We start from the raw sequence: 100793 nt of genomic DNA, 5'->3' as shown, positions 1-100793 counted from the left end.
AGCGCAGATTGCGGTGGTGAAGACGAAACGAACCGAAAGTTCGCAACATCACAAATATCGCATATCCGAATTCGCTAGGCTGTCCAGCAGGACATTCTGGCAACAGAATTTCTTGACGACCATAGAGCATTGGAACCACCTGATCCCATCCCGAACTCAGTAGTGAAACGATGCATCGCCGATGGTAGTGTGGGGTTTCTCCATGTGAGAGTAGGTCATCGTCAAGATTCATTTCGCAAAACCCCTATCTGCGCATGCAGGTAGGGGTTTTGTCTTTCCGGTTCAGCAAACCTTCAGCCCCGGGCAAGCTCCGCCAGGTGCGCCGTCGCTTCTTCGCTCTTGAGCACCAGCACATCACCCTCCAGCGAGTCGAGCACCACTTCCGAAGTATTGCCGATCAGGGCCCCGGAAATCCCGGTGCGAGCGACCGTGCCCATGACCGTGACCACGGCGTCGAGCCGTTTCTCGAAATGGGGGATCAGCACATCCGCAGGCCCCTCCGCGACATGCAGACGATCTTCACTGATATCGAATTCGGCCTGGAACGCGCTGCAGGCTTCCCGGTAGCGCTTTTCAATGGTTTCGCTCAACTGGTAGACAGGGTCAGACGCCGACAGCATGGGGGAGGGATGCGCACTGACCACGTGCAGATCGCCTTTGGCCAACCCGGCAATGGCATAGCCATGGTCGATGATGCTGGCATGCAGCCGACGATGGTCAGCGTCCTGGTTGCCGACATCCACCGCCGCGAGTATCACGCCACCAGTCCAGGGGCGCTCGCTCTTGACCATCAATACCGCGCAGGGGCACTGGCGCAACAGCTTCCAGTCGGTTGGTGTCAGCAACGCCTTCTTCAGCGGGTTGTCTGGCCGATGCTCCTTGATGACCAGTTCACACCCTTCGGCCTGCTGCACGGCGATGATCGATTCCTGCAAGGTCTCATGCCAGGTCTGTTCATGGGTGACATTGTCATAGCCATCATCATGTAACTGGCTGCCCAGCAGACTGAGCAGCGCGCTGTGGTCGTGTTTCTTGTCACACATCAGCAGATGCAGACGGGCACCGGTCACGCCGGCAATCAGCTTGGCCCGCGTCAATGCACGGCTATGGGCATGTTCCGGGTCAAGGACGACGAGGATGCTGCGGACGGCTTGCATGGCGTGGACTCCCTTCAAAGGTGGCGAGCAATGCCTGACTATAGTCGGCGCCCCTCGCGTCGCCGCTTGATGTACATCAAGCATAGTCACTGGTGCTACCCGTCGCCGTCGGTATAATCGCCGGTCCTGCCTGTCCAGTGTGGTTGTTCGCTTATGTCGCTGATCCCCGAAATCGATGCCTTCCTCGGCTGCCCGACCCCAGATGCCTGGATCGAAGCGGCACTCGCCGACCAGGAAACCCTGCTGATCGACCACAAGAATTGTGAGTTCAAGGCAGCCAGCACCGCCCTGAGCCTGATTGCCAAGTACAACACCCACCTGGACCTGATCAACATGATGTCGCGCCTGGCCCGTGAGGAGCTGGTGCATCACGAGCAGGTGCTGCGCCTGATGAAGCGTCGCGGCGTGCCGCTGCGGCCGGTGTCGGCGGGGCGTTATGCGTCTGGGCTGCGGCGCCTGGTGCGGGCCCATGAGCCGGTGAAACTGGTGGATACGCTGGTGGTCGGCGCATTCATCGAAGCCCGCAGTTGCGAACGCTTTGCGGCCCTGGTGCCACACCTCGATGAAGAGCTTGGCTCTTTCTATCACGGCCTGCTCAAAAGCGAGGCACGTCACTACCAGGGCTACCTGAAACTCGCCCACCAGTATGGCGACGAAGCGGACATCGCCCGCCGCGTCACCCTGGTGCGTGAAGCTGAAGCCGAACTGATCCAGTCACCGGATCAGGAGCTACGTTTCCACAGCGGTATCCCGATGGCACAAGCGGCCTGACGCCTAGTAGCGGCGCCCCAGCAGCAGGCCGATCACCAGGCCGAAGCCTGCCGAGACCGCCACTGTCTGCCAAGGATGGCCACCGATATAGTCCTGCGTGGCGTCGACCACCGGTTGCGCCTTGGCACGCACCTGGCCGGCAGCCTGGCGTGCCTGGCGCAGTTTCAGGCTGACCTGTGCACGCAAGGTCTCGGCTTCTTCGCCAACCAGCGCGGCGCTTTCGTTGAGCAGCTTTTCCGACTCTTCGATCAATGCCTGAAGTTCACTGAACACCTGGTCCTTGATCTGATCACTGTCGGCCAGTGCAGCAGTTTTGCGGGCCATGAACACGTCCTCGTCGATGGGGTGGTTTGAACAATGGATGCCGGCGCGCCGGGAAAGTTGCGACGGCTTTGCCGATGATGCGACGTCACGGTGTAAGATAGCGGCCATTTTCAACAGGCAGGTACCTTCATGAGTTTCAATCTGGCCAACATGAGCTTCGAGGAACGGGCGCAGATCGAGGCGGAAAAGGCCCGGCTGTTCGAGATGTGGCAGAACAACCTGGGCAAGGCCAAGGGCGAGGCCGCGCGGCTGATTTCGGAGAAATCACGGCGCAAAGGCAAGTGGGCAGAATGGGTGCGGGCCGAACTGGAGGGCATGTCGCCGCCCGAGTACGCCAACATGGTGCGCAGCGAAGTCAACAAGATGATGGCTGCGGCCAGCGCCAATCGCTGACCGCTCCCTTACCAGTACAGGCTGCCCTCCTTGGGCAGGTCCAGCTTGCCCTCGTCGGTGAAGCGCACGGTGCCCAATGGCCCGCCTGCCAGCTTGCCACGCAGCTTGTAGGGCATCCCTTGCAGTGAATCGAGCTTGCCCAGGCCATAGGCCTGACGCAGGAAGGCGAACGCGGTGATGCTCACCGGCACCACGATCACAGCCTCATCGTAGCGGCCGATGTGCCCTTGCTGGTCACTGACCCCTGCAGCCAGCGGCTGGCCGTTGACCTCCAGGTTCAGCGCGACGCCGTTGTAGTCGATGGCCGACTCGTTGGGGTTCTGCACCCTCATCTTCACCGCCATGCGCATTTCCAGTTCCTGCCCCGGCAGCGGTTCGATGCCGATCACACTGATGTTGAGCGGGTCGTGGGCCTGGAACAACGCGCAGGCGTTGAGCCCGCCGGCCAGCATCAGCACCAGCAGCAGGCGAAAGGAGCGGCACAAACGGGCAGCCATGGGTGGGGTCCTCGCCGACGAAGTAGTGCCTGCAGTGTGGCAAATGCACGCCAGCGTTGAAAGTGTCTGGCTTAATGAAAGATACTGTTTCTCATTAACGCCCGACAATCCCTCTTACTGGCAGTGCTTCCACCCAATGCTGACGTCTCCCGTGTCCGGTCTGCTGGCGAGTTTCCAGGAGCACTACGACGACCTGCTGCAGTTCCTCACCCGGCGCATGAGCGACCGGCAGCGTGCCGCTGACGTGGCCCAGGAGACGTACCTCAAGCTGGTGAAGATCGACGAGCAGGCGGTGCCGGTGCTGCATGCTCGCAGTTTCATCTTCCGCGTGGCCGGCAATCTGGCCATCGATGCGCTGCGCCGCGAACAGCGTATCGCCGCCAGCCATGAGGACAGCGATAGCACAGGGGAGGTTGTCTGCCCGGCGCCCGCGCCGGAGGCCACGTTGTTGGCCCGCGAGCGCCTGCAGATACTCGACGAAGCGCTGCTGCAGTTGCCGGGCAATGCTCGCCAGGCGCTGCTGCTCAACCGCGTCGAGGGCCTGACCCAGGCGCAGATCGCACAACGACTGGGCGTTTCCGAGAGCATGGTGGCAAAATACATCGGCCAGGCCCTGCGCCATTGCCGCGACTGGCTCAAGCACAACCATGACTGATACTTCGACCATGCACGCTCCCCAGCCGATCAGCGACTTGTCCGACGATGCCCTCGACTGGCAGGTGCTGCTGCACTCGGGTAATGCCCGCGCCAGCGACCGGGCACGCTATCGGCGCTGGTGTCAGCTGAGCCCGGCGCATGCCGAGGCGGCGCGTGAAGCAGAAGCGCTGTGGCGGGACCTTGGCCATACGCCGACTGCCCAGGTACACGAAGCAACGCCCGCGCGCCGCAGCAAGCGGCAATGGGCAACGGGCATCGCCGCCTCCCTGGTGCTGCTGGTTGCAGGCTACAGCGGCTGGCAACAGCTGCCGCTGTGGCTGGCGGACTATCACACGGGCATTGGCGAGCAGCAGAGCATTACCCTGGCGGACGGTTCGCGGGTAGTGCTCAACAGCGCCAGCGCCTTCGACGTGGCTTTCACCGCCAGCGAACGCAGGGTGACGCTGCAGGCAGGTGAGGCGCTTTTCGAAACCGTCGATGATCCCCGGCCCTTCGTGGTCGAAACCGCCGCTGAGCCCGTGCAGGGCAGTGCGGCAACCTTCAGTGTGCGCCGAGACGGCCACGTGGTGCTGGCCAAAGGCGCAGCGCAAAGCGGTGGGCACAGCCTGGCCATTGCCGCCGACGCCGGCGCGCAGACGGCCTGGCATCGCGGCAAGCTGATCTTCAATGGCAAACCGTTGGGGCAGGTACTGGCCGAGCTCGAGCGCTACCAGCACGGCCGCATTCTGTTGTCCGACCCCAAGCTCTCGGCACTCGAAGTCAGCGGTGTGTTCGACCTGAACGAGCCACAGGCCTTGCTGCGCACTCTGGAGCAGCGCTACGGCCTCAAGGTCACCTATCTGCCGTGGCTGGCCGTGGTGCACTGAGCCTGTAAAAAATAATCGAAATTTTTTTCATTTGCCGCTGCAAGTTCGTGCAAGCCAGATCGTCGTAGTGGGACTGATCAGCAACCCATTCTCAATTACGACTTGTCTGGAAGCTCATTCGTGCCTCTTTTGCCCAAGCCCACTCACCGTCGCGGCACTCGCCTGCACCATGCCTTGATCTCCTGCAGCGCCCTGGCCATGCTCGCCGGCCCCCTGCAGGCCCGGGCCGCCACCGACCTGCACGCACAGGTGCAGGCCCGCCAGGTTCAACTGGACATGCCGGCACAACCGCTGGATCAGGCCCTGACGGCGTTTGCCGATCAGGCTAATCTGCACCTGCTGTACACCACGGGGGATGTGGCAGGCTTGAGCAGCCCGGCGCTGCACGGCAGCTACAGCATCGAACAGGCGCTGCAACGTCTGCTGGCCGGTAGCGACATGGCCTGGCAGTTCAACGATGCCCGCACCGTCACCCTGCGCAAGGCTGCACCTGCACCGCAGGCGGTCAACCTCAAGCCCATCGAAGTCAGCGTTGCCTCGCGTACCAGCACCGCCATCAGCGACATCCCTGGCACGGTCTGGGTGGTGGACCAACAGCAGCTGCGTGAACAGATCGACAGCGGCGTCAGCCTCAAGGAGGCGATCGGCAAGCTGGTGCCAGGCCTGGACCTGGCGCCCGAAGGGCGCACCAACTACGGCCAGAACATGCGTGGGCGCAATGTGCTGGTGATGATCGATGGTGTCAGCCAGAACAGCTCGCGCGGCCTGTCGCGCCAGTTCGACAGCATTTCACCGTTCAACGTCGAACGTGTCGAAGTCCTGTCCGGCGCCAGCGCCCTCTATGGCGGCGGCGCCACGGGTGGCATCATCAACATCGTCACCAAGAAGGGCGAACCGGGCCCGGCACGCTTCGAGACCCAGCTCGGCGCCAGCAGCGGTTTCAACAACAGTGACGACCTGGCCACCCGTTTCGCCCAGTCGATCAGCGGCGGCAACGACAGGGTCAACGCGCGGCTGGGGGTATCCGGCGAGCAGAATGAAGCCTTCTACGATGGCGCGGGCGAGCAGATCTTCATCGACAACACCCAGACCGACCTGCAGTACAACCGCACCCTCGACGTGCTGGGCACCCTCGGCCTGAAGCTCACCGACGAGCAAAGCCTGGACCTGCTGGCCCAGTACTATGACTCCGGCAACCACGGCAGTACCGGCATCTATTTCCCCAACCTGAACTACAACGCCCCCTCTGACCTTGAGGACGCCGAACTGCGCAGCGGCTATGCTTCGGACCTGGAACCGCGTACCCGGCGCCTGCTGCTCAACGCCAACTACCACCACACCGATGTACTGGGCCAGGATTTCTACCTGCAGGCCTCGTACCGCAAGGAAGACGACAACTTCTATCCGTTCCCTTACTACAACCGCGCCACGCCGACCGGTTCGCGCGGTGTGTACTTCGCCGCCTCGCAGCAGAACTTCGAGGTCACCAGCCTCAAGGGGCTGTTCGCCAAGCAGTGGGATACCCTCAAGCTGACCTATGGCGTCGACCTGGATCGCGAGCGCTTCAATGCCGACCAGACCACCTTCGATGCCCTGACCTCATCCGCAAGCGGTGGCCTGGACCTGGACAAGCAGAGCAAGGCCGAGCGCTACCCCAGCTATCGGGTCGATGGCGTATCGGTCTACGCCCAGCTCGACTGGCATGCCACCGACAACCTGACCTTCTCCGGCGGCGCCCGGCGCCAGCAGATGGATGTGGATGTCAGCGACTTCAAGGGCGTACCGGGTGGCAGTAACGACTACCAGGTCAACCTGTACAACGTCGGCGCCATCTACGACTTCAAGAATGGCCACCAGGTGTGGACCAACTACGGCGAAGGCTTCGACCTGCCGGACCCGGCCAAGTACTACGGCAAGCCCGGGCTGAGCGTGGCGGACAACCCGCTGGCCGGTATCAAGAGCCGCCAGGTCGAGCTGGGGTGGCGCTATGCCGACCTGGATTGGGACGCGCAGGCCGCGCTGTACTACATCTGGTCGGACAAGATCATCAACGTCGACTCGCAAACCCTGACCATCGACGTCGAAGACCAGAAGAGCCGCGACTTCGGCTTCGAGGGCGCGCTGACCCGGCATTTCCAGACGGGCTGGGAAGCGGGCGGCACCCTGCACCTGACCCGTTCCGAGGAAGAGGACGCCGACGGCGACTGGATCAAGCGCGATGCCCGTTATGCCTCGCTGTCCAAGGCCACGGCGTTCGTCGGCTGGAAGGGCGATGGCCGCAGTGCGCGGCTGCAGGCCAACCATGCGTTCAGCCTGAAGGACGATGCCGACCACGAAATCGACGGTTACACCACCTTTGACCTGTTGGGGAGCCAGGATACCGGCTTCGGCACCTTCAGCGCGGGGATCCAGAACTTGCTGGACAAGCAGTACAGCACGGTCTGGGGGCAGCGGGCGACGCTGTTCTATTCGCCGACCTACGGGCCTGCCTACCTGTATGACTATCAGGGCCGTGGCCGTACCTACACCCTGACCTGGAGCATGGCTTACTGATTGTTGTTGCCTGACTCGGCCTCTTCGCGGGCAAGCCCGATCCCACAGGTTCATCACAGCCTTCAAGCCTTGTACTGTACCTGTGGGAGCGGGCTTGCCCGCGAAGAGGCCGAGTCAGGAGAACGCGTCCAGCAAATCCTCCGCAAATGCCGCCTGTGCCTCCCCCTGCACCTGTGCCCGATGCCGAGCCAAGGTGAACGGCACCACAAAATCCAGCCCCGGATCCAGCGCCCGCAACATCCCCTGGGCCTCCCAGCTCGCCGCACAATGACACGGCAGATAGCCAATATGCCGCCCCGAGAGAATGAACGTCAGCACGCTCTCGATCTGTTCCGCCACCGCCATGCTGCGCCGGCTCTGGAACGGCTCGCCGCCCTTGAGAAAACGGTAGGGATGGCGTACCTGATCGGCATCCAGCAACTGTTCGAGCGCCACCTCGGCCACGTCGAACAGTGAATGGCCCTTCGCGCAATACAACCGCTGGCGTTCTTCGAACAACGGCTGATAGTCGAACGCCGCCTGATTGCCGGAAAAGTAGCTGATCGCATAATCCAGCCGCTGCTCCAGCAACAGCCGCTCCAACTCGGCAGGTGGCGCGCTGATCAATTCCAGCTGCACCGACTCGTCTCGCCCACGAAAGCGTGAAATGGCTGAGGCCAGGCGCAGGCTCACGGCTGCATCCTGGTTCTCCGCCATGCCCACCCGCACCGTTCCCAGCAGGCGCCCGGCCACGCCGTTGGCCTGCTGGCGGAACAGCTCGATGTTCAGCAACAGGCCACGCGCTGCCTCCAGCAGCAACTCACCCTTGTCGGTCAGGCGAAAGCCACCTTTGCCGCGGCTGCACAGGCGATAGCCGAGCCGAGTTTCCAGCTGCGCCATGCGCTGGCTGATGGTGGGCTGGCTCAAGCCCAGCACACCCTGGGCGGCACTGAAGCCGCCGGCCTCTACTACAGTGACGAACAGCCGCAGCAGGTGCAGGTCGGGGTCGTGCAGTTGTCCGAGCATTACATTGCTCCTGATGAATGTCAGCTTTGTAAACTTGCCATTCTTGCAATGTTACCCGGCTGGCATGCTGGCGGCATCCACCCATTCGCCGAGGTGTCCGTCATGCGTCGATCGTTGTGCCTGTTGTCCCTGGTCCTGGCCCTGCCGCTGCAGGCCGAAGAAAAGGTCGTCAATCTCTACAGCTGGGCCGACTACGTGGCCCCGGAAACGCTCCAGCGCTTCGAACGGGAAACCGGCTACAAGGTGCGTTACGACACCTTCGACACCACCGAGGTCCTGGAAACCAAGCTGCTCACCGGCCGCAGCGGCTACGACGTGGTCGTGCCTTCAGCCACTGTGCTGGCCCGGGCGCTCAAGGCCAATGCCCTGCAACCGCTCGATGCGCAAGGCATGCCGGGGTACGCCAACCTCGACAAGGACCTGCTGGCCAAGCTGGCCGAGACCGACCCTGGCAACCGCTACGCTGTGCCCTACACCTGGGGAACCCTGGGCCTGGGGGTGAATGTCGAGGCCGTGCGCCAGCGCCTGGGTGATGTGCCGCTGGACAGTCTCGACCTGCTGTTCAAGCCCGAGTACGCCAGCCGCCTCAAGGAATGCGGCATCGCCATGCCGGACTCGCCGCAGGAAGTGATCGGTGTCGCCCTCAACTACCTCGGCAAGGACCCCTACAGCCAGGACAAGGCTGATCTCAGCGCCGCGCAGAACCTGCTGAACCAGCTGCAACCGTCGGTCAGCTATGTCGCCAATGGCCGGCAGATCAGCGACCTGGCCAACGGCAGCGTGTGCCTGGCGCTGACCTACAACGGCGATGCGGCCATGGCCGCCGACCAGGCGCGCCGCGCCGGCAAGCCGTTCGAACTGATCTACCGCATCCCCCGTGAAGGCACGCTGGTGTGGCAGGACAACCTGGTCATCCCCAAGGACGCCCCGCACCCGGAAGCTGCTCGGGCATTCATCGCTTTCATGCTCAAGCCAGAGTCGGTGGCAGCGCTGACCAATACGCTGTTCTTCGCCAACGCCAACCAGGCAGCGACGCCTCTGGTCGATGACGCCGTGCGCAATGACCCGGACATCTACCCACCTGCCGACGTGCGTGAGCGTTTGTATGCCGACCGCAGCATGGCGCTGTCCGACCTGCGCCAGCGCAACCGGCTGTGGACAGCCTTCCGCAGCCGCCAGTGACCGATCAACCCAAAGGAGCCCAACCGTGGAACACGCCCAGAACAACGACCAGGCCATGACCCGCGACAGCCTGTACGGTACCGCAGCGGAAAGTACCTACGCCGGTATCACCAGTTTTTCCCGTCGCCGCTACAGCCGTGACTTGCGCGGGGTGGATGTGGTGGTCAGCGGTGTGCCGTTCGACACAGCCACCAGCAACCGCCCTGGCGCACGCTTCGGGCCGCGCGCAATCCGCGCCGCCTCGGTGCAGCAGGCCTGGGCGCGCCACTGGCCCTGGGCGTTCGACCCGTTCGACCATCTGGCCGTGATCGACTATGGCGACTGCGCCTTCGACAGCGGCACCCCACAGTCGGTACCGGACAGCATCCAGGCCCACGCCGAGCGTATTCTTGAGGCCGGTTGCGCCATGCTCACCCTGGGCGGTGACCATTTCATCAGCTACCCGCTGCTCAAGGCCCATGCCCGGCGCCACGGCCCGCTGGCGCTGATCCATTTCGACGCGCACAGCGACACCTGGCCGGACGAGGAGGGGCGCATCGACCATGGCACCATGTTCTGGCATGCCGCGCGCGAAGGGCTGGTCGACCCGTCCTGCTCGGTGCAGGTCGGCCTGCGCACCACCAATGACGACAGCCAGGGCTTCGCCATTCTCGATGCCCGGCAGGTGCACCGCCAGGGCACCGAAGCGATCATCGCGGCGATCCGCCAGCGGGTCGGTGACCGGCCGGTGTACCTGACCTTCGACATCGATTGCCTGGACCCGGCGTATGCGCCCGGCACCGGCACCCCGGTGTGCGGCGGCCTGAGCACGGTGCAGGCGCTGGAGATCCTCGGTGGCCTGCGCGGCATCAACCTGGTGGGCATGGACCTGGTGGAAGTGGCGCCGGCCTATGACCACGCCGACATCACCGCACTGGCCGGGGCCACGCTGGCCATGGAGATGCTGTGCCTGTACGCGGCACGGCACAAGGTCGACATTGCCCGGTGATCGGCAAGCCTGGTGGGCAACGCCACCAGGCCCATACTGAAACATCAGGAATCGCATTCACACTTTTGCCGCGAACCCTTCGCGCCTTAGGCTATCCAAACGCTCAAGGCGCGCTTTTTCGTACAGGAGGTGAAGCATGAACCTTACATTGCCCACCCTGGCCACCGGCCTGCTGCTGTGCCTGCCGGTGCAGGCCGCGCCCGTGCAGCCGCTGCAGCTCGCCGCCAGCAACAACAACCCGTACAACAGCCCGATCCAGCGGGCCAACCCCAACAGTCGCCAGGGCAGCATGCCGGCCACACCGCCTGTGCGCGGCCCGTCCACCGAGCCCATCTACCGCACGCCAAGCCTGGACAACCGCGGCATTGGCAATGGCGAAAACATGCGCCGCCAGCAGCAGGCGCCCAACCTGGACCCGCCGCGCCCACCGCGTGATACCCAGCGCGCGCCCTGAGCCCCTGCTCGGCCGAAGCCCCACTCGCTTGAAAGGAATCCTGCATGATCCGAATGACCTGGCTGACGACCCTGACCGCTGCCGCACTGCTGCCCCTGATGGCCCATGCCGCCCCCGAGCAGCAGTTTCCCAGCGAGGAAGGGCAGCTTACCGTCAGCACCGTGACCGATGGCCTGCGCAACCCTTGGGCGCTGGCGTTCCTGCCGGGTGGCAAGGACATGCTGGTCACCGAGCGCCCCGGCAACCTGCGGGTGATCAGCGCCGAAGGCAAGGTCGGGCCGCCCATCAGCGGCGTGCCCAAGGTCTGGGCCGAAGGCCAGGGTGGCTTGCTCGACGTGGTGCTGTCGCCCCAGTTCACCAAGGACCGCACGGTGTACCTGTCGTATTCCGAGGAGGGCAGTGACGGCAAGGCCGGTACGGCAGTGGGCCGTGGCCAGCTGTCCGAGGACCGCAGCCGGCTGGAAAACTTCAGCGTGATCTTCCGCCAGCAGCCCAAGCTCTCGGTAGGCAATCACTTCGGCTCGCGGCTGGTATTCGACCGCGACGGGTTCCTGTTCATCGCCCTGGGCGAGAACAACCAGCGCCCGACCGCTCAGGACCTGGACAAGCTGCAGGGCAAGGTGGTGCGGATCCTGCCCGACGGCGAAGTACCCAAGGACAACCCCTTCGTCGGCAAGCAGGATGTGCGCCCGGAAATCTGGTCGTTCGGCCACCGCAACCAGCAGGGTGCGGCGCTCAACCCCTGGACCGGCAAACTCTGGACCCACGAGCATGGCCCGCGCGGTGGCGACGAGATCAACATCCCGGCGCCTGGCAAGAACTATGGCTGGCCAATCGCCACGCACGGTATCAACTACTCGCTGCTGCCGATCCCCGAGGCCAAGGGCAAGCATGTCGACGGCATGGTCGACCCGCACCATGTCTGGGAGAAGTCGCCCGGCATCAGCGGCATGGCCTTCTATGACAGCCCGACCTTCAAGGCCTGGGATCACAACCTGTTCATCGGCGCGCTGGCGACCCAGGAGTTGATCCGCCTGCAACTCGATGGCGACAAGATCGTCCATGAGGAGCGCTTGCTGGGTGACTTGAAGGCGCGCATCCGGGATGTGCGGGTGGGGCCGGATGGTTACTTGTATGTGCTGACCGATGCCAAGGATGGGGCACTGCTGAAGGTCGGCCTGAGCGAGGGCTGAAGGAGCTTTTCTCCTGCACTGGCCCTTTTGCGGGCAAGCCCGCTCCCACAGGTTCACCACAAGCCTGAGGTCGGTGCGATCCCTGTGGGAGCGGGCTTGCCCGCGAAAGGGCCAGTGCAGACAATAGAGCACTGACTGGCCAAACCACCTACTATGCCCCTCGATCCGCAGTCCCTCTATCATCAGACTCTCACCGAGCAAGGCTTCGCCCATGACCCTGCTCAAGCCCAGGCTGTCACGGCCCTACAAGCCTGTTTCGAAGCCTTGGAGAATGGCCATGCCACCCAGGGCCTGTACCTCTGGGGCCCGGTCGGCCGTGGCAAGACCTGGCTCATGGACCTGTTCCACCGTTGCCTCAGCGTCCCGTCCCGGCGCCAGCACTTCCATCACTTCATGGGCTGGGTTCACCAGCGCCTGTTCCAGCTCAACGGCACTGCCGACCCCCTGAAGGCCCTGGCCCGGGAACTGGCCGGGCAGATCCGTGTGTTGTGCTTCGACGAGCTCTTCGTCAGCGACATTGGCGATGCGATCATCCTTGGCCGCCTGTTCCAGGTGCTGTTCGATCACGGGGTGGTGGTGGTCGCCACCTCCAACCAGCCGCCGCAGCACCTTTACCGCGATGGCTTCAATCGTGAGCGTTTCCTGCCAGCCATCAGCGCCATCGAGCGGAACATGCAGGTGCTTTCGGTGGCAGGCGAGCAGGACCATCGCCTGCACCCGGGCGCGCAGCGCCAGCGTTACTGGGTCGCTGAGGAGGGGACCAAGGGCGGTGCGCTGGCAGCGGTGTTCCAGCAGCTCAGCCCGGATGACCCCGGCAGCACTGCGCCACTGCAAATCGGCTCGCGGCAGATCGAGGTGATCCGGCGCAGCACTCAGGCTGTGTGGTGCCACTTTGCCGAGTTATGCGAACGGCCCCTGGCCGCCATGGAGTTCATGGCCTTGTGCGATCAATTCCCGGCGATCCTGGTCGAGGGCATCCCGGCCCTGGGCGGTGAGCAACGGGCCGGGCGCATCGCCCGCGGCACCGAGGATGGCGCGGCGCGTATCGTGGCAGGCGACCGCGAGCTGCCGAGGCTGTCACCCAAGGATGACGCCGTGCGCCGTTTCATCGCCCTGGTCGACGAATGCTATGACCGCCGGGTGGCCCTGTACCTGGAGGCGCAGGTTCCGCTCGATGCGCTCTACACTCAAGGGTATCTGGCGTTCCCGTACCAACGGACCCTGAGCCGGCTACGGGAGATGCAACTGCAACGCTTCGCCTGAAGGAGCCGAACCATGGAGCCGCTGTCGCATCATCTGCTGACCCAGGCCTACAACAATGGCTGGGCCAACCACCGCCTGTACAAGGCCTGCCTGCAACTGACCCACGACGAGTTCGTCGCCCCCCGTTGCAGCTTCTTCCCGTCGATCAAGGCCACCCTCAACCACCTGCTGACGGTGGACTGGTTCTACCTCGACATGCTCGAGTGCGAACAGCGCGGCGAGGCGCCGAACCCGGACGGCGAGCGCTTCTTCGAACCGGAGCAGCCATTCGCCACCTGTACCGACCTGCATGCCGAGCAGGCCCAGGCCGACCACCGGCTGATCGCCTACTGCAGCCTGCTGCAGGACGCTCAACTGGCGCGCTATGTGAGCATCGTGCGACCGCAGCGGATCCAGCGCGAACAGCGCCTGCGCCTGCTGGCGCACCTGTTCGAGCACCAGATCCATCACCGTGGCCAGGTGCATGCGATGCTCAGCGACACTGCGGTGCGGCCGCCGCAGCTGGACGAGTTTTTCTGCGAAGAGGAAGCCGACCTGCGGGCTTTGGATTTTGCCGAACTCGGCTGGAGCGAAGCGCAAGTCTGGAAGGGTTAGCGCTGTATCTGTGGGAGCAACTGTCTTGCTCAATTTCTCGAAGCTGGCGCCATCCCCTGTGGGAGCCGGCAAGCGCGGCTCCCACAAGTACAGCGTATCCCTGGAAGCGGATGCTAATCCTAGCAGTCAGCGGCCGAGCCACTCCACCAGCGTCCGGTTGAAGCGCCGTGGCTCCTCGATCTGCGGCGCATGCCCCATGCCCTCGAAGGTCACCAGCTCGCCCTGTGGAATCAGCTTGGCAACCTGCGGCCCCAGTTCCTGGTATTTGCCCAGCTTCGCTTTCACCTCGGGCGGGGCGATGTCGCTGCCGATCGCCGTGGTGTCCTGATCGCCGATCATCAGCAGGGTCGGCATCTTCAGGTCCTTGAACTCGTGATACACCGGCTGGGTGAAGATCATGTCGTAGATCAGCGCCGAGTTCCACGCCACCGCCTCATGCCCCGGCCCCTGGTTCAGCCCCACCAGCATCTGCACCCAGCGCTCGTATTCGGGCTTCCAACGCCCGGCGTAGTAGGTCTTGCGCTCGTACTCGCGCACGCCTTGGGCATCGAGCTTGAGTTCGCGGGCGTACCACTGTTCCACCGTGCGGTACGGCACGCCGAGGGCTTTCCAGTCTTCCAGGCCGATGGGGTTGACCATCGCCAGGCGCTCGACCTGCTGTGGGTACATCAACGCATAGCGGGTCGCGAGCATGCCCCCGGTGGAGTGGCCGAGCACGATGGCCTGCCTGACGCCCAACTGCTCGAGCAGGGCGTGGGTATTCACCGCCAGTTGCTGGAAGCTGTACTGGTAGTGGGCCGGCTTGCTCGAGGTGCAGAAGCCGATCTGGTCAGGGGCGATCACCCGGTAACCCGCCTGGCTCAAGGCGTCGATGGTGGTTTCCCAGGTGGCGGCGCAGAAGTTCTTGCCATGCATCAGCACCACGCTGCGACCATTGGCCTGGCCTTGGGCCGGCACATCCATGTACCCCATCTGCAGGTGCTGGCCCTGGGACTGGAAGTCGAAATGCTTGAGTGGGTGGGGGTAGCTGAAGCCTTCGAGCTGTTTGCCGTAGGTGGGCGATTCGGCAGCGATGGCCGGGGCGCCGACGAGGCAGGCCAGGGCCAGGGCGGTTGCGCGCAGCATGGGGGCACTCCGTGTAGGACCATGTAGGAATTGGCGACTGTAGCAGTCAGTGGCCCACCTTAAACGTTAAAGGTGTTACCAGGCATGAAACCAGCCCAGGGTAATGATCGCCACGACGATGTAGCGCCCGCCCTTGGCCAGGGTCACCAACAGCAGAAAACGCCAGAACGGCTCACGCATGAGGCCGGCAATCAGCGTCAGCGGGTCGCCGATCACCGGCATCCAGCTCAGCAGCAGCGACCATTGCCCCCAGCGCTGGTAACGCTGTTGTGCGCGCTCCAGCTGGCTGGCGCTGAACGGGAACCAGCGCTTGTCGCGCAGATGCTCGATGGCCCGCCCGAGCAGCCAGTTGACCACCGAGCCCAGCACATTGCCCAGGGTGGCGACCAGCAGCAGGGTCAACCAGGCTTCGGGCTGGCGCAGCAACAGGCCGACCAGTACCGCCTCCGATTGCAGCGGCAGCAGGGTGGCGGCACCGAAGGCGCTGAGAAACAGCGCCCAGAGGCTCAGCATCAGTAGCTGGCGACCACAGTGTCCTGGCCATCCTGGGTCACACCGATGACCTGGTAGGCGTCCTTGTGGTCACCCATTTCCATGCCGGGCGAACCCATGGGCATACCCGGCACGGCCAGGCCCTTGAGATCGTTGCGCCTGGCCAGCAGGCGCACCTGTTCGGCGGGCACATGGCCTTCGACGAACTTGCCGTCGATCACCCCGGTGTGGCACGACGCAAGGCGCGGCGCCACGCCCAGGCGCTGCTTGACGGCGCTCATGTTCGGTTCGACGTGGTCGTTGACGGTGAAGCCGTTGTCGCGCAGGTGGCTGATCCAGGCCTTGCAGCAGCCACAGTTGGGGTCGCGATAGACATCGATGGTTTCGGCGGCCTGGGCCAGGCCGGTGATAGCCAGCAGGCCGAAGGTGATCAGGTGTTTACGCAGCATGGTCAAGCAACTCCTTAGAAACGCAGGCGGATACCTGCCACCAGGCGGGTCTGGCCGAGGTCTTCGCCGGCCTCGCGGGCCTGCTCGGCGCGATTGCCGTGCAGGCGCTCGAAGCTGACCCCGACGTAGGGTGCGAAGCCCCGGTTGATTTCATAGCGCAGGCGCAGGCCGACTTCGCTGTCGGCCAGCCCGGCGCCCTGTTCGAGGCTGGCATCGTTACGGCCGAAGAAGTTGGCTTCCAGGTTCGGCTCGAGGATCCAGCGGTTGGTCAGCAGGATAGCGTAAGCGGCCTCCAGGCGCAGCGCGCTTTGTTGTCGCTCGCCGGCATAGGCTGTGGCTTCAAGCTCCAGGCCATAGAGCGGGGTGCCCTGGATACCGAAGGCGGCCCAGGCCTGCCCGCTGGCCGGCTTGAAGTCCTGGCGCAGGCCGCCGACCAGTTCCCACCACGGGCTGATCGCGTGGCCCCACAGTGCCTGCAGCTCGGCCTTGTGGGTCTTGCCCTGTTCCCGCTCACCCTCGGTGCGCAGCCACAGGCGGTCGATGTCGCCACCGACCCAGGCCGTGGCGCTCCACTTGAGGGCGCTGCTGCTTTCGAACTGCTGGGATTCCAGTTGATCCACAATCACCGCCCAATTGAGCGCGCGATCATGCACCTGATGGCCGGGCAAGGGCGGGAAGGCCGCCTGGCGGTCGGCGTCGGTCAGCTCGGGGAGCGGTGTGCGGGGTTGGCTCGGCGCACTGCCGTGGTTCATCGGGTCGTGGTTCATCTGGCTGTGGTCCATCGGCATGGCGCCATGGTTCATGTGCGCCATATTGGCGGCCATGGCCCGTTCGCTGGCCAGCAGCGCGGCCAGGGCGACCCCCGTGACCAGGCGCCGGTTGCTGATCTCATTCATCGACCCGTACCTCGCGGAACATGCCGGTCTCCATGTGGTAGAGCAGGTGGCAGTGATAGGCCCAGCGGCCCAGGGCGTCGGCGGTGACCCGGTAGCTGCGGCGGCTGCCGGGCGGCATGTCGACCGTGTGCTTGCGCACCATGAAGCGCCCGTGCTCGTCCTCAAGGTCGCTCCACATGCCGTGCAGGTGGATGGGGTGGGCCATCATGGTGTCGTTGACCAGCGTGATGCGCACCCGCTCGCCGTAGGTCAGGCGCAACGGCGCGGCATCGCTGAACTTGACCCCGTCGAACGACCAGGCGAAGCGCTCCATGTGCCCGGTCAGGTGCAGTTCGATATCCCGTGAAGGCTCGCGGCCGTCCGGGTCGGGGTAAGGGCTGCGCAGGTCGGCATAGGTCAGCACCCGGCGGCCGTTGTCGCGCAGGCCGATACCGGGGTCGGCCAGGTTGGCGCGCGGGGCCATGGCCTGCATGTCGACCAGCGGGTTGCCGGTTTCGCTGGCGGGGTGGCCTGGCATGCCGCTCATGCGGGTGTGGTCCATGCCGGCCATGGTGCCGTGATCCATCGCGCCCATGCTGCCGTGGCCCATGTCGTCCATGTTCAGCACAGGTCGAGGGTCAGGCTCCGGTACCGCTGCCTGCAGGCCCCTGGCGCGGGCCAGGGTGCCACGGGCGTAGCCGCTGCGGTCCATGCTCTGGGCGAACAGGGTGTAGGCGGGCAGGTCGCCGACGGTCACCAGCACGTCATAGGTTTCGGCCACCGCGATGCGCAGTTCGTCCACATTCACCGGCGTCACCGGCAGGCCGTCGGCGGCGATCACGGTCAGCGTGAGGCCCGGAATGCGGAAGTCGAAGTAGGTCATGGCCGATGCATTGATCAGGCGCAGGCGCACGGTTTCGCCGGGCTGGAACAGGCAGGTGAAGTTGCCGTCGGGGGGCTGGCCGTTGAGCAGGTAGGTGTAGCTGGCGGCGCTGATGTCGGCAAGGTCGGTCGGGCTCATGCGCATGCGCGCCCAGGCCAGGCGCTCGTTGACGGTGTTGCCCCAGCCCTGGTCGGCGACGTCGCTGACAAAGTCGCCGAGCGTGCGCTTGTGGTAGTTGAAGGCGTCGGACTGTTTTTTCAGGGTTGCCAGCAACATTTCGGGCGCCTGGTCGGACCAGTCGCTGAACAGCAGCACATGGTCGCGCTGGTAGGTGTGCGGCTCGGGCTCGCGCGGCTCGATGACAATCGCGCCATACACCCCGGCCTGCTCCTGCAGGCCGGAATGGCTGTGGTACCAGTAAGTGCCGCTCTGGCGCAGGGTGAACCGGTACAGGTAATCACCACCCGGCGCGATGCCAGCGAAGCTCAGGCCCGGCACACCGTCCATGTTGGCCGGCAGGAGGATGCCGTGCCAGTGGATCGAGGTGTCCTGGTCGAGGCGGTTGCGCACGCGCAGGGTCACCGTGTCGCCTTCGCGCCAGCGCAGCAGCGGGCCGGGCAGGCTGGCGTTGAGGGTCAGCGCGGTGCGTGGTTGGCCGGTGATGTTGATCGCGGTCTGGCCGATGAACAGCTCGAAGTGCTGGCCGGCCAGCTCGCGGCCGTCGCTGGCCTGGGCCAGCGGGCGCCACACGCCCAGGCCGGCCAGTGTGGTGGCGGCGCCCAGGCCTTTGACGAAGGTGCGGCGGGTAGGGTTGCGCAACATGGCGTGGCCTCATGCGGGGGAGCCACGATCCTCGCCGGTTGCGCCTGTCAGCTGGCTGAGGCGCAGATTACAGCCTTGTCAGGCGCCTGTTCAGCGTTGCCCAGGTCGCGCATCAGCAGGCCGTACTCAAGGGCAACCTGCTCGGGAATCGGCAGGTACACCACATGGCCGTCGCCGGGGGCCACCTCGATGGCCTGCTGCTGGCGGTCGAGCAGGCGGTGCAGGTCGAAGTGGTAGTTGCCCCGCGGGGTCATCAATTCCAGGTGGTCACCCAGGGCGAAGCGGTTCTTCACCTTGACCTCGGCCAGGCCGTCGACGCGCACACCGGTCAGCTCGCCGACGAACTGCTGGCGCTCGGACTGCGAGTTGCCGCGCAGGTAGTTCTGGTATTCATCATGCACATGGCGGCGCAGAAAACCTTCGGTGTAGCCGCGCTGTGCCAGCGACTCGAGGTTGTCCATCAGGCTCATGTCGAACGGCCGCCCGGCCGCGGCGTCGTCGATGGCCTGGCGGTAGGACTGCACGGCCCGGGCGCAGTAGAAGTGGCTCTTGGTGCGGCCCTCGATCTTCAGCGAGTGCACGCCCATGGCCGCCAGGCGCTCGACGTGCTGGATGGCCCGCAGGTCCTTGGCATTCATGATGTAGGTGCCATGCTCGTCCTCGAAGGCTGGCATCTCGCTGCCCGGGCGATTGCTCTCCTGCAACAGGAATACCTGCTCGGTGGGCGTGCCCAGGCCCAGCGTCGGTTCGACTTCGCGGACGATGTCGCCAGTGGCGTTTTCCGTGGCTGGCGTGGCCTCGTATTTCCAGCGGCAGGCATTGGTGCAGGTGCCCTGGTTGGCATCGCGCCGGTTCAGGTAACCAGACAGCAGGCAACGGCCGGAGTAGGCCATGCACAATGCACCATGGACGAACACTTCCAGTTCCATGTCCGGTACCTGCTGGCGGATTTGCTCGATCTCTTCCAGCGACAGTTCGCGCGACAGGATGACCCGGCTCAGGCCCAGCTGCTGCCAGAACTGCACGCTGGCCCAGTTCACCGTGTTGGCCTGTACCGACAGGTGCACCGGCATCTGCGGAAAATGCTGGCGCACCAGCATGATCAGGCCCGGGTCGGACATGATCAGCGCGTCGGGTGCCATCGCGATCACGGGCGCCAGGTCGTTGAGGAAGGTCTTGAGCTTGGCGTTGTGCGGGGCGATGTTGACCACCACGTAGAAGCGCTTGCCCAGGGCATGGGCCTCGGCGATACCCAGCGCCAGGTTGGCGTGGTCGAATTCGTTGTTGCGCACCCGCAGGCTGTAGCGTGGCTGGCCGGCGTAGACCGCGTCGGCACCGTAGGCGAAGGCATAGCGCAGGGTCTTGAGGCTGCCGGCGGGGGCAAGCAGTTCGGGCTTGGCGGGTAGGTTCATGGGCGCACCGGGGCAAAGGCGCGGATGCTAACGGCTGGTCGCAGGCGTGGTATTGATTTGAATCAAGGTCAGGATGGCACTTTTGCGTAAATGGCGTGCACTAATAACCATCACCCTCAAGGAGCCGCCATGAACCAAGACGCCCTGCAGAACAAAGCCCTGGCAGTACTCCTGACACTGGTGACCATCGCCTTCGTGTGGATTTTGCTGCCGTACTACGGTGCCATCTTCTGGGCGGTGATTCTCGGCATCCTGTTCGCGCCGTTGCAGCGCCACCTGCTGATCCGCTTCGGCCGCCGGCGCAACCTGGCGGCGGCCTGCACGGTGCTGGTGTGCCTGCTGGTGGCGGTGCTGCCGGTGATCGTCACCAGTGCCTTGCTGGTGCAGGAAGGCGCGACGCTGTACCAGCGTATCGAGAGCGGGCAGCTGGACATCGCCGGCTACGTCGAGCGCGGCAAGGACATGCTCCCGGCCTATGCCCAGCATGGCCTGGACCGCATGGGCATGGGCAACCTGGACGGGCTGCGCGACAAGATCACCAAATGGGCCACCCAAGGCAGCCAGGTCCTGGCCAGCCAGGCGTTCAACTTTGGCCAGGGCACCTTCGAGTTCCTGGTGAGCTTCGGCATCATGATGTACCTGCTGTTCTTCTTTCTGCGCGAAGGCGCCGACGTGGCGCGCCGGGTACGCCTTGCGGTGCCGCTGCCGGAACACCAGAAGCGCCGCCTGCAGCTGAAGTTCAACCGGGTGGTACGCGCCACGGTCAAGGGCAATGTGCTGGTGGCCATCACCCAGGGCGCACTGGGTGGTTTCATCTTCTGGGTGCTGGATATTCCCAGTGCGTTGGTCTGGGCGGTGCTGATGGCGTTTCTGTCGTTGCTGCCGGCGGTGGGGGCGGGGATCGTCTGGGCACCGGTGGCAGCGTATTTCCTGCTCACCGGGGCAATTTTGCCGGGGGTGATCCTGACGGCGTTCGGGGTGCTGGTGATCGGCCTGGTGGACAACCTGCTGCGGCCGATCCTGGTAGGCAAGGACACGCGCATGCCCGACTACCTGATCCTGGTGTCCACCCTGGGCGGCCTGGCGGTATTCGGGCTCAATGGCTTTGTGATCGGGCCACTGATCGCGGCGTTGTTCGTTTCCAGCTGGGCGATTTTCGCCGCGACCAAACCTCAGGTGCAGTTGCCGTCCTGAGGTGCTGTTTCAGCGGAAGCTGTACGAAACCCCGGCGTATACAGCAAAGCCTTCGCCCGGTGTCGAGCGGGCAATGTCCTGCCCGGCATCGTCGTACCCTGGGGTCACGGTCGCCGCGTAGCGCTTGTTGGTCAGGTTGCGCAGGTCCAGCCAGGTCTGCCAGTCCTGTTTCGGCGAGTCCCAGCCCAGGCGCGCGCCGAGCAGGGCATAGGCATCGGCGTGGTAGCTGTTGGCGTAGTCCACCTGCACCTTCGACGCCATTTGTGTGTTGACCCCGGTATAGAACCCGCTCGGCCAGTCGTAGCGCAGTTCGGCCTGGTAGTAGTGCATGGGAATGCCGGGCAGGCGGTTGTTACCGAACTTGTCGTCGTCGCGGTAGTGGAAGTCGCTGAAGGTGTAGGCCTGGCGCAGGCTCAGCCTGCCCGTGCCGGGTTGCTCCCAGAGGAGGCTGTCCAGGCCGGCCTCGACGCCCTGGTGCACGGTGGGGCTGGCGTTGAACTCCTTGAACGGCAAGCCTTGCACCACTTCCACGTTCAGCAGTTCATGACGCACTTGCGCGTAGTACCAGGCCAGGTCCCAATGCCCCAGCGCCGAATCGCCACGGGCACCCAGCTCCAGGGTGGTGGCGGTCTGGTTCTGCATCTTCATGGGCTGGTTGCTGACCGGCGCACTCCACACCAGGGACCACGGATGCGGTGGTTCCACCGACCGGCTGAGGTTGCCGTAGACCTGCAGGTCCGGGCGAATGTCGTAGCGCAGGCCAACGCGGGGGGCGTAGTCCCAATCATGCTGGCTGACCCGGCCGCCATTGGCCGGGTAAGTGACATCGCTTTCACGGCGGGTGTAGATCATCGCCAGGCCCGTGGTCAGCCACAGGTCGGGGATCAGCTCCAGGTCGTTGCCCACATGCAACACGGTGTCCGAACCCTGGTAGGTAAAGTCGCGCGTGCGGGCGCCGACCACATCGTTGACCCGCGAAAACTGCGAAGCGCCACTGTTGGGCAGGTGCTTGGTGGTGCGCCAGCCGACGGTGGTCTTGCTCTCGTGGCCGAGCAGGGTGTCGCGACGCAAGTAGTTCAGCGTGCCGCTGACATCGGCATAGGCCACCTTCAGGCGCATGGGGCCTTCGCGCAGGTCCATCGGGTAGTCGTGATAGACCAGCCCGGCCTCCAGGCGCGAATCGTCGTCGAGGTAGAAGGTGGTCTTGTTGCCCACCCAGGTGCTGCCCGGTTGCGGACGGCTGTCGTTGCGCGACAGGTAGCTCGGGTTGGCAGCACGGGGGTCGTGCTTGATCTGCTCCTTGGTCAGGCGCCCGGCCAGTTCGTTTTCGGTTTCCCGGTAGCGCAGGTAGAAGCGCGTCTCCAGGTTCGGGTTGAAGCGGTAGCCGACATTGGCGGCGATGCCTTTCGCGCTGCCGCTGCTGTGCGCCTGGTAGCCGTCGTACTCCGCGTCGGTGAGGGCCACGTAGTAGTCGAGGTTGCCCAGTACCTGCCCCGAGCTGACGTGGCGGTGCTGGTAACCGCGGCTGCCGACTTCATAGCGCACCTGCAGCGGCGCGGCGTCGTAGCCCGTGTGGGTCACATAGTTGATAGCCCCGCCCAGGGCCAGCGAGCCTTGATCGAAGCCGTTGGCGCCGCGCAGCACTTCGGCGCGGCTCAGCCACAGGGGTTCGAACAGTTCATAGGGTGTGCCGCCCGGGCCGGTCAGCGGCAGCCCGTCGAACATCGTGTACACACCGGAGCCATGTGCGCCCGGGGCGCGGTTGATGCCCGAGCCACGGATCGACAGCTTGATGCCATCGTTGCCGGCCGATTGGGCGAATACCCCAGGCTGGTAGGCCAGCACATCCTGGTTGCTGGCAACCCGGCCTTGCGCCACCTTGCCCATGTCCACCAGGTTGCAGGCACCGGGTACTGCTCGCAGGCGTTCGCGGGCGTCGTCCAGCTCGCTTTGCGCTTCGTCGTTGATCAGCACCTGGCCCAGTTCGACCGCAGGTGCAGCCGTGGTTTGCTGGCTGACGGTGAAAACGGCCAGCAGACCAAGGTAAGACGAGAAGGGTAAAACGGGACGCATCGTACAACTCCAGGCGATAGGCGGACGGACAACGGCGTTGTGACGCACGAAATGCCGGTCGAAGCACGACGACAAGAAATATTCCTGTGTAGTTCGTGTTGGACGGATGTGTAAGACGGTTCTTTACAAGTTGCATCGCTGGCACGGGCAGGGCTGGCCTTCGTAAGGTGGCCCCATAGGCGGCAGCACTGTCCGCTGCCACATCTGGCGACTACGAGGGGAACTCAGCGATGGAAACCAACCTGCGACGGACACCTGAAGGCCATGCCGATGCGCCGATCTACCTGACACCGCGTGAACAGCAAGTGCTGCTGTGGTGCGCCTATGGCAAAAGTTCATGGGAGATCGGCCAGATCCTGCAGTGCAAAGAATCTACGGTGAACTTTCACGTGGCCAACCTGCTGCGCAAGTTCGATGTTCCCACGCGTGTGGCGGCAGTCATCAAAGCCATCCGCTATGGCATGCTGGCCGAACAGTGAGGATGATATGCGTGCAGAACACCTGAGCTACCCGTCATTGTCCGAGCTTGTGTGCAAGACGGGACTTGCCTGATGGAAGCCGCCATCGCTGCGTTGCACAAACTGCTGGAAACCGAGGGCAGGGCCTTGTTCGGCGCGCTGCTGGGCGCCCTGCTGGTGAGTGCGGCCCGGGACCGCTTCCTCATCCCTTCGCGCAAGCGCCTGTCGGCCCACAAACAAGTGTTGCTGGTGTTGCTGAGCCTGGGTGTCGGCTACCTGTTCGAGCCACTGCTGCAGGCGCTGGCGCCCATGCTGTCCCGGGGGATGGCGGCCTTCGCCGCGGCTGTGGTGGTGATCCCGATCACCTTGAAGGTCATCGTCTGGCTGGACTCGATCGACCTGCGCGAGCTCATCCGGCGCTGGCGTCGGCGTGGCTAGCCTGAGTGTGCGGCTGGCATGCGCCTGGTCAGTTCCTGCAGTTGCCGCTCCAGCTCAAGGATGCGTTGCTTGTCCTCGATGTGCAGCAGCACCGCCTGGCGGTCAGCATGGGTCAGTTCGCGCAGCCGCGTGAGGATCTCGCGCTCCCAGTTGTCCTGAGTGTGCGCAGGTCGGTTGACCTCGCGCTCGCCCAGCAGTAGCCAATCCAGCGAACAGCCATGTTGTCGAGCCAGGTCTACGCACAGTGAATAGGGAATGCTGTCGCGCACCTTCCAGCTGCTCAGGGTCTGCGGGCTGACTTCCAGGGCCTTTGCCATTTGGACGTCGGTGCCTGAGCCGGTAAGTAGCTTGAGGCGTGCCAGCACCGATGCAAACGAGTGGCTACTCATAACGAATATCCATGAGTGGTTTAACAACATTCCTTGGGCTTAGAATACTCGTTATGAATATATGCCCGTTGACTTGAGGAGATATCTTGGCATGAGAAGTAAATTGATGAAAAACCTTTCTATGACAGTAGCCAATACCGATGGAGGCAGTGGTCTTTTCTTGCAGCCCGGTGGCTCAAGCAACACGTGCGGGTGCATTGCGTGAGTACTTACAAACTGGTTTGCCCGCACTGCTGCAGCCGTATGCGAATACGTACCAGTGAAGGTCGGCATATCTTCCTGCGCATTGCTTACCTGCAATGTACCAACGAGGCCTGCGGCTGGTCGGTGAGGGCGGAGTTTGAAATGACCCACGAACTTTCGCCCAGTGGCATGCCCAACCCGCACGTGCATCTGCCATCGGCCAGCAAGGAGCTACGCAGGGCTGCGGCCTTGGTACGCGCTGAGGGGGCTTCTGCTGGCGTCAGGCTGGGAAGCCCATCGAGCCAGCCATCCGGCGCAGATAAAAAAACACCCCGCTAGTGCGGGGTGTCTGTATTGCAGTTGCGATCAGCCAAGCAGTTGCAGCCCAGCATGCTGAACCATGTCCAGCAGCGGTTGCGGGTACACGCCCAGCACGAAGGCGAGAATGGCGATGGCCAGCAGCATCACGCCGCCGGTGCGCTGTTCCCATTTCAACGGGGCGTCGTGGCGACGCAGGTTCGGCTCGACCAGGTACAGGGTGACCATGACGCGCAGGTAGTAGTACACGCCGATGGCGCTGCCGATCACCAGTGCACCGACCAGCCACCACAGCTGCGATTCGACGCCGGTGGCGATGATGTAGAACTTGCCGATGAAGCCGGCGGTCAGCGGAATGCCCGCCAGCGACAGCATCATCACGGTCAGCACCGCAGTCAGGTAGGGGCGGCGCCAGAACAGGCCGCGGTACTCATACAGCGCGTCGGCGTCACGGCCGGCGTATGGCGACGACATCAGGGTGATGACACCGAAGGCACCGAGGCTGGTGATCACGTAGGTGACCAGGTACACGCCCATGGCTTCGAGGGCCAGGCCCTTGCTGGCGACCAGGGCAATGACCAGGTAGCCGAAGTGGGCGATGGACGAGTAACCGAGCAGGCGCTTGAGGTTGCTCTGGGTCAGCGCCAGCAGGTTGCCGATCAGGATCGACGCCACGGCGATCACAGCCAGGACGGTGCTCAGCACGCCGCTGCTGGCAGCAGGCGAGAGCATGAACAGGCGCACGACCACGGCGAACACCGCCACCTTGCTGGCGGTGGCCAGGAAGGCGGCGACCGGCGCCGGAGCACCTTCGTACACGTCAGGGGTCCACAGGTGGAACGGTACCAGCGACAGCTTGAAGGCCAGGCCGACCAGCATCATGCCCAGGCCCAGCTGGGCCAGCAGGCTTGGCATGCTGGTGGCGGCCAGGGCCTTGCCCAGCTGGTCGAAGGTCAGGCTGCCAGCGTCGGCGTACAGCAGGGCCATGCCGAACAGCAGGAAGGCCGAACCTGCAGCCGACAGCACCATGTACTTGATGCCGGCTTCCAGCGAACGCTTGTTGAAGAAGGCATACGCCACCAGGCCATAGACCGGAACCGACAGCAGCTCCAGGCCGATGAACAGGCCGGCCAGGTGGTTGGCGCTGACCAGCACCAGGCCACCGAGGGCAGACATCAGCAGCAGCAGGTACAGCTCTTCACGGTTGCCCGGGAAGCCCTTGGAGCCTTCGCCGAGGTAGGCGTGGGCGAGGGTGACGCAGGCCAGCGTGGCGACCAGGATGATCGCCATGTACAGGCAGGCGAACTTGTCGATGGTGACCAGCGAGGTGACCGCCAGCGGCGCGACCTTCAGCGCCGGCAGGATCGACAGCAGGGCCAGGTTCAGGCCCACGGTGGACAGCAGGAAGGTCTGCGAGTGGTTGCGCTTCCAGGCGATCGCCAGCATCACCACCACCGTGGTGATGGTGGTGATCAGCATCGGCGCCAATGCGATGAAGTGTTGAGTGGTGAATTCCATAGCGCTCTTACCGGGCCGAAGCGAGTTGAGTGAAAGCGGAACCGAGCCACTGCTGCACACCACTCATGGTGGCGGCAGAGGTGTCGAGGAACGGCTGTGGATACACGCCCAGCAGGATCAGCAGCCCGGCCAGGCCGAGGACCATGATCAGCTCGCGACTGTCCATGCCGGCCAGCACGGTGTCGGCCTTGGCCGGGCCGAAGTAGGCGCGGTGGATCATGATCAGCGAGTACACCGAACCGAACACCAGGCCGGTGGTGGCGATCACAGTGATCCACGGTACATGCACGAAGCTGCCGATCAGGATCAGGAACTCGCCGACGAAGTTGCCGGTGCCTGGCAGGCCCAGCGACGCGGCGGCGAAGAACAGGCTGATGGCCGGCAGGTAGGCGATGCGGTGCCACAGGCCACCCATCTGGCGCATGTCGCGGGTGTGCAGGCGCTCGTACAGCTGGCCGGACAGGATGAACAGCGCGGCAGCCGACAGGCCGTGGGCCAGCATCTGGATCACCGCGCCTTGCAGGGCCTGCTGGCTGCCGGAGTAGATACCGATCAGCACGAAGCCCATGTGCGAGACGCTGGAGAAGGCGATCAGGCGCTTGATGTCGGTCTGCGCGAAGGCCAGGAAGGCACCGTAGAAGATACCGATCAGGCCCAGGGTCATGGCGATCGGCGCAAACTCGGCCGAGGCGTTCGGGAACAGCGGCAGGGCGAAGCGCAGCAGGCCGTAGGCCGCAGTCTTCAGCAAGATACCGGCCAGGTCCACGGAACCTGCGGTCGGTGCCTGGGCGTGGGCATCAGGCAGCCAGGAGTGGAACGGCACCACCGGCAGCTTCACCGCGAAGGCGATGAAGAAGCCCAGCATCAGCAGGTACTCGGTACCGGCCGGCAGCTCGGCCTTGAGCAGGTCGCTGTAGTTGAAGGTGATCACCCCGGTGTTGCTGTAGTTGACCAGTACCAGGCCCAGGATCGCCACCAGCATGATCAGGCCGCTGGCCTGGGTGAAGATGAAGAACTTGGTCGCCGCGTAGATCCGGGTCTTCTTGCCGTCTGCCGAGCTGTGACCCCAGAGCGCGATGAGGAAGTACATCGGCACCAGCATCATTTCCCAGAAGAAGAAGAACAGGAACAGGTCCAGGGCCAGGAACACACCGACCACGCCGCCGAGGATCCACATCAGGTTGAGGTGGAAGAAGCCGACGTGGCGCTGGATTTCTTTCCAGGAGCACAGTACCGACAGCACACCGAGCAGGCCGGTGAGCAGGATCATCAGCAGCGACAGGCCATCGAGGGCCAGGTGGATGCTGATGCCGAAGCGCTGGATCCACTGGACTTTGTATTCCAGGGCCCAGGCAGGCTCGCCACCCGGAGCGGGGGCCAGGGTGTAGTCGCCATTGGCCCACAGGTACAGGCCGATGCCGAGCAGCAGGGACATGGTCAGCAGCGCGATCCAGCGCGGCAGGGTGGCGCCGAAGCGCTCACCCAGCCAGCACAGCAGGCCGCCGATGAAGGGGATCAGGATCAGCCAAGGCAAAATCATGACGGGTTGGTTTCCTTTCGCAGAGTCGCAAGGTTCGCAAAGTTCATGGTCATACCGCTGCCACTACCACAGCGCCGAGTACCAGCACTGCGCCAACGGCGATCGAAGCGGTGTACCAGCGCAGCTGGCCGGTCTCGGTCTTGCTCATGGCGACGTTGCCGCCGCGAGCCAGGCGAGGGATGAGGCCGATGCTGCGGTCAACCGGATCCTTGCGCAGGACGTGGCTGATCAGCAGGTAAGGTTTGACGAACAGCTTGTCGTAGATCCAGTCGAAGCCCCAGGCGGCGAACCACCAGGCCGACAGGACGCGACCAATGCCGCTGTTGGCCACGGCGCTGACGAAGCGACGCTTGCCGAGGAACAGCAGGGCCGACAGCAGGATACCGGCGATGGCGATGGCACCCGAGGTGATCTCCAGCGCGTGCTTGGCTTCGCCACCGGCGTGGCCGGCGCTTTCCGGCAGCACACCTGCCAGCGGCGGAGTGATCCAGGCGCCGACGAAGGTCGACAGCACGATCAGCACGCCCAGCGGCAGCCAGTGGCTGATGCCGTGGCCAGCGTGGGCTTCGGTCTTCGCTTCGCCGTGGAAGGCGATGAAGATCAGGCGGAAGGTGTACAGCGAGGTCATGAACGCGCCAACCAGGCCGGCGTACAGCAGGCCGGTGTTACCGCTGGCGAAGGCTTCCCAGAGGATCTCGTCCTTGGAGTAGAAGCCCACGGTCACGATCGGCAGGGCGGCCAGGGCAGCACCACCGACCACGAAGCTGGCGTAGGCCAGCGGCAGCTTCTTCCACAGGCCGCCCATCTTGAAGATGTCCTGCTCGTGGTGGCAGGCAACGATCACCGCACCGGAGGCAAGGAACAGCAGGGCCTTGAAGAAGGCGTGGGTCATCAGGTGGAAGATCGCCGCGTCCCAGGCACCTACGCCCAGGGCGAGGAACATGTAGCCGATCTGGCTCATGGTCGAGTAGGCGAGGATACGCTTGATGTCGGTCTGCACCAGCGCGGCGAAGCCGGCCAGTACCAGGGTCACGCCACCGACCACGCCGACCAGGTGCAGGATGTCCGGCGCCAGCAGGAACAGGCCGTTGGTACGGGCGATCAGGTAAACGCCCGCGGTCACCATGGTTGCCGCGTGGATCAGTGCCGAAACCGGAGTCGGGCCCGCCATCGCGTCAGCCAGCCAGGTCTGCAGTGGCAGCTGGGCCGATTTACCCACCGCACCACCCAGCAGCATCAGGGTCGCCAGCACCATCCAGGTGTCGCCCGCCTGGAATTTCTGCGGCGCCAGCACCAGCAGTTCCTGCACGTTCAGGGTACCCAGCTGGGCGAACAGGATGAACAGGCCGATGGCCATGAACACGTCGCCGATGCGGGTGACGATGAATGCCTTGAGTGCCGCGTTACCGTTGTTGCGGTTGCTGTAGTAGAAACCGATCAACAGGTACGAGCACAGGCCCACGCCTTCCCAGCCGAAGTAGATGAACAGCAGGTTGTCGCCAAGGATCAGGAACAGCATGCTGGCGATGAACAGGTTGGTGTACGAGAAGAAGCGCGAGTAACCGGCTTCGCCGCGCATGTACCAGGACGCGAACAGGTGGATCAGGAAGCCGACACCGGTGACTACGCCGAGCATGGTCACCGACAGGCCGTCCAGGTACAGGGTGAAGTTCGGCGCGAAGCCGTCCACCGACATCCACTGCCACAGCAGCTGGCTGTACGCGCCGCCCTCAGGCGGGGCGACGTTGAACTGCCAGATGACGTAGGCGGCGGTGGCGGCCGAGAGGCCCACCGAGCCGACGCCGATCAGGGCGGACAGGTTCTCCGAGAACCGCCCGCGCGAGAACGACAGCAGCAGGAAGCCGACGAGGGGGAAGACGAAAGTCAGGAAGAGAAGGTTCATCCGCGCATCTCACTGGCAGCATCGATGTCGAGAGTGTGGAAGCGGCGATACAGCTGCAGCAGGATTGCCAGGCCAATGCTGGCCTCGGCGGCTGCCAGGCTGATCACCAGAATGAACATCACCTGGCCGTCGGGCTGGACCCAACGGGCACCGGCGACGATGAACGCCAGGGCAGAGGCGTTCATCATGACTTCCAGGCTCATGAGCACGAAGAGGATGTTGCGGCGGACCATCAGGCCAACCAGACCTAAGCAGAACAGGATGCCGGCGACTGCCAGACCATGCTCGAGAGGGATAGCACCCATGATTTACTCCTTCGCCTCGTTGCGGCCCAGGTGGAAGGCGGTGACGGCTGCAGCCAGCAGCAGCATCGACGCCAGTTCGACCACCAGCAGGTACGGCCCGAACAGGCTGATACCCACTTCTTTAGGGCTGACGGTGGTACCGCTGATGGCCGCGCCGCTTGGCGAAACGAACAGCACGTACAGCAGCTCCAGCAGCAGCAGGGCGGCCAGGATCACCGGCCCGGCCCAGATGCCGGGCTTGAGCCAGCCCCGCTCCTGGGCGACCGAAGCCGGCCCGAGGTTGAGCATCATCACCACGAACACGAACAGCACCATGATGGCGCCGGCGTAGGCGATCACTTCCAGGGCGCCGGCGAACGGCGCACCCAGGGCGAAGAAGATCATCGCGACGGAAATCAGCGAGATGATCAGGTAAAGCAAGGCGTGCACGGGGTTGGTGCCGGTCACCACCCGAAGGGTGGAGACCACGGCGATCCCGGATGCGAAGTAGAAAGCGAATTCCATCTTTCTGTCCTTATGGGAGCAAGCTCTTCACGTTGATCGGCTCGGCTTCGTTCTGTGCAGAGCCCTTCGGCTTGCCAGCGATCGCCATACCCGCAACACGGTAGAAGTTGTAGTCAGGGTTCTTGCCGGGGCCGGAGATCAGCAGATCTTCTTTCTCGTACACCAGGTCCTGACGCTTGAACTCGGCCATTTCAAAATCCGGAGTCAGCTGGATCGCGGTGGTCGGGCACGCCTCTTCACACAGGCCGCAGAAGATGCAGCGCGAGAAGTTGATGCGGAAGAACTCCGGGTACCAGCGGCCGTCCTCGGTCTCGGCCTTCTGCAGCGAGATGCAGCCGACCGGGCAGGCCACCGCGCAGAGGTTGCACGCTACGCAGCGCTCCTCGCCATCGGGGTCGCGGGTGAGGACGATGCGGCCGCGGTAGCGCGGCGGCAGGTACACGGGTTCTTCGGGGTACTGCAGGGTGTCGCGCTTGCGGAACCCGTGGGAGAACACCATGGCCAGGCTGCGCAGCTGGGTGCCGGTGCCCTTAACGATGTCGCCGATATACTTGAACATGGGTCAAATCCTCACTGGGCCGCGACGGCTGGCGTGTTGTAGAGCACGATCGCAGCGGTCACCAGCAAATTGATCAGGGTCAGCGGCAGGCAGAACTTCCAGCTGAAGTCCATCACCTGGTCATAGCGCGGGCGCGGGATCGACGCGCGCAGCAGGATGAACAGCATGATGAAGAACGCGGTCTTCAGGGCGAACCACAGGAACGACAGTTGCGGCAGGATGCCGAACGGGCCGTGCCAGCCGCCGAAGAACAGGGTCACCAGCAGCGCCGAGATGAGGATGATGCCGATGTACTCACCGACGAAGAACATGCCCCATTTCATGCCGGCATACTCGATGTGGTAGCCGTCGGCCAGTTCCTGTTCCGCTTCCGGCTGGTCGAACGGGTGACGGTGAGTCACGGCGACGCCAGCGATGAAGAAGGTGCAGAAGCCGAAGAACTGCGGAATGATGAACCACAGGTTGTTGGCCTGGTATTCAACGATGTCGCGCATGTTGAACGAACCCACCTGCACCACCACGCCCATCAGCGCCAGGCCCAGGAACACTTCGTACGACACGGTCTGTGCCGAGGCACGCAAGCTGCCCAGCAGGGCGTACTTGTTGTTCGACGACCAGCCGGCGAACAGCACCGCGTAGACCGACAGGCCGGCCATGGCGAAGAAGAACAGCAGGCCGATGTTCAGGTCGGCGACGCCCCACAGCGGGGTGATCGGGATCACGCAGAAGGCGATCAGCAGGGCACTCATGGCCACGACCGGCGCCAGGGTGAAGATCATGCGATCGACGAAGGGCGGGTTCCAGTCTTCCTTGAAGAACATCTTCAGCATGTCGGCAGCGATCTGGAACATGCCGAACGGGCCGACGCGGTTCGGACCGTAACGGTCCTGCCACCAGCCCAGCAGGCGCCGCTCGACGAAGCTGAGCAGCGCGCCGCAGACCACCACCGCGAGCAGGACCACGATGGCCCGGACCACGGTGAGGATCACATCGATCACTTCGGGGGTGAACCAGCTCATTGTGCTGCCTCCTGCAGACCTTCGACGGATGCACCGAAGATGGCAGGCGGAATGCCGGCCAGGCCTTTGGGCAACGCAACCAGGCCAGCGCCCAGTGCTTCATTGATGCGCAGCGGCAGGCGCAGGGCCACACCGGCCACGTTCAGGCTCAGCAGGGCGCCGTCGTTGACGCCCAGGCGGTCGGCTTCGGACTTGGCCAGGCCGACGTAGGCGGCCGGGATGCGCTCCTGCACCGGGGCGGCGCGCGAGGAGCTCTCTTCGCTGCCGAACAGGTGGAAGAACGGCACCGCAGTCCAGGTGCCACGGGCCGGGTTGAAGGCGCCCGGGATGGCGTTGAACCAGTTCAGGCGATCGCCTTGCGATTCGATCAGGCGCACGCCCGGGTCACCGGCACGCAGGTGGCCACCGACCTCGTCCTGAAACTTGTTCCAGGCTTGCGGCGAGTTCCAGCCCGGCGACCAGGCGAACGGCACCTGCTGGCGCGGTTCGGCCGAACCCGAATAGCCTTCCATGGAGAAGGCGAACGCGGTGTCCTTGTCCTGCGGGGTACGCGGCTCGTGCACGCTGATGTTGGCGCGCATGGCGGTACGGCCGGAGTAGCGCAGCGGCTCACGGGCCAGCTTCATGCCCTTGATGCGGAACGCGGCGCTTGGGGCGGCATTGACGATACCGGCCAGTTGCGGCGCGGCTTCGGCGCAGGCGCTGGTGACGTGGTCCAGCTGGGTCCAGTCGACCGGCTTGTTGAGCAGGGTGGCACGCAGGGCGTGCATCCAGCGCCAGCCTTCGTGAACCAGGATGCTGCTGTCCAGGTACTGCGGGTCGAACACCTGGAAGAAGCGCTGGGCACGGCCTTCCTGGCTGACCAGGGTGCCGTCGCCTTCGGCGAACGAGGCGGCCGGCAGCACCAGGTGGGCGCGGTCGACAGTGGCGGTCTTGGAGTGGTCGGCGACGATCACCACCTTGGCTGCGGCCAGGGCTGCGTCGACCTTGGCGGCCGGTACGCGGGCGTACAGGTCGTTTTCCAGCACGACGATGGCGTCGGCCTTGCCGCTGATGACGGCGTCCAGCGCGGCATCCACCGACTCGCCACCGAGCATGGCCATGCCGAGGCTGTTGGCCTCAGGCACCACCAGGCTCAGCGAGCCGTTCTTCTCGCGCAGCTTGAGGGCCTTGGCGATGTTGGCGGCGGCTTCGATCAGCGCCGGGTCGGCCAGCGAGGTACCGGCGATGACCAGTGGGCGCTTGGCGGCGACCAGGGCGTCGGCGATGCGCTGGGCCAGGGCCTTGGCTTCGGCGTCCAGGCCTTCGACGGCCGGGGCGCTCGGGTCGATGGCGTGGGCCACGGCGAAACCGAGGCGGGCCAGGTCGGCCGGGGCGGCGTGCACGCATTCTTCGGCAACGTCGTCCAGCTTGGTTTCAGCCAGCGAAGCGATGAACAGCGGGTACAGCGCGTGCTGGCCGATGTTCTTCACTGCCGCGTCGAGCCACGGTTGCACCTTCATGGCTTCGGCCATGGCCTCGGCCTTGCCTTTGGTGGACTGGCGCACGGCCAGGGCAACGCGGGCAGCGGTCTGGGTCAGGTCTTCACCGAGCACGAACACGGCATCGTGGTCTTCGATGTCGCGCAGGGTCGGCACCGGCAGCGGGCTGTTGTTCAGCACGTTCAGGGCCAGGCGTACGCGGGCCAGCTCGCCGGCTTCCATACCGGAGTAGAAGTAGTCGGCGCCGACCAGCTCACGCAGGCCGTAGTTGCTTTCGAGGCTGGCGCGTGGCGAGCCGATGCCGACGATGGTACGGCCGCGCAGCAAATCGGCGGCTTTGTCCAGGGCGGCGTCCAGGCTCAGCTTGGTACCGTCGGCCAGGTGTGGCTGGCGAGGGCGGTCCTTGCGGTTGACGTAGCCGTAGCCGAAGCGGCCGCGGTCGCACAGGAAGTACTGGTTGACCGAACCATTGAAGCGGTTCTCGACCCGGCGCAGTTCGCCGTAGCGCTCGCCCGGGCTGATGTTGCAGCCGCTGGAGCAGCCGTGGCAGATGCTCGGGGCGAACTGCATGTCCCACTTGCGGTTGTAGCGCTCGGAGTGGGTCTTGTCGGTGAACACGCCAGTCGGGCAGACCTCGGTCAGGTTGCCGGAGAACTCGCTTTCCAGCACGCCGTCTTCGACGCGGCCGAAGTACACGTTGTCGTGGGCGCCGTACACGCCCAGGTCGGTACCACCGGCATAGTCCTTGTAGTAGCGCACGCAGCGGTAGCAGGCGATGCAGCGGTTCATCTCATGGGCGATGAACGGGCCGAGGTCCTGGTTCTGGTGGGTACGCTTGGTGAAACGGTAGCGGCGCTCATTGTGGCCGGTCATTACCGTCATGTCCTGCAGGTGGCAGTGACCGCCTTCCTCGCACACCGGGCAGTCGTGCGGGTGGTTGGTCATCAGCCATTCGACGACGCTGGCGCGGAACGCCTTGGACTCGTCATCGTCGATGGAGATCCAGGTGCCGTCGGAGGCAGGGGTCATGCAGGACATGACGATACGACCACGGGTGTCGTTCTCGTCGGTGTACTGCTTGACCGCACACTGCCGGCAGGCGCCGACGCTACCAAGCGCCGGGTGCCAGCAGAAATAAGGGATGTCGAGGCCGAGTGACAGACACGCCTGTAACAGGTTGTCCGCACCGTTGACTTCGAGCGCTTTGCCGTCTACGTGGATAGTGGCCATTGTTCAAAGTTCTTCGTTGGCCCGCGTGAGCGGGCGTGGCTAATGGAAATCGGTGAGCTTGCGACACGCCGCGAACGAATCGGGCCTGCCGGAAAGCTGGCGAGTGGCACGGACCACCCGCCTAATCATCTTGTTATGCGCCGACCACGATCGGCTTGGCCAAGTTAGGGCGCAGGGTGTCGGCAGCGCTTGCTGGCGCGACACCGGCCTCGAACTCGGACCGGAAGTATTTGATGGCACTGCCCAATGGCTCGACGGCACCCGGTGCGTGAGCACAGAAGGTACGGCCTGGGCCGAGGAAGTTGACCAGCCCCAGCAGCGTCTCGATGTCTTCGGCGCGGCCCTGGCCGTTCTCCAGTGCGCGCAGCATCTTCACGCTCCACGGCAGGCCGTCACGGCAGGGGGTGCACCAGCCGCACGATTCGCGGGCGAAGAACTCTTCCATGTTGCGCAGCAGCGAGACCATGTTGATGCTGTCGTCGACCGCCATGGCCAGGCCCGTACCCATACGGGTGCCGACCTTGGCGATGCCACCGGCGTACATCTGGGCGTCGAGGTGCTCGGGCAGCAGGAAGCCGGTACCGGCGCCGCCTGGCTGCCAGCACTTGAGCTTGAAGCCGTCGCGCATGCCGCCGGCGTAGTCTTCGAACAGCTCGCGGGCGGTGACGCCGAACGGCAGTTCCCACAGGCCCGGGTTCTTGACCTTGCCGGAGAAGCCCATCAGCTTGGTGCCGTGGTCTTCGCTGCCTTCACGGGCCAGCGACTTGTACCAGTCGTTGCCGTTGGCGACGATGGCGGGCACGTTGCACAGGGTTTCGACGTTGTTCACGCACGTCGGCTTGCCCCACACGCCAACGGCGGCAGGGAAGGGCGGCTTGGAGCGCGGGTTGGCGCGGCGGCCTTCCAGCGAGTTGATCAGCGCGGTTTCTTCGCCGCAGATGTAGCGGCCGGCACCGGTGTGCACGAACAGCTCGAAGTCGAAACCGCTGCCCAGGATGTTCTTGCCCAGGAGGCCTGCGGCCTTGGCTTCATCGATGGCGCGGTTGAGGTTCTTCGCCGCGGTGGTGTATTCGCCACGCAGGAAGATGTAGCCACGGTAGGCCTTCAGGGCGCGGGCGCTGATCAGCATGCCCTCGACCAGCAGATGGGGCTGTTGCTCCATCAGCATGCGGTCCTTCCAGGTGTTCGGCTCCATTTCGTCCGCGTTGCACAGCAGGTAGCGGATGTTCATGGATTCGTCTTTGGGCATCAGGCCCCACTTCACGCCAGTGGGGAAGCCCGCGCCGCCACGGCCCTTGAGGCCGGAGTCCTTGACGCTCTGCACGATGTCGTCGGCAGACATTTGCGCCAGTGCCTTGCGGGCAGCGGCGTAGCCGTTTTTCGACTCGTACTCGGCCAGCCAGACCGGCTCGCCGTCATCACGCAGGCGCCAGGTCAGCGGGTGGGTTTCGGCCGAACGCGCGATGCGGTTGGCCGGGCCGAAGGAAGTAATGGTCATACGTAACCCTCCAGCAGTTTGGAAACGCCGGCCGGCTGCACGTCACCGAAGGTGTCGTCGTCGATCATCAGCGCCGGGGCCTTGTCGCAGTTGCCCAGGCAGCACACCGGCAGCAGGGTGAAGCGCCCGTCCGCGGTGGTCTGGCCGAGGCCGATGCCCAGTTCGCTCTGGATCTGGCTGACCACCGATTCGTGGCCGCCGATGTAGCAGACCATGCTGTCGCACACACGGATGATGTGGCGGCCAACCGGCTGGCGGAAGATCTGGCTGTAGAAGGTGGCCACACCCTCGACGTCGCTGGCCGGGATGCCCAGCACTTCGCCGATGGCGTGGATGGCGCCATCCGGCACCCAGCCACGTTCCTTCTGGACGATCTTCAGGGCTTCGATGGACGCCGCGCGCGGGTCCTCGTAGTGATGCATTTCGTGCTCGATGGCCGAGCGCTCGGTTTCGCTCAGGGCGAAACGGTCTGTCTGGATAAGCGTGCTGTTCATGCTTAGCGGTCCACGTCAGCCATAACGAAGTCGATACTGCCCAGGTACGCAATGAGGTCGGCGACCATGCTGCCTTTGATCACCGAAGGGATCTGCTGCAGGTGCGGGTAGCTCGGGGTACGGATCCGGGTGCGGTAGCTCATGGTGCCGCCATCGCTCGTCAGGTAGTAACTGTTGATGCCCTTGGTCGCCTCGATCATCTGGAACGACTCGTTGGCCGGCATGACCGGGCCCCACGAGACTTGCAGGAAGTGCGTGATCAGGGTTTCGATGTGCTGCAGGGTGCGCTCTTTCGGCGGCGGCGTGGTCAGCGGGTGGTCCGCCTTGTACGGGCCTTCCGGCATGTTGCGCAGGCACTGGTCGATGATGCGGATACTCTGGCGCATCTCTTCGACGCGGACCATGCAGCGATCGTAGGCATCGCCGTTGTGGGCCAGCGGTACTTCGAACTCGAAGTTCTCGTAGCCGGAGTACGGGCGCGCTTTACGCAGGTCGAAGTCGCAACCGGTGGCACGCAGGCCGGCACCGGTGGTACCCCACTCCAGGGCTTCCTTGGTGTTGTACGCGGCAACGCCGATGGTACGGCCCTTGAGGATGCTGTTCTGCAGGGCGGCCTTGGTGTACTCGTCGAGGCGCTTGGGCAGCCATTCGACGAAGTCCTTGACCAGCTTGTCCCAGCCGCGCGGCAGGTCGTGGGCCACGCCACCGATGCGGTACCAGGCCGGGTGCAGGCGGAAACCGGTGATCGCTTCGATCACGGTGTAGGCGCGCTGGCGGTCGGTGAAGGTGAAGAACACCGGGGTCATGGCGCCGACGTCCTGGATGTAGGTACCCAGGAACAGCAGGTGGCTGGTGATGCGGAAGAACTCGGCCAGCATGATGCGAATCACGTCGACCTTCTGTGGCACCTGGATGCCGGCCAGCTTCTCGACCGCGAGCACGTACGGCAGGTTGTTCATCACCCCGCCGAGGTAGTCTATACGGTCGGTGTAGGGGATGAAGCTGTGCCAGGACTGGCGCTCGGCCATTTTTTCGGCGCCACGGTGGTGGTAGCCGATGTCCGGTACGCAGTCGACGATCTCTTCACCGTCCAGCTGCAGGACGATACGGAAGGCACCGTGGGCCGAAGGGTGGTTCGGGCCGAGGTTGAGGAACATGTAGTCCTCGTTGGCGCCCTGGCGCTTCATGCCCCAGGCTTCCGGGTTGAAGCGCGCCGATTCCTCTTCAAGCTGCTGCTTGGCCAGGGTCAGGCTGTAGGGGTCGAACTCGGTGGCACGGGCAGGGTAGTCCTTGCGCAGCGGGTGACCTTCCCAGGTCGGCGGCATCATGATGCGGCTCAGATGCGGGTGGCCGGCAAAGTCGATGCCGAACATGTCCCAGACTTCGCGCTCGTACCAGTTGGCGTTGGGCCAGATACCGGTGACGGTCGGCAGGTTCAGGTCGCCTTCGCTGAGCGACACCTTGATCATCACGTCGCTGTTACGCTCAACCGACAGCAGGTGGTAGAACACGCTGAAGTCGGCGGCGGGCAGGCCGCGGCGCTGGGTGCGCAGGCGCTCGTCGACGCCGTGCAGGTCGTACAGCATGCTGTACGGTTTGGCGACGCCGCGCAGGAAGCTGAGCACTTCCTTGAGCTGGGCGCGCTTGACCCACAGCACGGGCATGCCGGTGCGGGTTTCCTGGGCGACGAATGCGTCGGCGCCAAAACGGTTGTGCAGTTCGACGACCACATCCTGGTCGTCAGCCTTGTAGGGCGGAATGAAAATAGCGTTGTCCGCTGTCATGGTCTCGGTCGCTTTGGGTCAGCGTTAAGAATGAAGCCAGGCCGCCGGCTCCTTCGGGAGCGGGCGGCAGGTCGCTGGATCAGACTTCGTCGGGGCTGCGCAGGTTGGTTACCGCAATGCGCTGTTCGCGACGCAGGTCTTTCTGGGCGGGCATCTCGGCACGGTAGATGCCTTGATCACCAACCACCCAGGAAAGCGGGCGTCGTTCTTGGCCGATCGACTCCTGCAGCAGCATCAAGCCTTGCAGGAAAGCCTCAGGGCGCGGCGGGCAGCCAGGCACGTAGACGTCCACGGGGAGGAACTTGTCGACCCCCTGAACGACCGAGTAGATGTCGTACATGCCACCGGAGTTGGCGCACGAACCCATGGAGATGACCCACTTCGGCTCGAGCATCTGCTCGTACAGGCGCTGGATGATCGGCGCCATCTTGACGAAGCAGGTACCGGCGATGACCATGAAGTCGGCCTGACGCGGCGAGGCCCGGATGACTTCGGCGCCGAAGCGGGCGATGTCGTGGGGTGCCGTGAAGGCCGTGGTCATTTCCACGTAGCAGCAGGACAGGCCGAAGTTGTACGGCCAGAGGGAGTTCTTGCGACCCCAGTTGACCGCGCCACGCATCACATCTTCAAGCTTGCCCATGAAGATGTTCTTGTGGACCTGGTCCTCGAGCAGCTGGTCGGTGACGGTTTCCCGATCACCTACCGGGTATTGCTCGTTGGGCGCATCCGGATCGATTCTGGTGAGATTGTATTGCATTGCCAAAGCCTCATTGTTTCAGCTTCGCTTGCCGCTTGCGGCGACCTTCGGGTGCCCAGTCAAGAGCTCCGACGCGCCATAGGTAGACAAGACCAGCCAACAGAATTGCTATGAAAACGAGTGCTTCGACGAATCCGGTCCAGCCGCTTTCGCGGACGGACACAGACCATGCATACAGGAAGAGGGCTTCGATATCGAAGATCACGAACAGCATCGCGACCAGATAGAATTTGGCGGACAGGCGCAGGCGGGCGCTGCCGACGGGCAGCATGCCGGATTCGAAGGGTTCGTTCTTGGCGCGGCCCCAGGCCTTGCTACCGAGCAGGCTGGAGAGACCGAGCATGAAGGCACACAGGCCGACGACACCCAGGAGGAAGATGGCAAAGCCCCAGTTGTGGGCGATGAGTCCTGCCGAATCGGACATGCTAGAAATCCTTATACAGAGACCCAGCTCTGCAGTCTGAAATAAGTAGAGCGGCGACGTGGTGTCGCAGGTGCAGTGACCAAATGTCGCAGCTGAATCAATCGCGCTGATTTTATGGGTAAACCCGGTGCAAGTAAAATTTCCGTTGCAAATTTATTCGTAGGATTTAGAACAAAACCCGCGCCTAACTGGCTGAAACCCTTGAGATTCGGGCATTGCATGCGGTTTTGTTAATTATGTTTCTTGCGACTGGTAACGAATTACAAACTTCGTAATGATAATTAATATCATTTGATCTGACGCCTTCTAATTGGGCTCTTCTGCACCTTGTAAAGTTCATCTGCAGATTTCCCCTGCTTGCAAATGCGAAATACTCGTGTTCTAGCAGCTTCCGACGCCTCGCGCACCGCTCTGGGTCAATACTTTGCCGGTTGAGCCGTGGTGCGCTGATGTAGCGATCGCCCACTGGCCGAGCCAGTAGGCGAGGATGATCAGGTAGGGCGCGGCAGCAAACGGGCTGACGAAGCGGTCGATGCCGATCAGGCTGTCGGAGAACACGAACAGGCACGCGCCCAACGCGGCGACACCGCCGCAGGCCAGCGAGCGCCAGAGCATGGCGCTGATGGCCAGTGCGTAGACCGCGACCGGGGCCAGCAGCGGGCCAAGGCCGTGGCTGGCAAGCACGCCGAACAGGGTGATGCCGGTGATGGCGCTCAACAACAATGCGGGCAAGGCGGGGCGCAGGGTCCTGCCGCAATAGGCGCGCAGGTAGGCGAGGTGGGCGCAGAGGAAGGCGGCCAGGCCGAATACGAACAACTCGGCAGGGATGGCCAAAAGGATATCGCCGAGTATCGAGAAGGCCAGGCCGACGGTGATCCAGCGCCGATAGGGTGTTACGGGAGCGCTACGCAGCCAGGCGATCAGGGCCAGTACCGGGACAGGCTTGGCCAGCAGGCCGAGCAGGGCGTTGTCGCTGGCCACTGCATATATATAGAGAGCAGCGGCGGCCAGGGCGAGGATCATCAAGTGGCTTGGACGGGGCATGGGCGGTCCTTGCTGCTGTGCTGCCACAAGCATAGCCCTGATTCTGGGTTCTGCTTCGGCCTGTTCCGGCCCTTTCGCGGGCAAGCCCGCTCCCACAGGTACTGTGCACAGTTCGAGGGCTGCGGTAATCCTGTGGGAGCGGGCTTGCCCGCGAAAGGGCCGGTGCAACAAAAAGAAAGGCCCGAGGCTTTGGCAAGCCCCGGGCCTCTGTCAGCAACCCACTATCAGTGGAACTGCTCTTCCTCGGTCGAGCCGGTCAGCGCGGTCACCGACGAAGCGCCACCCTGGATCACGGTGGTCATGTCGTCGAAGTAGCCGGTGCCGACTTCCTGCTGGTGCGCCACGAAGGTGTAGCCCTTGCTGGCGTCGGCGAATTCCTGCTCCTGCAGCTTCACGTAGGCGGTCATGTCGTTGCGGGCGTAGTCGTGCGCCAGGTTGAACATGCCGTGCCACATGTTGTGAATACCGGCCAGGGTGATGAACTGGTGCTTGTAGCCCATGGCCGACAGCTCGCGCTGGAACTTGGCGATGGTCGCGTCGTCCAGGTTCTTCTTCCAGTTGAAGGACGGCGAGCAGTTGTACGACAGCAGTTGGTCCGGGTATTCCTTTTTGATGGCTTCGGCAAAGCGACGGGCTTCGTCCAGGTCGGGCTTGGCGGTTTCGCACCAGATCAGGTCGGCGTACGGGGCGTAGGCCAGGCCGCGGGCGATAGCCTGGTCGAGGCCGGCACGCACCTTGTAGAAGCCTTCACGGGTACGCTCGCCAATCACGAACGGCTGGTCGTACGGGTCGCAGTCGCTGGTCAGCAGGTCGGCGGCGTTGGCGTCGGTACGGGCCAGGATGATGGTCGGCACGCCGGCAACGTCGGCAGCCAGGCGGGCTGCCACCAGCTTCTGCACGGCCTCCTGGGTCGGTACCAGGACCTTGCCGCCCATGTGGCCGCATTTTTTCACCGAGGCCAGCTGGTCTTCGAAGTGCACGCCGGCGGCGCCCGCTTCGATCATGTTCTTCATCAGTTCGTAGGCGTTGAGTACGCCGCCGAAACCGGCTTCGGCGTCGGCCACGATCGGTGCGAAGTAGTCGATGTAGCCATCATCGCCCGGGTTCTTGCCGGCCTTCCACTGGATCTGGTCGGCGCGGCGGAACGCGTTGTTGATGCGCTTGACCACGGTCGGTACCGAGTCGACCGGGTACAGCGACTGGTCTGGGTACATGGACTCGGCCGAGTTGTTGTCGGCGGCCACCTGCCAGCCCGACAGGTAGATGGCCTGGATGCCGGCTTTGACCTGCTGCACTGCCTGGCCGCCGGTCAGGGCGCCCATGCAGTTGACGAAATCTTTTTCTGGGCGGAAGGACGGGTGGGCACCCTGGGTGACCAGCTTCCACAGTTTTTCTGCGCCCTGGCGAGCGAAAGTGTGCTCAGGCTGCAGCGAGCCACGCAGGCGAACGACATCGGCGGCGGTGTAGGTACGGGTCACGCCTTTCCAGCGCGGGTTCTCGGCCCAGTCTTTCTCGAGGGCTGCAATTTGCTGTTCGCGTGTCAGTGCCATGGAAATAAACCTCGTCGCATCGATCTTGGGTTAATTGTGCTGATGCTCGGGGCTGATCAGGGACCTGGCGGCTGTCCTGTCCGGGGGAGTGCGGCGGCGAACGCGAAGGCTCGAAGGGGAAGGGGTGCAGGCCAGGCGCATGTGTGCTCCGGCAGGTCGGCTCGTGGTTGCCTTGCTGCGGTGCTACGCGATTGCCAGAACTGCGGTGATGCGCTTCCGTCCCTCGGGACAACTTCTTCGTTGCAGTCGCAATCCCGTCGAACCGCCTTGTGGGCCGTATAGACACGAGGTGCCTCCAGGGGTGGGAGGAGGACGCCTCGAAGGCCCTTGCCAGGGCCCCTGATTAGCGGGAGCGAGGCCATCATGCCCTTGGGAAAAACACCCTGTCAAATGTTTTGTAGTGCTTTTTTCTACTTACTACATCTTTGGTCTAATGCGACTTGGCGGTCAGTTTCAAGGCCTTTGGTCGAGGCCTTGATTTGCCTGGGATCAGTCCAGAAGGTCGACTTTGACACGCAATGTCATGTTTTCACCCCGTTGCGTGCTGTAGGTACGGCTTGACGGGTTGCGTTCAGCTTGGCTCTGCTGGTTGTAACCGGCCAGGGTGATCCACTCACCGAGCCTTCCGCTGACGGTCGTGTCGGTACTTTGAACTTTCACTACATCGGCACGTTCCTGACTCATTCGGTCATTATTGGTGCTGATTTGCAGACGAACCGTATCTCCGCTCAGGCTTGGCGTGACGTAGAAGCCCTGGGTCACATTGCGGTATTCGGTGTTGCTCTGGATACGCCCGTAGCCGTCGGTGCTGGTGCTGGTGATCGGGATGCTCTGGCCGACCTGGATCAGTGCCGGTTGCCCCTCGCTGGCCTGGATCTGCTGCAGGCCGCCGTCGCGGTTGCTGGTGCCGTAGCGGATGACCTGGCCGTTGCCACGGTTGTCCTGGTAGTTGCTGTCGCTGTTGTCGACGCTGATCAGCAGGCGCTTGGGCGTGGTGTCCAGCTGTTGCAGCAGGGTGCGCAGGTCGTCGATGCGTTCGGGGCTGGCATTGACGATCAGCTTGTTCTCGAAGGCGCTGACCGTGCCGTCGCGGCCGATGAAAGCCTGGGCGGCGGGCAGCAGTTCGGCGCTGCTGCGATGCTGCAGCGGCACCACCTCGGTGGCGGCCTGGGCGGTGAGGCTGGCAGTCAGCAGCAGGGCAGTGAATAGGGGGCGTAGCGGCATGTCCATGATCTCCGCAGGTGGAATCAACATGATGGCAAATTTGTCAGGTATTTGCCGGGCCTGGATCACAGCTGCCCGTCTGCAGGCCTGCCAGGGAAGGAGAGGAGGGTGTTTTATCTTGTTTTATCTTGTAGGCTATAAATTATAGTTGGAAAGATAATTGAGGATAATGGCATGTCACCTTCCCGTCCGCTGCTGCGTCGCGATCAGTTGGCCAAAGCCCTTGCCCAGGATCTGGCCGGCGAGTCGCTGGTCGATTACAGCTCGGGCATGTTCCTGGCTGCGCCTCGGCGTACCGGCAAGAGCACCTTCCTCAACAACGACTTCATCCCCGAGTGCGTGCAGCGTGGCTGGCTGCCGGTGTATGTCGACCTGTGGTCGGACCGCGACGCCGCTCCGGCCGACCTGATCAGCGGCGCCATCGGCACCGCGCTGGGCGGTTTCGAGAGTGCGTTGGCCAAGGCTGCGAAGAAAGCGGGCATCGACAAGATCAACCTGCTGCGTACCCTCAGCTGGGACTTCACCCGCCCGCAGCTGCCAGCCGGTACCACCCTGGCCCAGGCGCTGGCGGTGCTGCACCAGGTGTCAGGGCAGATGGTAGTGCTGATCATCGATGAAGCGCAGCACGCGCTCAACAGTGAAGACGGCCTCAATGCCATGTTCGCCCTCAAGGCGGCACGCGACCATCTCAATCGCGGAGACCGCCCGGACGGTCTGCGCCTGGTGTTCACCGGCTCCAGCCGTGACAAACTCGCCAACCTGGTGCTCAAGAGCAAGCAGCCGTTCTTCGGTGCCAGCATCACCCCGTTCCCGTTGCTGGGGCGTGAGTATGTCGGCTTCATTACCGAGCTGTGGAACCGCCGCCTGGCCGACAGCAACCAGTTCAAGGCCGACGACCTGGAATATGCCTTCGAGTTGGTCGGGCGGCGGCCGGAAATGCTCAACAAATTGTTGGCCGAGGTCAGTGTGGGGTTGGGCGAGGCGGCCAACCTGGGTGAGTTGTTGCGCACCGGTGCGCTCAATCACCAGGCCGGGGTGTGGAGTGACTACGAAAGCGCCTGGAATGAGCTATCACCCTTGCAACAGGCGGTGCTTGAAGTCATGGCCGAGCGCGCACAGGGCCGGCAGCCGTTCTCGCCGTTCACCGAGCAGACCTTGCTCGATGTCGCACGCAAGCTGGAGCAGGCCGGGGCTGAGGTCAACGCCAGCACGCCCAATGTGCAGAAGGCCCTGGATGCCCTGCGCGACAAGGAGCTGGTGTGGAAGGCCAACCGCGGCGAGTACGCCTTGGAGGACGCGTCCATGGCGCAGTGGCTGACCCGCACAGGCCGATGACACGCCTTGCGGTGGCCGCTGTCTGACAAATTCCGTAACATCGCGCCCCTTGTTTTTCGTACTGTCCGCCAGGACCGCACCACAGGATGCCCATGAAACCCGCCCGACTACGCGCCGACCTGCTCGCCGGCCTGACCACCTCGTTTGCCTTGGTGCCTGAATGCATCGCCTTTGCCCTGGTGGCCCATCTCAACCCCCTGATGGGCCTGTATGGCGCCTTCATCATCTGCACCCTCACGGCATTGTTCGGCGGCCGACCCGGGATGATTTCCGGTGCCGCAGGCTCCATGGCGGTGGTGATCGTCGCCCTGGTGGTGCAACACGGTGTGCAATACCTGCTGGCCACGGTGCTGCTGGGCGGGGTGGTGATGATCCTGTTCGGCCTGTTGCGGCTGGGCAAGCTGGTGCGGCTGGTGCCGTACCCGGTGATGCTCGGCTTCGTCAACGGCCTGGCGATTGTCATCGCCATGGCTCAGCTGGAGCACTTCAAGGACGGCGAGCACTGGCTCAGTGGTGCACCGCTGTACCTGATGATCGGCCTGGTGGCGCTGACCATGCTGGTGGTCTACGTGCTGCCCAAGCTGACCCGTGCGGTGCCGCCGGCGCTGGTGGCGATCCTCGGGGTTGGCGCGCTGGTGTACCTGCTCGACCTGCCGACCCGCACCCTCGGCGACATGGCGCACATTGCCGGTGGCCTGCCGCAGCTGGCCTTGCCGCAAGTGCCGTGGAACCTCGAAACCCTGAAGATCATCGCCCCCTACGCGGTGCTGATGGCCATGGTCGGCCTGCTGGAAACCCTGCTGACCCTCAACCTCACCGACGAAATCACCGAGAGCCGCGGCTACCCGGACCGTGAATGCGTGGCGCTGGGTGCTGCCAACATGATCTCTGGTATGTGCGGGGGCATGGGCGGCTGCGCGATGATCGGCCAGACCGTGATCAACCTCAGCTCCAATGGCCGTGGCCGGTTGTCGGGCGTGGTGGCCGGGGTGATGATCCTGCTGTTCGTGCTGTTCCTGTCGCCGCTGATCGAGCGCATCCCGCTGGCGGCGCTGGTCGGGGTGATGTTCGTGGTGGCCCAGCAGACCTTTGCCTGGGCCTCGCTGCGGGTGCTGCACAAGGTGCCGGTGAGCGATGTGCTGGCGATCATCGCGGTGACGGTGGTGACGGTGTTCACCGACCTGGCCACGGCGGTGTTGTTCGGTATCGTCATCGCGGCGGTGAACTTTGCCTGGCAGCATGCCCGCGAGCTGTATGCCGACAGCCACGAGGACGGCGAAGGGGGCAAGCATTACCAGGTGCATGGCACGTTGTTCTTTGCCTCGACCACGCCGTTTCTCAACCAGTTCGACCCGGCCAATGACCCGGCCAAGGTCACGCTGGATTGCCAGCATTTGAGCTTTGTCGATTACTCGGCGATTGCCGCGCTGAAGACCTTGCGTGAGCGCTATGCCAAGGCCGGCAAGCATCTGCGTGTGGTGCACCTTTCCGAGCGCTGCAAGAAGCTGCTGAAGCGGGCTGGCGAGCAGCACTGAGCATCGTAGTGGCCTGCACTGGCCTCTTCGTGGGCACGCCCGCTCCCACAGGGTGATCGCATAACCCCTGTGGGAGCGGGCGTGCCCGCGAAGAGGCCAGTGCAGGAGAAGGGCTTACTCCCCGCGGTTCTTTTTCACGATGGCATCGGCAATGCTCGCCGGTGCCTCGGCATAGCGGGTGAACTCCATCGAGAAGCTCGCCCGCCCCTGGGTCATCGAGCGCATCGACGTGGCATAGCCGAACATCTCGCCCAGCGGCACCTCGGCGCGGATCACCTTGCCAGCCGGCGTCTCATCACCGTCCTGGATCATCCCGCGACGCCGGCTCAAGTCGCCGAGAATATCGCCCTGATACTCCTCCGGCGTCACCACCTCGACTTTCATCACTGGCTCCAGCAACACCGCGCCGCCTTTTTGCGACAGCTGCTTGGTGGCCATGGAGGCGGCGATCTTGTAGGCCATCTCGTTGGAGTCCACGTCATGGTAGGAGCCGTCGTACACCGCCGCTTTCAGGTTGATCAGCGGATAGCCGGCCAGCACGCCGTTCTTCATCTGCTCCTCGATGCCTTTCTGGATCGCCGGGATGTACTCGCGCGGTACCACGCCGCCGACGATCTCGTTGATGAACTCCAGGCCTTCCTTGCCCTCGTCACCGGGGGCGAAGCGGATCCAGCAGTGGCCATACTGGCCGCGCCCGCCGGACTGGCGCACGAAGCGGCCCTCGATCTCGCAGGTGTTGCGGATCTTCTCGCGGTAGGCCACCTGCGGCTTGCCGATATTGGCGTCGACGTTGAACTCGCGCTTCATGCGGTCGACGATGATGTCCAGGTGCAGTTCGCCCATGCCGGAGATGATGGTCTGGCCGGTTTCTTCGTCGGTGCGCACGCGGAACGACGGGTCTTCCTGGGCCAGCTTGCCCAGGGCGATGCCCATCTTCTCCTGGTCGCCCTTGGTTTTCGGTTCCACCGCCACCGAGATCACCGGGTCGGGGAAGTCCATGCGTTCGAGGATGATCGGCTTGTCGATGTCGCACAGGGTATCGCCGGTGGTGACGTCTTTCATGCCGATCAGCGCGGCGATATCACCGGCGCACACGTCCTTGATCTCGGCGCGCTGGTTGGCGTGCATCTGCACCATGCGGCCGATGCGTTCCTTCTTGCCTTTCACCGAATTGAGCACGGCGTTGCCTGAACTGAGCACGCCGGAATACACCCGGGCAAAGGTCAGGGTGCCGACGAAGGGGTCGGTGGCGATCTTGAAGGCCAGGGCAGAGAACGGCTCCTTGTCGTCGGCGTGCCGTTCCAGGTGCTTTTCTTCGTCGTCCGGGTCGGTGCCCTTGATCGCCGGGATTTCCGAAGGGGCGGGCAGGTAGTCGATGACCGCGTCGAGCATCAGCGGCACGCCCTTGTTCTTGAACGACGAGCCGAGGATGGTCGGGACGATTTCATTGGCGAGGGTACGCTGGCGCAAGGCGGCCTTGATTTCATCGACGCTCAGTTCCTCGCCTTCGAGAAACTTCAGGGTCAGTTCATCATTGGCTTCGGCCGCGGCCTCGATCATGTGCGCCCGCCATTCGTCGGCCAGCGCCTGCAGTTCGGCGGGTATGTCTTCTTCGCGGTAGCTGGTGCCCTGGTCGTTGTCGTTCCAGTAGATCGCCTTCATCTTCACCAGGTCGATCTGGCCGATGAAGTTCTCCTCGCTGCCGATGGCCAGCTGGATCGGCACCGGGTGGTGGCCCAGGCGCTGGTCGATCTGCTTGACCACCCGCAGGAAGTCGGCCCCCTGGCGGTCCATCTTGTTGATGTAGGCCAGGCGCGGCACGTGGTACTTGTTGGCCTGGCGCCAGACCGTCTCGGATTGCGGCTCGACGCCATCGGCGCCGCTGAACACCACCACCGCGCCATCGAGCACGCGCAGCGAGCGTTCCACCTCGATGGTGAAGTCGACGTGGCCGGGGGTGTCGATGATGTTGAAGCGGTACTTGTCGGCGAACTGCTTGGTCGAGCCTTGCCAGAAGGCCGTGGTCGCCGCCGAGGTGATGGTGATGCCGCGCTCCTGCTCCTGGGCCATCCAGTCCATGGTCGCGGCGCCATCGTGCACCTCGCCCATCTTGTGGTTGACCCCGGTGTAGAACAGGATGCGCTCGGTGGTCGTGGTCTTGCCGGCGTCCACGTGGGCGACGATGCCGATATTGCGGTACAGCTCGATGGGCGTTGTACGGGCCATGGCGGACTACCTGCGGATGGGCGGATTCCCCCACGGTAGCAGAGCGGGGGAATCCTGCCTGACCGCCGGGCCGTCAGTCAGCCTGGGCTTGCAGCATCCACTGGCCGTCGATTTCGCGGGCCAGGCCGCTGGCCGGCAGCAGGGCCAGCAGGCGCTCGTGCAGGGCGGCTTCGGTGAAGGTCCTGAGGGTGGTGAGGTCCAGTGCACCGATCAGGCTGAGGTCGGCCTTGGTGTACGACAGCCAGGCCTTTTTCAGCACCTGGGCGACATCGCTGCCGGCGGTGCTGGCGAAGCGGCGGTGCCACGGGCGGCCTTCGAAGGTGAAGTTGTGGGCATGGCTGTAGCTGCTTTCGTCGCTGCCTTCGGCGCAGCGGTAGCAGCTGCACGGGCCTTCGCCGAAGGCGTTGCGCAGGTAGCTGTTGAAGTCCACGACGGGCTTGAGGGTCAGGCGTTTGTCGACCTCGAACAGGTCGGCGATCAGGGGTTCTTCGGCGCTCACTCAGGTGTCCTCGTGTGGTGTGGCGTGCATCGGCGGGCACCCTAACAGATCGAGGCATCTTTTGCAGGCCCGGCCTCTCCGCGGGCACGCCCGCTCCCACAGTTACTGTGCACACCTTGAGCAATGTGAAATCCCTGAGGGAGCGGGCATGCCCGCGAAGAGGCCAGTAGAGACAACAGAGATCACCTGCCGTACTCTACGCGGCCAAATACCCAGACACCCTTTTGAGGTAACCCCGCTTGAGCACCAAGTACCCTTACACTGCCACCGTGACCATCAGCGCCGAAGACCGCGGCGGTGACACCGAAGCCTCGGAAAACCCGGGCATGCGCGTCGGCCTGGAGGCGGTGACCGAGACCCTGAAGAAGGTGCATTTCGTCGGTACGCTCGCGGCCCCCGAGAAATCCGCCACGCACATCTGCGTGACCCTGGAGAACGGCCTGACCTACTACGGCCCGATCGTCAACGGCCACGCCGAGCTCGAAGGCGGCTGGATCGCCTTCGAGTCCGACATGCTCACCCCTGAAGAACTGGGCCTGTAAGCCCCGATTCAGTTCAGCTCGGCCAGGCACTGCTCGAGGATATCCAGCCCTTCCTCGAGCACCTCGGCCTCGATGGTCAGCGGTGCCAGCAGGCGGATGATGTGCCGCGCCTTGCCGCTGGGCATCAGCAGCAGCCCCTTGGCCCGCGCCGCTTCCATCACCTTGGCCAGCTGGGCGGGCGCTGGGCTGCCATCGGCATTGACGAACTCGATGCCGCGCATGGCGCCGGTACCGGTCAGGCGGCCGATGTACGGGCTCAGGTTCGAGGCCTTCCAGCGGGCATGGCGGCCAACGATCGCCTGCTCCTGGCGTTCACCCCAGGTGGCGACGTTCTCGTCGGTCATCTGTGCCAGGCTCGCCAGCGCTGCCGCGCAGGCGATCGGGTTGCCCGAATAGGTGCCGCCCAGGCCACCTTTGGGCAGTGCTGCCATCAGCGCCTGACGCCCGACCACCGCACCCAGTGGCATGCCACCGGCAATGCTTTTCGCCAGCAACAGCAGGTCTGGTTCAATCCCCAGGCGCGGGAAGGCGAAGCGTTGGCCGGTGCGGCCAAAGCCGGACTGGATCTCGTCGATGATGATCAGGATCCCGTGCTCGTCGCAGAAGCGCCGCAGGGCCTGGGCAAACGCCGGGTCGAGGGCGAGGAACCCGCCTTCGCCTTGCACCGGCTCGAAGATGAACGCCGCCACGTCCTCGACCGCCAGTTCGACGCTGAACAGGCGGTCCATGGCCTTGAGCGCCTGCTCGCAGGTGACGCCGGTATCGGCGCTGGGGTAGGGCAGGTGGTACACCGGCCCCGGCAGTTCACCGACCCGCTGCTTGTAGGGCGCGACCTTGCCGTTGAGGTTCAGGGTGGCCAGGGTGCGGCCGTGGAAGCCACCGTCGAAGGCGATGATGGCGCGTTTGCCGGTGGCGCCGCGGGCCACCTTCAGGGCGTTTTCCGCCGCTTCCGCGCCACTGTTGGTGAGCATGCCGGCCAGCGGGTAGCTGACCGGGACGAACTGGCGCAGGCGCTCCATCAATTCCAGGTACGGGCCATGGGGGGCGGCGTTGAAGGCGTAGTGGGTAAGGCGGCTGGCCTGGGCCTGGATCGCTTCGACCACAGCCGGGTTGCAGTGGCCCAGGTTGAGTACGCCGATGCCGCCGACAAAGTCGATATAGCGTTTGCCGTCGGTATCCCAGACTTCGGCATTACGGCCATGGGAAAGTGTGATCGGATGAACGATGGCGATGGATTGACTGATACTTTCCAGCTTCATGGGCACGCGGACCTTGTTCGAGTTTCTTAATATCCAAGCGCGCCGCGGTATTATTCCGCAAACGAATTATTCGATTGCGGTCATTCCCCAGATTCATGAACTGGCCCCTTCGCGGGCAAGCCAGCTCCCACAGGGTCTGCGCAAGATTCAAGTCTTGTGCAGACCCTGTGGGAGCGGGCTTGCCCGCGAAGAGGCCAGTACAGGCCATATCAATCTCCCTCAGCCACCCGCTCGCGAATCCACTGCACGAACGCCTTGACCTTGGGCACTTCGGCGGCATGTTCGGCATGGGCGATGAAGTGCCGGCCATTGCTCGCCACCGGGTGGTCCCAGGCCACCACCAGCTTGCCTTCGCTCAACTCTTCGGCCACCAGGTAGCGCGGGATCAGGGCGATGCCACAGCCAGCGATGGCCGCCCGGATGCACAGGTAGAACGTGTCGAAGCGCGGCCCGTGGTAGCTGTTCTGGCTATGCAGGCCCAACCCCAGGAACCACTCGTGCCAGGCCTCCGGCCGTGAGGCGCACTGCAGCAGCCGGTGTTCGGTGAGCGCCTCGGCGCTGTCGAAGCGGTGCCGGGCCAGCAACTCGGGCGCACACACCGGCACCACGGCCTCGCTGAACAGCTCGATGCAGGTGGCTCCCGGCCAGGTGCCCTGGCCGAAGAAGAAGGCGATATCGGCCTTGGCCTGCACCAGGTCGAACGGCTCCAGCTCGTTGCGGATGTCCAGGTGAATGCGCGGGTGGCGGTCGCCGAAGCCCTTGAGCCTGGGCACCAGCCAGCGCGCGCCGAAGGTCGGCTGGGTGGCGATGCGCAGCACCTCGGTCTCGTCGCCGTAGCTGAGGATGTAGCGGCTGGAGATGTCGATCTGGGTGAGGATCTTGTTCACCTCGGCGAGGTACAGCGCGCCCGCCGGGGTCAGGTGCAGGCGCCGGCGAATGCGCTGGAACAGCGAATGCGACAGCATGTCCTCGAGCTGCGCGACTTGCTTGCTGACGGCGCTCTGGGTCAGGTGCAGCTCCTGTGCCGCACGGGTGAAGCTCAGGTGCCGGGCGGCGGCTTCGAAGCACTGCAAGGCGGTGGTCGAGGGCATCAGGCGTTTGGACATGGCAGGCGCGTACCGAGCAAAAAAGGAAGGAGTTCATTCCGTATTGGAATCATGTGCTTCGAAAAGGTCGTTTGTTGACCTCGCCCTATAGATTAATACTGACCTCGATCAACGATTACAACCGGTACGGCGAAGAGGAGGCAAGTGCGGCACCGGCGACATAAAACAACAACAACGAGCAACACGACCTACGCGAATTCTGCTCCAACTTTTCTGCCGTCGACGGCATTACCGCCGCACGCCGGCCGACCCATTCGAGGGTTCTCCATGGCTTCGCTACACAACAACAAACAGCGTTCCTTGCAGCACGGCCTGACCTCGCGTCAGGTGTCCATGATTTCCATTGCCGGCATCATCGGTGCCGGCCTGTTCATCGGTTCTTCCAACGCCATCGCCACCGCGGGCCCGGCCATTCTCATCTCCTACGCCATGACCGGCCTGCTGGTACTGCTGGTGATGCGCATGCTGGGCGAAATGGCCATCGCCAACCCCAACAGCGGCTCGTTCTCCACCTACGCCTCCGAGGCCATCGGCCCGTGGGCCGGCTTCACCATCGGCTGGCTGTACTGGTGGTTCTGGGTACTGATCATCCCGGTCGAGGCCATCGCTGGCGCGGACATCCTGCATGCCTACTTCCCGGGTGTGCCGTCCTGGCTGTTCGCCTTCCTGATCATGGTCGTGCTGTCGGGCAGCAACCTGGTCAGCGTGAAGAACTTCGGTGCGTTCGAGTACTGGTTCGCGTTGGTCAAGGTGGTCGCGATCATCGCCTTCATCGGGGTCTGCAGCCTGGCCGTGTTCGGCTTCTGGCCGCTGGCCGAGGTGTCCGGCATCAGCCGCCTGTGGGACCAGGGCGGGTTCATGCCCAACGGCTTCGGTACCGTGCTCGGTGGTGTACTGATCACCATCTTCTCGTTCTTCGGCGCCGAGATCGTCACCATTGCCGCCGACGAAACCGCCAACCCGAAAGACAAGATCCGCCGCGCCACCAACCTGGTGGTGTACCGCATCGCGATCTTCTACCTGGCGTCGATCTTCCTGGTGGTGTCGCTGGTGGCCTGGAACGACCCAGGCCTGAAAGCGGTGGGCTCGTTCCAGCGCGTGCTGGAAGTGCTGAACGTGCCGGGCGCCAAGTTGCTGGTCGACCTGGTGGTGCTGGTGGCGGTGACCAGTTGCATGAACTCCGGCCTGTACACGGCGTCGCGGATGCTCTATTCGCTGGGTGCCCGTGGCCAGGCGCTGAGCATGACCAAGCGCATTTCCGGCGCCGGCGTGCCGACCGTGGCGGTGATCCTCTCGACCCTGGCAGGCTTCGTCGGTTGCTTCGTCAACTACGTGCTGCCGGGCAAGGTGTTCGGTTTCCTGCTGTCCACCACCGGCGCCATCGCCTTGCTGGTGTACCTGGTGATCGCCGTGTCGCAACTGCGCATGCGCGCCCGTGCCGAACGTGAAGGGCGGCCGCTGGAGCTGAAGATGTGGCTGTTCCCGTGGCTGACCTGGCTGGTGATCGGCACCATCGTCATGGTGCTGGGCTACATGCTGTTGAGCGATGCCTACCGCTACGAGACGTTGATGACTGCGGGCGTGACCCTGTTCATCCTCCTCGTTTCGCTGACCCAGAAGGGCGGCAGGGCGATTGCCCAGACGGCCTGACCTTTCTGCTTTAATGGGGGCGTTTCGCGCCCCCATTCCAACAAGCACAGGCTGCGTATGAACGATCAGATCCTTTCCCTCCAGGCCCTCGCTGCCCCTGATGGCACCTGCTACGGTTGCGGCAGCGCCCACCCCAGCGGCCTGCACCTGCAAAGCCACTGGGATGCCGACGGCATCCACCTGTTGTGCCGGCATTCACCCGACAGCACCTTCATCGGCTGGCCCGGCCTGGTCTACGGTGGCCTGCTGGCGATGCTAGTCGACTGCCATTCCAACTGGACCGCGATGGCCTATCACTACCGCGCCGAAGGCCGCGAAGCGGGCAGTCTGCCGCGCATCGACTGCGTGACCGGCAGCCTCGGGCTGAATTACCTCAAACCCACGCCGATGGGTGTGGAGCTGCTGCTCAAGGCGCGCGTGGAAGGTGAAGTCGGGCGCAAGACCCGGGTCATCTGTGAGGTCTGGGCCGGCGACGTGCTGACGGTCAGCGCCGACTCGGTGTTCGTGCGGGTAGACACTGAAAAGCTCAAGCTCAAGGCGCACGGCCAAGCCAGCTGATCAGCGGCAGGTGATGGTCAGCCAGCCGGGATGTCTCTAGAGTGAGAGGTCCCATTTCAAGGCCAAGGTTGACCATGACCGATCTGAGCGCATTCCCTATCACCCGTAAATGGCCCGCGAAGCATCCCGAGCGCCTGCAACTGTATTCGCTGCCCACGCCTAACGGCGTCAAGGTGTCGATCATGCTGGAGGAGATCGGCCTGGCTTATGAGCCGCACAAGGTCAGCTTCGACAACGATGACCAGCTGAGCCCTGAATTCATCTCGCTCAGTGCCAACAACAAGATCCCGGCGATCCTCGACCCCAATGGCCCGGGCGGCCAGCCGCTGCCATTGTTCGAGTCGGGGGCGATCCTGCAGTACCTGGCGGAAAAGAGCGGGCAGCTGCTGAGCCAGGAACCGGCCCAGCGTTACCAGACGCTGCAGTGGCTGATGTTCCAGATGGGCGGGATCGGGCCGATGTTCGGCCAGGTCGGTTTCTTCCATTTCTTTGCTGGCAAGGAATATGAAGACAAGCGCCCGCGTGACCGTTACGTCAACGAGTCGAAGCGCCTGCTCGGGGTGCTGGACCGGCACCTGAAAGGGCGTGAGTGGATGGTCGATGAATACAGCATCGCCGACATCGCCATCTTCCCCTGGGTGCGCAACCTGGTGGAACGCTACAACGCGCGCGAGTTGGTAGGCTTCGACCAATTCAAGGAAGTGCAGCGGGTGCTGGCGAAATTCCTTGAGCGGCCCGCCGTGCAGCGTGGTCTGAAAATCCCTTCCTGATAAACCGCTGAGGGCACTGTGGGAGCCGCGCTTGCCGGCGATGGGCTCCCACACGTGACCGCGTACACCTGGAAGCTGTTCGGTGTTGGTTCAGAAGATCTGGCTCAGCAGCCAGTACAAGCTACCGGCCAGCAGCATCGCCGCCGGCAGGGTCAGCACCCAGGCCATCAGCAGGTTGATCAGCGTGCGCTTCTGAATGCCCGAGCCGTTGGCAACCATGGTCCCGGCCACCCCCGAACTCAGCACGTGAGTCGTCGATACCGGCAACCCGAACATGTCCGCCGCACCAATGGTGCACATGGCAACTACTTCCGCCGAAGCACCCTGGGCATAGCTCAGGTGAGTCTTGCCGATCTTCTCGCCGACCGTGACCACGATACGCCGCCAGCCAACCATGGTGCCCAGGCCCAATGCGATGGCCACGGCCACCTTGACCCAGAGCGGGATGTAGCGGGTGGCGTCGTCCAGCTGGGTCTTGAACAGCTGCACATGGCTGCGGGTATCGGCGTCGAACGCCACCAGTTGTTTCTTCTCGATCAGGCGGATGGCTTCGCTGGTCAGGTACATGTCGTTGCGCACGTTGGCCATGGCTTCGGCCGGCACGCGCTGCAGCGAGCCATAGCCTTTGACCTGGTCACCGATCATGCCGGTGAGCGCGGCGAGTGCCGGCACCAGCTGCGGGCTGGCCTTGGGCTCGGCGATGAACGCGGTCAGCGCCTGGCGCGGGTCGGCGGGGGCCGGCCCGGGATCGCTGCGCACCAGCACCTGGCGGGTCACTTCGGCGACGGCGGAGAACTGCAGCGCCTGCTCGCTGGGCATGGTCTTGTTCAGGGCGTAGGCCATCGGCAGGGTGCCGACCAGGATCAGCATGATCAGGCCCATGCCTTTCTGCCCGTCGTTGGAACCGTGGGCGAACGACACGCCGGTGCAGGTCAGGATCAGGATGCCGCGGATCCACCACGGTGGCGGCGTGCGCCCTTGTGGCGCCTGGTACAGTGCCTTGCGCTTGACCAGCGCGCGCAGGGCCAGCAGCAACAAGGCTGCGCAGGCAAAGCCGATCAGCGGTGAGAACAGCAGGGCATAGCCGACCTTGCTGGCCTGGGCCCAGTCGACCCCGCTGGTGCCGTCACGCCCGTGCATCAGCGCATTGGCCACGCCCACGCCGATGATCGAGCCGATCAGCGTGTGCGAAGAGGACGCCGGCAGCCCCAGCCACCAGGTGCCGAGGTTCCAGATGATGGCCGCCAGCAGCAAGGCGAAGACCATGGCGAAGCCAGCCGAGGAGCCGACCTGTAGAATCAGCTCCACCGGCAGCAGGGCAATGATGCCGAAGGCCACCGCGCCACTGGAAAGCAGCACGCCCAGGAAGTTGCACAACCCGGACCAGACCACCGCCACCGGCGCTGGCAGCGAGTGGGTGTAGATCACCGTGGCCACCGCGTTGGCGGTGTCATGGAAGCCGTTGACGAATTCGAAGCCCAGGGCGATCAGCAGCGCCAAGCCCAGCAGAAGAAACGGCGTGACGGTGGTGATCACCGTGCCGCTGGCGGTCACGTCCTGCTTGAGGCTCCAGGCGGTGTAGGCGATACCGGCCAGCAGCAGGCCAAAGAACAGCACGAGGGTGGCGCGCCCGGGTTTGTGCGCAAGCTGCGGGCGGGCATCGCTATGGGCCAGTGGCAGCTGGCTGGCCAGGGACGGGGTTGCCATGGGGGCTCCGGTCGGCGTCGGCGAGGGTGGCTCTGAGCATAGAAACAATTCCTCGGCTGGACGTGACCTCGGTCAATGAATTACCTAGGCTCAAGACAGACGGTAAAGGCAGGAGAACCCCATGATTCGCTGCAAGCGCGTCTACGACGCACCAGGCAAGGAAGATGGCCAGCGTGTGCTGGTCGACCGCCTGTGGCCGCGCAACAAACGCAAGGATCAGCTGCAGGGCGAGTGGCTTCGCGAGGTGGCGCCCTCCACCGATTTGCGCAAGGCGTTGCACCAGGGCGAGGTGGATTTCGCCGGGTTTACCCAGCGCTATCAGCAGGAGCTGGCAGCGCACCCGGAATGCTGGTACCCGCTGCTGGACCTCGCGGCCAAGGGCAACCTGACCCTGCTGTACGCCGGCAAGGACACCGAGCACAACAATGCCCAGGTGCTGGCGGCCTGGCTGGAAGACGAACTGGAGCGGCGCGGCCCGGGCAGCTCGCCGGTGTGCTATGCCCGTTGAACTGGTTACTGCGAGCGATGCCTGGTGCACCTTTGCCCGCGACCTCACACGGCGGGCGATGCTGCCCTATTACCGCGAGTTCGACCTGTTGTGGATCGAGGAAGCATTCGACCAGGCCTGGGGCTGGCGCGAGCAGTGGCTGGTGATGGAAGGCGAGGCCGTGCTGGGCTTCTGCAGCCTCAGCCAGGACCGGCAGGGGTTGTTCATTCGTGAGTTGCACCTGGTGCCGGAGCAGCGTGGGCGAGGGGTGGGCAGCCAGGTGCTGGAGATGCTGGCCACATGGGCGGCGCAGCGGCGTCTGCCGTTGTTGAGGTTGATGGTGTTCAAGAGCAACCCGGCGCGGCAGCTGTACCGGCGCCACGGGTTTGTCGAGATGGGAGAGGATGACTGCTTTGTGAGGATGCAGCGGGTCATTGGTTGACCTGTGCCGGCCTCTTCGCGGGCACGCCCGCTCCCACAGGGTCACCACAATTTTGAAAACTGTGGGGTACCTGTGGGAGCGGGCGTGCCCGCGAAGAGGCCATTACAGTCACAGCAAATGCTGGATCATTGCTGCCTCACCCGCACAGTCTCACCTTGGCGAACCGTGGCCTCGAGCAACTGCCCTTGCAATGGCAGCAAGTCACCGATCAACAAATTCTGCAACAGCGGCTTGCCATCGAAGCTGTTGCCCCCCAGCACCACGTCCCGCATGCCTTCCACCCGCACCAGTGCCTTGCCGACCTGCCCCAGGCGGTTGCCGCTGAGCACTAGCGGCCCGGCCAGTGGCGTGGCATTGCGCAGGCTGATGGCATACTCCGCCGTATTGCCGATGCGGTTGTCGAGCAACGCCACGGCGCCCACCTCGCTGGCATCCACCGCGCTACCCTGGCTGCTGGCCAGCAGGTTGTCGTCGATCACCAGCGGTGCCGCCGTGGTGGGGGCCAGGCTGCGCAGCTGGATGCCATTGCCGCGGCTGTCACCGATGCGGTTGCCGGCCAGCAGTACCGCGCCCTGTTGCTCGCTGACTTCGATGGCGGCCTTGGTGGCGCCAAGGATCAGGTTGCCTTCGACCAGGGCGCGGGTCTGGCCACGCAGGCGCACGCCGCTGTTGTTGTCGATGCCGCGCAGCTGGTTGCCCTGCAGCTTGACCTGGCTGTTCTGCACATCGATGGCGTACTGCTGCGACTGCTCGAACTGGCTGCCGGTGATGGTCGCCTGACTGTGCTGCAGCTCCACCGCGCTGGACATCTCGCTGAACTGGCTGTCGCGGATGATTACCGTGGCCGGGCGTGTGCTGGCTGCCTGCTGGGTGCTCAAGGCGGTGGTCAGGCCACGCGAGAGGTTGGCGTTGTAGCCCAGGCGCTTGAGCGTCGAGCCGAGCACCTGGGTATGGCTGCCGGCCCAGGCCACCACGAACGGCCGCCAGGCGCGGTCGGTGCTGCCCGGCTTGTCGCCGGCCATGCTCTGCAGGCTGGACTGGTTGAGCCCAAGCCAGCCCTGGTTGATCAGCGCCGTGCCGGAGAAACTCGACAGATATAAGCTGGTGCCTTCCAGCACCAGCCCGGCGTCGCTGCCGATCAACAGCGGGTAGCTGAGCAGGTAGCCATCCTTGTAACGCTTGAGGACGCGTGGGTCGTTCAGTGCGTCGTGCAGTTGCGCCAGGGTGATGCTGCCACCCCGCAGCATCACCACCTGCGGGTGGTGCGCCTGGTAACCGGCGATGGCGCGGAACAGGCCGTTGTTGACGAACGGCTCGAACGGCCAGCTGCCGGCCTGGGACGAGAACATCGGTTGCAGGCTGACGCTGGCGCGCCCGGCCGGGCGTTGCCGCTCGGCCTGCTGGAACGCCACGGCCTGGCGCACCTGTTGGCGCAACTGGTCGACCTTGAGCTGGCGCTGCGCCTGGGGCAGGGTGTCCACGGTCTGGTTGGCTGGCAGCGCCTGGCTGGCGGCCTGGGCGGCGCCTGCCAGGCACAGGGCGGCCAGGCAGGTGAGGGAAAAGCGGGCGAGGGCAGCCATGGGTCAGCTCCTTGATCCGGGCAGTGGGGGGTAGAAGGCTTTGATCGGGCCGCCGAGCTGGCTGTAGTTGTCCACCTCGCCGTCTTCGCTGTCGTACAGCTGGCGCGCCAAGGCATGGCCGGGGTTGCGCTGCAGGAACGGGATCAGCCAGGCCATCTTGTACGGTGCCACATCCGCCTGGGCCTGGCCCTTGAGTTCGGGCAGGTCGCCTGGGTCGAGCACCGTGCGGGCGGCGAAGTTGGCCAGCAGGTCGAGGGTCTGCTGGTCGTCATGGCTCCACGGCAGGCCATTGGCGCGTGCCGACTCGGCCAGCAGCACCAGCGGCACCAGGGCGTACTGGCTGTAGTTGGCCGCCAGCTTGCTGCGTGCCACTTCCAGCGGCAGGTAGGCATAGTTGCCATGGTTGGCGCGCACGGCCTGGGCCAGGCCACGGCGCAGGTTGCCGTCGGCCCACTGGATGAAGTCGTCGCGCCCGACCAGCATGCCGGTGGCGGCCACGGCCCAGGCCGCCCAGTAATCGTGGTTGTTGAAGTACACCCCGCTGGCGCTGCGGCGTGGGTCGTACTCGCGGATCACCTGCTCGCCGAGGCGGGTGAACCAGCTGCGCTGTGCCTCGCTCAATTGCAGCTTGCCGTCGCTGGCCGACTGGGTCAGCAGCACGGCACCGGCCATCGCCGCCAGCGCCCATTTGCGTGCGGCCATGCCGGTGCCGCTGGCATCCGGGTTGAGCAGGGCGCCGGCTTCGGCCCAGTGTTGCAGCCACTGGTCCTGGCAGGCCAGGGCCATGTTGGCGTCCTGGGGCTTCTTGGCGCCCTGGAAGCGTTTGCTGGCGTAGATAAGGCCGCCGACGAACTGCTTGACCTGCTTGCCGATGCGTTCGCTGTCGGCATCGGGGCTGCTGCGCAGGGTCGACTTGCTGGCGTCGCGCTGGTCGTACTTGCTTTCCAGGCGCAGGCTGCCGGTGTAGGGCGCGGGTGGTTCCTTGGTGCAGGCCAGGGTGCGGTAGTCGGCGATCATGGCCGACTGGGGGGTGCTGTGGGCGGGCCAGATGGATTGCGCCGCCTGTGTCAGTGGGCTCATCAGAAACATCATGAGCAGGACTGGGGCTGCTTTGCAGCCCTTCGCGGGCATGCCCGCTCCCACAGGGATTTGTGAGGCTGAGGTGGTCATTGTGGGAGCGGGCGTGCCCGCGAAGGGCCGCAAAGCGGCCCCAATCAGCGGTATCACAGGCATAGCCGCGTCTCCACATCGGTTGCCGCGGTCCCGGCCTTGGTCGGCTCCATGAACACCGACAGCAGGTTGGCCCCGGCAAACTCCGGCGCCTTGCTCAGCTCCAGGTAATACTGCCCACCCGTCACCGCCGCCTCACGGCGGAACCACACCTTGTCCCGCGCACCGTTGTCGTAATAGACGATGATGTAGAAGTCCTTGACGTTCTTGTCGCTCAGGCGGATGTCGAGAAACCCCTTCGACAGCGCCTGGCGGCCACTGCCGGCGTTGCTCAGCAGCTCGATGCGCTCGCCCACCTTCAATGCCGGGCGTTGCAGCTTCGCGCCAAGCACTTCCTTGTTGGCCGCACAGCCGCCCTGAACCGCCGGCACCAGCTGGCGGTACATCAACGGCGAGTCGAGGCGGTAGTTGGCCGGCAGTTCCCAGACGATCAGCTTGGGCGGTGCCTTGGGTTTGTAGTCGCTGGACAGCAGGTACTCCAGCAACGAGCCGTCTTCGCCGACCCCGGGCAAGGCGTAGTTGAGGATGTCGACGTTCAGGTACTGCTTCAGGTAGCCGTCGAAATTGAACTGCTTGCTCTCGTCTTCACGGGCCGCGGCGTTACTGTCGCCGACCAGGATCACCTCCGGGTCCGGCGCCTCGTCGAACAGTGCGTCAGCGCCTGCCGCCTCCGGGATGGTCTGGTAGCCGCGCACGTACTGGAAACCGTAGTTGTTGCCGCAGATGCTGCTCATCGCCAGGTTCATGGTGCCATCCTTGGGCACCATCACGCCCGGTTCGGTGCGGTACGCCTTCTTGGTCAGCCCGGCATAGAACGGCTGGCGGCGGATTTCCTCGGCCATCAGCCTGGCGGTGGCCTCGGCGCCGGTGGGCGTCCAGTGGTGGTCACGGCGGAAGAAGTACTCGCCCTTCGGCGGCTGCTGCACCAGCTGCATCATCGGCGCCACCACCGCGCCGCCCTGGCGCAACTGGCCCAGGTAGGCGGCGAGGCTGTTGCTGGCGCGGGCATAGTCGAAGCCATGCAGCTGGTCGGCGAACAGCTTGTCGCGGTGCATCAGCCCGCGGGTCGGCTGGATCGCCATGGCCACATGAATGCCCTGGCGCTCGAACGCCTGCATCAGGCGGGCGAACTCTGGGCGCATCGGTGCGGGGATGCCGAAGTCGTTGGTCAGGTCGACCGCCGAACGGAACAGCCAGCGGTCCTTGCCAGGCACGATCTCGCGCATCAGTTTCATGCGCCCTTCGGCATAGCGTTGCGGGTCGCTCAAGGCCGGGCAGACCATGCACTGCAGGTTCTCGCAGCCAGGCCCGGCCGCTTGGGCAGCCTGGGCCGGCTGTGCGGCGTGGCCGGGCAGGCTGAGCAAGGCCAGGGCAGCGCTCAGGCCAAAAGGTACAAGGGTCTTCATGTGCCAGTCATCCTTGCAGGGCAATCATCACTCGGTCGGGTCGATGCTGTTGGCCAGGGTCATGCTGCGGTTGCCCGGCAGCAGCACGTAGCTGTACGAGCGGCCTTTCTTCAGGAACTGCTCGTCGAAGCTGGCGACCTTGGTGTCCTGCTGGTACGCGGCGAAGTCGATCTTGATCTCGTTGACCATGCGCGTGCCGGTCTCGCCATTGCCCAGCGCTTCGACCACCTCGTGCTTGCCATCGGAAGTCTTCAGTGCAGCCTGGTTGGCGGTGAGGTTGTAGAAGGCGATCTGCGCCTTCTTCGGCTCGTTGACGTACTTGTCGCTGATCAGCTTCAGCTGCTTGCCGTCGTAGATCACGGTGCTGGCGGCATTGGCCTTGAGCTGCGGTTCGATCGACTTGCCGCCGACGGCGATCTTGTGCGGGCCGGCGGGGGTGAAGCGGTAGCCGCTGAGCTGGCCGGCGGCAACCCGCTGCGGGTTGACCTTGCCGCTCAGGCTGACGTCGATGTTGCTGTCGGACAGGTTCAGCACCCGGACGAACGCCGAGTCGGCCGGGGCCACGGCGTCGTACAGGTCGGCGTTGCCTTCGGCGGCCAGGGCCGCATGGCTGGCAGCGGCCAGGGCGATGGCGGTGAACAGTGGGGTGAGTTTCATCAGGCTCTCCTTGATTCGTCAGAAATGCTGGGGCGTGGCGCTACGGCTGAGCGAGCCGGGGCGGTGGGCGAGCAGGGTGCGCAGGGGGAACTCCCAGACCACGGTGTCGATCTGCGTGTTGGCCAACTGGTCGCTGGCGAGGAACTGGTTCATCGCCTCGAACGGGCCGCGGGCTTCCACGGCGATGCTCAGCAGGTCACGGTTGAGCGCCTCCTTGAGGAAGCCGACGAAGTTCCAGTCGTCGATCTTGCTGTAGCTGGTACCGACCAGCAGCAGGCTCTGGTCTTGCTCGGCGAACAGGTCGTCGGCGCCTTGGGTGGCCTTGAGGGTTTCGTACAGGGCGATCGGGTTGGGGCCGAACTGCGGCGCCAGGCGCGCGTGGTCGAACTGGATGTAGTTCATCAAGTCGCCCTTGACGCTCTTCTCGCCGGCCTTGTGCGACACGTACACCTGGTCACCCAGCAGTTGCGGGCGCTGGCGCGCCAGTTCATAGGCCGACAGCCGTGCGCCTTCCGGGCTCCAGTGGGTGTCGGACTTGAGGAACAGCTGCGGGCCATTGAGGTTGGCCAGGAACGCCGGGCGCAGCGGCACCACATCCAGCTGGCGGTCTTGCAGCGCGCCGACGAAACGGTCATAGAGGCCCGTCACCCGCGGGTCGAAGGCGTGTTCGGCGTGTGCCGCGTACACATCGAGTTTCATCGGCAGCGGCAGGATCACCAGCTGCTTGCCATGCTCGGCCAGCTGCGTGCGAACCTTGGCGATCTGCTCCAGCTGGCTCGCCAGGTTGGCGTCGAGGTCGTTGGGCACGCGGTATTCCTGGTTGGTGTACAGCCAGCCATCCTTGCCCAGTACCACGCCCTTGGTACCTTCGCCGAACAGGTGGAACTGGGCATCGGCCCACAGCTCCACCGACGGCTCACGCAGGAAGAAGCGCTTGTCGTAGGCCTGCTCGAACTTGCGCAGCAGCTTGCCGTCGACGAACAGGTTCCAGGTGTCGGTCGAGGTGCGGGCGAAGCTGAACACCGGTGGCAGCGAGTAGACGAACATCGCCGCCAGCACCACCACGAACAGAATGCCATTGGCCTTGCTGGCCGAATTCATCACCGGGTACATGGCCGTCTCCTAGAACTGGAAATACAGGAAGGGCGAAAACGAGTTCGCCGCCAGGCTGCTCAGCGCCAGCAGGAAGCCGCCCCACAGCAGCACGCTGTGCAGCGCGCCGACATGGCGCATGAAATAGCCTTCCTTGTTGCCGGCGTAGAAGCGCAGGTTGTTGATCCCGGCCAGCACCAGCCAGGCCAGCGCCACCAGGGCAAAGGCCATGGCCATCTTCGAGGCGCCGAGCACGTACAGCTCCAGCGAGCCGAAGCCGTTGAAGCCGAACAGCGCCTGGTAGATGTCGATGCTGTGGCGCAGGTCCATGGTGAAGAACAGCGGCATGCTCAGCACGATCAGCAGGCCTGTGCGCAGGTTGCGGCTCAGGCGGTAGGGCGCACCCACCTTGGTCGCCAGGTTGAACTTGCGTTCGATGACCATGCCGACCCCGAAAAAGAGCCCCCAGCAGATAAAGGCGAAGCTTGCGCCGTGCCACAGGCCCGACAGCAGCATGGTCCAGACCAGCGCCGGCAGGGCACCGGCCACGCGCTTGCGTACCAGAGGCATATACACGTAGTCGCGCAGGAAGTGCGCCAGGGTCATGTGCCAGCGTGCCCAGAACTCGGTGATGCTCTGCGCCACGTAGGGCTGGTTGAAGTTCTCCGGGAAGCGGAAGCCCATCATCAGCGCCAGGCCCAGGGCCATGTGGCTGTAGCCGGCGAAGTCGAAGTACAGCTGCAGGGTCGAGATCACCAGGCCGAACCAGGCGTCGCTGAACTGCAACGTGCCTTCACTGACAAACAGCAGGTTGATCGGTGCCAGGCGGTCGGCGATCAGCACCTTCATGATGAAGCCGAGCATGAAGCGGCACACGCCCAGCGAGAACAGCTCCAGCGAGTGGGTGCGTTCGCGCAGCTGCGGCGCCAGCTGGCTGTAGCGCAGGATCGGCCCGGCCACCAGGTGCGGGAACAGCGCGACGAAGGCGGCGAAGTCGATGAAGTTGCGCGTCGGCGTGGCGTCCTTGCGGTAGATGTCGACGATGTAGCTCAGGGCATGGAACACGTAGAACGAAATGCCCAGCGGCAGGAAGATGTTTTCCAGTGTCCAGGTGTTGATGCCCAGCGGCGCCAGCAGCATGGCCAGCACCTCGGCGCCGAAGTTGGCGTACTTGAAGTAACCCAGGGTCGACAGGTTGCCGGCCACGCCGATCCACAGCAGGCGCAGGGCCATGGGTTTGTCGCCGGCATCCAGGCGTGCCTTGATGCGCAGGCCGAACCAGTAGTTCCAGTAGGTGATGCCGACGAACAGCAGCAGAAAGTCCGGCCGCCACCAGGCATAGAAGATGTAGCTGGCGGCCACGATCACCGTGGAGCGCCACTGCGCCCTGGCCAGGAAGTACACGGCCAGGAACAGCGGCAGGTAAAGGAACAGGAACACATTGGAGGCGAAGATCATGGCACGGCCCTTCCTTAGTAACTGATCACCACGCCGACGCTCAGCTGGTAGTCATCGCCGGTTGCCAATGCACTGCCGGCATTGAGGTAACTGGCGCTGACCAGCGCGTTGACGTCCAGGTGCTTGCCATCGATAGCCACCGGAAACATCTTCCAGTAGTAGTTGAGGTCGATCATCTGCCCGACATTGCGCCCGTTGCCGTTGCTGCCCTGGTTGATGGCACGGTTGCGCTGCGAACGCTGGTCGCCATTCATGCGGATCGGCAGGGTGCCGTCGGCATCGCGCAGGTCCAGCTGGGTCACCCGCAGGTCCAGTGCACTGCGCGGGGTGGGGCGGGTCTCCACGGCAAAGCCGTAGTAGCTCAGGTTGCGCAGGTCGAGGGCGACGAACGAACTGGTCAGGCGGGTGCTGTAGGAGCCGGTGCGGGTGATGCGGTCGGACTGGATGGCGTTCAGGCGAAAGCCATCGTTCTCGTCGCCGGGCTTGTCGGTGAGGCCGCCGCGCAGCGCCACGCGAGGGGTCCACGCCAGGCTGTCGAAGCGCTTGCCGACTTCACCCAGCACCGCCCAGCCCTTGCTGCTGTGGCCGGTGGTGGTGACGCCGTTGCCGTCGGTGTTGTCCATCTTGCCGTCCAGCGCCGCCAGTTCCAGGTGGTAGTCGCTGAGCGCCGGGTAGGCAAGGTTGTCGCCCTTGAAAAACAGCCCGTAGCGCATGCCCTTGAAGTCGTAGCGGTCGTCGGCGTCGTGGCCGCTGTGGTCGTTCTCGTGCATCAGGCGCACCCCGACCTGGTTGTTCTGGCTCCAGCGGTAGGCGTACTGGCCCATCAGGTAGGTGGTGCGCTCCTCGCTGTCGGCCAGGCGGTTGACGTCGGTGTTGTAGTTGTGGAACTTCTGGCCGACGGCGAAGAACGCCTCGCTGAAGGTGTCCTGGTAGTTGAAACGCAGCGATTCGAGGCTGTCGTCCCACCAGATGCCGTAGTCGTCATAGAAGCGCTGGCGGCCGAACGAGGCGGAGAAGCGCGGGTCGTCGCCGATCAGGTTGCGCTTGACGTACAGCTCGCGCAGCTCGGCGTACCAGCCTTCGGGCTGCTCGCGTTCGTTGCTGTTGCTGGCTTCGTTGGTCAGGTTGCTCGACTGGCTGGAGTCGTAGTTCAGCCACAGGCGGCCGTACACCATCCACTTGGCCCAGCGCTTCTCTGGCGAGTACCAGGCGAACGACGGCTCGTAACGCAGGCTGTAGAACATCTCGCGGTCGCTGCCGACCTGGGAGTCCTCGGGGCCGTAGCCGGTCTGCACGGTGAGCTTGTTGAACACTTCCGAGGTGATCACCGGCTCGTTGCCATCCACGGTGGCGACGCGTACCGGTTCGTTGCTGTCGGCTTCGGGGCCGGTGATTTCTTCCGCGGCGAAGGCCGCCGGCAACGGCGCCAGGGCCAGCAGGGCGCCGAACAGGGGGTGATGCGCTTTCACAGGGTGGCCTCCTTGAACAGCCCGTTGCGAGCGGCCAGGGCGCGCTCGATGTCATCCTTTGGCAGGGTCTTTTCCAGGCGCTTGATCAGGCTGCGCGCACTGCGTTCACCCAGGTCGAGGGCGACGCGGGCGTAGGTGTAGGCCTTGACCGGGTCGTGGCACAGGGCACGGCCGTAGGCGTGCAGGGTGGCCATGCGGTACCAGGCGGCGGTGTTGCCCTGGTCGGCCTCGGCCTGGAACAGCGCCAGGGCCTTTTCCTGGTCGGGCTGGTCCTCGACGCCCTTGCTGTAGTACTCGGCCAGCAGCAGGCCGGCACCGGGGTAACCGCTGGTGCGCAGTTCCTCGATCAGTGCGCGGGCCTTGTCGGGGTCGAGGGTCAGCCAGTTGTTGACCATGTAGAACTGCGCCTGCAAGGCCTTGGCCCGGGTCGGCTCGCGCTGGCGAACCTGGTCGATCAGCGCCTGGGTTTCCTCGGCGTTGTGCTCGGTCGGGTTGGAGATCATGTAGTTGGCCTTGGACACCATGGCCGGCACGAAGCCACGGGCCACGGCCACATCGCGCCAGCGCTGGACGCGGGCGCTGGCCAGGTTCAGCGCATCGCCCTGGGCTTTCTCGCGGGCCAGTTGCTCGGGCGTTGGCGGCAGCTTTTCGGCACCGGGTACGCTGGCCTGCTGCTCGTAGCGGTCGGCTTCCTGTTCGGCGCGCTGCACGCTGGTGATGCTGTCGAGCAGCGCGGCGATGCGGTGGATGATTTCCACCGGCAACTGCTCGCGCTCAGGCTCGAGCTGGTCGGCGAAGGCCGGGAACAGGCGGTCCTGCTGCTCGCCGAGGAACGCGTAGTAGCGGTCGAGGGCGCGCACGTCCACACGCACCGCCTGGCGATACCAGCGCTCGGCGCCGGCGCGGTCGCCCTGGCGCTCGGCGAGTACGGCGTGGTACAGCTCGGGCCGGCAGTTGAGCAGGCAGGCCTGCTCGTACAGGGCCAGCAGTTGGGCGGCCTGGGCGGTGTCGACCAGCTCCGGGTAGGTCAGGAACACTTCCAGCGTGGTGCTGGTGTTGCGCGGGTCGAGGTTGGCCGGGTAGCGCGTCAATGCCTGCGCCATCCACGGCCGTTGCGCTTCGCGCAGGCTCGGCGTGCGGTCGATCAGGCGGGCCAGCGAAGCCAGTGCCGGGACCATGCCATGGCCGTCGGCAAAGGCCTTCTGGTACAGCGCCACCACTTCGGCGCGGCTGGCGCCCTCGCGCCCGGCCAGCACATCCCCAAGCAGCAGGGTGCTGGCCAGGTCGCCACGGGCGGCCAGCTCGCGCAGGTCGGAGGTGACTTCGGCCGACGGGTCCTTGTACAGCGCGTAGCGGATCTGTTCCAGGCTCTGCCCGGCACTGGCCGTGCTGGCACAGGCCAGCACCAGGCCAGCCAGCAGCAGACGGGGAGGCATATTGGCGGTCATGGCGTCATCGTCCTCGGCCGCTTAGCGCGCTGCGCCGAATGGCAGGCCCAGGAACAGGTCGACCGCCACCGCTTTCTGGTAGGCAGCGGCCGGCAGCGGGCTGTCGGGCTGGATGGTCAGTGCCAGGTTGCGATTGAGCTCATCCACGCGCGCATCGACCACCTTGCCGCTGTAGTGCTGGTCGAGGCCGAACACCTGCATGTCCACCGACTTCACCCGGTCGACATCGGCGAGCTTGTCGAACGGCACGTTGGCGCGCACGAACAGGCCCTGGTCCTTGGGCAGCAGGTGCATCAGCGGGGCTTCCTTGTAGCCGTAGCCATCCAGGCGCTGGCTCGGGTAGTAGACCTGGCAGTCGCACGGGCTGTTGATCACCGTCTCGATGGTGGCGCGGCCGAGCAAAGTCTGCAGGTCGCCCGGCGACAGGTCGGCGACCGCCTTCATGTCGGCCGGGCTGGTGAAGCTGGTGGCCAGCTGCGTGGAGATGCTGGCCAGCGGCTGCCCGGCCTGCACTTCGGTGGCGCCGGCGGGCAGCAGGTACTTCACATAGCCGTTGTCGGGCATGCTGATGACCTGGGCGTTGGTCGCCACCTGGGCCTGCAGCGCCGGGATGCGGAAGAACAGCAGGTAGCCCTTGTAGCCGACGAAGGCCAGCGCGGCGATGCCGGCGGCGGTGTACAGCAAGGTGCCGGTCAAGGCCTTGAGGCGGGCGCCCGGGGTGCGTGCGCTGGCGTACTTGTGCTTGCGCTCCTTGATGTAGTTCTCGCGCTGCATGACATTGAACAGGCCGTTGATGTCGGCGATCTCGCCCGACATGTAGGCGCTGATCAGGTAGCGCAGGATGTCGCGCTTCTGCGCATCGAGCTCGACGAACTGCGCGCCCACTTCGCTGCCGCGCTGGGAGACGATGCGGATCTTGCTGTCGATGTTCAGGTCGACCTGGTTCAGGCGCAGGCGGATCGAGGCGTCGTACAGCGTGCCGACGTTCAGCGGCGCGTCATGGATCAGGCCCAGGCCACCCAGGGAAATGTCCTGCAGGGCGACGTCGAACGGCGCCTGGCCGGCACTGGCCAGGCGCACCCGCGCGTTCATCCGGGTGCGCACGTACTGGCGCTCGTCGACCGCCTCGTGGACGATGTTGGCCGCTGTCTTGCCCGGGGCCGCGGGAATGTTCGTGGTACTCATGTGCAGGCGCCTTTCCTTAACGTTGCGAGAGTTCTAAAAGAACGGTGATGACCCCGAAGAAGATCGCGATCGACGAGCACAGCATCGCCTTCGAGGACCAGCGGTTGAGGCTGGCGTCGAAGTCGACGCTGCCAGTGGCCAGGGTGGTCTTCTGCCGCGTCCAGCTTTGCTGGTCCATGTGGAACATCGCGTAGACCTTCATCAGCGAACCGACGATCTGGTTGTAATAAAGAACGAAGGGGTACATCGGGCTGACCGGGTGGCCGGCGAACACGAACAGCACGGTCACCAGGCTGCGCGAGATCAGCACCCAGAACAGGTACACCAGCAGGTACTGGATGCCGAACACCAGGCCGGCCACCACCGAGGCGGTCAGGCCCATCAGGCAGGTCCACATCGACACGCGCTGGTCGAGCAGCACGTACAGGGTGAACAGCCCCAGCCGGGCGCGGCCGAGCAGGGCGGTGGCGCGGAAGTTCTGCCGCAGCGAGTTGCCGTACCAACGGAACATCAGCTGGCGGGTGGCGATCCAGAAACTGTCGCTGGGCGGGTGCTCCACGGTCAGGGTGTGGCTGTCGGGCACGTAGAAGGTGTTCCAGCCGGCGCGCATCAGGCTCAGCCAGCTCGACTTGTCGTCACCGGTGAGGAACTGGAAGCGGCCCAGGCGCCAGTGTTCGAGGAAGTCGGCTTCGACGTCGCGGATGAACTCGGGGTCGGTCATCACTTCGGCGCGGAAGAACGACAGCCGCCCGGTCAGGGTCAGTACCCGGTGCGACAGGGCCATCGAGCACATGTTGATGTGGCGCTGGACGAAGCGCATCGAGTGCCACTGGCGCATCCAGCGGCTGCCTTCGACTTCGCAGAATTCGTTGGTGGTCAGGCCGCCCACGTCCGGCAGCACGGCAAACAGCTTGACCGCACGCTCGACGCAGCCGGGCAGCATCATGGTGTCGCCGTCGACCACGCCGACCACCGCGTCACTCAGCGGCATCTGCCGCGACAGCGCACGGAAGGCATGGGCCAGGCCGTCACGCTTGCCGGTGCCACGGGCGCGGACGATCACCAGCTTGATGTCGTCGCGGTCCTTGACCTCGTTGCGCATGATGTCCTTGATGAAGGTCTCGTCGCCCTTCTCGACGATCGAGGCGATCACCGTGCACGGCACCTTCAGCCGCTGCACTTCCTGGAACACCGACTGGTAGACCTTGAAGGTGGTCATGGTGGGGATGCGGAAGCTGGTCACCACCATGAACATGTGCGAGGGCAGTGCGGCATCGCCCAGGCGCTCGACCTGCCGGCGCAGGCGCGGGAACTTCCAGTGCAGGAAGTACATGCCGCGCAGGTAGTGGACGATGGCGTTGCCATAGCGCCACATGCCCAGCGTGCCGATGATGAAGATGAACAGGTGGTGGTTCGGGTCCAGGTACTGCGGTGCGACCATCTCCGACGCCAGCGCGATCAGCCCGGCGAGGCACGCCCAGCCGAAGAAGCTGGCGCCTGCGCGCAGGTAGCCGGGTGCCACGAAGGGCGGTTGCTGTCGATCCATGTCGCCTTGACTCCTGTTTTTGCGGTGCCCGCGCGCCACCCCGCCCAGGCGCGAGCCTGTGGTGGGTGGAGCGCGGTGGGTGCCGGGTCGGTTACCAGCAGATGCCTTGGGTGCGGCTGTCGCTCAGGCCGGGCATGAAGCCGACCAGGTCGATCACCTGTTTGCCGTGGCCGGCTTGCAGGGCGCTGGCGAAGCGCGGGTCGTTGTTGCCCAGGACGATCACCTCGGCGTCATCGATCACCTGCTGCAGGTCGCTGCGCAGCAGCGACGAAACGTGCGGGATCCTGGCTTCGATGTAGTCCTTGTTGGCCCCGTGCACGCGGGCGTATTCGACGTTCTCGTCGAAGATGCTCAGCTGGTAGCCCTTGCCGATCAGACGTTCGGCCAGTTCCACCAGCGGGCTTTCCCGCAGGTCGTCGGTGCCGGCCTTGAAGGCCAGGCCGAGCAGGGCGATCTTGCGTTTGCCCTGGCGCTCGATGAGGTCGAAGGCGTTCTGCACCTGGGAGGCGTTGCTGGCCATCAGCGAGTCGAGCAGCGGCGCCTTCACATCCAGGCTGGCGGCGCGGTAGGTCAGGGCGCGCACGTCCTTGGGCAGGCAGGAGCCGCCGAAGGCGAAGCCCGGGCGCAGGTAGTAGCGCGACAGGTTGAGCTTGTGGTCCTGGCAGACCACATCCATCACTTCGCGGCCATCGACGCCGGCAGCCTTGGCGATGTTGCCGATCTCGTTGGCGAACGTGACCTTGGTCGCGTGCCAGACGTTGCAGGTGTACTTGATCATCTCGGCGACTTCGATGGTCTTGCGGATCACCGGTGCGTCGAGTTCGCTGTACAGCGATTCGAGCAAGTCGCCCGACTGGCTGTCCAGTTCGCCGATCACGGTCATGGCCGGGAAGTCATAGTCCTGGATCGCCGTGCTCTCGCGCAGGAACTCCGGGTTGACCGCGACGCCGAAGTCGACGCCGGCGCGTTTGCCCGAGTACTGCTCGAGGATCGGCACCACCACGTGCTTCACCGTGCCTGGCAGCACGGTGCTGCGCACCACCACGGTGTGGCGGCTGGCCTTGTCGCGCAGGGCGGTGCCGATTTCCCGGCAGACCGCTTCCATGTACACCAGGTCGAGGTCGCCGTTCTTCTTGCTGGGGGTGCCGACGCACAGCAGTGACAGGTCGGTGGCGAGGATCGCCGCTTGCACGTCGGTGGTGCCGCGCAGCCGGCCCTTGCTGACGCCATCCTGCAGCAGCGGTTCCAGGCCCGGCTCGACAATCGGCGACTTGCCCTGGTTGATCAGTTCGATTTTCGCCGGGGAGATGTCCACCCCCAGCACGTGATGGCCGCGGGCCGACAGGCAGCCCGCGCAGACCGCGCCAACATAGCCAAGTCCAAAGATACTGATGTTCATACGTCCCTCTCCCTGGGGCACGGCAAAGCCGGCCGAGATACATCGTTCATGAAGTTGTCGAAATGGCAGACGCGCAGAATTAAGCCGCGCTCGGAAGTGGCGTTGCAGGCTGTTTCTTAGTGGTCTTATTACAGCCTAAGGTTGTTTTTATTTTTATTGCAAGTGCTGATATTCGCTTATTTGAAAATAACTTACATTTTTTCCGTGAAAGTTTAAAAACCGTTATAAATCAATAAGTTAAAGTTGTTGTTAGTTAGGCGTCAAAAAAACGGTAGGCCTGCATATGGCAGTAAAGTGACGCCAATGGGCTGGCGTTCTGCCGCTTTGAGCACACGTTTTGCGCCCTGGATTGCAGCGCTGGAATGTATAAAACCCCTATAAATCAAGGCCCCGCAGGGGCGGGTAGTGGCGCAATACTGGCTTGCGACGCTGGCCGGTGATGGGCATAGTGACCACACAGTCTTCAACTGCTTACAGGATTGTGAGCAGCACCCATGACGGCAAAGGAACAAGGAGAAACGTCATATGAAAGGACTCGGTCCACGTCTGCGGGAAGAGCGTGAACGGCTGGGCATGACCCAGCGGGTATTTGGTGACATCGGCGGCGTCGAGCCCAATGCCCAGGGCAAGTACGAAAGTGGCGAGCGCACGCCGCGGGCCGATTACCTGGCGGCGCTGGCGACCCGGGGCGTGGATGCCCTGTATGTGCTCAGTGGCGAGCGCACGCCCGCACCGCTGGAAAGCCTGACGGCGGATGAAACCGGTCTGCTGGGCGCGTTTCGGCGTTTGCCGGCAGCCGACAAGGCGGCGTTGTGGCATTTGCTGGGGCGCCTGGTGGGTGAGGGCAGCGCAGGTGAGTTGGCACGGCAGCCGCGTCCTGAGCGTCAGGCGTTTCTGAAGGAAGTTTTACGCTAGGTCCGCCATGAAAAATTTTGTTAAGGTGGCGGGATCCAATCGCCCTGTTGACGAGGTGTCTGCTTGATTAGGGTCCTAGTGGTCGACGATCACGATCTGGTTCGAACCGGTATTACTCGCATGTTGGCCGATATCGACGGCCTGCAGGTAGTGGGTGAGGCGGACTCGGGCGAATCGGCGCTGAAGCTCGCCCGGGAACTGAAGCCTGACGTCGTGCTGATGGACGTGAAGATGCCCGGGATCGGCGGCCTGGAAGCCACCCGCAAGCTGCTGCGCAGCCACCCCGACATCAAGGTGGTGGCTGTTACGGTATGTGAAGAAGACCCGTTCCCCACCCGCCTGATGCAGGCTGGCGCCGCCGGTTACCTGACCAAGGGCGCAGGGCTGGACGAAATGGTCCAGGCCATTCGCCTGGCCTTTGCCGGCCAACGCTATATCAGCCCGCAGATCGCCCAGCAACTGGCGCTGAAGTCGTTCCAGCCGCAAGCATCGCCATTCGATGCGCTGTCGGAGCGGGAAATCCAGATCGCCCTGATGATCGTCGGCTGCCAGAAAGTGCAGATCATCTCCGACAAGTTGTGCCTGTCGCCCAAGACCGTCAATACTTACCGTTATCGGATCTTTGAAAAACTCTCGGTCACCAGCGACGTCGAACTGACCTTGCTGGCCGTTCGCCACGGTATGGTTGACGCAAGCTTGTAAATCCTCATGTCAGAAGCCTTTGATGCCAGCGCGTTCCTGGCGACCTGCAGCGGTCGCCCGGGCGTTTACCGTATGTTCGACGCCGAGGCGCGGCTGCTCTATGTGGGCAAGGCCAAGAACCTCAAGAAGCGCCTGGCCAGCTATTTCCGCAAGACCGGCCTGGCGCCGAAAACCGCCGCGCTGGTGGATCGCATCGCCCAGGTCGAAACCACCATCACCGCCAACGAGACCGAGGCGCTGCTGCTCGAGCAGAACCTGATCAAGCAGTGGCGCCCGCCGTACAACATTCTGTTGCGCGACGATAAATCCTACCCATACGTATTCCTGTCGGATGGCGAATTCCCTCGCCTGGGGATTCACCGCGGGGCGAAGAAAGCCAAGGGGCGTTATTTCGGGCCATACCCCAGTGCGGGCGCCATTCGCGAGAGCCTCAGCCTGCTGCAGAAGGCGTTTTCCGTGCGCCAGTGCGAAGACAGCTACTTCGCCAACCGCACCCGCCCGTGCCTGCAGTACCAGATCAAGCGCTGCAAAGGCCCGTGCACCCGGCTGGTCACGGCCGAGGAATACGCCGAGGACGTGCGCCATTCGGTGATGTTCCTCGAAGGGCGCAGCCAGCAGTTGGGCAACGAGCTCAACGAAGCCATGGAAAAAGCCGCCATGGCCCTCAATTTTGAGAAGGCCGCCGAGCTGCGCGACCAGATTGCCCTGTTGCGCCGTGTCCAGGACCAGCAGTACATCGAAGGCGGTTCTGGCGACGTCGATGTGGTGGCGGCCTTCGTCAACCCGGGCGGTGCCTGCGTGCACCTGATCAGCGTGCGCGGCGGCCGGGTGCTGGGCAGCAAGAACTTCTTCCCGCAGGTGGGCATCGAGGAGGAGGTGGCCGAAGTCATGGCCGCATTCCTGTCGCAGTACTACCTGGGCAACGCCGAGCGTGAACTGCCCGGCGAGCTGATCGTCAACGTGGTGCACGAGGACTTCGAGGCCATCACCGAAGCGGTGCAGAGCCTGCGCGGTCGCGAGCTGACCATCAGCCACCGCGTACGCGGCACCCGCGCGCGCTGGCAACAACTGGCGGTGACCAATGCCGAGCAGGCCCTCAATGCCCGCCTGGCCAACCGCCAGCACATGGCCGCGCGCTTCGAGGCCCTGGCCGAAGTGCTTGGCCTGGATGAAGTGCCGCAGCGCCTGGAATGCTATGACATCAGCCACTCCAGCGGCGAAGCCACGGTCGCCAGCTGCGTGGTGTTCGGCCCGGAAGGGCCGATCAAGTCGGATTACCGGCGCTTCAACATCGAAGGGGTCACCGCCGGCGACGACTACGCCGCCATGCACCAGGCCCTGACCCGCCGTTATGGGCGGATCAAGGACGGCGAGGGCAAGCTGCCCGACGTGCTGCTGGTCGACGGCGGCAAGGGCCAGCTGAACATGGCCCGCGAAGTGATGCAGGAGCTGGCCTTCACCGACCTGACCCTGCTCGGCGTGGCCAAGGGCGTGACCCGCAAGGCCGGCTTCGAGACCTTGTACCTCAACGACGTGGCCCACGAGTTCACCCTCAAGGGCGACAATCCGGCGCTGCACCTGATCCAGCAGATCCGCGACGAAGCCCACCGGTTTGCCATCACCGGCCACCGTGCCCGGCGCGGCAAGGCCCGCCGTACCTCGAGCCTGGAAGACGTCGCCGGGGTAGGGCCCAAGCGCCGCCGCGACCTGCTCAAGCACTTCGGCGGCCTGCAGGAGCTCAACCGCGCCAGCGTCGATGAGATCGCCAAAGCCCCCGGCATCAGTAAAAAGCTTGCCGAGTCGATTTATGCCAGCCTGCATAGCGAGTAGAATGCCGGGCTCAACCCGCAGCCAGTCGTACCGATGAATATTCCAAACCTGCTCACCGTTCTACGCGTCCTGCTCATCCCGATCTTCATCCTGCTGTTCTATGTGCCCTATCACTGGAGCTACATGGCCGCCAGCACGGTGTTCGCCATCGCCGCCGCCACCGACTGGCTGGACGGCTACCTGGCGCGTCGCCTGCAGCAGAGCACTCCGTTCGGCGCCTTCCTCGACCCGGTGGCCGACAAGCTGATGGTGGCCGTGGCCCTGGTGCTGCTGGTACAGGTGCACGCCAACTTCTGGCTGACCCTGCCGGCGGCGGTGATCATCGGCCGTGAAATCGTCGTGTCGGCGTTGCGCGAGTGGATGGCTGAACTGGGCGCACGGGCGCACGTGGCGGTGTCCAGCCTGGGCAAGTGGAAGACTGCGGCGCAGATGCTGGCGCTGGTGATCCTGCTGGCCAACCCGCCGGTGGTGAGCTTCTGGGTGGTGCTGGGCTACGGCCTGTTGCTGGTGGCGGCGGCCCTGACCCTGTGGTCGATGGTGCACTACCTGCTGGCCGCCTGGCCGCACCTGCGCGAAGGCTCCGAGCAAAAATAAAACTTTTTTTGAATCAAGGGGTTGACGCCGTTTCAGATATCGCTAGAATGGCACCCATCACGACGCGGGAATAGCTCAGTTGGTAGAGCACGACCTTGCCAAGGTCGGGGTCGCGAGTTCGAGTCTCGTTTCCCGCTCCAAATTGGCCTTATCGAAGTCTTTCGGTAAGGCAAGAAACAAGGCCCTTCGGGGCCTTTTTTCGTTTCCGCGGAAACTACCGAGAAATGGTAGTGGCCGGGCTTTCCCAGGCCCGATTCAAGGCCAGGCTGCGGCAGTCCCTCATTCGTTTTTTAGTGCAGCAGGATCGCGCACGAGAAGCATGCAGGCGCTTCCTGGCCCGAACAACCGGCCTAATCACGCCTGCAGTGCCAGCACCCACAGCGCCGCCACCAGCGCGGGCGGCATCACCAGCAAGCCAAGGCTCAGGAAGCGCCATGCACTGACATGCTCGCCCTCCCGGCGGATGGCCACCAACCACAACAGTGTCGCCAGGGAGCCGGTGATCGACAGGTTTGGGCCCAGGTCTACGCCAATCAGCAGCGCCGCCGTGGTCTGGCCGGGCAGTTCGACAAGGTGCCCCATGGCCCCGGCGATCAGCCCGGTTGGCAAATTGTTCATCAGGTTGCTGGCGATGGCGACGCCCGTGCCCGCTACCCAGCTGGCCTGGGTGGGCGAGTTGTGGGCCAGTGCGGCCAGGGCTTGGGCCAGTTGTTCGATGACCCCGGTCTGTGCCACGGCTTCGACCAGCACGAACAATCCCGCCACCAGTGGCAAGACGCCCCAGGCCACATGCCGCAGCACCGCCATCGGGCTGCGTCGCTGGCGCAGGTGGATCAGCCCGGTGGTGGCGACGCCAGCACAGAACGTAGGCAGGCCCAATGGCGTGTCCAGCGCCGAAGCCGTCAGCAGCAGTGCGCCGGTCAGCACCAGCCCCACCGCGCACAGGCGGGCACCATGGGGCAATGGTTGCGGATCGATGTCCAGGGCCAGGGGGTGGCGAATTTGCCGGCGCTGGGTGATGCGCAGTACCGCATAGGTCAGGCCGATGGCGGCCAGCGATGGCAAGCTGAACTGCCTGAGCCAATCCAGCAGCGGCGGCATCTGGCTGCCGAACACCACCAGGTTGGCGGGGTTGGAGATCGGCAGCACGAAGCTGGCGGCATTGGCGATAAAGGCGCAAATGAACAGATAGGGCAGGGGTTCGGCCTTGGCCGCCCGGCAGGCTGCGTATACCGCAGGTGTCAGCACCACGGCGGTCGCGTCGTTGGACAAGAACACGGTGACCAGCGTGCCCACCGCGAACACCAGGTCGAACAGCCGTTGCCCGGAGCCCCGGGCATGGCGTACCGCGTACCTCGCCAGCCAGTCGAACAGCCCTTCCTGGCGGGCCAGCTCGGCCAGCACCATCATGCCGATCAGGAACAGGTACACATCGCCGCCTTCGGCAATGGCCGCCAGGGCGGAGCGCAGCGGAATCAGCCCCAGCCCGGTCAGCAGCAGGGCACCGCCCGTGGCCCAGACGTATTCAGGGATGCGCCAGGGGCGCAGGATGACGCCACAGGTGGCCAGGGCGGCCACGGCCCAGATGGTAAGTGCGGTGTTGGAGATAAGCATTGTACGTTCAGTGTCCAGCGGATGTGGGTAAGCCAGTCGGCGTGTCGTTCAAGCGGGGTTGGGTTTCCGGGAGGCTGATCAGTACCAGAAGGAACGCTGCTGCAGCGATGGCGGCCAGGGTCAGGAACGCCGCATCGTAGCCGGCCTCCTGTACCACCAGGCCGGCAATGCCTGGGCTCAATGCGGCGCCCAGCCCGAAAACTGCCGTCAGCGCCCCCAGGCTGACGTTGAATCGCCCGGTGCCCTCGGTCAGGTCCTTGACCACGATGGGGAACAGCGCACCGAAGATCCCCGCACCGACGCCGTCGAGCAGTTGCACGCTGACCAGCCAGAATGGATTGTCGGATACCACGTAGAGCACGCCGCGTAGAGGCAGGATCAGAAAGCCTGCCAGCAGAAACGGCTTGCGCCCCCATTGCTCGGCCTTGGCGCCGGTCAATAACGCCATGGGCACCATGACCAGTTGCGCCGCGATGATACAGGCGGAGGTCAGCGGCGTCGCCAGGCTGAGGTTGACTTGCGACAGCTTCTGGCTCACCAGCGGTAGCATTGCCGCATTGGCCAGGTGAAAGAGGGCGCAGCAAACCGCGAACAGCAGTAGCGTGCGATTGTGCAGCAGCAGGCGTAGATCAGCCGGGTGGACCTCGCCCGATCGCGTATGGGCCAGGCCGCGTGCGACTTCATGATCGATGGCCGCCGCAGGAATGCGACTGACCGCGATGATGCTGGCCACGGTCATGAAGGCCATCAGGTAGAACACCACGACCGGGCCATACAGGTACGCCAGGCCACCGGCCAGCAGCGCTGAGCAGGCGTTGCCGGCGTGATTGAAGGTCTCGTTGCGCCCCACACGCTGCGTGAAGGCCTTGGGGCCGGTGATGCCCAGGGAGATCGCGGCAATCGCCGGGGCAAACACTGAGCCTGCAAGTGCACTGATGCTCTGGGTCGTGGCCACCAGCCCGAATGTCGAGATCAGCGGTAGCAACAGGCAGCTCCCGGTAACCAGCAATGCGGCGATGACCACGACCGCTCGCTTGGCCGGTGTCGTGTCGATCAGGGCGCCGACCAGGGTCTGCGCAAGCAGCGCAGTGACCCCGGCCAGTGTCATCACCAGGCCGATGCTTGCCGGTTGCCAGTGGTGCACGGCCAGCAGGTAGATCGCCAGGTAAGGCCCAAGACCATCGCGCACGTCCGCGAGAAAGAAGTTCAGCCAATCGAGTGCACGGTGATTCGATTGGTTCGGCTGGGAGTTATCCAAAGAACGTTCTCGGTGAGCCAGAAGAGTGGAGCCACGCCAACGCAAGTCAGGCTCAGTCGACATGCAGGCGATTGCGGCCCGCTTCCTTGGCGGCATAGAGCGCCTGGTCGGCGCGTTCAAGCAGCGATGGCCAGCCTTCAGCGCTGGTTCCCGCAGCGCTGGCGATGCCGATACTGGCGGTCACATATCCAAAAGGACTGTCTTGGTGTGCGATAGGTTCCAGGGCCAGGCGCTCGATGATCAACCGCGCAACGGCGGCCGCACCATCGCTGCTGGTGTCGGGCAGAATGATCGCCATTTCTTCACCTCCATATCTTGCCAGCAGGTCGCCAGGGCGTCGGATACAGGTCGAGAGCAGGCCGGCAACCTGTTGCAGGCAGGCATCGCCAACCGGGTGCCCGTAGGTGTCGTTGTAGCGTTTGAAATGATCGATATCGATCATCAGTAAAGACAGGGTTGTGCCATTTCGCCGGGCTCTTTGCATCTCCTCGGTCAATACTTCGTCGAAGCAGCGCCGGTTTGCCAGGCCGGTCAGCGCATCGTGCATCGCCTGGCGCTCGAGCTGCTGATTGCTGTCAAGCAACTGCTGTTGGGTCGCTCTCAGTTCACCTTCAACCGCAGCGCGGCGGCTCATGGCGCGGATCAGCAAAGCGCCAATGGCGCCGGTAAGCGCGAGCAGCCCGGAAACCACCAGCAACGACAGCATCGCCTCGAACTGCCAGGCCGCCAGCGCCTCGCGTTTGCCTAGCGCGACGGTCGTCACCAGGGGCAGCTTGTCACTCTTGCGAAACGCATACAGGCGCTCGACGCCGTCCAGGCTTGAGGTGAACGAAGCGGTGCCCACTGACCGGTCGACCAGATACTTGGCGTAGATGGGCGAGTTTGAGAAGTTGCGCCCCATGTCCTGCTCCCGAAACGGGTAGCGCACCAGCATCGCGCCGTCGGTGTAGGACAGGCCGATGGCGCCGTCATGGCCCACGTCGATCTGGCCGAACAGGCGCAGGAAGTTCTCCACGCCTAAGGTCACGGCCACGACACCGGCAAACTCACCTTGGGCGTCGTTGAAGCGCCGGCTGATGGTGATCACCCATTCCTGGTTGGCGCGGCTACGGATGGGCAGGCCGATGAAGGGCTCACGGGATGGGTCGTCGCGGTGGTGGATGAAGTAGGCCCGGTCGCTGCTGTTGGCGTTGAGCGGGATCGGGCGGTTGGACGACATCAGCCAGCGCCCGTCCTTGGCGTAGATGGTGATGCCGCTCATTTGTGGCATCAAGGGCTGCTGACGGCTGACCAGTTGGCTCAGCCGTTCGATCTGCGCAGGCCCGCTACCCTCGGTTTCCAGGCGCTCGACGAGACCGAGCAACAGCAGTGAGCTCTGTCGCACGATGCCTTCTGAATAGGTGGATAGCGCCTGGGTCAGGTTCAGGCCGTGGATGTTGACATCTTCCAGCGCTTGCTCGCGGGAGGCCATGACCTTCCACAGCGTCAGCGATGCGAGGGAGCAACCAATGACCAACAGCAGGAGAACAACGAGGTGGATGTCACGCTTCACGTCAGTACCTGATGAGATTCCGGTTTCTCTTCCTGGCTTTCCCTGCGACTAGCTAACCAAATGGTCAGGAAGTAACTGGCTAGTACAGTGCCAAGCATAAAGCATTATCCAGCTCAGGAATATCTGACAAAAAATGTAGCGCAATCGTGTGCGCGTCGAGATCTTCGGGCGTGTGAAGTGCCCCAAAGCGCTGGCTTGCCGGCCGGTGGTCAGCCAGCAAGGCAAACCCAGGAAGGCTGAACAACGACCGCAGGCGCAATAGCAACATGGCAGATTGAGACTATAGTAACGTCTTAAAAACCGGATCAGTGGGTGCCATGTCTACGATCGATCTGTCGTCCTCGCAAAGTCTTCGCAAACGCGTGTTGTTGGCTGGGGCACTGAATATCGGCTCCATCGTGGCCTCCCAGGTCATTAGATTGGGCGGCAACCTGATCATCACCCGCATGCTGCTGCCCGAAATGTTCGGCCTCATGGCCATCGCCACCACGGTGTCGGTGCTGTTGTTACTGCTGTCCGACGTGGGCCTGCGGCAGAACATCATTCAAAGCCCGCGCGGCGACGAGCCGCTGTTCCTCAACACGGTCTGGTCGTTGCAGATCATTCGTGGCCTCGGGCTGTTTGTGGTGATGCAGTTGGTGGCGCTGGCATCATGGGTGTCCCAGCATTTCGACATGTGGCCGGCGCATTCCACCTACGCCGCCCCGGAGTTGCCCGCGGTGCTGGCCGTCACGGGCTTTTTCGCGATCATCTTCGCCTTCCAGTCGACCAAGATCGATGTGGCCATCCGTACCTTCCAGCAGAAGAAGGTGGTGCTGGTCGAGCTGGTTTCGCAAATCGCCGGCCTGGTGGTGATGTTGCTGATCGGCTACCTCACCCGTTCCATCTGGGCGCTGGTGGCTGCCGGCCTGGTCTCCACCTTGGTCACCACGGTGCTCAGCCACATGATCTTCCCGGGGCACAAGGACCGCCCACAGTGGGACCCGGCTGCGCTGCGCGAAATCGTCAACTACGGCCGTTGGGTATTCCTGTCCTCCGCCGTGGGCGTGCTGGCCATGCAGGGTGACCGGATCTGGTTCGGCGGCAGCATGACGGTGGCGCAGCTGGGGGTGTATTCGATTGCCGTGGGCATTCTGGCGGCCTTCCAGCTCAGCCTGCAGCGGCTGGCCGGGGCAGTGGCGCTGCCGGCCTTCAGCGAGGCGGCCAGGACGGGTGACATGGAGCGCCTGCGCCAACTGTATTTCCGCTTCAGGCTGATATTCGATGTGCTGACCCTGTTCACCTGCGGCTTCCTGTTCACCGCCAGCCCGCTGATCATCCATTGGCTCTATGACGCCCGGTATCAGGACGCCGGGCAGATGATGGCGATCCTGTCGTTGTCGCTGTTCACCTTGCGCTACGGCCTGACGCAACAGATATGGATGGCCTTGGGGCTGACCAAGTACATGGCCATGGACAACATCATCCGGGTGGTGGCGCTGTTCACCCTGATGCCGTTGCTGCTGGCCATCGGCGGGGTGACCTACGCGCTGTGGGGGGTAGCCCTGCATACCTTCTTCACGCTGATCCTGATTTTCAAGGTCAGTCACCAGCTGGGCATGCTGAGTATCAAGCGTGAACTGCTGGTGCTGCCAGTCATGGTGTTCGGCGCCTTGTGCGGCCAGTTCATCAGCCATCTGTTTGCCTTCTGATCGGCTGTAGCAAGGACCTGAACAATGAATGTGATCGACTATTTTGACCGGACCCGAATCATCAATATCCCGTCCCGAACGGACCGCCGCGAGGAAACCCAAGCCGAGTTCGCCCGCAACGGCTTTCACATCGATGACGAAAAGATCGGCTTTTTCCCTGCAGTGACGCCCACCGACCAGCAGGGCTTCCCCAGCATCGGCGCCCGGGGCTGCTTCATGAGCCACATGCAGATACTGGAAGAAGCCGTGCGCCTGAATGTCGACAACATCCTCATCATGGAAGACGACATCCAGTTTTCCCGGCGCATCGGCCCGTTTGGCAAACAGGCCATCGAGTCCCTGCAAGGCATGGACTGGGACATTGCCTACCTTGGCCATTCCTGCGAGGGCAACTCGGACACGCCGGGCTGGGTGTTGGTCGACCGCCCCATCCACCTGTCGCACTTCTACGCGGTCAACGGCAAGAGCGTGGGCAAGCTGCGGGACTTTCTCGCGCAGATCCTGCAACGCCCGCCCGGGCACCCGGACGGCGGGCCGATGCACTATGACGCGGCCCTCAACACGCTCATTCACACCGACAAGAACATCCAGGCCTACTACTTCACCTGGAACCTGGGTTACCAGCGGCCTTCGCGCACCGACCTGCATGCCCTGTCGATCTTTGACCGGCTGGCCATGCTGCGGCCGGTGATGGCCTTGTATCGGCGCTTGAAGGCAGAAAAGCTCAGAAGGACCCGTTAGCACGCAGCCTGTTCAACTCAGCGCGGCAGCCTGTTGCAGGTTCAGCGAGCGTGTCTCCGGTGCCAGCAGCCACGACAACAGCAAGCCGAAGAAGGTGATGCCGGCGGCCACATACATCGTCTGGGCGATGCCGAGGGTATCCAGCGAGATCGGCACCAGGTAGGTACCCACCGCTGCGCCAATGCGCGAGACCGAAGTGCCCACGCCCACCGCGAATGCGCGGATCTCGGTCGGGAATATTTCGTTCGGGTAGACCAGCGTCAGCACCTGGGCGCCACCAATGAACAGCGCGTAGGTGGCGAAGAACAGCAGCACCCAGATGCCCGCGCCATGGGTGAACGCCCCAAGGCAGAGTAGCGCCAGGCCCGACACGCTGAAGCTGTACAGCAGCAGGTTGCGGCGCCCGAGGGTGTTGATCAGGCGGGTGGCAATGATGCAGCCCAGCACGAAGAACAAGGTGATCAGCACCGAGCCGATGGCGGCGCTGTCACCCTTGACGTTCAAGGCCGCGAGCACCTTGGGCGCGAAGGCGTAAACGGCGAACAGCGGGATGATGCAGCAGGTCCAGAACACGATGACGAACAGCATGCGCTTGGCGTAGCCCGAGTAGATCAGGCTCCACACGTTGACCTTGTAGTCGGGGCTTTCTTCCGGGAGGTTGTGCAGGGAAAAGTCACCGCCGTAGACACGCTTGATGACCTGCTCTGCCTCGGCATCACGGCCTTTGCCCAGCAGCCAGCGTGGCGATTCCGGGGTGCCGATGCGCACCAGCAGCAGGGCCAGGCCGATGCTCGCCGAGCTGGCCAGCACCCAGCGCCAGGCGTCATCGCCGCCGCTGCGCAGCACCAGTTCGCCGACGATGTAGGCTGCCGCTGCGCCGGCGAACCAGAGGATCGTCAGCATCGCCAGGCGCGGGCCGCGGTATTTTTTCGGCATGAACTCCACCAGCAGCGACGTGGCGACCGGGTACTCGATACCCACTGCGATGCCGATGATCAAACGCAGAACAAAGATCACTTCCGCGGAGTCAGCCCAGAACTGAGCGAGGGAGGCGAGAATAAACAGGGTGGGGCCGACAAAGAACAAGCGCTTGCGGCCCAGGCGATCGGTCAGCCAACCGCCGAGAAAGCCACCGAAGAAAATCCCGATCAAGGCCGAAGCCGCGATCAGGCCTTCCCAGAAGTTGTTCAGTGACAAGGAAGCGCTGAGGTGCGCCAGGGCCACACCGATAATACTGAGCACATAACCGTCGACAAACGAACCGCCGCCCGAGCGCAGCGTGAGTAGCCGGTGGAAGTTGTTGAGCGGTACATCTTCTATGGAAAGAGCAGGACGGGTCATTATTGTCTCCTGTTACAAGGCGCTTGAAGTTTGGCAGCGCGATGCCGCGAAAAATGAACTTCGCATCGAAACCCACTCAAGCATTCAGTGAGCGATAGTTGTCGTTATTGTTGTTGTGCAACGAGGCCTGCCGGGGGTTGATCAGGTTTCATACCTGATTTCTTTCGACGGCGGGTGGCCGAAAAAAGCGCTGTAGGATCGACTGAAGTGCGTGCAGGAGACGAAACCGCACGCCAGCGAAACATCGAAGATCGAGGCGTTGGAGTTTTGTATCAAACGCCGTGCTTCGGTAATTCTCAGTTGAAAGTAGTATTTCTGCGGTGTGGTGTTCAGCTGGTCCTTGAACAGCCGCTGGACCTGCCGTATCGACAGGCCGATGACCTGGGCAAGTTGACCCGGGCTCAGCGGCTCTTCGATATTCGCCTCCATCAGCGCGATGACCTCCTGCAGCGCCTTGCTCACCTTGGGCTGTTGCGGCTTCTGGACACTGCGATACTTGCTCTGGTCGGCATCCAGCGTATCCCGTACCGCATCGGCAAGCTGGGGGCCGGCGCCGAATGCGAGCCAGCGCATCATCATCTCGAAGGCGCCACTGGGCGTGGCGGATGTCATGCGGTTTCGGTCGAACACCAGTGATTCATGGGTCACGCTGGCATGCGGGGCACGCTCGGCCAGGGCCGTGCGCTGCTCGGCATGGATCGCACAGCGGTAACCATCCAGCAGACCCGCGTTGCCCAGGTACCAGGCGCCGTTCCACAGCCCGCCGAGGGCGATCGGCAGCCTGGCGATCTGCTTCAGCAAGCTCGACAACCAGCTTGGCGCTGCCCTGGCAGCACGCAAACCGCCACAGATGACCATGAGGTCGAGGTCGGCCAGGCGGATGTCGGTCAACGGCGTGTCGGGCCTGATCGGGATGCCCAGGTCGCTCATGACTTCGCGGTGGTCATGGCTGAACGTGTGCACGCGGACCGCGCCCGGTGCCAGCAGATTGGCGGTGACCAGCACATCCAGCGCCTGGGTGAAGCACGGCAGCGAGAAGTTTTCGAGCAGCAGAAAACCCACCCTGGAGGTGTTGCGCTCGACGCGTGCCTGCGAAATGAAGCCCAGATTACGGTCGGCGAAGGTACGGTTGAATGTTCTTGTAATTGTGTTCATGACGGCACCCCGCAGCCCAGGCCCACGGCGTGGCCCACGCATTGAATGACGAAGCTTTATTGATGGGCGAAGTTGCCATCAGGTCCAGCAAGAATATAGGGGTGAAACCAGGCGCTGGTCTAACGACTTTTCCAGGCTTTTTACGATAACCCCTTGTTATGGCTGCGTAACATAAGGTCGTCAGTGGCGGATTGTCCAGCGCGAATTAACTACGTTTCTCGCATGAATTAAAGTTATGCGTAAAGTAATTTTTGTGCCGGTGTAAGTTTTTCGGTGCTGCGTAACATGAGAAACAGTGATTAAAGTTTCAGTCATATGCACCAGCCGACAACGGGCCTTGGTGTCCGGAGGATAATAATGAACAGCAACGAATCCGTGATTGGCCTGATCAAGCAGCGCAAGCCTCGCCATGTGTTGCCGCGTGAGCTCTATCTTGACCCTGAGGTCTATCGGCAGGATCTGGAGCACATCTGGCACAAGGACTGGGTATTCGCCGGGCATACCTTCGAGATTCCCAAGGCTGGGCAGTATTTCACCCTGCAGATCGGCGACTATCCGGTCGCCATTGTGCGTGGCAAGGATGGCGAGGTTCGCGCGTTCCACAACGCGTGCCGTCATCGTGGCGCCAAGGTCTGCGAGCACGCCAGCGGCAAGGTCGCCAAGCTGGTGTGCCCGTATCACAAGTGGACGTTCGAACTCGATGGCAACCTGATCTACGCCGGCAACATGGGCGCCGATTTCGACAAGTCGAACTACGGCCTGAAGCCCGTGCATGTCGAAGTGGTGCACACCTACATCTATGTCTGCGTCGCCAAAAAAGCCCCTGATTTCACCCAATTCCGCGCTGCCGTCAGCCCCTTCATCGCGCCGCATTTCCTGGAAAACTGCAAAGTCGCCTTCGAGTCGAACCTGATCGAAAAGGGCAACTGGAAACTGGTGTTCGAGAACAACCGCGAGTGCTACCACTGTGATGGTACCCACCCCGAGTTGCTCAACTCCTTTGTCGAGAACTTGTCGGTTGCCGGCGTGGGCGGGGATGACGACCCGGAGCTGGTGGCGCACTGGGACCGCTGTGAAGCCGCCGGCATGCCAAGCCGGCTGAACATGGACCCGCTGGGGCGCTTCCGCATGACGCGCATTCCGCTGTCTGCTGGTGCGGTGAGCTACACCATGGATGGCAAGCCGGCCGTTGCGGGCCGGCTGGACAAGAGCGGTGAGCCAGACATCGGTGCGCTGCTGTACTTCAACTACCCCTCCACCTGGAACCACTTTCTCGGCGACCACGCACTGAGCTTCCGCGTGCTGCCCATCGGGCCTGGCGAGACGCTGGTGACCACCAAATGGCTGGTGCCGGAATCTGCGGTGGAAGGGGTCGATTACGACCTCGACCGCCTGACCAAGGTCTGGCTGGCCACCAACGACCAGGATCGTCGCCTGGTCGAAGGTACCCACGCCGGCGTTTCCTCGCCGAGCTACGAGCCAGGTCCGTTCTCCGAAAATGCCGAGAATGGTGTGTGTCAGTTCGATGACTGGTACTGCGAAACCCTGCTCGAGCGCCTGGAAGGGCGCCCGCCGCTAAAGTCGGTAGGTTGAAGGCTGATGACCTGCGGCGCACAGAGGTGCTGCAGGTCATTTGCGAGCACCCTGGCGCAGTGGCCTCAGCGTCCCTCTTTTTGTGCCCGTTCCAGCCTTGTTCATACATTTGTATAGCTGGCGCGATTCATTCTCGCATTCTGTCGCTGTCAAACACTCTGCAAGCCCCATAACCTCTGGCCTATAGCGCATTGGTCACTACCCACAAACCTCGGTAGCCCGCCAAGCCAACTCCGCCCCGAACCGGGCGCCGGCCAGTCCATGGGAAGCCAGCAGCATGTCAGCGAAATTCGATTTGTCCGCGTTACCCAACACACCGTTGTGGTTCGAGCCCTGCGCGCCACGTGCGCCGCTCGACGGTGCGGTCCAGGCCGATGTGGTCATCGTCGGTGCGGGTTACACCGGCCTGTGGACCGCTTACTACCTGCTCAAGAGCGACCCGTCGCTGCGGGTGGTACTGCTGGAAAAGCGCGAGGTCGGCTTTGGCGCCTCCGGGCGCAACGGGGGGTGGGCGTCGGCGATCTTCCCGATCTCGCTGCAGCGGGTCGCGCAGCTCTACTCCCACCAGGCCGCCTTGCACTTGCAGGTCGCGATGAACGAAACCGTCGACGAAATCGGTCGGGTGCTGGCCCTGGAAGGGGTCGATGCCGACTACGCCAAGCAGGGCTTCCTGTCCCTGGCCCGCAGCGCGCCGCAGATGGATCGCGCCCGGGCAGCGGTGGAGCATTCTGCGCGTTTTGGCCTGCCCGATCAGTGGCGGGTGCTCGAAGGCGCTGACGCCCGCGCCAGCATCGGTGCCGAGGGCACGCTCGGCGGGCTGTATACCGAACACTGCGCACTGATCCACCCAGGCAAACTGGTGCGTGGCCTGGCACGACTGGTGGAAAAGCTGGGCGCGACGATCTACGAGCAGTCGGCAGTCACGCAAGTGGCGCCAGGCGTTGTTCACACCGAGCGCGGCGCGGTACGCGCCGAAATGACCGTGCGTGCCACCGAGGCCTTCACCTCGCAGCAACCGGGCAAGTCGCGCTTCGTGATTCCGTTGTATTCGCTGGTGCTGGCCACCGAAGTGCTGCCGCGTGAACTGCTGGCCAAGCTCAACCTCGACCACCGCATGGCCTTCAACGACCTGCGCCACCTGCGCGTGTACGGCCAGGTCACCGCCGAAGGGCGGCTGGTGTTCGGCGGGCGTGGTGCGCCCTACAAATGGGGTTCGGCCATGCCCGAACAGGCCGACCTGGTGGACAGCATCCACGGCAAGCTCTACCACACCCTGCTCGAATTCTTCCCGGCCCTGCGCGATGCCCGCATCACCCACCGCTGGGGCGGCGCCCTGGGCGTGTCCCGTGACTGGTGCCCGACCGTGAGCATCGACCGCCAGCAGCGCATGGCCTGGGCTGGCAACTACGTCGGTGACGGCGTGGCCACCAGCAACCTGGCCGGGCGCATCTTGCGCAACCTGATTCTCGAGCGTGATGAAGCCATCAACACGCTGCCCCTGGTCAACCACCGCTCGCCCTCCTGGGAGCCTGAACCGCTGCGTTGGTTCGGTATCAACAGCGGCTTGGCCGCCGCGTCGCTCAGCGACATGGAAGAGCGCTACACCCTCAAACCTTCACGTACCGCGATGCTGCTGGAAAAGCTCACCGGCGCCCACTGACAAGGAGAAAACCCCATGCCTTCGTTCACCATCATCAAGCATGCCGACATCAAGGCCTTGCCGCTGACTGCTGCCGGCCAGCGCGCTGGCGCCGACCAGGGCGACCCGCAGGTCGCCATCAGCCAGCAGGCCCCGGAAGCGGTCGGCAACCTCGGTGTCTGGGAGTGCCAGCCCGGGGGCTGGCCAGTGGTCGAGCGCCCTGACACCGAGTTCACCTACATCATCTCGGGCAAGGCCCTGCTCACCGACGACAGCACCCAGGCGGTGGTGGAAGTGACCGGCGGCGACCTGATCATCCTGCCGCCGGGCTGGACCGGCCGCTGGGACGTGCTGGAAACCGTGCGCAAAGTCTACGCCATCTACTGATTCCTCTTTTCGACGTGAGAACGACAATGACCCAAACCATCATGAACTGGATCTGCGGCGCTCAGGCCGAGACCACAAGCGGCCAGCAACTGCCGGTCTACAACCCGGCCACCGGTGTGGTCACCGGCCAGGTGCAGCTGTCGGCACAAAAGGACGTGGACGCTGCCGTCGCGTCGGCCAAGGCCGCCTTCCCGGCCTGGAGCAACCTGTCGCCGCTGCGCCGTTCGCGGGTGCTCAACAGGTTCCTGGCGCTGCTCAACGAACACCGTGACGAGCTGGCCCGCATGATCACCGCCGAGCACGGCAAGGTCTTCACCGATGCCCAGGGCGAAGTGATGCGCGGCATCGAGATCGTCGAGTTCGCCTGCGGTGCGCCGCAGCTGCTGAAAACCGATTTCACCGACCAGGTCAGCACCAACATCGACAACTGGACGTTGCGCCAGCCACTGGGCGTGGTCACCGGCATCACCCCGTTCAACTTCCCGGTGATGGTGCCGATGTGGATGTTCCCGGTCGCCCTGGCCACCGGCAACACCTTCGTGCTCAAACCGAGTCCGCTGGACCCGAGCCCGAGCCTGTTCATCGCCGAGCTGCTGAAGCAGGCAGGCCTGCCGGATGGCGTGTTCAACGTGGTGCAGGGCGACAAGGACGCGGTCAACGCGCTGATCGAGCACCCGGACGTGCAGGCGGTTTCGTTCGTCGGCTCTACGCCGATCGCCAACCACATCTATGAAACCGGTGCCCGGCACGGCAAGCGTGTGCAGGCCCTGGGCGGGGCGAAGAACCACCTGGTGGTGATGCCCGATGCCGATATCGACCAGGTCGTCGATGCACTGATCGGCGCGGCCTACGGTTCGGCCGGCGAGCGTTGCATGGCGATCAGTGTCGCGGTCTTCGTAGGGGATGAAACCGCTGAGAAGGTCATGCCCAAACTGATCGAGCGCACCCGCGAGCTGAAAGTGCTCAACGGCACCAACCTCGAAGCCGAGATGGGCCCGATCGTCACCCGTGCGGCGCTGGAACGCATTACCGGCTACATCGAGCAAGGCGTGAAAGAAGGCGCCACACTGTTGGTCGATGGCCGTGGCTTCAACGGCCAGACCGCCGGTGACGGTTGCGGCGATGGCTTCTGGCTGGGCGGCACGCTGTTCGACAACGTCACCCCGGACATGCGCATCTACAAGGAAGAGATCTTCGGCCCGGTGCTGGCTTGCCTGCGCGTGAAGGACTTTGCCGAGGCGGTCGACCTGATCAACGCCCATGAGTTCGGCAATGGCGTGAGCCTGTACACCCGCGACGGCCACATCGCCCGCGAGTTTGGCCGCCGTATCCAGGTCGGCATGGTCGGCATCAACGTGCCGATCCCGGTGCCGATGGCCTGGCATGGCTTTGGCGGCTGGAAGAAAAGCCTGTTCGGCGACATGCATGCCTACGGTGAAGAAGGGGTGCGCTTCTACACCAAGCAGAAGAGCATCATGCAGCGCTGGCCGCAGGCGATCGCCAAAGGCGCCGAGTTCGCCATGCCGACCAGCCACTAAGGCAGCTTGCACGGTCGTTGCAGGAGCGGCCTTGCCGGGGCGCTCCTACACGGCGCAGATTGCAATTTGCGTGATCGTCGGCGGCAGCAGCGGCTGTGTACTGCGCTGGTGGTTTGGCCTGAGCTTCAACGCGCTGTTCCCGGGCATGCCCTTCGGCACCTTGCTGGTCAACCTGATCGGCGGTTTCGTCATCGGTGGCGCCATGGCCTTCTTCATGCGCTGGCCCAACCTCGACCCGGCCTGGCGCCTGCTGATCACAACCGGTTTCTGCGGTGGGCTGACCACCTTCTCGACCTTTTCCGCCGAAGTCCTGTCGATGCTCATGCACGGCCGTTTTGGCTGGGCTGCCGCCACGGTCTCGGCACATGTGCTGGGTTCGTTGCTGATGACCTTCGCCGGATTCGCCCTGGTGCGCTGGCTGGGCTGAGCCCGGGCGTCACGCGCCTGTCATGCACGGCTGCTAACGTGCCGGTCCTCTTTCGTGGCACAAGGTGTGCGACACGGTGTACTCCGGCACGACCCGCAAGCCGTTCATGCTGCGTTCCAGCGACATGCGCAGCGATGAGTTCGCGGCCTTGTTCACCCAGCTGTACGGCAACCTGTATGCCGACCTGCCGCCGCTGGGCGAGGGCATCGCCATCGCGGGTGTCTACGGCCGCTTCGACGGCATGAGCGTGCGGCGCATGCAGTACCAGGGCGACTTCACCCTCGTCCTGCCGGCGCCGCAGGACGAAATCACCTTTGTGCTGCCCACGGCGGGCAAGATCGTCTTCGACCACCGCGGCGAGTCGATCGGCGGTGCCCAGGTCGGCCTGGCGGTGGACAAGCTCGACATCCGCTCGGTGCGCATCACCGAGGGCCACGCCCAGTGCGGCATGTCGATCCGCCGCGGGGCGTTCACCGAGCGCCTTTCGACCTTGCTGGAGCAGCCGTTGCCAGCGCCGATCCGCTTTGCGCCGCAGGTCGACCTGGGTAACCCGGCGTTCCAGGGCATCCGGGCATTGCTCGAGCTGGCAACCGGTAGCGAGTTCGACCAGCTGATCAACACCGGCCTGCTGATGCCTGTGCGCTTGCAAGAGATGCTGGTCGACGCGCTGCTCGAAACCTGGCCGCACAACTACAGCGAGGCGTTGCGCAGCCCGGTGCCGGCGATTGCGCCACGGCATGTGAAACTGGCCATGGCGTATCTGCGTGAGCATCCCGCCAGGCAGGTCAGTGGCAGCGAGCTGGCGGGGGTGGCCAATGTCAGCCTGCGGGCGTTGCAGGATGGCTTTCGGCGTTTTGCCGGGACGTCGATCATCGGCTATCAGCGCCAGGTGCGGCTGGAGCAGGCGCGTGAAGTGCTGGCGCGCGGGGAGGGCGGGTCGGTGGCGGAGGTTGCCTTGCGCCATGGCTTCAGCAATGCCGGGCGGTTTGCCCAGTACTTCCAGCAGGCTTTTGGTGTCAGCCCGGCTTTGATTCGGCGTCGCTAGCTGGGGCTGCGAAGCAGCCCCATTCTGGCATCAGAAGGCATAGCTGGCCTTGAGGCTGCCGCTGACCCCGTGGCTGTCCCCGCCGCCCATGGCGGCCACCTCGGCCCCGACACTCAGCGCCCCGAGGTTGGCCATCAGGTTGACGCCGCCAATGAACTGGTCGCGGTTGTCGAAGGCCGCGCGCTGCTCGATATCCAGCCCCAGCAAGTGACCTTCGCTGTCGACCTGGTGATCGCCCAGGGCATGCTCGTAACCCACCTCGACCCCCGGCACCAGCTGCCAGCTGCCCATGGCGACCGGCGCGAATGAGGCCTTGAGGTTGGCCACGGCGGCGCGTCGGGTTTCTTGCAGGTCATCCACCTGCAGGGCCAGTTCGCTGCCCTTTTCGGTGAAGCCGTTCACGTCCACGCGGCTGACCCGCAGCCCCAGGCTAGGCTCCAGCACCATGGCCCCGGTGGGCAGGCGATAACCCAGCGCCAGGCTGCCTCCGGCCAGCGTGCCGTGGCTGTCGCCCTTGGCCGTGCCCAGGCCGCCGCCAAGTTCACGCTTGCTCGAGTAATCGAGCCAGCCGGCGCTGGCGTCGGCGTCGATAAACAGGCCTTGTTCCAGGCCATTCGGCGCGAAGCGTGCACCCAGGCTGAGGAAGGTCAGGTCGGTGTCCGCCTCGCCACCGGCGCCGCCGACATTGCCGCTGCTGTAGCCGAAACCAGCATGGGCGCTGAGCTGCTCGGAGAAGCGCTGGGTCAGGCCGACCATCAGGCCCTGGCTGTGCTCGTTGCTGCTGGCGGCGTGGGAAGAACCGTCGGTGCCCAGGTAGCCGGCCAGCGCGGTGCTCCACAGGCGCGACTGGCCGACCTTGAGGTCGCTGCCATCGGCAAAGGGGGCGGCCGCACGGTCGATCATCGCACCCTGGCGCAGCAGGTAGCTGGTGGCGTCGGCATGCACCTGGCCACCGACGACCGACTCGACGCCGCCCAGCGTGCCGGCGTCGATGGCCGCTTGCAGGTAGTAGTTGTACGCGGTATAGCTGCCCGACAGCGCGGTGTCCTGCAGCTGGTTCAGCAGCCGCGCACCGGCAGCAGCGTTGCCCAGCAGGCCGGCCTCACCTGGCAGCGTGCCGTAGCGCACCATCTTGCCGCGCAACACGTAGAGGGTTTCTTGCGACAGCCCCAGGCCTGCCTTGAGGTAATTGTCCATGGTCCCGTATTCGGCGGTGACCTCATCCAGGCCGGCCTGCAGATAGCTGGCTTCGACACCGAGCAGCGGCGCATAGATCTCGGCCATGCTCGCCGGCATGGCGGCCAGCGTCGCTGCCACCCGCGCGGCGGTGTAGTCGTTGGTGGCCAGGTAGTTGCTCATGATGGTCGCCTGATCGACCCCGGCGATGCTCAGCAGCACGGCGGCGGTCCAGCCGGTGCGGTCCTTGCCGGCGGTGCAGTGGAACAGCGCCGCACCGTCGGCGTTGGCCAGGTCGTTGAACAGCATGCTGAACTGCCCGCGCATGCCGGCGTCGCTGACGAAGGCGCGGTTGGTTTCCTGCATCATCGCCCGCGCCTGGGCGGCGCTGGTGAACGAGATGCTGGTGATGTTCGAGCCCGAGGTGGTGCTGCCGATGATGTCGATGTTGGTGTAGCGGGCGCCGGCCGGCAGCGTGTCGGGCGTGCTGGCGATTTCGCTGGGGGTGCGCAGGTCGTAGACATCGCTGATGCCCAGGCCGTTGAGGATGGCGAGGTCGGACGCGGTCGGTGTCAGGGCGTTGGCACGGTAGAACACCCCGGCGCGCATCACGCCATCGTGGCGGGTGGCATAGGCACTGGTGGTGCCGGCGATGTCGCGGAAGTTGTCCATGCCGGCCAGGCGCGGCGTGTCGAGCGCGTCGGCGGCATGGGCAGCGGAAATGGCCAGGGCAAGCAGGGACACAGAGCAGAACAGACGTTGCAACACGGAAGTAGCCTCGATCGGATGCGTTGGGCTGGCTACTGTCGGTGGGCAAGATGAAACTGAATGTTACAAGTTGCAGCGCGGCGGAAATGGCTGCGCGATCTGTCTGTCGTGTGCGTTTTCCGTCTACGCCGCCCCGAGGATGCCTGCGCACACCTCGGCGCTGTCGAATCCGCGCATAATCGAGTGCCAGGTTGCATCTGATCCGCTTTTTTTCCTCGAACCTGAATCTGTAACCGTATCAGCCTGGCGCCGACAATGCTCTTCGTCCCTGCTATCACACTGAAGAGGTTCCGATGGGCAAGCTCGCGCTGTTTCTGGGTAGCTTTCTGCTGTTGACCGTTCTGATCGGCCTGCTCGGCACCATTCCGCCAAGCTGATTCGCCGCACTGATTTACCTCACGCCCTCCGGCCCGTCTACCTCGCTAGATGGGCCAGATTGCTGCCGGCCCCTGGCAGTTCTCCACGGCTGTACCGCTGGACTAGTGGTAGGTGCAAGTCGTTCTCAAGTGCAAAAGCCTCGTGTAGGCTCCCGCTGCGTCATAATGGGTCGTATACAGCGAACCCTGTCTTTTGCCTTGGGAGTCAGTACACAGATGGAATGCAAGAAGGGCACTTCAGCCATGCTGGAGTGGCGTAGCCGTTATCTCAGCGAAGGCATCCTCGAAGAGGACCAATACGATCAGGCGCTGCGCTGTGCCGAGACCCTGGAACAGTCCGGGGTGATCAGTGCGCAGGAATGGATCGAGCTGGTCAAGGCGGCGAATGTCGCGCTGCTGAGCGTGCGATAAGTCCTTCATTGCTCGGGGAAATCTGTCCACAAAAAACGTGGGTAGGTCTGTGGATAAAGTTCTGTAAGCCAGGCAACTTGCGGTCTCTGTTAAATTGAGCAGAATTTGAACAGCGTTTAGTCGACCCGTTCAAAGGCGGCTTCGCCCGCCTGGCGCAAGGCCAGCAGCAACTCGCGCACCCGGGCGGGTAGCTCGCCGGAGGGGTACACCGCATGCATCTGCGGGTCCTGGCCGGTGCTTGAGGTCAGCCGGTAATCGGCGCACACCCGTACCAGGCGTCCAGCCTTCACCTGGGCTTGCGCCACCCAGTCCGCCAGGCGCGCGATACCGGCACCGGCCAGGGTGCTGTGGTACACCGCGTCGCCAGAGCCCAGGCGCAGGCGCGGGTGCGGGCGCAGGCTGGTGATCTGGCCGTCGCGGCAGAAGTGCCAGGCTTTGAGGATGCGCGGAGCGGTGTGCAGGATCAGCGCGTGCTGGTCCAGCTGCTCGGGCCGCTCGGGCATGCCGGCGCGGGCGACATAGGCCGGGCTGGCATACAGGTGGCGGTGGTAGCGCCACAGTGGATAACCAATCAGTTCGCTCGACTGGGGAAAGGCGCCGCGGACCACGAAATCGAACTTGCCGTGCAGTGGGTCGAGGGCCGTGTCGCTGTACTGCACGTCGAGGGTCACGTGCGGGTGGCGCTGGCTGAAGCGGGCCAGCACGCCAGGCAATACGTGTTCGCCGAGCAGTTGCGGCGCGGCAAAGCGCACCCAGCCTTGCGCGCTGCCGGTAAGCGCGGCCAGCTCATCGGCGGCGTCGCGTTGCACATCCAGCAAGCGTTCGGCGTGGGGCAGCAGGCGCTCACCGGCTTCGGTGAGGGTCACGGTGTTGGCGTTGCGGTTGAGCAGCTTGCACCCGCTGTTGTCTTCCAGGGTTTGCACCGCGCGCGTCACCGCGCTGGGCGAACGGCCCAGGGCGCGTGCGGCGGCGACGAAGCTGCGCTTGTGCGCAACACTGACGAAGGCCTGGATTTCGCGCAGCATGTCCAATGCCATGGTGGGTTCCTCGTTGCAGTTTTCGCAATATGGCATTTCAACACACGCACGCCACTTTGATTAGCCTTGCAGTCTGTCTTCACTGCCTGGACCCGCTCCATGATGGATATCGCCGTACTTTCCGTGTTCGCTTTCGCTGCCGGCCTGATCGATGCCGCCGTCGGCGGCGGCGGGCTGATTCAGATCCCGGCGCTGTTCAACGTGCTGCCCACCGCGCAACCGGCGGCGCTGCTGGGCAGCAACAAGTTGGCTTCGGTGTGCGGCACGGCCTTTGCCGCTCGCTCGTTCATTCGCAAGGTGACCCTGGACTGGGGCCTGATCGTACCGGCGGCGGTCAGCGCCTTTGTCATGTCGTTCGCGGGGGCGGCCACGGTGTCGCTGGTGCCACCCAGCGTGATGCGCCCGGCGGTGCTGGTGTTGATCGTGCTGATGGCGATCTACACCTTCTGCAAGAAAGACTTCGGCACCTTGCACAAGCCAGCCCGGATCGGCCGCCGGGAGCAGTGCCTGGCGGTGTTGATCGGCGGGGCGATCGGTTTCTATGACGGCTTGTTCGGCCCGGGCACTGGCAGCTTCCTGATCTTCCTGTTCATCCGCTTCTTTGCCCTCGACTTCCTGCATGCCTCGGCGTCGGCGAAGGTGGTCAACATTGCCACCAACCTGGCGGCCCTGGTGTTCTTCGTGCCATCGGGCAATGTGCTGTACGCCATCGCCCTGCCGATGGCCGCGTGCAACATCCTCGGTGCCTTGACCGGGACCTGGCTGGCGGTGCGCAAGGGCGCCGGGTTCGTGCGCGGGCTGTTCCTGATCCTGCTGTGCGTGCTGATCGCCAAGCTGTCCTGGGACCTGCTGATGGGCTGAAGTCAGATCACCTGGCGCTGTGGCTCGGCCTGCTCGACGCGGTTGCGGCCATGGGCCTTGGCCCGGTACAGCGCCTGATCGGCGCGTGCCAGCAGTTCGTCCAGGCTGGGGGCGGCTTCGTCCGCAGCGCAGCCGGCCAGGCCAATGCTCACGGTGATCTGCAGGCGTGCATCGCCTTGGGCCAGGTGCAGGTCCTGCACGGCGCGGCGCAGGCGCTCGGCGGTGAACTTGGCCCGCTCCGGCGCCAGCCCGGGGAGCACCACCACAAACTCCTCGCCGCCCAGGCGAGCCAGCAGTTCTTCGTCGTGCAACTGGTCTTGCAGGGTACGGGCGAACTGGCGCAGCACCTGGTCACCGACGGCATGGCCATGGCGGTCGTTGATCGACTTGAAATGATCGATGTCGAGCATCATCAGGGTCAGTGGCAGCCCTTGGGCATGCTGCTGACGGCTGTCGAGCAGGGCGTTGGCACGGCGGCTGAAGGCACTGCGGCTGAGCAGGCCGGTGAGGTGGTCGATGGTGGCCTGGCGCGCCAGGCGCGCCAGCAGGCTGCGGTTGGCCTGGCTGACGCAGGCCACCACCAGCGGCCCGAGGACCAGCATGGCAATGCCCAGGCGTGCCGACATCAGTGTGGTGACCCCGGGCTCGCTCTGCGGCACGCTGAAGTGCATGAGGTTCTGTGCCACCGCCACGATCAGCGTGCTGCCGGCGGTGAGGGTCAGCAACGACACCAGGAACGGTGAGTACGTCCAGGCACACCACAGCAACGCGGCAATCGGAAAGGCAATGGCGCCTGGCCCGCCGAAGGCGATGCTGAACGCCAGCGAGGCCAGCAGCACCAGCAAGGGCGCCAGGCGGATGGCCTGGGCGCCGCTGCGCACCAAGGCGCGGGCCGAAGGGGCGGTGAGCAGGATCGGCAGCACCAGCACGCTGGTCGAGAACTGTTCGCTGAACCAGGCCAGCCAGGTGGCCTGCAGCGACTTTTCGAACCACGGAGCGGCCATCGCACAGGCCATGCTGGCGGCCACCACGGCACCCGCCGCGCAGGCGCCAAACACGCTCAGCACGCCATGCGGAGTGCGCATGCGCCGGTGCAGGCGAGGCAGGCGCGACAGCAACCACCACACCGTCACCACCACGCCGAGGTTGCACAGGTTGAACCACAGGGCTGGCGCCCAGGCACTGCCGCAGGCCAGGTCGGCTGCGACCATCGCCAGCCACACCAGGGTAAAGCCTTTGAAGCTGGCTTGGCGTGGGTAACGCAACAGCACACCGGCCAACACCGCATTCACCGGCCAGAACAGCGACAGTGATTCGATCGGCCGGGCCAGGATCCCGCCGAGGGTCAGGGCAAAAGTCAGGCCGAACAGGGCGATATAGGGCAACAAGCGCGAGTGTGCTGGAAAAACCATAGGCTCGACCGACAAGCGGAAACGAAATCCAGGACAACGACAATAAGCACCTGGGGCATTGACGCGTCAGTGTGTTGGCACCGGGTGCTTGATGTCAATCTGCCGTATTCGTGCAAGTTAATGGCAAATAGCCTCTATTCTTTGCCAGATCGCTTACAGACCGTAGAACCAGGGCACCATCAGCACGGTCACCAGCATCACCAGCACGGTAAAGGGCACGCCGATCTTGACGAAGTCGCCAAAGCGGTACTGCCCCGGGCCGAGCACCAGGGTGTTGACGGGGGATGACACCGGCGTCATGAACGCCGCCGATGCCGCCAGGGCCACGGTCATGGCGAACGGGTAGGGCGACATGCCCAGCTGCGTTGCCGTGCTGATCGCCACGGGCGCCATCAGTACGGCAGTGGCGGTGTTGGAAATGAACAGGCCGATGACAGCCGTGACCATGAACAGGCAGGCCAGCATGGCCAGCGGCCCGGCGCCGCCCAGCAGGCTGACCAGCCCGCCCACGGCCAGGTCGATGCCGCCGGTTTTCTGCAGCGCCTGGGCGAACGGCAGCATGCCGACGATCAGCACCAGGCTCTGCCAGTGTATGGCCCGGTAGGCGCTGTTCATGTCGATGCAGCGCCCGGCGCCCATCAGCAGGCAGCCGATCAGCGCGGCGATGACATTGGGCACGGCGCCGCTGACCATCAGCCCGACCATCACCGCCAGGCTGACCAACGCATAGGGTGCACGGGTTCGGGCCGGCGCAACCTGGTCGATTTCGGCCGGCAGGCTCAACACCAGGAAGTCCTTTGGCTGGCTCTGCAACTGGCGCACGGCCTTCCACGGGCCGACCACCAGCAGCGTGTCGCCCAGGCGCAGTTTCTCTTCCACCAGTTGTTCTTCGATGGCCGCCTGCTCGCGACGCAGGCCGACCACGTTGAGGTCGTAGCGGGTGCGGAAGGCCAGTTCCAGAATGCTCTTGCCGATCAGTTGCGAGCCTGGTGGCAGCGACACTTCGGCCATGCCCAGCTCCTGGGACTGGTCGATGAAGTAGGCCGCCTTGAAGTGCAGCGGTTCCAGCTGCATGGTCTGGCACAGGGTGCGCAGGTCGTCGCGGTTGGCGAACAGGTCGAGCAGCAGCACATCACCCTGTTGCAGCACGGTGCTCGAGTCGGCAACGATGACCCGGGTGGTGAACTTGTGCTGGCGTTCGATGCCGATCACGTTGGCGCCGTGCCTGGTGCGCAGCTCCAGTTCGCCCAGGGTGTGGCCGACCAGTGGCGAGTGCGGGCGGATGCGCAGGCGCCGTTCGCGGCCGTTGAGCTTGTAGTCGAGCACCAGGTCGAGCAGCGTGCGGCGGCTTTCCACACGGCCGTCCTTGCGCACTTCGCCATTGAGCCAGTGGCGGGTCAGCAGCATGTAACCGATGCCCAGCACCAGCACCACCAGGCCGAACGGGGTGAAACTGAAGAAGCTGAAGCCGGGGCCGCCATGGCGTACCAGCTCGCTGTGCACCACCACGTTGGGTGGCGTGGCCACCAGGCTGAGCATGCCGCTGATCAGGCCGGCGAAGCTCAGCGGCATCATCAGCCGGCTGGGTGACAGCTTAAGCCGCGCGGCAATGCTCAGCACCACCGGGATGAAGATCGCCACCACCCCGGTCGAGCTCATCACCGAGCCCAGCCCGGCCACCGAAACCATCAGCAGCACCAGCAGGCGAGCCTCGCTGTTACCGGCCCGTTCGCTCATCCATTCACCGATGCGGTAGGCGATGCCGGTGCGCACCAGCCCTTCGCCGATCACGAACAAGGCGGCGATCAGCACCACGTTGGGGTCGCTGAAGCCCGCCAGGGCCTGTTCAACGGAGAGGATGCCCGACAGCGGCAGGGCGAGGATCACCAGCAAGGCGACCACGTCCATGCGCGGGCGGTTGATGACGAAGAGGGTGACGACGACAGCCAGCAGGCCGAGGACCCAGAGCAGTTCCTGGTTCATGGGGCGGGGGTGTTCCTTCACTCAAGGGGGCACGAAAGACAGTAGCAGCCAGTGTGGCAGCTTGCGGTGAAGGTGATGTTGATGTGTTGCAGGGTTTGCACCCATGGCGCAAATGAAAAGGGCCGCAAAATGCGGCCCTTTTCATGGTTGTCACTCAGTGGTGACGGTGGCGGCGGTGCTTGCTGCTGCCACCGTTGTCGCCCAGGTGGTTGCCCAGGGCACCACCCGCTGCGCCGCCCAGGCCGGCACCGATGGTGGAGCCGGTCTTGCCGCCTACCGCGCCGCCCAGCAGCGAGCCGCCGGCCGAGCCCAGGCCAC

90 protein-coding genes, 1 tRNA gene, 1 rRNA gene and 1 pseudogene (1 of these 93 only partly in view) are annotated in these 100793 nt (G+C 64.2%); 39 read left to right on the top strand and 54 right to left on the bottom strand.

Features of this window, described 5'->3' with window-relative positions:
- The first annotated feature begins 111 nt into the window (after positions 1–111).
- Positions 112–227 (top strand): 5S ribosomal RNA (rrf, locus tag CAF78_RS13630).
- Between the two features lie 66 nt (positions 228–293).
- On the opposite strand, the gene CAF78_RS13625 is transcribed toward rrf, so the two are convergent.
- A complete protein-coding gene (locus CAF78_RS13625; protein WP_085676196.1) occupies positions 294–1157 on the bottom strand; it encodes a universal stress protein in 864 nt (287 codons plus the stop codon).
- Positions 1158–1310: 153 nt separating this feature from the next.
- Between CAF78_RS13625 and CAF78_RS13620 the strand changes: the two genes are divergently transcribed.
- The gene (locus tag CAF78_RS13620; RefSeq protein WP_085676195.1) at positions 1311–1928 is read left to right on the top strand and encodes a tRNA-(ms[2]io[6]A)-hydroxylase; all 618 of its coding nucleotides are present in this window, start codon (positions 1311–1313) and stop codon (positions 1926–1928) included.
- Between the two features lie 3 nt (positions 1929–1931).
- On the opposite strand, the gene CAF78_RS13615 is transcribed toward CAF78_RS13620, so the two are convergent.
- Positions 1932–2252, bottom strand: a complete 321-nt coding sequence (locus CAF78_RS13615; RefSeq protein WP_085676194.1) for a YqjD family protein — start codon at positions 2250–2252, stop codon at positions 1932–1934.
- Between the two features lie 129 nt (positions 2253–2381).
- Between CAF78_RS13615 and CAF78_RS13610 the strand changes: the two genes are divergently transcribed.
- Positions 2382–2645 (top strand): hypothetical protein, encoded by a 264-nt coding sequence (locus CAF78_RS13610; RefSeq protein ID WP_027920628.1) that lies wholly within the window; start codon positions 2382–2384, stop codon positions 2643–2645.
- An 8-nt stretch (positions 2646–2653) separates the two neighbouring features.
- On the opposite strand, the gene CAF78_RS13605 is transcribed toward CAF78_RS13610, so the two are convergent.
- Positions 2654–3142, bottom strand: coding sequence for an LEA type 2 family protein (locus CAF78_RS13605; protein ID WP_085676193.1), 489 nt, complete (start codon positions 3140–3142; stop codon positions 2654–2656).
- A gap of 136 nt (positions 3143–3278) precedes the next feature.
- Here CAF78_RS13605 and CAF78_RS13600 point away from each other — a divergent pair.
- The 3 genes and pseudogenes from CAF78_RS13600 to CAF78_RS13590 all read left to right on the top strand — a co-directional run.
- Positions 3279–3785: pseudogene (locus CAF78_RS13600) on the top strand (RNA polymerase sigma factor); the annotation flags it as partial.
- 4 nt (positions 3786–3789) lie between these two features.
- Entirely contained in the window at positions 3790–4665 is an 876-nt protein-coding gene (locus tag CAF78_RS13595) for a FecR domain-containing protein (protein WP_256573908.1), read from the top strand.
- A 129-nt stretch (positions 4666–4794) separates the two neighbouring features.
- Positions 4795–7218, top strand: a complete 2424-nt coding sequence (locus CAF78_RS13590) for a TonB-dependent receptor (protein WP_085676190.1) — start codon at positions 4795–4797, stop codon at positions 7216–7218.
- A 114-nt stretch (positions 7219–7332) separates the two neighbouring features.
- Here CAF78_RS13590 and CAF78_RS13585 read toward each other — a convergent pair whose 3' ends face one another.
- Positions 7333–8223 (bottom strand): LysR family transcriptional regulator, encoded by an 891-nt coding sequence (locus CAF78_RS13585; protein WP_085676189.1) that lies wholly within the window; start codon positions 8221–8223, stop codon positions 7333–7335.
- A 102-nt stretch (positions 8224–8325) separates the two neighbouring features.
- Here CAF78_RS13585 and CAF78_RS13580 point away from each other — a divergent pair, with 102 nt between their 5' ends.
- The 6 genes from CAF78_RS13580 to CAF78_RS13555 all read left to right on the top strand — a co-directional run bounded on the left by CAF78_RS13580 (position 8326) and on the right by CAF78_RS13555 (position 13897).
- The gene (locus tag CAF78_RS13580; protein WP_085676202.1) at positions 8326–9405 is read left to right on the top strand and encodes an extracellular solute-binding protein; all 1080 of its coding nucleotides are present in this window, start codon (positions 8326–8328) and stop codon (positions 9403–9405) included.
- Between the two features lie 55 nt (positions 9406–9460).
- Entirely contained in the window at positions 9461–10393 is a 933-nt protein-coding gene (gene speB / locus CAF78_RS13575) for an agmatinase (RefSeq protein ID WP_371856902.1), read from the top strand.
- Between the two features lie 136 nt (positions 10394–10529).
- The gene (locus tag CAF78_RS13570; protein ID WP_085676187.1) at positions 10530–10847 is read left to right on the top strand and encodes a hypothetical protein; all 318 of its coding nucleotides are present in this window, start codon (positions 10530–10532) and stop codon (positions 10845–10847) included.
- 44 nt (positions 10848–10891) lie between these two features.
- Entirely contained in the window at positions 10892–12040 is a 1149-nt protein-coding gene (locus tag CAF78_RS13565; RefSeq protein ID WP_085676186.1) for a PQQ-dependent sugar dehydrogenase, read from the top strand.
- Between the two features lie 153 nt (positions 12041–12193).
- Positions 12194–13303 carry a cell division protein ZapE gene (zapE, locus tag CAF78_RS13560; protein ID WP_085676185.1) on the top strand — a complete coding sequence of 370 codons (1110 nt, stop codon included), beginning with the start codon at positions 12194–12196 and terminating at the stop codon, positions 13301–13303.
- 12 nt (positions 13304–13315) lie between these two features.
- Positions 13316–13897, top strand: a complete 582-nt coding sequence (locus CAF78_RS13555) for a DinB family protein (protein WP_085676184.1) — start codon at positions 13316–13318, stop codon at positions 13895–13897.
- Between the two features lie 126 nt (positions 13898–14023).
- On the opposite strand, the gene CAF78_RS13550 is transcribed toward CAF78_RS13555, so the two are convergent.
- The 6 genes from CAF78_RS13550 to yegQ all read right to left on the bottom strand — a co-directional run bounded on the left by CAF78_RS13550 (position 14024) and on the right by yegQ (position 19955).
- Positions 14024–15022 (bottom strand): alpha/beta fold hydrolase, encoded by a 999-nt coding sequence (locus CAF78_RS13550; RefSeq protein WP_085676183.1) that lies wholly within the window; start codon positions 15020–15022, stop codon positions 14024–14026.
- Positions 15023–15097: 75 nt separating this feature from the next.
- Positions 15098–15535 (bottom strand): YqaA family protein, encoded by a 438-nt coding sequence (locus CAF78_RS13545; protein ID WP_085676182.1) that lies wholly within the window; start codon positions 15533–15535, stop codon positions 15098–15100.
- Positions 15535–15963, bottom strand: coding sequence for a DUF411 domain-containing protein (locus CAF78_RS13540; RefSeq protein ID WP_085676181.1), 429 nt, complete (start codon positions 15961–15963; stop codon positions 15535–15537). The genes CAF78_RS13545 and CAF78_RS13540 overlap by 1 nt, the downstream gene beginning before the upstream one ends.
- A 14-nt stretch (positions 15964–15977) precedes the next feature.
- Positions 15978–16859: a copper resistance protein B gene (locus CAF78_RS13535; protein WP_085676180.1), complete on the bottom strand. Its 882-nt coding sequence runs from the start codon at positions 16857–16859 to the stop codon at positions 15978–15980.
- Positions 16852–18543, bottom strand: coding sequence for a copper resistance system multicopper oxidase (locus CAF78_RS13530; RefSeq protein ID WP_085676179.1), 1692 nt, complete (start codon positions 18541–18543; stop codon positions 16852–16854). Before CAF78_RS13530 ends, CAF78_RS13535 begins: the two co-directional genes overlap by 8 nt.
- Before the next feature lie 47 nt (positions 18544–18590).
- Complete coding sequence (gene yegQ / locus CAF78_RS13525) at positions 18591–19955, bottom strand: tRNA 5-hydroxyuridine modification protein YegQ (protein ID WP_085676178.1); 1365 nt, start codon at positions 19953–19955, stop codon at positions 18591–18593.
- 129 nt (positions 19956–20084) lie between these two features.
- On the opposite strand from yegQ, the gene CAF78_RS13520 reads away from it, so the two are divergent.
- Positions 20085–21149 carry an AI-2E family transporter gene (locus CAF78_RS13520; RefSeq protein WP_085676177.1) on the top strand — a complete coding sequence of 355 codons (1065 nt, stop codon included), beginning with the start codon at positions 20085–20087 and terminating at the stop codon, positions 21147–21149.
- A gap of 9 nt (positions 21150–21158) precedes the next feature.
- Here CAF78_RS13520 and CAF78_RS13515 read toward each other — a convergent pair whose 3' ends face one another.
- Positions 21159–23222: a TonB-dependent receptor domain-containing protein gene (locus CAF78_RS13515; RefSeq protein WP_085676176.1), complete on the bottom strand. Its 2064-nt coding sequence runs from the start codon at positions 23220–23222 to the stop codon at positions 21159–21161.
- A gap of 230 nt (positions 23223–23452) precedes the next feature.
- On the opposite strand from CAF78_RS13515, the gene CAF78_RS13510 reads away from it, so the two are divergent.
- Together CAF78_RS13510 and CAF78_RS13505 are read left to right on the top strand one after the other, a co-directional pair.
- On the top strand, positions 23453–23701 hold the full coding sequence (locus CAF78_RS13510) for a response regulator transcription factor (protein WP_085676175.1): 249 nt from the start codon (positions 23453–23455) through the stop codon (positions 23699–23701).
- Between the two features lie 72 nt (positions 23702–23773).
- A complete protein-coding gene (locus CAF78_RS13505; protein ID WP_085676174.1) occupies positions 23774–24118 on the top strand; it encodes a hypothetical protein in 345 nt (114 codons plus the stop codon).
- Here the strand turns inward: CAF78_RS13505 and CAF78_RS13500 are convergent.
- A complete protein-coding gene (locus CAF78_RS13500) occupies positions 24115–24507 on the bottom strand; it encodes a helix-turn-helix domain-containing protein (protein ID WP_085676173.1) in 393 nt (130 codons plus the stop codon). The genes CAF78_RS13505 and CAF78_RS13500 overlap by 4 nt on opposite strands.
- Before the next feature lie 201 nt (positions 24508–24708).
- Between CAF78_RS13500 and CAF78_RS13495 the strand changes: the two genes are divergently transcribed.
- Positions 24709–25029 (top strand): ogr/Delta-like zinc finger family protein, encoded by a 321-nt coding sequence (locus CAF78_RS13495; RefSeq protein ID WP_085676172.1) that lies wholly within the window; start codon positions 24709–24711, stop codon positions 25027–25029.
- Positions 25030–25056: 27 nt separating this feature from the next.
- On the opposite strand, the gene nuoN is transcribed toward CAF78_RS13495, so the two are convergent.
- From nuoN to CAF78_RS13410, 16 genes are all read right to left on the bottom strand, one after another.
- Positions 25057–26526: an NADH-quinone oxidoreductase subunit NuoN gene (gene nuoN / locus CAF78_RS13490; RefSeq protein ID WP_054884878.1), complete on the bottom strand. Its 1470-nt coding sequence runs from the start codon at positions 26524–26526 to the stop codon at positions 25057–25059.
- Positions 26527–26533: 7 nt separating this feature from the next.
- Complete coding sequence (gene nuoM / locus CAF78_RS13485; protein WP_085676171.1) at positions 26534–28066, bottom strand: NADH-quinone oxidoreductase subunit M; 1533 nt, start codon at positions 28064–28066, stop codon at positions 26534–26536.
- Between the two features lie 49 nt (positions 28067–28115).
- A complete protein-coding gene (nuoL, locus tag CAF78_RS13480; protein ID WP_085676170.1) occupies positions 28116–29969 on the bottom strand; it encodes an NADH-quinone oxidoreductase subunit L in 1854 nt (617 codons plus the stop codon).
- On the bottom strand, positions 29966–30274 hold the full coding sequence (gene nuoK / locus CAF78_RS13475) for an NADH-quinone oxidoreductase subunit NuoK (protein ID WP_008096201.1): 309 nt from the start codon (positions 30272–30274) through the stop codon (positions 29966–29968). The genes nuoL and nuoK overlap by 4 nt, the downstream gene beginning before the upstream one ends.
- A 3-nt stretch (positions 30275–30277) precedes the next feature.
- A complete protein-coding gene (gene nuoJ, locus CAF78_RS13470) occupies positions 30278–30778 on the bottom strand; it encodes an NADH-quinone oxidoreductase subunit J (protein ID WP_027920603.1) in 501 nt (166 codons plus the stop codon).
- Between the two features lie 10 nt (positions 30779–30788).
- Positions 30789–31337 carry an NADH-quinone oxidoreductase subunit NuoI gene (gene nuoI, locus CAF78_RS13465; RefSeq protein WP_003251442.1) on the bottom strand — a complete coding sequence of 183 codons (549 nt, stop codon included), beginning with the start codon at positions 31335–31337 and terminating at the stop codon, positions 30789–30791.
- A gap of 11 nt (positions 31338–31348) precedes the next feature.
- Positions 31349–32356 carry an NADH-quinone oxidoreductase subunit NuoH gene (gene nuoH / locus CAF78_RS13460; protein WP_085676169.1) on the bottom strand — a complete coding sequence of 336 codons (1008 nt, stop codon included), beginning with the start codon at positions 32354–32356 and terminating at the stop codon, positions 31349–31351.
- Positions 32353–35067, bottom strand: a complete 2715-nt coding sequence (nuoG, locus tag CAF78_RS13455) for an NADH-quinone oxidoreductase subunit NuoG (RefSeq protein ID WP_085676168.1) — start codon at positions 35065–35067, stop codon at positions 32353–32355. The genes nuoH and nuoG overlap by 4 nt, the downstream gene beginning before the upstream one ends.
- 133 nt (positions 35068–35200) lie before the next feature.
- Positions 35201–36565 carry an NADH-quinone oxidoreductase subunit NuoF gene (gene nuoF / locus CAF78_RS13450; protein ID WP_085676167.1) on the bottom strand — a complete coding sequence of 455 codons (1365 nt, stop codon included), beginning with the start codon at positions 36563–36565 and terminating at the stop codon, positions 35201–35203.
- Positions 36562–37059, bottom strand: a complete 498-nt coding sequence (nuoE, locus tag CAF78_RS13445) for an NADH-quinone oxidoreductase subunit NuoE (protein WP_003251433.1) — start codon at positions 37057–37059, stop codon at positions 36562–36564. Before nuoE ends, nuoF begins: the two co-directional genes overlap by 4 nt.
- A 2-nt stretch (positions 37060–37061) precedes the next feature.
- Positions 37062–38843, bottom strand: a complete 1782-nt coding sequence (gene nuoC, locus CAF78_RS13440; protein ID WP_027920599.1) for an NADH-quinone oxidoreductase subunit C/D — start codon at positions 38841–38843, stop codon at positions 37062–37064.
- A gap of 79 nt (positions 38844–38922) precedes the next feature.
- Positions 38923–39600, bottom strand: a complete 678-nt coding sequence (locus CAF78_RS13435; RefSeq protein ID WP_027920598.1) for an NADH-quinone oxidoreductase subunit B family protein — start codon at positions 39598–39600, stop codon at positions 38923–38925.
- A 10-nt stretch (positions 39601–39610) separates the two neighbouring features.
- Positions 39611–40024, bottom strand: coding sequence for an NADH-quinone oxidoreductase subunit A (locus CAF78_RS13430; protein ID WP_011534614.1), 414 nt, complete (start codon positions 40022–40024; stop codon positions 39611–39613).
- A 381-nt stretch (positions 40025–40405) separates the two neighbouring features.
- The gene (locus CAF78_RS13425; RefSeq protein ID WP_085676166.1) at positions 40406–41068 is read right to left on the bottom strand and encodes a lysoplasmalogenase; all 663 of its coding nucleotides are present in this window, start codon (positions 41066–41068) and stop codon (positions 40406–40408) included.
- 224 nt (positions 41069–41292) lie between these two features.
- Positions 41293–42618: an isocitrate lyase gene (aceA, locus tag CAF78_RS13415; RefSeq protein ID WP_054892704.1), complete on the bottom strand. Its 1326-nt coding sequence runs from the start codon at positions 42616–42618 to the stop codon at positions 41293–41295.
- A 489-nt stretch (positions 42619–43107) separates the two neighbouring features.
- Positions 43108–43872 (bottom strand): secretin N-terminal domain-containing protein, encoded by a 765-nt coding sequence (locus CAF78_RS13410; RefSeq protein ID WP_177408536.1) that lies wholly within the window; start codon positions 43870–43872, stop codon positions 43108–43110.
- 144 nt (positions 43873–44016) lie between these two features.
- On the opposite strand from CAF78_RS13410, the gene CAF78_RS13405 reads away from it, so the two are divergent.
- Together CAF78_RS13405 and CAF78_RS13400 are read left to right on the top strand one after the other, a co-directional pair.
- Positions 44017–45177, top strand: a complete 1161-nt coding sequence (locus CAF78_RS13405) for a hypothetical protein (RefSeq protein WP_085676163.1) — start codon at positions 44017–44019, stop codon at positions 45175–45177.
- 92 nt (positions 45178–45269) lie between these two features.
- Positions 45270–46712: a SulP family inorganic anion transporter gene (locus CAF78_RS13400; protein WP_085676162.1), complete on the top strand. Its 1443-nt coding sequence runs from the start codon at positions 45270–45272 to the stop codon at positions 46710–46712.
- A gap of 114 nt (positions 46713–46826) precedes the next feature.
- Here CAF78_RS13400 and fusA read toward each other — a convergent pair whose 3' ends face one another.
- On the bottom strand, positions 46827–48938 hold the full coding sequence (gene fusA / locus CAF78_RS13395; protein ID WP_085676161.1) for an elongation factor G: 2112 nt from the start codon (positions 48936–48938) through the stop codon (positions 46827–46829).
- Positions 48939–49011: 73 nt separating this feature from the next.
- Positions 49012–49437 carry a hypothetical protein gene (locus CAF78_RS13390; protein ID WP_085676160.1) on the bottom strand — a complete coding sequence of 142 codons (426 nt, stop codon included), beginning with the start codon at positions 49435–49437 and terminating at the stop codon, positions 49012–49014.
- A gap of 239 nt (positions 49438–49676) precedes the next feature.
- Between CAF78_RS13390 and CAF78_RS13385 the strand changes: the two genes are divergently transcribed.
- Positions 49677–49979, top strand: coding sequence for a hypothetical protein (locus CAF78_RS13385; RefSeq protein ID WP_085676159.1), 303 nt, complete (start codon positions 49677–49679; stop codon positions 49977–49979).
- Between the two features lie 8 nt (positions 49980–49987).
- On the opposite strand, the gene CAF78_RS13380 is transcribed toward CAF78_RS13385, so the two are convergent.
- Both CAF78_RS13380 and gcvA read right to left on the bottom strand, forming a co-directional pair.
- On the bottom strand, positions 49988–51238 hold the full coding sequence (locus tag CAF78_RS13380) for an aspartate aminotransferase family protein (RefSeq protein ID WP_085676158.1): 1251 nt from the start codon (positions 51236–51238) through the stop codon (positions 49988–49990).
- A 209-nt stretch (positions 51239–51447) separates the two neighbouring features.
- A complete protein-coding gene (gene gcvA / locus CAF78_RS13375) occupies positions 51448–52344 on the bottom strand; it encodes a transcriptional regulator GcvA (protein ID WP_085676157.1) in 897 nt (298 codons plus the stop codon).
- 267 nt (positions 52345–52611) lie between these two features.
- Here gcvA and CAF78_RS13370 point away from each other — a divergent pair, with 267 nt between their 5' ends.
- The 3 genes from CAF78_RS13370 to CAF78_RS13360 all read left to right on the top strand — a co-directional run bounded on the left by CAF78_RS13370 (position 52612) and on the right by CAF78_RS13360 (position 55322).
- Entirely contained in the window at positions 52612–53994 is a 1383-nt protein-coding gene (locus CAF78_RS13370; RefSeq protein WP_085676156.1) for an amino acid permease, read from the top strand.
- Positions 53995–54051: 57 nt separating this feature from the next.
- On the top strand, positions 54052–54552 hold the full coding sequence (locus tag CAF78_RS13365; protein ID WP_085676155.1) for a PaaI family thioesterase: 501 nt from the start codon (positions 54052–54054) through the stop codon (positions 54550–54552).
- 74 nt (positions 54553–54626) lie between these two features.
- Positions 54627–55322 carry a glutathione S-transferase N-terminal domain-containing protein gene (locus CAF78_RS13360; RefSeq protein WP_085676154.1) on the top strand — a complete coding sequence of 232 codons (696 nt, stop codon included), beginning with the start codon at positions 54627–54629 and terminating at the stop codon, positions 55320–55322.
- A 90-nt stretch (positions 55323–55412) separates the two neighbouring features.
- On the opposite strand, the gene CAF78_RS13355 is transcribed toward CAF78_RS13360, so the two are convergent.
- The gene (locus CAF78_RS13355; RefSeq protein ID WP_085676153.1) at positions 55413–57029 is read right to left on the bottom strand and encodes an inorganic phosphate transporter; all 1617 of its coding nucleotides are present in this window, start codon (positions 57027–57029) and stop codon (positions 55413–55415) included.
- Between the two features lie 121 nt (positions 57030–57150).
- On the opposite strand from CAF78_RS13355, the gene CAF78_RS13350 reads away from it, so the two are divergent.
- On the top strand, positions 57151–57537 hold the full coding sequence (locus CAF78_RS13350) for a DUF488 domain-containing protein (RefSeq protein ID WP_085676152.1): 387 nt from the start codon (positions 57151–57153) through the stop codon (positions 57535–57537).
- Positions 57527–57958 (top strand): GNAT family N-acetyltransferase, encoded by a 432-nt coding sequence (locus tag CAF78_RS13345; RefSeq protein ID WP_085676151.1) that lies wholly within the window; start codon positions 57527–57529, stop codon positions 57956–57958. The genes CAF78_RS13350 and CAF78_RS13345 overlap by 11 nt, the downstream gene beginning before the upstream one ends.
- Positions 57959–58083: 125 nt before the next feature.
- Here the strand turns inward: CAF78_RS13345 and CAF78_RS13340 are convergent, their stop codons facing one another.
- The 11 genes from CAF78_RS13340 to CAF78_RS13290 all read right to left on the bottom strand — a co-directional run bounded on the left by CAF78_RS13340 (position 58084) and on the right by CAF78_RS13290 (position 72428).
- Positions 58084–59538, bottom strand: a complete 1455-nt coding sequence (locus CAF78_RS13340) for a right-handed parallel beta-helix repeat-containing protein (RefSeq protein ID WP_085676150.1) — start codon at positions 59536–59538, stop codon at positions 58084–58086.
- Positions 59539–59541: 3 nt separating this feature from the next.
- Positions 59542–60630 (bottom strand): polysaccharide lyase, encoded by a 1089-nt coding sequence (locus tag CAF78_RS13335; RefSeq protein WP_256573902.1) that lies wholly within the window; start codon positions 60628–60630, stop codon positions 59542–59544.
- Positions 60631–60761: 131 nt separating this feature from the next.
- Positions 60762–62174: an alginate biosynthesis protein AlgX gene (locus CAF78_RS13330; RefSeq protein ID WP_085676148.1), complete on the bottom strand. Its 1413-nt coding sequence runs from the start codon at positions 62172–62174 to the stop codon at positions 60762–60764.
- A gap of 27 nt (positions 62175–62201) precedes the next feature.
- On the bottom strand, positions 62202–62831 hold the full coding sequence (locus tag CAF78_RS13325; RefSeq protein ID WP_085676147.1) for an alginate O-acetyltransferase AlgF: 630 nt from the start codon (positions 62829–62831) through the stop codon (positions 62202–62204).
- An 18-nt stretch (positions 62832–62849) separates the two neighbouring features.
- Positions 62850–63944 carry an alginate O-acetyltransferase gene (locus CAF78_RS13320; protein ID WP_085676146.1) on the bottom strand — a complete coding sequence of 365 codons (1095 nt, stop codon included), beginning with the start codon at positions 63942–63944 and terminating at the stop codon, positions 62850–62852.
- A 9-nt stretch (positions 63945–63953) separates the two neighbouring features.
- A complete protein-coding gene (locus CAF78_RS13315) occupies positions 63954–65381 on the bottom strand; it encodes an MBOAT family protein (protein ID WP_085676145.1) in 1428 nt (475 codons plus the stop codon).
- Between the two features lie 14 nt (positions 65382–65395).
- Positions 65396–66850, bottom strand: a complete 1455-nt coding sequence (locus tag CAF78_RS13310; protein ID WP_085676144.1) for an alginate export family protein — start codon at positions 66848–66850, stop codon at positions 65396–65398.
- Positions 66847–68298 (bottom strand): tetratricopeptide repeat protein, encoded by a 1452-nt coding sequence (locus CAF78_RS13305; RefSeq protein WP_085676143.1) that lies wholly within the window; start codon positions 68296–68298, stop codon positions 66847–66849. The genes CAF78_RS13310 and CAF78_RS13305 overlap by 4 nt, the downstream gene beginning before the upstream one ends.
- Positions 68299–68319: 21 nt before the next feature.
- Entirely contained in the window at positions 68320–69483 is a 1164-nt protein-coding gene (locus tag CAF78_RS13300; protein WP_085676142.1) for a PilZ domain-containing protein, read from the bottom strand.
- Positions 69484–69499: 16 nt separating this feature from the next.
- Entirely contained in the window at positions 69500–71029 is a 1530-nt protein-coding gene (locus CAF78_RS13295) for a glycosyltransferase (protein ID WP_177408535.1), read from the bottom strand.
- 91 nt (positions 71030–71120) lie between these two features.
- Complete coding sequence (locus CAF78_RS13290) at positions 71121–72428, bottom strand: nucleotide sugar dehydrogenase (protein WP_085676141.1); 1308 nt, start codon at positions 72426–72428, stop codon at positions 71121–71123.
- 525 nt (positions 72429–72953) lie between these two features.
- On the opposite strand from CAF78_RS13290, the gene CAF78_RS13285 reads away from it, so the two are divergent.
- The 5 genes from CAF78_RS13285 (at position 72954) to CAF78_RS13265 (ending at position 76609) form a co-directional block, all read left to right on the top strand.
- Complete coding sequence (locus CAF78_RS13285; protein WP_085676140.1) at positions 72954–73343, top strand: helix-turn-helix domain-containing protein; 390 nt, start codon at positions 72954–72956, stop codon at positions 73341–73343.
- A gap of 63 nt (positions 73344–73406) precedes the next feature.
- Entirely contained in the window at positions 73407–74045 is a 639-nt protein-coding gene (uvrY, locus tag CAF78_RS13280) for a UvrY/SirA/GacA family response regulator transcription factor (protein WP_054884910.1), read from the top strand.
- A 6-nt stretch (positions 74046–74051) separates the two neighbouring features.
- Entirely contained in the window at positions 74052–75875 is a 1824-nt protein-coding gene (uvrC, locus tag CAF78_RS13275) for an excinuclease ABC subunit UvrC (protein WP_085676139.1), read from the top strand.
- A 33-nt stretch (positions 75876–75908) separates the two neighbouring features.
- On the top strand, positions 75909–76469 hold the full coding sequence (gene pgsA, locus CAF78_RS13270; protein ID WP_027920568.1) for a CDP-diacylglycerol--glycerol-3-phosphate 3-phosphatidyltransferase: 561 nt from the start codon (positions 75909–75911) through the stop codon (positions 76467–76469).
- Positions 76470–76533: 64 nt separating this feature from the next.
- Positions 76534–76609: transfer RNA gene (locus CAF78_RS13265), tRNA-Gly, on the top strand.
- A 214-nt stretch (positions 76610–76823) separates the two neighbouring features.
- Here CAF78_RS13265 and CAF78_RS13260 read toward each other — a convergent pair.
- The 3 genes from CAF78_RS13260 to CAF78_RS13250 are packed head-to-tail and all read right to left on the bottom strand — an operon-like array spanning position 76824 to position 80893.
- Complete coding sequence (locus tag CAF78_RS13260) at positions 76824–78083, bottom strand: arsenic transporter (RefSeq protein WP_085676138.1); 1260 nt, start codon at positions 78081–78083, stop codon at positions 76824–76826.
- Between the two features lie 7 nt (positions 78084–78090).
- Positions 78091–79341, bottom strand: coding sequence for an MFS transporter (locus tag CAF78_RS13255; protein WP_371856901.1), 1251 nt, complete (start codon positions 79339–79341; stop codon positions 78091–78093).
- Between the two features lie 52 nt (positions 79342–79393).
- A complete protein-coding gene (locus CAF78_RS13250) occupies positions 79394–80893 on the bottom strand; it encodes a sensor domain-containing diguanylate cyclase (protein WP_085676136.1) in 1500 nt (499 codons plus the stop codon).
- A 317-nt stretch (positions 80894–81210) separates the two neighbouring features.
- Here CAF78_RS13250 and CAF78_RS13245 point away from each other — a divergent pair, with 317 nt between their 5' ends.
- Both CAF78_RS13245 and CAF78_RS13240 read left to right on the top strand, forming a co-directional pair.
- A complete protein-coding gene (locus tag CAF78_RS13245; RefSeq protein WP_085676135.1) occupies positions 81211–82584 on the top strand; it encodes an oligosaccharide flippase family protein in 1374 nt (457 codons plus the stop codon).
- 24 nt (positions 82585–82608) lie between these two features.
- Positions 82609–83325, top strand: a complete 717-nt coding sequence (locus CAF78_RS13240) for a glycosyltransferase family 25 protein (protein ID WP_085676134.1) — start codon at positions 82609–82611, stop codon at positions 83323–83325.
- A gap of 12 nt (positions 83326–83337) precedes the next feature.
- Here the strand turns inward: CAF78_RS13240 and CAF78_RS13235 are convergent, their stop codons facing one another.
- Both CAF78_RS13235 and CAF78_RS13230 read right to left on the bottom strand, forming a co-directional pair.
- On the bottom strand, positions 83338–84666 hold the full coding sequence (locus CAF78_RS13235) for an MFS transporter (RefSeq protein ID WP_085676133.1): 1329 nt from the start codon (positions 84664–84666) through the stop codon (positions 83338–83340).
- 141 nt (positions 84667–84807) lie between these two features.
- Complete coding sequence (locus CAF78_RS13230; RefSeq protein WP_085676132.1) at positions 84808–85821, bottom strand: GlxA family transcriptional regulator; 1014 nt, start codon at positions 85819–85821, stop codon at positions 84808–84810.
- A 357-nt stretch (positions 85822–86178) separates the two neighbouring features.
- Between CAF78_RS13230 and CAF78_RS13225 the strand changes: the two genes are divergently transcribed.
- The 6 genes from CAF78_RS13225 to CAF78_RS13200 all read left to right on the top strand — a co-directional run bounded on the left by CAF78_RS13225 (position 86179) and on the right by CAF78_RS13200 (position 92450).
- Entirely contained in the window at positions 86179–87414 is a 1236-nt protein-coding gene (locus CAF78_RS13225; RefSeq protein WP_085676131.1) for an SRPBCC family protein, read from the top strand.
- A gap of 277 nt (positions 87415–87691) precedes the next feature.
- The gene (locus tag CAF78_RS13220) at positions 87692–89074 is read left to right on the top strand and encodes an FAD-binding oxidoreductase (RefSeq protein WP_085676130.1); all 1383 of its coding nucleotides are present in this window, start codon (positions 87692–87694) and stop codon (positions 89072–89074) included.
- A gap of 15 nt (positions 89075–89089) precedes the next feature.
- On the top strand, positions 89090–89440 hold the full coding sequence (locus CAF78_RS13215) for a cupin domain-containing protein (protein WP_085676129.1): 351 nt from the start codon (positions 89090–89092) through the stop codon (positions 89438–89440).
- Between the two features lie 26 nt (positions 89441–89466).
- A complete protein-coding gene (locus CAF78_RS13210) occupies positions 89467–90978 on the top strand; it encodes a CoA-acylating methylmalonate-semialdehyde dehydrogenase (RefSeq protein WP_085676128.1) in 1512 nt (503 codons plus the stop codon).
- A 31-nt stretch (positions 90979–91009) separates the two neighbouring features.
- A complete protein-coding gene (gene crcB, locus CAF78_RS13205; RefSeq protein WP_256573898.1) occupies positions 91010–91405 on the top strand; it encodes a fluoride efflux transporter CrcB in 396 nt (131 codons plus the stop codon).
- Positions 91406–91481: 76 nt separating this feature from the next.
- The gene (locus CAF78_RS13200; protein ID WP_085676127.1) at positions 91482–92450 is read left to right on the top strand and encodes an AraC family transcriptional regulator; all 969 of its coding nucleotides are present in this window, start codon (positions 91482–91484) and stop codon (positions 92448–92450) included.
- A 30-nt stretch (positions 92451–92480) separates the two neighbouring features.
- Here CAF78_RS13200 and CAF78_RS13195 read toward each other — a convergent pair whose 3' ends face one another.
- Complete coding sequence (locus tag CAF78_RS13195) at positions 92481–94394, bottom strand: tyrosine-protein phosphatase (protein WP_085676126.1); 1914 nt, start codon at positions 94392–94394, stop codon at positions 92481–92483.
- Positions 94395–94987: 593 nt separating this feature from the next.
- On the opposite strand from CAF78_RS13195, the gene CAF78_RS13190 reads away from it, so the two are divergent.
- Positions 94988–95182: a hypothetical protein gene (locus CAF78_RS13190; protein ID WP_085676125.1), complete on the top strand. Its 195-nt coding sequence runs from the start codon at positions 94988–94990 to the stop codon at positions 95180–95182.
- Positions 95183–95298: 116 nt separating this feature from the next.
- Here the strand turns inward: CAF78_RS13190 and CAF78_RS13185 are convergent, their stop codons facing one another.
- Positions 95299–96219: a LysR family transcriptional regulator gene (locus CAF78_RS13185; protein ID WP_085676124.1), complete on the bottom strand. Its 921-nt coding sequence runs from the start codon at positions 96217–96219 to the stop codon at positions 95299–95301.
- Between the two features lie 99 nt (positions 96220–96318).
- Here CAF78_RS13185 and CAF78_RS13180 point away from each other — a divergent pair, with 99 nt between their 5' ends.
- Positions 96319–97080, top strand: coding sequence for a TSUP family transporter (locus CAF78_RS13180; RefSeq protein ID WP_085676123.1), 762 nt, complete (start codon positions 96319–96321; stop codon positions 97078–97080).
- A 2-nt stretch (positions 97081–97082) separates the two neighbouring features.
- On the opposite strand, the gene CAF78_RS13175 is transcribed toward CAF78_RS13180, so the two are convergent.
- The 3 genes from CAF78_RS13175 to CAF78_RS13165 all read right to left on the bottom strand — a co-directional run.
- Entirely contained in the window at positions 97083–98507 is a 1425-nt protein-coding gene (locus tag CAF78_RS13175; protein ID WP_085676122.1) for a GGDEF domain-containing protein, read from the bottom strand.
- 138 nt (positions 98508–98645) lie between these two features.
- Positions 98646–100475: an SLC13 family permease gene (locus CAF78_RS13170; protein ID WP_085676121.1), complete on the bottom strand. Its 1830-nt coding sequence runs from the start codon at positions 100473–100475 to the stop codon at positions 98646–98648.
- A 154-nt stretch (positions 100476–100629) separates the two neighbouring features.
- A protein-coding gene (locus CAF78_RS13165; RefSeq protein ID WP_085676120.1) for a glycine zipper domain-containing protein crosses the window boundary here: on the bottom strand, positions 100630–100793 show its end. It continues 229 nt past the right edge of the window; the window shows 164 of its 393 coding nt (coding positions 230–393); the start codon falls outside the window, past its right edge; its stop codon occupies positions 100630–100632.

It is taken from the genome of Pseudomonas sp. R28(2017) (assembly GCF_002112505.1).
Taxonomy (GTDB): domain Bacteria; phylum Pseudomonadota; class Gammaproteobacteria; order Pseudomonadales; family Pseudomonadaceae; genus Aquipseudomonas.
The sequence above is the reverse complement of the archived record's forward strand: the minus strand, read 5'-3'. Positions and strand labels throughout refer to the sequence as shown.

Excerpts from the sequence above, each read along its gene's own strand:
- CAF78_RS13215 (WP_085676129.1), top strand. The coding sequence starts at position 89,090 with ATGCCTTCGTTCACCATCATCAAGCATGCCGACATCAAGGCCTTGCCG.
- nuoC (WP_027920599.1), bottom strand. The coding sequence starts at position 38,843 with ATGACAGCGGACAACGCTATTTTCATTCCGCCCTACAAGGCTGACGAC.
- CAF78_RS13360 (WP_085676154.1), top strand. The coding sequence starts at position 54,627 with ATGACCGATCTGAGCGCATTCCCTATCACCCGTAAATGGCCCGCGAAG.
- nuoM (WP_085676171.1), bottom strand. The coding sequence starts at position 28,066 with ATGATTTTGCCTTGGCTGATCCTGATCCCCTTCATCGGCGGCCTGCTG.
- CAF78_RS13235 (WP_085676133.1), bottom strand. The coding sequence starts at position 84,666 with ATGACCCGTCCTGCTCTTTCCATAGAAGATGTACCGCTCAACAACTTC.
- CAF78_RS13170 (WP_085676121.1), bottom strand. The coding sequence starts at position 100,475 with ATGAACCAGGAACTGCTCTGGGTCCTCGGCCTGCTGGCTGTCGTCGTC.
- nuoH (WP_085676169.1), bottom strand. The coding sequence starts at position 32,356 with ATGAGCTGGTTCACCCCCGAAGTGATCGATGTGATCCTCACCGTGGTC.
- CAF78_RS13555 (WP_085676184.1), top strand. The coding sequence starts at position 13,316 with ATGGAGCCGCTGTCGCATCATCTGCTGACCCAGGCCTACAACAATGGC.
- CAF78_RS13625 (WP_085676196.1), bottom strand. The coding sequence starts at position 1,157 with ATGCAAGCCGTCCGCAGCATCCTCGTCGTCCTTGACCCGGAACATGCC.
- CAF78_RS13515 (WP_085676176.1), bottom strand. The coding sequence starts at position 23,222 with ATGCGTCCCGTTTTACCCTTCTCGTCTTACCTTGGTCTGCTGGCCGTT.
- CAF78_RS13400 (WP_085676162.1), top strand. The coding sequence starts at position 45,270 with ATGAAACCCGCCCGACTACGCGCCGACCTGCTCGCCGGCCTGACCACC.
- CAF78_RS13570 (WP_085676187.1), top strand. The coding sequence starts at position 10,530 with ATGAACCTTACATTGCCCACCCTGGCCACCGGCCTGCTGCTGTGCCTG.
- CAF78_RS13550 (WP_085676183.1), bottom strand. The coding sequence starts at position 15,022 with ATGCTGCGCGCAACCGCCCTGGCCCTGGCCTGCCTCGTCGGCGCCCCG.
- pgsA (WP_027920568.1), top strand. The coding sequence starts at position 75,909 with ATGAATATTCCAAACCTGCTCACCGTTCTACGCGTCCTGCTCATCCCG.
- nuoI (WP_003251442.1), bottom strand. The coding sequence starts at position 31,337 with ATGTTCAAGTATATCGGCGACATCGTTAAGGGCACCGGCACCCAGCTG.
- nuoN (WP_054884878.1), bottom strand. The coding sequence starts at position 26,526 with ATGGAATTCACCACTCAACACTTCATCGCATTGGCGCCGATGCTGATC.
- CAF78_RS13335 (WP_256573902.1), bottom strand. The coding sequence starts at position 60,630 with ATGATGTTTCTGATGAGCCCACTGACACAGGCGGCGCAATCCATCTGG.
- CAF78_RS13500 (WP_085676173.1), bottom strand. The coding sequence starts at position 24,507 with ATGAGTAGCCACTCGTTTGCATCGGTGCTGGCACGCCTCAAGCTACTT.
- nuoG (WP_085676168.1), bottom strand. The coding sequence starts at position 35,067 with ATGGCCACTATCCACGTAGACGGCAAAGCGCTCGAAGTCAACGGTGCG.
- CAF78_RS13305 (WP_085676143.1), bottom strand. The coding sequence starts at position 68,298 with ATGACCGCCAATATGCCTCCCCGTCTGCTGCTGGCTGGCCTGGTGCTG.
- CAF78_RS13565 (WP_085676186.1), top strand. The coding sequence starts at position 10,892 with ATGATCCGAATGACCTGGCTGACGACCCTGACCGCTGCCGCACTGCTG.
- zapE (WP_085676185.1), top strand. The coding sequence starts at position 12,194 with ATGCCCCTCGATCCGCAGTCCCTCTATCATCAGACTCTCACCGAGCAA.
- CAF78_RS13425 (WP_085676166.1), bottom strand. The coding sequence starts at position 41,068 with ATGCCCCGTCCAAGCCACTTGATGATCCTCGCCCTGGCCGCCGCTGCT.
- CAF78_RS13615 (WP_085676194.1), bottom strand. The coding sequence starts at position 2,252 with ATGGCCCGCAAAACTGCTGCACTGGCCGACAGTGATCAGATCAAGGAC.
- CAF78_RS13595 (WP_256573908.1), top strand. The coding sequence starts at position 3,790 with ATGACTGATACTTCGACCATGCACGCTCCCCAGCCGATCAGCGACTTG.
- CAF78_RS13430 (WP_011534614.1), bottom strand. The coding sequence starts at position 40,024 with ATGTCCGATTCGGCAGGACTCATCGCCCACAACTGGGGCTTTGCCATC.
- CAF78_RS13290 (WP_085676141.1), bottom strand. The coding sequence starts at position 72,428 with ATGAACATCAGTATCTTTGGACTTGGCTATGTTGGCGCGGTCTGCGCG.
- CAF78_RS13540 (WP_085676181.1), bottom strand. The coding sequence starts at position 15,963 with ATGCTGCGTAAACACCTGATCACCTTCGGCCTGCTGGCTATCACCGGC.
- uvrC (WP_085676139.1), top strand. The coding sequence starts at position 74,052 with ATGTCAGAAGCCTTTGATGCCAGCGCGTTCCTGGCGACCTGCAGCGGT.
- CAF78_RS13285 (WP_085676140.1), top strand. The coding sequence starts at position 72,954 with ATGAAAGGACTCGGTCCACGTCTGCGGGAAGAGCGTGAACGGCTGGGC.
- speB (WP_371856902.1), top strand. The coding sequence starts at position 9,461 with ATGACCCGCGACAGCCTGTACGGTACCGCAGCGGAAAGTACCTACGCC.
- CAF78_RS13340 (WP_085676150.1), bottom strand. The coding sequence starts at position 59,538 with ATGGCTGCCCTCGCCCGCTTTTCCCTCACCTGCCTGGCCGCCCTGTGC.
- CAF78_RS13315 (WP_085676145.1), bottom strand. The coding sequence starts at position 65,381 with ATGATCTTCGCCTCCAATGTGTTCCTGTTCCTTTACCTGCCGCTGTTC.
- CAF78_RS13325 (WP_085676147.1), bottom strand. The coding sequence starts at position 62,831 with ATGAAACTCACCCCACTGTTCACCGCCATCGCCCTGGCCGCTGCCAGC.
- CAF78_RS13225 (WP_085676131.1), top strand. The coding sequence starts at position 86,179 with ATGAACAGCAACGAATCCGTGATTGGCCTGATCAAGCAGCGCAAGCCT.
- CAF78_RS13535 (WP_085676180.1), bottom strand. The coding sequence starts at position 16,859 with ATGAATGAGATCAGCAACCGGCGCCTGGTCACGGGGGTCGCCCTGGCC.
- CAF78_RS13320 (WP_085676146.1), bottom strand. The coding sequence starts at position 63,944 with ATGTACCCGGTGATGAATTCGGCCAGCAAGGCCAATGGCATTCTGTTC.
- nuoL (WP_085676170.1), bottom strand. The coding sequence starts at position 29,969 with ATGAACCTTCTCTTCCTGACTTTCGTCTTCCCCCTCGTCGGCTTCCTG.
- CAF78_RS13380 (WP_085676158.1), bottom strand. The coding sequence starts at position 51,238 with ATGAAGCTGGAAAGTATCAGTCAATCCATCGCCATCGTTCATCCGATC.
- CAF78_RS13405 (WP_085676163.1), top strand. The coding sequence starts at position 44,017 with ATGTCACCTTCCCGTCCGCTGCTGCGTCGCGATCAGTTGGCCAAAGCC.
- CAF78_RS13345 (WP_085676151.1), top strand. The coding sequence starts at position 57,527 with ATGCCCGTTGAACTGGTTACTGCGAGCGATGCCTGGTGCACCTTTGCC.
- aceA (WP_054892704.1), bottom strand. The coding sequence starts at position 42,618 with ATGGCACTGACACGCGAACAGCAAATTGCAGCCCTCGAGAAAGACTGG.
- nuoJ (WP_027920603.1), bottom strand. The coding sequence starts at position 30,778 with ATGGAATTCGCTTTCTACTTCGCATCCGGGATCGCCGTGGTCTCCACC.
- CAF78_RS13295 (WP_177408535.1), bottom strand. The coding sequence starts at position 71,029 with ATGGATCGACAGCAACCGCCCTTCGTGGCACCCGGCTACCTGCGCGCA.
- CAF78_RS13545 (WP_085676182.1), bottom strand. The coding sequence starts at position 15,535 with ATGCTGAGCCTCTGGGCGCTGTTTCTCAGCGCCTTCGGTGCCGCCACC.
- CAF78_RS13220 (WP_085676130.1), top strand. The coding sequence starts at position 87,692 with ATGTCAGCGAAATTCGATTTGTCCGCGTTACCCAACACACCGTTGTGG.
- CAF78_RS13230 (WP_085676132.1), bottom strand. The coding sequence starts at position 85,821 with ATGAACACAATTACAAGAACATTCAACCGTACCTTCGCCGACCGTAAT.
- gcvA (WP_085676157.1), bottom strand. The coding sequence starts at position 52,344 with ATGTCCAAACGCCTGATGCCCTCGACCACCGCCTTGCAGTGCTTCGAA.
- CAF78_RS13520 (WP_085676177.1), top strand. The coding sequence starts at position 20,085 with ATGAACCAAGACGCCCTGCAGAACAAAGCCCTGGCAGTACTCCTGACA.
- CAF78_RS13260 (WP_085676138.1), bottom strand. The coding sequence starts at position 78,083 with ATGCTTATCTCCAACACCGCACTTACCATCTGGGCCGTGGCCGCCCTG.
- CAF78_RS13245 (WP_085676135.1), top strand. The coding sequence starts at position 81,211 with ATGTCTACGATCGATCTGTCGTCCTCGCAAAGTCTTCGCAAACGCGTG.
- CAF78_RS13370 (WP_085676156.1), top strand. The coding sequence starts at position 52,612 with ATGGCTTCGCTACACAACAACAAACAGCGTTCCTTGCAGCACGGCCTG.
- CAF78_RS13435 (WP_027920598.1), bottom strand. The coding sequence starts at position 39,600 with ATGCAATACAATCTCACCAGAATCGATCCGGATGCGCCCAACGAGCAA.
- CAF78_RS13355 (WP_085676153.1), bottom strand. The coding sequence starts at position 57,029 with ATGGCAACCCCGTCCCTGGCCAGCCAGCTGCCACTGGCCCATAGCGAT.
- CAF78_RS13300 (WP_085676142.1), bottom strand. The coding sequence starts at position 69,483 with ATGAGTACCACGAACATTCCCGCGGCCCCGGGCAAGACAGCGGCCAAC.
- CAF78_RS13240 (WP_085676134.1), top strand. The coding sequence starts at position 82,609 with ATGAATGTGATCGACTATTTTGACCGGACCCGAATCATCAATATCCCG.
- CAF78_RS13605 (WP_085676193.1), bottom strand. The coding sequence starts at position 3,142 with ATGGCTGCCCGTTTGTGCCGCTCCTTTCGCCTGCTGCTGGTGCTGATG.
- CAF78_RS13350 (WP_085676152.1), top strand. The coding sequence starts at position 57,151 with ATGATTCGCTGCAAGCGCGTCTACGACGCACCAGGCAAGGAAGATGGC.
- CAF78_RS13510 (WP_085676175.1), top strand. The coding sequence starts at position 23,453 with ATGGAAACCAACCTGCGACGGACACCTGAAGGCCATGCCGATGCGCCG.
- CAF78_RS13530 (WP_085676179.1), bottom strand. The coding sequence starts at position 18,543 with ATGTTGCGCAACCCTACCCGCCGCACCTTCGTCAAAGGCCTGGGCGCC.
- nuoE (WP_003251433.1), bottom strand. The coding sequence starts at position 37,059 with ATGAACAGCACGCTTATCCAGACAGACCGTTTCGCCCTGAGCGAAACC.
- fusA (WP_085676161.1), bottom strand. The coding sequence starts at position 48,938 with ATGGCCCGTACAACGCCCATCGAGCTGTACCGCAATATCGGCATCGTC.
- CAF78_RS13190 (WP_085676125.1), top strand. The coding sequence starts at position 94,988 with ATGGAATGCAAGAAGGGCACTTCAGCCATGCTGGAGTGGCGTAGCCGT.
- CAF78_RS13580 (WP_085676202.1), top strand. The coding sequence starts at position 8,326 with ATGCGTCGATCGTTGTGCCTGTTGTCCCTGGTCCTGGCCCTGCCGCTG.
- CAF78_RS13180 (WP_085676123.1), top strand. The coding sequence starts at position 96,319 with ATGATGGATATCGCCGTACTTTCCGTGTTCGCTTTCGCTGCCGGCCTG.
- CAF78_RS13620 (WP_085676195.1), top strand. The coding sequence starts at position 1,311 with ATGTCGCTGATCCCCGAAATCGATGCCTTCCTCGGCTGCCCGACCCCA.
- CAF78_RS13585 (WP_085676189.1), bottom strand. The coding sequence starts at position 8,223 with ATGCTCGGACAACTGCACGACCCCGACCTGCACCTGCTGCGGCTGTTC.
- CAF78_RS13330 (WP_085676148.1), bottom strand. The coding sequence starts at position 62,174 with ATGAAGACCCTTGTACCTTTTGGCCTGAGCGCTGCCCTGGCCTTGCTC.
- CAF78_RS13210 (WP_085676128.1), top strand. The coding sequence starts at position 89,467 with ATGACCCAAACCATCATGAACTGGATCTGCGGCGCTCAGGCCGAGACC.
- yegQ (WP_085676178.1), bottom strand. The coding sequence starts at position 19,955 with ATGAACCTACCCGCCAAGCCCGAACTGCTTGCCCCCGCCGGCAGCCTC.
- CAF78_RS13410 (WP_177408536.1), bottom strand. The coding sequence starts at position 43,872 with ATGTTGATTCCACCTGCGGAGATCATGGACATGCCGCTACGCCCCCTA.
- CAF78_RS13610 (WP_027920628.1), top strand. The coding sequence starts at position 2,382 with ATGAGTTTCAATCTGGCCAACATGAGCTTCGAGGAACGGGCGCAGATC.
- nuoK (WP_008096201.1), bottom strand. The coding sequence starts at position 30,274 with ATGGGTGCTATCCCTCTCGAGCATGGTCTGGCAGTCGCCGGCATCCTG.
- nuoF (WP_085676167.1), bottom strand. The coding sequence starts at position 36,565 with ATGACCATTACTTCCTTCGGCCCGGCCAACCGCATCGCGCGTTCGGCC.
- CAF78_RS13185 (WP_085676124.1), bottom strand. The coding sequence starts at position 96,219 with ATGGCATTGGACATGCTGCGCGAAATCCAGGCCTTCGTCAGTGTTGCG.
- CAF78_RS13365 (WP_085676155.1), top strand. The coding sequence starts at position 54,052 with ATGAACGATCAGATCCTTTCCCTCCAGGCCCTCGCTGCCCCTGATGGC.
- CAF78_RS13505 (WP_085676174.1), top strand. The coding sequence starts at position 23,774 with ATGGAAGCCGCCATCGCTGCGTTGCACAAACTGCTGGAAACCGAGGGC.